Here is a 115,343-nt window from a genome sequence, read left to right as displayed (position 1 = left end):
TATAATATAGTAAACAAGGAAGAATTAGATTCCATTAACTGGACTCTAAAGGCCGATTTAGCCAATGAAGCGTCCTTAAGATGGCAGGAACGGGTGGCTGCTGAGATAAGGACAACTGAAAATGATTTGCCGAAAAAGCATTTAATTGCGCAGAATTATACCAATTTTAAAGCACCCATTCCCGAAGTAGATGATACTATTGATATCCTTAACTTCCATTATGCCTGGCCAGAGGCCGTCAGTTGGAACTATCATTACAATAAGCTTATCGGTTTTGACGAGTCTGGCTTTGCAGGTTCTGAAGATAAGGTATATAGAAGGCAGGCCTGGCGGTTTATGCTCAGTGGAGGAGGGCTTTATAATAATTTGGACTATTCATTTTATGAGGGTTTTGAAGACGGAACAGGAATTTACGAGGCGCCGGGCGGTGGCAGTAAAGCATTGAGAAAACAATTAAAGACTTTATCCGATTTTCTTCACGGTTTTGAGCTGCAAACACTCAGACCGGATTCGGAACGTATTGAAAACTCTAAGGGTCTAATCCCTTATATGCTATCGGACGGTAAGGACGTTTATGCCATTTATCTAAGAACCGTAGGGACCGAAAACGTGAACTTAAAATTGAGGACCGGAGAGGGTAGCTTTAAAATCCAAACCTTAAATCCCGTTACAGGAGTATACGGTGAGCCACTCTCACTCATGGCAGAAGAGGGGCTCCTGGATATTGTGACCAGTACAGACGAGGGTGAAATAGCCATATCGGTTATACGAGAAAATGAATGAATGGCTAAAGACTCTGTAATTTTCGAAATTGGAAATAAAATTGAATATCAGTTGATAATAAGTTTAAAACCAGATTTCTCTCCGTAGCCCTAGAATGATAGCATAGCAGGATCTGCCCTAACACTTCTTAACACCAATATGTAGCCATCAAAGAGTCCAAATTTGTGGATTTGTAGATGGACAACTGTGATGAAGACCCATAATAGTTCAAATAAACGACTGATGCTAAACCCAATGTTTTAGCCATATTAGCTTTTATAACCTAAATACCTCATTAAACGAACGGACACTATTGTTTGGTTAGGGTAAACGAACCGCTATTTCCACTTGAAGCGCTCCAGTTGCCCACCAGCTTTGTTTTGGAGTAGGGTGCATTGAAATTGACCAATGTACCATGGCATTGATCATTACCTTGCATCTTAAAATTGGTGCCCAGCACATACCATCTCAGATTGGGTATCGGACAATAGTTCGATGAGCCCTCCTCCACAGTCAGATCTGTCTTACCATCACTTTTCAATATGAACGTTGCGGTTGCATCGCCAAAGGAACCTGATATTTCCCCAGACCAGGTACCTACCAGGGCAGGGTCAATTATCTCTTCGAGAACTTGCTGCATTTCTTCCTCTTCGCTGTTTGTGGAACATGCCATAAAAGCGAATAATACTATCCACAAAATGGAAATGTTTCTTTTTTTCATCATAATGTTCTTAGCTATTATTTAATTGCGGGGAACATTTTTTGATCCTAATTCAGTAGACAAAGCTATCCGTAAGCCCATCCGGAAACTAGGAGTTTAGTGCCAGATGATAGGAGAATAGTGTCGCTTATGATCTTGGATCTGAGAAGTTAGTTGCTGCATTTTTGGTTATAGATGGCCGCGGACGCGGTGTTAATGGTGTCAACTACATTACAGCTAGTTCGATTTAAGATTCTAATTATGGCACTATTGAATACTTCGGACTCAATTGTTATATATTCTTATTACGATATGTATTAATTGTCTACTTTAGGAGTCGGATCATTTTGAACACGTTTACCCATGAACAAAATTTATCTAGCAAAATACATTGCAGTAATCGTTCTGCTATGTATTATAGGATTAACCTCCTGTAAAGAGAAAAATGTCAAAAAAGAGGAGGTTAAAGAAATGACAGTAGCGGACAGTTTAAAGGAGGCACTTACCTTTTATGCCTCTTTTGATACCGGGGTCAATGCCGATTTTTCGGTTGGAGATTCCCTGATGTATACGGTTGCTGACAGAAGCGCTCTCGATTCTTCCAAAGTTGGCCTGCACAAGGCGGATATTAGTCGCCAGAAGGGAAAGGGCAAATACGGTGATGGGCTCCAATTTACAGAGCGTAGCAAAGGATATATCTACTATCCCAGTGCCGGAAACATAGCATACAGTGAGAAGAACTGGAATGGCGCCATTTCTTTTTGGTTAAGTCTTGACCCAGCCACCGATTTGGAACCTGGCTACTGTGATCCCATTCAAATTACGGACGTTACTTATAACGATGCTGCCATTTGGGTAGATTTTACTCAAAATAACCCCAGGGATTTCAGATTGGGGATGATCGGAGATCGAAATATCTGGAACCCCGAAGGATTGGAAGACGAGGAAGATCTGTTTCTTCCACAACTGGTACCCGTGAAAGACCCTCCTTTTGCCAAAGGGGAATGGACACATATACTTATCAATTTTTCCGGATTGAATACTGAAAAAGGCGAAGCTTCCCTTTACATAAACGGTGAATTAAAGGGAACCAGAGCCAATATTACCGATCCCTTTAGTTGGGAATTAGATCGGTCCAACATCTTTTTAGGACTAAGCTATATTGGACTTATGGACGATTTATCCATTTACAACAAGGCGCTGTCGCAAAGCGAGATTGACGCGCTTTATTCTTTGGAAAATGGGGTTCAAACGGTTTTGGAATAAGTAAGGTTAGCACGGGGAATACTGAAAATTCTAAACATCTGCCATGCTGAAATCGTAGCTATGTTCAAATTAAGGATTCGAATTAATATTAGATGATCAAATACCCTGATTAAACGCTATTTTGGTAGTCTAGGATTGTATTTTACATTTCTAAAAATAAGTTAATCTTCATTGCGGCCAGCCTGAATTTATCCCGAAAAAATATGAGAGCAAATACCTTCATTTTTCCTCTTTTGCTTGCACTTTTCATTAGCTGCCAATCTAATAAGAAAGAAAGAGCCAAGGAAGAACAAACTAAAACAGAAAACTTCACGTCTAATGATTATCCGGAATTGGTTGCTTTATTCAGGGAATGGAGAACATTTGAAAAACCACCTCTCCTTGATGGGGTTCCAGACTATACGGTACAAACTTTTGAAAAACGATGGCCACGGTTTATCGAATTGCAGGAAAGCCTAAAGAAAATAGATACTGCGAATTGGCCGGTTGAAAATAGGGTAGACTGGATGATCGTGTGGGCGGAGATGAACGGCTACGACTTTAACCACCGCGTATTAAAGCCCTGGATTCGTGATCCTGCATTCTATAAATCGGTTTGGACCTATAGAAGTGATGTGCCGGCTCACGAAGGCCCTACGCATCACAGTACAACCGAACTATGGACCTATACCTTTCCCTTGTCAACAGAAGAAAGGCAGCGGCTTATGACAGACCTGAAAGTTATTGCCCCGCTCAATACTCAGGCAAAGAAAAATCTAACCGGAAATGCCAAAGATCTTTGGGTGGCTGGAATCAGAGACATTCGGACTCAGGTTGAGGATCTGGAAAAACTGAAAGAAGAAGCATCACTTCAGGATGATGCCGAATTGTTGAGGCTTATTGATGAAGCCTTTGTGTCCACAAAAGACCTGGCTTTCTGGTTAGATGCTGAATCCAAATCAAAAACGGGTCCTTCAGGAATTGGCAAAGAGAATTATACCTGGTATTTGCAAAATGTACACCTGGTGCCTTTGACCTGGGAGGACGAAGTGATGATCCTGAAACGGGAACTCGCCCGTGCCTGGTCTTCCTTAAAATTAGAAGAACACCGAAATAGAAATCTACCGGAGTTGGTTGATGCAAAATCCCCGGAAGCCTATAATAAAATGGCCGATGCGGCCGCTAAAAGCCTGATGGACTTTTTAGACCAACAAGACATCCTTAGCGTGAAACCGTATTTTGACCCGGCTTTGCGCGAGCATTTGGGTGAGTATATCCCCCGGGAGAAGCGAAACTTTTTCAGGATTGGCCAGCATTACGACCCCAGACCTCTGTTCTCACATTTTTACCATTGGTTTGAATTGGCGCGCATGGACAATGAGCCTCGGAAGAGTGAAATTAGAAGAGGACCTTTGTTGTACAATATTTTCGATTCAAGAAATGAAGGAGTAGCTACCGCGGTTGAAGAAATGTTTATGCAAGCTGGTTTGTATGATGATAGCCCAAGAACCAAAGAGATTGTATACATCATGATTGCACAACGTGCTGCCAGGGGTTTAGGCTCATTATATGCCCATGCCAATGAAATGACCATGGAAGAAGCCGGAGGTATTCATAGTGAATATACACCCAGGGGTTGGATGAAAACGGAAAAAGAGCTACTCATTTTTGAGCAACATTTGTATTTACGTCAACCAGGATATGGAACAAGTTATATTACCGGCAAATACTTAATGGAAAATACGATGGCTGAATATGCCAGAATACAGGAGTCTCAAAACAAGCCCTTTGTTTTGAAAGATTTTTTTGATACCCTAAATGAGATTGGAAATATCCCGATGTCCTTGGGTCAATGGCAAATGACCGGCTCAAATAGTCATTTGAAAATCATAAAGGATTGAATGACTTAAAGCGTTAAGAAGCCTACAAAAATCGTTGGGAAAGTTCAGATAAAAGATTAGATGATCAAACCAGGAAAATATTGATTTCTGTACACGGAAAAAGTTAGAACTTAATCAAACCAAAAGAGGCGAACATCAGTGGAAGAACCATCAAAAAACCATCAGAAATCACTTTGGATAAAAAGAATTATCACCCTGGCAATTGGTATAGTAATCTGGCATCTTCCAATTCCCTGGAATATTTCTCCGGATGCCTGGCACTTATTTGCCATCTTTATTACAGCTATCATAGGCGTTTTACTTGAGGCCCTTTCTATTTTTACGGCATCTGTTATTGCCTTGGTAGCAGTTGTCATGTTACGGGTCCTTCCACCCGAAAAAGCTTTTTCCGGTTTTTCCGAAAGTTTTATTCTTCTGATATTGGCAGCCTTTTTGGTCGCAAAGGGAGTCATTAAATCGGGATTGGGAAGGCGGATAGCCTTTCTGCTCATTCGACGGTTTGGGAAGTCGACCTTAAATTTGGGGTATTGCCTTGTGGTTACAGATACCATTCTTGGACCTTCTATCCCTAGCAACACGGCTCGCTCGGGAATCATGTATCCCATAGTCCATGCCTTGTCCCTGGACACCGGGTCTCTACCCACCCCTGAACGGAGAAAGCGAACTGGAACTTATCTAATGATGACGTACGTAGCCAGTCAAACTATAAGTTCTGCCCTATGGCTAACCGGTATGGCAGCCAATCCCGTAGGTGCCGGAATTGCTGCCGAATTTGGGGTAAATATGAATTTTGGGAATTGGGCCTTTGTGGCTTCGGTTCCCTGTATTATCGCACTTATAGCCATTCCCTTCGTATTATACCAACTGTTTCCACCTGAAAATAAATATACACCAAAAGCACCCGAAATGGCAAGGAAGGGACTGCAGGAAATGGGTCCTCTGAGCACACAGGAATGGATCATGGGCAGTACATTTTTGGGCATGATTCTCCTTTGGGCTTTTTCTCCGGTATTGAATATCAATCTGGCTATTGTGGCCTTTCTAGGATTATCGGTCCTTATATTGGCCAATGTATACACTATTGAAAATATCCGGCAAGGTGCTGGTGATGCGCTCGAAACATATGTATGGTTTGCCATTTTGTATATGATGAGTACGGCATTGAACGATATGGGGTTTATGAAGATCCTTGGCGCTCAGTTAGCAACCTATCTAGGTGGCTATCATTGGGTTAGTGTTTACATCTTGCTTATAATACTGTATATTGTGATACACTATCTGTTCGTGAGTCAGACAGCGCATTTGCTTGCATTGTACGCTGTTTTTTTACAAGTAGCCGTCAGTGCCGGAGTACCCGCTGCACTAATGGCTTTTATGCTCTCGTTCGCTACCAATTTATTTGCCGCGATTACGCCCCAGGCTTCCAGTTCCAATGTTTTATTCGTCGGGAGTGGCTTTTTACCATCAAGGGATATCTATAAACAAGGTGCTGTAATCACGGTGCTGAATACCGCAATCTTCCTGCTTGCAACACCCTGGATTATGTGGGCATCATCATTATAAAGAAGTTATGAATTATAAATATCCGGGATCTGAAAAGTTGGAATAAATGATTGCCGTTCGACAAATGGGTGGGTAAGAGGATGGTTTGTAAAAGAAAGCACACCTTAACCCATTATTTTAAAACTTAGGATCCCAAGGCAACCTACTAATGCCACATAGGGCAACCAAATGGGATATATCTTGCTATCCTTCGTCACCGCGTCTCCCCGGGTTTTTATAATGATCAGGGCCACATTCAATACAGAAAAAATAACCAGGATAAGAAAACTGGTCGCCTCTGCCAATCCTACCAGGGGAAAGAACAAGCTAAGGGCCAGGACAATAGCTGTGGCCAAAACAGTCGAACGTATAGGAGTCTTGGTTTTCGGGTGCACTTTAGCCAGAAGCTTTGGAGCCCTTTTCTCCTTCCCCAGTCCATACAGTACCCTTGATGACATTATTATTTGAACTAAGGCCCCATTGATTCCTGTAAGCATACTTATTATGACAAAAATCCTGCTCACCACATGGCCGTCACCCTCTATTATTTTGGCCAAGGGAGCATTGACTTCTGCAAGTTCAGCCGGATCGACGGTTGTGACCATGGTCGCTGCCACTAACACATATAATGAAGTGGTCCCCAACACTGCCCATATCATAGCTTTGGGCAAATTGGTCTTCACCTGCTTTACCTCTTCGGCCATATTTACCATATCCTCAAAACCGATAAAGGCATAAAATGCCAAAAATGCCCCGGATGCTACCCCAAAAAGTGGAAAGCCATCCATAGACTGGGGGTTAAGGTCAAGAAGAATATCAGAGATTCGGGACAGGTTTTCTCCCTTTGAAAAGAAAATATAAAAGAGAGCTCCCACTTCAATAATGGTAATTACCATAACAGCCTTTACGGATTCCCCCACTCCCCATGCACATATAAGTCCCATCAGTACAACAAGCACAATTAGTCCCAACGCCTCTGGTACGATTACCAGCTCCTGAAAAAAAGTAATGGTAGCTACCGAGAGAGTGGCCGCGGACACCACACCGGTAAGGATTACCATCCACCCGATAAGACCGGAGAACAAGGAACTCCCGAAAGCTTTATACACATATTTGGCTTCACCTGCGCTTGCGGGGTATCGCGATGAAAGCTCCGCAAAGGTGAATACGTTTAAAAAGGCCAAAAGACCGGCCAGTAAAAATGATAAAGGGGCCGCCATTCCAGCCATGCCTGCTACTTTTCCAGAAAGGGCATAGAAACCACCTCCAACCATGGTGCCCAAACCGTAGAGAAATAATACGGGCAAGGAAATGGATCTTTTCAATTTGGCTTCACTCATTTTTTGGTCTAAATCAGTGTAGCCTTATTATAGTGGTTTTTTTTGAACTTTATAAATTCAGAACTAACATCAAGGGACAATGCTGTTGTTTTAAATCAAAATTCAGACGATAGCTGTATTCCCTTAATTAAAACAACTAAAAATCACTATTTGAGGAGAAGGATTCTCCTAATTCCATGCTTGTTGCACTATATTAAATCAATTTCCCACTTTATCTGATCAAAATGATGTCAAAAGAATTATTGATTTTAAATTAGAGACTGATAACCAGTTAAAACTAAAAAGAATAAGGAACTGGGCCAGAGAAATAGCTCAAACAAACTATTCGGAAAAAGAAATTTGTGAATACCTTGATTATTTAGGCTCAGAATACCGGAATCAACAGATGTTTATAAACTCAAGTACAAGCTTAGTGCTAAAGATGATCTGGAGTCAGTGCATTACACAGCGGGGAAACAGGTTTTGCAGGGCAGGAGAGGCGCTGAAACATCTATAGTAGTTTTAGAATGGACGGAGTAGTTTTCATTTCAGGTCCTGTTCATCCGGTAACTTTCCAGCTACTGGAAGAAGCTGGTTTGAGAACGAAAAAATGGAAGGAGGATCGAAGACCTTCTCAAGAAGAGGTCATTGAAAATTGTCAAGAGGCCTGTGCATTGATCAGTCTTGTAAGAGACAAGCTTGATGCCTTCTTTTTTAAATCATGTCCTCAATTACGCGCGATCAGCAATTACGCAGTAGGTTTTGAAAATATTGATCTTTCTGAGGCGAATAGAAGAAGGATTCCTATAGGGTATACTCCCGAGGTTTTGAGTAACTCAACGGCCGAATTAACCATAGCGCTACTGCTGGCGTGTTCAAGGAATATCCTATCGGCCAATCAGGCCATAAGACGTGGAGAATGGACACATTTTGATCCGATGAAGCATTTAGGTACAGATCTTTCGGGAAAGACACTCGGAATATTCGGGATGGGACGGATTGGCAGTCTTGTAGCTAAAAAGGCCAGACTAGGCTTTGATATGGAGATCATTTATAATTCCAGGAATCGAAACGAGGAAGTGGAAGACAGACTAGGTGCAGCGTATGTGAGTTGGGAAGACCTGCTTGAAAGTAGTGATTTTCTTTCTGCTCATTGCCCGATTACGGAGCGCACCGCAGGAATATTTAATAAACAGACGTTTCAAAGAATGAAATCTACCGCATTCTTCATTAATGCGGCCAGAGGGGGTATCCATGTCGAAGAGGACCTCATCCAAGCCTTAAACCAAAGGGAAATAGCGGGTTCCGGACTGGATGTGACCAATCCGGAACCCATGAGGTCCGATAACCCACTATTGTCTATGAGCAATGTGGTGGTCACACCACATATAGGATCTGCGACTATGGAAACAAGAAAAAAAATGGGCGAGATATGTGCACATAATATCATCCAAGGGCTATCCGGCAAACCGATGATTCATACAATAAACCCAAATTTCGTTTAATATGAGAAAAGCCATCTACCAGGTCATCTGTAGAACCAAATATCTGTTTTTGGGATTACTGCTCATTTTTATTGATGTCTCTTTTGGCCAGGAAGCACGCCAATATGAAGTGGTGGAACTTCAGTTCAACGGATCGCAGTATAAGGCTACAGACAACCCTGTAAGGGACATAGAATTAGTCACAAAATGGGTCCATGAAAGCGGGGAACCGTCCTACAAAATTTATGGATTCTATGATGGGGATGGGAAAGGAGGAGCCTCAGGCGATGTATTCAAGGTACGGTTTTGCCCGACCAAACCGGGCAAATGGATGCTCGCGGAAGTCACTTCCAATGACATAAAGCTGGAAGGCCAACAACAGGGTTATACACTAGAATGTAGTTCTTCCGATCATTCCGGCTTTTGGTCTGTAGATGCGGAATCCAAAGGTCAGCGATGGTACAAAAGGTCTGACGGATCGCACCCCTATATCATTGGGAATACGATGTATTCGTTTTTGTCGGAGACGAAGAAGAACCTTGAACCTACAGGTGGAAATATTCTGGATGATGCCGTACAAAGTGCGGCATATTTTAATAAACTGAGGTTTGCCATTACCGGAGATATCTATCCACATCCCACGGAGAAGCCCTTCCTTGATTCTTCTGGAAAACCTACGGATAATGGGGATTTTGGTCACCGCCCCAACCCTGAGTGGTTTATGGAGCGTGTTGACCTGGCGGTAAAAACCTGCTATGACAGTGATGTGATTGCCGACGTGATTATGAATGGTCCTGATTCTGAAAATGCGCGATCACCCTTGCGCGCTGGTGAAAATGGAGGAGATTATAAACCATTTCTGAAATACATTATCGCCAGGTATGGAAGTTATCCAAATGTATGGCTTTGCCTCTCCAATGAATACGATATAAGAAAGCCAAAATTTACACCGGGATATATGGTTCAGGTAGGAGAGGTGACCAGAGATTTAATGCCATACAACCTTCCACTGAGTGTCCATGCTGACCAGGGTCACTGGCATCATCGGCTAAACATTCCGGATGACTGGAACGATCATATCATCATCCAAAACAAAATGAAATACATTAAAAATTCAGCGGACTGCAATAACCTTAACTATTGGATAGGAGATCGCAAACCCGTTTTCAATGACGAGTTAGCCTATGAGGGAGCAGGAGATGGTTGGACAGAAGGTGATGTAATTGAAGCCATTTTAGGTGCGTTCCTGGGTGGGGGTTATGGTTCTACTGCTTATAAGCACCCGTCATCCAAAGAGGGCCATTACTTCTCTGGTAACTTCAGCGCCGAAGAGCACACTTCCGCTGATAACCTCAGATGGTTCCGTCAACAGATAGATGAAAATATCGGATTTTGGAAAATGGAACCAAGTTTCGCCACCGATGTGAGCTACAAGAAAGGCTTTCCTGGTTCCAGGACGGCTATATTCTATGAGGTGAGCGAGGACTTCAGGGCCATGCACGCGGGACAAGACGCCTTTTTGCTCGGTACGAATATGGCCGTTAAAGATATTCATGCATTTCTTCCAGAAGGAAACTGGACTGTCACCCGATTCGATGCGATTGCGATGGAGAAAAAAGTGATCGCCGAAAATGCTAATGGTGAGTTCCTGTTTGATTCACCCGATTCACGAGCGGTATTGTTTCATTTTGAAAAAACCAAAGAATGAATAAAGATCAGTTCATCATTATCGATGACGATGCTACCGGATGTCAAAATGTGCATGGTATAGATGTGGTATGGCCTATTGATGTCGATTTGATATGTCAAAATATCGGGAAAGGAGAAAGCTTTTTCGTTGAAACGATGAAAAGATATATCGGCAACTACTAAATTTGCTGCTTCAAATTAATTCAGTTGAGATCTTTCGTTATTGCTGCAGCCTTAGTATTGTTTTTGTCAGGTCCCTCATCTTATGGTCAGGAGTTACCTGAAAGAGTGGTAAATGAAAATGCTCAATTTTGGATTTCAACCAATAATCTATTCAGAATTGCCAGTCGTTGGGCCATATTGAATGATATTCATATTCGCAGAAACAATTTTGTAGCGGACCCGAATTTCTACTTCCTTCGTTTTGGCGGCCAGTACTATTTAAATGCTAATCTACGGTTAGCAGCGGGTTATGCGCACCTTTGGTTGACTCCAACCGGTGACTGGGACAATTTCCAAAACGAGAATAGAATTTACCAGCAGTTAAGTTTATCCAGACGCTATGAAAAGCTGAACGCCTTATTCAGGATTAGAATAGAGCAACGCTTTTTCAACAATGTGATGGATGGTCAATCCTTAAACGACGATTTTTTTGTCAACCGCCTTCGATTTCTGGTCAGTGCCGGATTTCCCTTTAAACAGGACGGACCCACAGAATTAATATTAGCCAATGAAATACACCTTAATTTTGGTGAAGATGTGGTCTTTAATACCTTTAACCAGAACAGGTTGACTGTTGGCATAAAGCATAAATTAAATAAGAATTGGAAAGTGGATTGTGGATATATGATGGTCTATCAGCAACTCGCTGCAGGTAATGTTTACAATCTTAATCATACTTTGCGACTGTTCTTCTATGGCAGCTTCGATTTCAGGAAGAATAAAAACTCTCCATTTGACGAGATAAGGCATAGTGAAGAGTAAAACCAGCTCTAAAAAGAAGTAGAAAAGAGGTTCTGGAAGGGAGAACTATACGTCACGATATAGTGATAAAGGAAGTAGGAAATTGAAAAAATCCAATCTTTTTAACCAGCTAACCATCAATATATTAACTTTAGGAACCAGTTTGGATTGCAAGACCATGCCAGCCCCATATGGTTTAAGGATACAAAAATTAAAAAACTATAACTACTTCGATTATGAACAAAAGAGATTTTCTAAAGTCCATACTTTCAGTTTCATCGCTCACTATTTTGCCTTCGTGGGCATGGCCGTACAATACACTAAATGAGGTCCGAACAGCACACATAGGGGTAGGTAATATGGGATTTGAGGACTTAAAGGCAATTTCTTCTCATAGTCAAGTGAAAGTTACCGCGCTTTGCGATGTAGACTCCAATTACCTTAAGGCCGCCAAAAAAATGTTCCCTGAGGCCAAGACATTTTCCGACTACAGGGAATTATTACGGACCATGGGTGATAAGATCGATGCGGTAATAGTTTCAACCCCAGACCATACGCATGCTCCGGCATCGATAACGGCAATGAAGATGGGCAAACCGGTTTACTGCCAGAAACCCTTGACACATCATGTTACTGAAGCAAGGGTTATGCGCAAACTAGCTGAGGAAATGAATCTGGTAACCCAGATGGGTATACAGGTTCATTCCTTTTATGATTATAAATTGGCTACGTTGCTCATACAATCGGGTATTATCGGCAAAGTTCATACGGTTCATGCATGGTCCCCCAAAAATTGGGGATACAATGGTCCAACTCCACAGGGAAGTGACCCTGTTCCCGATAGTTTAGATTGGAATCTTTGGTTGGGGACATCCCAGGAAAGACCTTATAAAAAGGGCTACTACCATCCTGGTAACTGGAGAAAATTAGTGGATTATGGTTGTGGAACCTTAGGAGATATGGGGGTGCATATTTTTGACACTCCGTATAATGCGCTTGCTTTAGATGTACCGCTCACCATTAAAAACGAATGTAGAGAACCCAATGGATTTGCGTATCCGGAGAATAATACGGTCACATACGAATTTCCGGGTACAGAATACACCGCGAAGAGCCTGAAATGGATCTGGTATGATGGCCCGGGGGTTCCTAAAATGCATGAGGATCTAAAATTACCCGGATCGATTTCAGAAAAAGACGGCATGTCAGATAAAAGAGAGCAGTCGATGGAGGATAAAATGTCCTTGAATGCCAAAGAAGCTCAAGAGGGGGAATTACCAGAACAAGGAGCGATGTTTGTCGGTGAACAAGGACGTCTCTTGTTGCCTCATTTTATGCAATTGCCAAGGAAAATCGTCGATGGAAAATATGTAGACATTTCCAAAGAGATATCACAGGTGCACAGTACGTATGATATGGGCGAACCGATACGTAATTATGAATCGGAAGGTCCAAAACACTATCATCAGTTTATTGATGCATGCCTGGGAAAAGATACCTGTACCGCGCCTTTTTCGTATGCTTCAAAACTGACAGAAACCATACTATTGGGTGTAATAGCCGGACGTTTTCCGGGTAAAACACTTCATTGGAATGCGGAGCAAGGAGCGTTCACGGAAAAAGAAGCGAACAAATATTTAGACTCAGAATATAGAAGTTTTTAGACTGATCTTTGAAGGGTTTCCAACCTCATTCGAACGATTAAGAAGGTAATGGACTTCATATCAGGCATTCGGGATTACTCGTCCGGGCTGACCCGAGCGTCAGGTCAATAGCTCATTACACGGACCTGTGTTTAGCAAGTTACATTTTCCAGCCTTCGCGATACTCCCTGCTTACAAATTGATTCGCCTCTTCCAGATTGGTGATCCGCATATTTTCACCGTCCCATAACAGCTTTTTTCTACCAAAGAACTCCATTTGCCCTTCCTGGAGTTCCCGTCTTAGCATATAGCTTCGTATCGCCAGATTGCCCATCAAAACAGTCTCTGTCATAGGCCCTGCATAGTCGAAAGATGAGGTAAGGCCCTTGTGTTCTTCGCTATCAAATCCGGCCTTACAGGCGTCCACCCACTTGCGTTGATGCCCATATTCCGGTTCTTCATTATCCTCAATCTCAGGGCCGAGTTCCATGGTACCATCGTTCAGGAACAACTTTGGCATCAAGGGAGAACTATCATTGATATTTGTTGAGATAATACCTTTTTCACCGATAATAAGCACTCCATTGGCGCTATTGGTGCCACCAATACCATATTCTGAGGGTATGATGTCCGGATGAGAGGGTCTTATGCCTCCATCACTCCAGGTCATTTCAATAGGTGCTTTGCTCTTGTCTGTTGCCTCAAAATGCAGGGTAATAAAAGACGTTGCCGGAGCACCTTCAGGGTGATAATCAGGGGTCCACATCTGTGTGAATACGGAACCTACGCTGCACTCGGCATCCGTTGGATATTTCAGGCCCAAGGTTCTGAAGGGGATATCGATCAAATGACAACCTACATCACCCAGGGCGCCTGTACCGTAGTCCCACCAGCCCCTCCAATTAAAGGGATGGAGGTTTGGGGTATAAGGCCTTTCGGATGCAGGCCCTAACCAAAGATCCCATTTTAGTGCCTCCGGCTTTTGGGTGGCATCCGGTTCCGGCATAGCATAACCCTGCGGCCAGACAGGTCTGTTGGTCCAGACCTGGACCTTGGCGATCTTTCCAAGTTTATCAGAATCGACCCAATCCTGAACCATATTTAATAATGGGTTGGAACCGCCTTGATTGCCCATCTGGGTGACCACCTTTTTCTCGCGAGCCAATTCGGTAAGAATACGTGCCTCACGAATATTGTGTGTCAAAGGCTTTTGAACGTAGACATGAATGCCCCGTTCCATAGCAGCCTTTGCGGCCGGGCCATGCACGTGGTCTGGAGTGGATATTGTTACCGCATCAATGTTTTTCTGCTTATCCAACATCCTGCGGTAATCATCGTATAACTTGGCTTTAGGAAATCGTTCCACAGATCTCTTGGCTGATCCTGAAAAATCTACATCGCACAAGGCCACAACCCGCTCTCTGCCATTGACAGAAGCGTTGGCTATATCACTAGCTCCCTTACCACCGGCGCCAATAGCAGCCAAATGAAGACGGTCACTTGGGGCAAGGTATCCCTGACCACCTAGTACATGGCGTGGTACTATAAAAATAGAAGACGCTATTACACTATTCTTGATAAATTTTCTTCGAGATTTTTGAGATTGGTTTTTAGTTGACACTGTGGGCAATTTTAAATTAGTTTTTTCTTTTTGGTGATGGAAACTACGTGGGATTATTCAAGGATCCTTACTTCAATATCCTTGTAGAAAACGGTGCTGCCCGGGTCATGCCCCTGAAGGGCAAAGGTGCCCTGAGACAATATTCTGGCCTTACCGCCTTCGCCACGAACCGGATCTTCAGGCTCAGTGTAGTCTACAATGACAATGTCGTTTATTTTCACAACAATACGCTTATCCGTCACGGTGATAGATTCGGTATACCACTCATTATCTTTAACATAAGTTTCCCTGGTATCTATAATGCCGTACAGACTGCCTGTTCGCCTCCAGTCCTCTTGAGTATTGTTTACTTGCACTTCATAACCTTTACTGGGCCACCCTTCTTCCTGATATTTGGTATGAAAGTAAATTCCTGAGTTGGATCCTGGCATGGTTTTTACCTGGCACCTGAACTCAAAATTCTTGAATTCGTGATTTTGCAACTCTCCCTGATAGAACAAATGAGCACGTGGACCGGCAGCCTTAATGGTCCCGTCTACGACGGAAAAGGTACCTGGATTTTCACTGGCCTTCCATTCCTTTAAGTCTTTCCCATTGAACAATGGGATCCATTCTTTTGTAGATTGACCTTGGGTTAAAAAAGTGAATAGCAGGGCCAGCGGAAAGATAATTCGTCTTTTCATTTTCTTTAGTTCTAGATGGTGTGCCTTTTTGATTTGCTTAGTTTCCTGTCGCATTACACAAAAAGGTAGTTCAATTTAAGAAGTAATTTATCGTAAACCATAAGAAATGAACAAAACGAACAATTATTCAACTTCTGGTTAATACTAAAAGTACTCGCGCAGGTTCCTGCTGACCATCACCATCAAAATCGAAAGTAGTGGGGCCTTCAATAGTTAAGGTATTGCTACCTGAATTGAACTGAATTGCGAAAAACTCATACTCATCCGGACCATCCTCATCAAAATTGACGATCAATAGGTCTTCATCGAAACAAAGACTTCCGGAAGAGTTGTCACTTGGCTCTCCAGGTTCAGAAATACTGAGGGTAAACCTACCTCCTGACTGAATGCTCAGGGTAACACTACCTCCTTCTGCCACAACATCGATTTCCTGTACCGGCCCCGTCACGTCCAACCCGAAGTTTGCGGTGGTCGCGTTCCAATTACCTGAAATGTCGGAAACCGACAAATTTGTGCCCTGAAGGGAACAATCCGGACCTTCGTCATCTTCACTACAAGATGTTAATAGCGCTCCCATGGCTATACATAAAACTGTACATAGGAAATATCTAAACTTTTTAAGGACCAAAATGTGATTCTTTTTTTCCATGACTTTGAATTTTAAGGGTTATTATCAACTGAATACTGTCAATGTCAACAGTATTGATAAAAGTATTGGCACCTAAGCTGTTCCTTTGCCACGGATGTTCCATTTTCTGGTACTTAGGATACCTGCATGGATAAGTTCTTAAAATGTTGAATGGATGGATATTAGCATTAACTTAGTGGTAATGCCGACAACCTCCATTTACAAAACATGGGAAAATACTTCCTTTTTGGTCTTATTTGTTTGAATTGTTGCCTTCTACGCGCCCAATTAAGGGACAAAATAGACAGCTTAGCCACCGTACTTGAAGAACATGGTCAAAAGGACTCGACAGAAGTAAAACTGCTGTTGGATATGGCCAATGCCTACAGGGGAGTAAACCTGGACACATCATACCTCTACGCAAAAAAAGCCTCAAAACTTGCCTCAAAACTGGATTATGTCTACGGTATGGCTTCAGCAAATAAGATCAAGGGGACTTATTTTCTGTACACCGGAGTTATGGACAGTTGTGTTTTTTATTACGAAAAAGGGCAAAAGCTGTTCCATCAAATTGGGGATTTGGATGGAGTACATGATATTAATTACAATTTAGGTCTTTTACATGCCTCGGTGTCCGAATATGACAAGGCCATTTCTTATTATGAAAAAGACTTTGCCTACCGACAAGAGTTAGGGGATACACTTGGCATTGCGGATGGTTACTTAAATATCGGTGCGGTCTATTTGTATAAAGGAGACAATCAGAAGGCCTATAAGAATCTTACAGCGGCCATTCCCTATTTTGAACATGCGGGGGATTACTTGTCGGTCGCAAAGGTCAATTTTAACCTGGGCACTATCCAGTGGAACTACAGCAACTTTGATCTGGCACTAAAGGACTTTTTTGCATCTCTTGAAGTCTTTGAAGAAGAAGGAGACCACTACCTGTTGGCCAGTTGCTTTGAAAATATAGCGGGGGTTTATGAAAACATGGAGAACTACGCCAGTGCTCTAAAATATTATAGAGCTTCACTTCACCATAGTGAGGAAGTTGGGGATGCGAGGCTCACGGCTTCCAACTATCACAGTCTTGGTGTAGTGATGGACAAGTATGCAAAACGCGATTCTGCCCTTTATTACTTTGATAAAAGCCTCAAACTTTCCGAGGAAAGTGATTTTAAGGATTTACTTAGCCTCAATTACCATAGCCTGGGAGTATTGCACGGAAAGACGAGTTTCTCTGAGGGGATCTCATTTCTCAACAAAAGTATTGCACTAAAACAAGTCATTGAAACAGACAATTTTAACCTGGCGACTTCGCTCTACGAGTTAGGTTCCTTACAGGCTCGTGAACGAGAATTTTCAGAGGCCAGGAAAAGCCTGGAGGAGGGTTGGAATATTTCCCGGCTGACTGACTCCAAAGACATAAAAAGCAAACTGTCCTTTGCATTATATGAGCTTCACAGAAGTATCGGAAATGAAACCGAGGCCCTCACCTACCTCGAGCAGTATCGGCTGCTAAAGGACAGCATTTTTGATGATGAGGCCAACAAAAACATTGTCGCCAGGGAGATACAATATGAAACTGCCAAAAAAGACCAGCAAATTCAGTTATTGACTACGGAAAGAGAACTGAAAGAAGCAGAAGTTATGGCCCAGGAAGCTTTGCTAAAACAAAATACCACCCAAAGAAACCTCTTGCTGGCAGGGATATTTTCGGTTCTTATCATTTCCTTACTGTTGTTCAGAAACTACAAAACAAAGTTGCGCTCCGAAGAGGTGGCCAACAAAAAGCAGCGCGAATTTGCGCAGCTCAGGTCGCGTTTTTTTGCCAATGTCTCTCATGAGTTTCGCACCCCACTTACCCTGATCCTGGGCCCGTTAAAGGATCTGTTGTCATCCCCTTCGGAAGATCCGGAGCACAAACAGAGTTATGAGTTAATGAAAAGAAATGGCGAAAAACTCCTGGGCCTGGTAAACCAGCTATTGGATCTGGCTAAATTGGAATCAGGAACTTTGCCGCTACAGATCTCCGAAGATAATCTGAACACTTCTTTGAAAACCATTGCTGCTTCCTTTGATTCCTGGGCCGAACATAAAAACATTGCTTTCCAGGCAGACATTTCCGATGCCATTGCAATGGGTTGGTTTGATGGCGATGCTTTGGAAAAGATCATTAACAACTTATTATCCAATGCCTTCAAGTTCACTCCTGAAAACGGAAGTGTTCATTTTAGGGCATCGCTTGTGAATTCAACCCAGGATGGGAGTGAATCGGTTAAAATTGAAGTAAAGGATACAGGAACTGGAATGTCAGGTCCGGAAATGGACAAGATCTTTGACCGCTTCTATCAATCCGACGCCTTCCGAAATGGCACAAAAACAGGAACTGGTATTGGACTGGCATTGGTAAAAGAACTTACTGAACTCCATCATGGAAGTATTAGCGTTGACAGCGAGCTGTCCAAAGGCACGACTTTTACGCTGACGTTGCCCATTGCCAAAGCAGCTTTCGACGTGAAAGAAATCGTTTCAATACGTTCAATAACAACGGCTTCAAAGGACACAGGAATAAGGTCTTCATATCAAAGTCCCGAAGTGCAGAGCGACCAGCCTGCTAAAAAGGATCTTCCGCTACTGCTTGTCGTTGAGGATAATGACGACGTTAGACGTTACATAAAGAAGCAGCTATACCAGGAATATAACATTCAGGAGGCTGTCAACGGATCTGAAGGTTTTAACATAGCAGAACGTACAATTCCTGATTTGATCATCAGTGATGTAATGATGCCGGATATGGACGGACTCTCACTGTGCAAAAAACTGAAGGAAGATGAAAAGACCAGCCATATCCCAATAATACTCCTCACTGCTCTAGCTTCACAAGTCTCCAAGGTAGAGGGGATAGAGACCGGTGCTGACGCTTATATAGTAAAACCATTTGATAAAAAGGAGCTAAGGGCGCGGATAAAAAATCTCATCGCACAACGCAAAAAGTTACGCGAAAAATACAGTAGACAACTAAGCTTGCAACCGAAGGCTCTTGCCGTAACCTCAGCTGATGAACGGTTTCTTGAAAAACTGGTAACTCTCGTGGAAAAACACCTGGATGACTCAACGTTCAGCGTAGAGGATTTGGCTGGTGAAATTGGAATGAGCAGAACACAGTTGTTCCGTAAAATGCGAGCCTTGATTGATCAGTCGCCCCAGGATTTTGTACGGGATTTTAGATTAAAGCGGGCTGCCCAATTGCTCCAAAAAAAGGCAGGCAACGTCTCTGAAATTGCCTATCAGGTAGGATTTAACAACCTCTCCTACTTTACCAAGCGATTTAAGGAATTGTTTGGGCAGACTCCTTCGGAATATTCCGGATGATTCCACCGGAATGTGGGAAAAATAAATTCTGAATTTGCTTTAGCCCCATATCCAAATGGCGGCTTGAAGAAGAAAATATGGTACACTATATGCAGAAAATATTCTTCTAGTTGTAATCTTTTTAGTAAAAAACCCTATCTTCTTATCCTTCCCCAATATCGTTGGATTATTTATTCAAGAAGACCACATAAGTGGCCGACTGAGGCTACGGAAAATATAGTTCCATATTGCTAAATATGGAAATGTTTAAAATTAATAGGTGACCAGCGGGCCTATCGAGTCTAACATGAGCGGCCCCCAACTTTCTGCAAGCAAATATGAAACATACCATTAATTGGAATTACATCGCCACGATAGCAAGTGCTGTCACAATCATCATTACAATTAGCTTGGTGAGTAATGAAAAGCATGATCAAGTACTATATTCTACAATTGAGATGCTGAAAATTGACCGGGATACCAAAACCGAAGAAATTAATAATTTAAGGCAAAACGACAATCTGATTTGGTATAACAAAATAAATGAGGTTACCGAATATTATGAAAATGAGCTGGTAAGAATAGACGACTTAAATAAGAAGCGCTTAAAGTTAATTTCCGATTCATTAGAAGTTATAAATCAAAGTAAAACTAAATATGGCGACAGTACGAGACTTGCTGTACTATATGGGGCTATGTGTTTTGATCACCTTGAGTTAAAAGAAAGAGAATTGAAAAACAGGAATGATGAAGTGAAATTGCTTAAGCAGATAATAGTTAACAATGACTCTATAATTAGAAGCTATGAATTATCATTTAATGATATTTTAAAAATTAAACCATATAAATCTAACAGGTATATTATTTATGCAATAATATCACTTTCATTGGCCACCTTACTTATAAGCTTCTATTGGATAATCGCGAACAAGTTTCGTGCGAAACCTTAGCGGTGAATTAGAATTCATAGAGTAAAATGTCAATAAGCGATCGAAAATGCAGCCTTATATTCCAATAGACCAGGATAAAATCGAGTTCAAAAAGGAGGTTAAATTGAAATATCCGGATTGTTATGAAAAAGGAGTGTATGAACTCTATTATTTTGATGGTTCAAATCCAAGAACGATTAGCCGCTTGTTTGGAGCAGATGACAAAGGAATTCTATACATCGGGTGCACAAAGAAAGCTTTGCTAAAAAGGGTCAGTGATCTACAAAAAACAATTATGGAGAACTCAAAATCGGAACAGAAACGGCCGGTTGTCAAAGGATACAAAACATTGAATAAAAAGTTCTTCCGAATTCGGAAAAAAATTGATGTGAATAACCTCTATGTTTCCCTATTTCAATATGATCGTCCAAAATATGAGGAAAGCAGGCGCTTGGAAAATTACGTGATTCAATTTGGTGAACTACCGCCTTTGAATGGTCAGTATGGTTCAGAGGACCCAGATTGGACAATGTTCTAGTAAAGCTTAAATAATATTAGATGGGTAAGGATAAAAGAAAAGACAAATCAAGAGAAAAAAGATTTGACTTGTTTAAAAGTCTATTGATCGCTCTTGCAAGTGGATTTAGTGTGGTTTTGTTTCAACAGCTATTCTTTAAAGACAATTTAGATTATAGGTTTCAAAAGGAGTTGCTAAAAGAGAATTATGAGTATTACATAGCAATTCAACATTTAGCGGACTTTAGACAAATCACCCAGTTCAGTTATAGATTTGAGATTTTTCTTGATGAAGATTCATTAGAGAGAATACGACAGTATAGTCCAAATACAGATAAAATCACCCTTAAATATAGGCCGCCAGTTATCCCTGCTGAATTTAGATATGTCAAAATACCAGATTTAGCTGTTGATAGCCAAAGACAAAAGGAATGGTTGCGCAATAAAAATTTCATAATTGCCAATAAGAATAAAATTGATCAGGATATTTATCTAGAGTTTCAACAAATAATCAAAATTGTAGACGAAAATCCATGGCCTCCTAAACCAGTATATTTAAGTCTATTCAAGGATTATGATTCAATCCCTGAACTCCCTAGAATTGGGTTTGAGGACAGGAACATCTGGACGGATTCAGTATTTATGGAAACTTGGTTTGAAAAGAATCGAATTTTATGGGAAAAAGCTAACGAGTACGTTAGGATTAAATAACAAAAATAGTGGCTAACACTGGCTACAATTCATTTCTGCTTTTCGCTAACTTCAAATATTTAGCCTAAAATGGTGAGTATTTGATATTCTTTGTTATAAAATGAAACTGTACTATAACTTTCATTATGTCAAATTACAGGCAATATAATCCCTGTTCACATTTTATACCTTACCCTCTTTATTCTTTGTTTTAACAACCGTTTAAATATACTCAACTGCTTCCATAAAAGGTTCGTTTTAGAAGACAATTCTAGAACCTTTAAATTAACTTTGGGCTTTGGAAAAAGTCACTTCTGCCATAGAAACCACAAAAGTGATCATCGGCTTAAAAATTCTATTTTGGCCATTTATTTCCTCTGTCCGTTGGCTCGGTGATGCCGAAGGTCCTCATCTCTTCGATGCTTAGTCGATAAAAGTCAGTTGTCTCCAACCATTGCAAGATTCCCTTCGGTGTGAGAATGAGTTCGAGTCCGTTATATGAAGATGTTACTGCGGTATTTTCATTGTTAGAGATAGTGAGAATTCGGGACGGTAAGTTTTTGACCTCCATAATCGATTCTCCGTTGTAGTTTAATATTCTTACTACTCCGCTTCCCCAAACCATCAGACTTTCTGAATTATTAAGGAATTTCGCACCGCTAATGTCATCTCCATGATTCACTTCGCCAACCAGTTTACCCATTATGTTATAGATCCTGATCCAGTTTGCATGAGTTCTAGTGAATATATAGGAATCCTTTGAATCGATGCTCGCTTCGTCGATACTAGTTGGGTGTGGTAACGTGGCAACCACAAAACCCCGCCTGTCCCAGATTTTCACCTCGGCCGGGCTATAATTGTATTTGCCAGGCACCCACGTGACAAAGGTGCGACCCGTACTGGATACACGAAGATTATTCACACCCACTTTCTCGCCATGTGTGAGGGCCGAAATCAACTTTCCATCAAATCCCCAGAGCTTAGCCGGTGCTTTTCCCCCCCACCAAGTCAATAGTTTTTGCTGATTTGGAACAAACATTGCGCGCAAGGGGTCGTCCACGTGGGCAAGGTCGGCAATTATTCCGCCATCCCACCGCCGCAGAGTAACCGGGTGCTCAACATTCCCTGGGGCATAAGTGTGAAAAAGGATAATCTTTGCATCAGATGAGAAGTGCACTTTGCTTATTCCGCGTATATCGTGAGAAATCTTGACAACTATGTCTTCAGACTCACTCCATAATATAGCGTCCCCTTTCGAATCCCAGATAACTGCCTTGCCCCCGTCTGGTGTAATAACTGCTCCCCGTATATCCTTGACCGAAAGCTCTTCGATCACCTTACCTGGTCCATCCCATATGATTGCCTGCTGCAACGACCAAGTGATGAAGCGATTAGCATTAGTAGCGAAAGAAATACCATTAGATCCCTGTGGTCTGGAAACTCTAATCAACTCCTTGAGATGGTCCCATATGAACACCTCACCTCTGGAGGTCCATGACCGGAATCGATCGCCAACAAATTGCGCCCCGGCTACCGGTCCGGAGTGTTTCACTTCACGAATAAGCTGGCCCCGTGCATTCAGAAGCTTCACAAGCCCGTTCTCAAACCAAACCAGAATGCGTTTATCATCGTCCGAGAACAAAGCGCCATCGGGAAATACCCGTACAGGTAAATCAACCCTTTTTATATAGCTGACTTTTCGCCACAACTTGACAATTCCATCGTGAGCCCACGTCAGGATCGAGCCATCCTCAGAATGTTGGTTGACTCCCCGGATCATTGCTTGGTGGTACATTTCTCCTATAAGCTTCCCATCCGCTTCCCATAGTCGAGCCTTGAAGACGCCGTCCTCTACCAAACCCCCAGGTCCGACTCCTTCCCAGCTGATGATTTGATCTCCCTCATTTAGAAAATTGGCTGCATCAATACGGTGATCGTGTGCCATCTCCCCCAATTGATCACCCTGATTGTTCCAGACTCTAACAACTCTCTCGTCCCAAGTCAGTATTCGGCGTCCAGCACTTGATACCCTTACGTTAACGATTGGTGCTTTTCCATGATTAAACTGACTTAAGACCTTCCCTTTACCATCCAGCAACATAACGGATGAATCCTGAAACCAAACTACTAGCCGCGAACTATCTTCGGAGAAAGTCGCACCCCGCACAAGTTTGAGGTTTGATTTCTTCGCTATATGCAGCGTTGCAATGTCTAGGAAGCCCAATTGCCCTGATTTCCAAAAGAGTGCGACTTGACGACCATCCGCCGAAACCGCTACCTCGGCAAGGTCTCCAATCTCCAAGATGAGCTTAGCCATTCCATCCCAGATGCGAACAAAGCTGTCTCCTCCCCACGTCAAAACCCTACCGTTGCGTAGGATCCAGGAACGATCTATTGAATTCTTATGGATCAGGCTTCCAAGCCGCTGACCATTGCTGTTGATAAGATAAGCTTCTGCAAGCTGTCCCAGATGATAGTTCCGACTCCAAGTCACAATTCGGTTCCCATCTTTTGATATGCGCAGCTTGTGCATGAATCTAGGAAGTGGGATCTCTTTATAAGGCTGTCCATTGTGATCTAGGAAAATCAGCTTCTCATCAAAGCCCAGGGCAATACCTTTGGCATCCGGAAGTGAAACCATGTCGAAAGGAGCTCTGTCAAAGGGAAGCTCACTCTTCAAGGTGCCATCCGCCGACCATATCTTGACACTCGCTGATACTGTAAGGAGAGAATGGCTACAAGGAAGAAATCTGACCGCACTCAACGGTTCTCGATTCACAAGTGTTGCCTGTAGCTCCCCATCACGACTCCATACAAACGCATCATTTCCATTCTCGGTCCAACTGGCTATCAAGCTTCCGTCTAAAGATACCGCTGACCTACCGGTATGGTTTGGTACAATCTCACTTGTCATAAGAAAAGCCTGTCGTTGGCTAAGATTGTAGAAGAGGCGTGCAACTTCGTAAGAGATCTCCGGTGAGGGTTTTAGATAATGTGCCTGCTCGAGCAGACGTAGCGCACGCGTTGGATCCGCCTCCTCGAGAGCCTTCGATTGGACAACAAGTGATCGCGTCTCTGCGATTTTCCGTTGTTCATTCGCAATTTTAGTTTGTCTAACGGCATTATCTTTTTCCTTTACGGCAATATTTCTTTGCTCCATGGCTGCAAGAGAACTGTCTCTCGCAATTTGACGCTGTCTCCGGGCAGAATCAGAACTGTCTCTGGCAATTCTAGCCTGTTCCTTGGCAATTTTAGTTTGTTCATTCGCAATTTTGGTTTTTTCTACTGCAATAGCTTGTTGGCCAAATGCATAAATCATTAAGCCTATAGCAGCCAGGAATAATATCAATAGCATTGCAATGGCCCCATTCCGAATCCTTATCATTCTGCGATGTTCGGATACTTCTTCGCTTGCCAAGTCATTCGGAGACTTGTTATGTAGTTCAGCGGCTAATTTTAAAATTTCCTTTTTAAAAATGGGGTTATTTAACGAAAGGTCTTCTTCCGTTTTTGATTTTCTAAGATCAATATAAAATGGCTCATCATGAAACTTGTCGTCCAATGTAGGCGGTAGTGAATTATTATCAGGATTTTGAAAACAATTATTGTGTTCATCCCATTTCATTTCTCCTTCTGTTAGAGCTATTAGTATGGTATCAATCGATTTATGTTCCAACCAATACTTAACTTCCTTATCAACCCATTTAGACTTTTCAGATAAGTGAGATGCCAAAAGGATAAGATAATCCGACGCATCTAATGCCTCAGTAATATTTTTCCATAAATGTGGCGAAGCCGTTAAACTTGATTCGTCCCGAAATATCTCGAGATTACGTTTTTTATACCAAGGTTTGGCGAATTTTTGTAATGCACTTTGAAGCGCCTCGGCGAATATGTCATCTGCTTGATGGGAATATGAAATAAAGGCGTTAAAATGTTTCATGGATTAACCTAAGTTAATAAAGATAATTGATTGATTTGATGAATATCTAACAAACACATGATACTAATGCAAATGACTATATCAGGACAATCGGCTCAGTTAATTAACTTAGAATCTTAGGTTTTTCGAAGTTTAATTACTTTATCTTAAATAATGAAAACATTTCATTAGACGAGGCCAGAGTACTTAACGGAGACAGAATAAAACTAAGGGTAGAAGGAGAACTTAATCCGGAATTAGGCTTAGATCAGAGAATACATGCTGAATTTTAGAAGTTCATGATGGGCTTAAAAAAAGGGACCACAGGCCATAAGACCCGCAGTCCCTTGTCCGAGAAATATTTTGCGAGTTTACCTTAGCGATCAGATGGATAAGGAACTTCTTAAGTTGCTTTGGCTATCTCCGCAATGTTAGTCTTAAAAATACCCATGAATGGGTATTTTTTTATGTCATAATTATTCTAATATTCATGAGCTCCTTCTCTTGTGAAACTATCCCCTCTTATATTTATTTTTTTTCAGTGCCAGAAGTAAAATTCTTGTTTGAGCACTTATATGAGATTTGAGAAGCCTTTAAAACTTCTCCTATTCGCAGATATCATAAAATCAATGGATGTATTTGGGATTATGTGAAACGCCGGTTAAAAATGCAAAAGTCTATTTAAAGGATTAATCATGATAACGAATAAATCAAGACTTTGGAAGTTTGTCTCCAATATTTTCGTATCAGTGGACCAATTGGGAAATGCAATTGCAGGCGGTAATCCCGACAACACAATTTCCGCAAGGGTAGGGTTTTACAATCATCATTATTATCCTGAAGGAAAAGTCCCTTGGTACTGGCGTTGGTTTCAAAATATAATCGACGGCACCTTTTATCCTGTTGATGGATGGAACCATTGTCATGAAGCGTACCACAATGATGCGGGAGAAGTCTTTGACAATAGGGCTACTAATATTATGATTGCGTTTGCGGCAATCATAATTATTACTAGCTGCATTTTTATTGCAGCAATACTTTATCTTTTATGGCTTCTCCAAATAGTGAAACCCAAAACGATAGATAGGGCGCTCAATCTTCAAAAACGGTTTATAAAGACTACAAATGCATTGAATAGTGTAAATCAAGAAATTTCCGAACACGGGCTGGACTTTGATTTGACTGAAGTACGCGTACAATTTACAGATTTAAAAAAACAATTTTATGCGATTGATGAAGCAATTAAGCCTATCCAGAAGAATCATTGATTTGATTCAAGAATAATCATAGGAATTGATAAAAGCGCATGCAGATGTAGAAGAAAAGGATTCTAAATTATATGTAAACTATCCCAGGCTAATTTTTATTACATATGATAAAGTGAATAATGTTACAATTTTCAGCCCTGTTCAAGCGCAAAGGGCGATTATTAATCGAGGACGATGAATACAAAAAGAAAAGATTTTACTCCTACCGGCTTTATAGGTAAAGGCGAGAATTTGGTAATGGATCTACAACAAGAGAATTTCTATTTAGTCAAAGAAACTGAATTTGATTCAGCTGACTCCATGGATGAAATTCAATGTGAGTTATTACATCCTGTTGAGAATGAATTAAGTATCGAGTACTACAGGTATGAACCACCTCGGTATATCACACTAGAAAAGGGGGGACTTCAAAGTGTTCTTCTTCAGTCGTGATTTCAAACAAAACAAAGAGAATATTGTCTAATTAAACTAACAAAAATTGATATGCTAGAACCTATAAAATGAAATGGAACATCCCAAACATATATTTTGTAATTGTGCATGGCATTCTCGCCGGCTGGATAGTTTTTCTATCAACAAAAGGAGCTTTGACAAATAATTCATACGATGGGTTTTTTGAGCGAATAACTATAAGAGGCCGTATTACTGCGGGTGTGCTGTTGGCAATACTTATTCTACTTATTTTACAAGAATTTAATAATCAAAATGGACTTTATAATAAAGATAAGATTATAGGAAAGGAGCAACTTATTAGAGATTCAATAATAACGGCTAGTATCAAAAAAGGAGTCGATTCAGCGAGTAGTACTTTGTTTAATAGCCTAGCTATAGCATTTTCAAATCAAAACTTAAAGATTGATACTTTAAAGAATACTATTAATACTCTTTCAAAGTCCCCTAAGGTGACTAATATAATCAATGAAAAAGATCCTATAATCTTGATAAGAAGTCGATCAAGTAAGTGGTCTGGAATTTATTACAATCAGGACATCGATAGGTACGATATTACCATAGAAAGTCTTGGGGCTGGGTCAACAAATTTCAATATCCAATGCTACTTACTGATCGAATTTGAAAATGGTCTCAAAAAGTTGGAAAAACCAATATTTTTAAGGGAATACAGTATAATAATGACAACCATGCATAGCCCCTTAACAAATACCACGAAAGATGTCAAAGAACTATATCTATATATTAATGGAACATACTCAAACTTATCACTAAGCAAAAATTACAAAGTAGATTACCTATGGAGCTACGATAAAGCGCGAAACGAAACCTTAGGAAGAGAAGGGGGAATTAAAACCAAAATAGTAAATGAGATTTATGAAATAGCGAAAAGCAATTAATAAATTCAAACAGAGTGACATGTACAAATTAATTCAACTTAAAGACAAAGGTTTCAAAGAAATAACAACCTATATTTCCTTTGATGCTTTTAAATCAGAGGGAAAATATAAACTTGATAAATCCACTTTTTTAGTGTACGCTGCCCCGGATTTTTTAGATATTGATAAAGACTCTCAAACTAAAATCATTCAAGAAGTGATAAGGATAAATGACGGAAGAATTACACGCTTTTCATCAGGAGTTAAGATAGAAAAAGTTGAATCCCCTAACAGCAAGAGTGCCTGCGGGCATGCTTGTTGGTGTATGGTTGACAGTAGTGGAAGATATTGTGAAACATATTACTGTATGCGTCTTCCTTCTTGTGATGGACTCTGTTGTTGGTATGCAAGATGTCCGGGGAATTGCTAGCCAATAAGGTGTCTATATTTGAAATGAAATTAAGTCAAAAGTTGTATAAGCTAAAGAATTAATAGTAATGGAAACAGAAAATTTTGAAATAAATCATAATAGTGATTCTACAATTGATGCTATCCCTTGTCCGCTTCCGATTCTTAAAAAAAACGAAAATAAAAATATTCGAGAGTCAATTGATGACATTGTTGATTATAGTTGGGAACAGTTTCCCAAAAGCTCTTCAACACGAGTTTGGGAAGATATTGAAGGACAGCCCGACGAAATTTTACTTTTAGATGACCGTTGGTCTATAACTAGCGATATTTCTCATAAACACTATCCTTATAATGCATCAGGTAGATTATTTAGCTCCTATCAAGGCAAAAATTATTCCTGTAGCGCTTCATTAATTGGTGAAGGTTTTGTTTTGACAGCTGGTCATTGTGTATCTCCAGGTAAATCCAATGATGTCCACGAAAACATTATTTTTTCCCCCAATTTCCCCAAACACACATTAAACGTTCAAGCGGAGAAGGCCTTTATTATGGATGGTTGGACTAAACTTGGTCTTTTTCAGTTTGATTTAGCTATTCTTAAGCTTAAAACACCCATATCAAATACAGGCTATCATGGGGTGGTTGTAGACATACCCTGGGGTGCGAAGCCACGTTCGCAATATAGTCATTATGGATGGTGGGGATGCTCATATCCAGCACAAGTACCGTTTAATGGAAATAACCAAATTGTTGATGGAGGGCCACCTGCCTATTCACCATTTACTTTTCATGGCGATGGTCATTTTTGGGATGGAACCTATGAAGCACAAAACAAAAATGATTTAACAGGAGGGTCAAGTGGTGGTCCCATGCTTATAAATCCAAGCAACAATCTTCCCAAAAAAATTATCCTGAATGGATTTAACCCAAATTCTCAATTTTCAAGAATACAGTACATTAATGGTGTCAATAGTTTTAAATATCATAGATGGCCAAAGATAATGATGACTCCATATTTCGGGGATAAGGTTAGGCGTTTTATCATCGATGTTATCTCTGCCAATATTTAAAATAAAAAAATAGAATTTTAGATACGTGTCTTATTCAGGAAAAGGGTAAAATAGTTTAAGAGCGGTGAGGAATATAATATATATTGACGAAATCGGAACAGCCAAAACAAAGGGGAACATCTGTCAGCAAAGAATCTTTCTTTAGAAGTTAAAAAAAGACCTTTGGAAGCAGCTGATGAGGCAAATAAAGAATTGGTTAAATCAATTTTAGAAATAAACTAAAGTTCAAATAAGCAGTGGCCAACAGTAACAACGTCATAAAATCTATAGTAGGCTTCGTGGCTTTCATGGCCGCAGTGGCGGGCGTTTTAAGCTATTTAAATATTGGTCCAATAAAAATTTTCACTCCGGACTATTACGATTCCCTAGCTAAGCAAACCATATGGGAACAACATGGTAAAGTATCTGATAGGGTTTGGAATGGAAAAACACTTCTCGGTGGTAACTATACTGGTGATCCGCTGAGACATCGCGCTACTATCGTAAAAGATGGAGACACGCTTATTTATTCCAACAACAACGATCCAAAAGCGCGCCCTCATTATTTCATAAAAAAGAAAAAGAACCTGTATGTTAATAACGTTGATGGAGAAAGGATGATATTAAAGTCATCTGAAAGAATACATCAGCTTTATTGCGATGATGATGATCCTGAACGCTGTGAATCCAAGGGAAAAATCATCTTAAAGAGGTTGTAATTAAAACATGAAGTTTGATTACGTGGACGATTTTAGCAACTTAATTGACAAATCGCAATCCTGGTGGAACATTGATAAGGAGGATGATCCGCAAACATATTATTGGAATCAGTTTTATAGAATATTAGAAGAAGAATGTGTCAAAACGTTACCTATTTTCCGTAATTCATTAAAGAGGCAGGGACTACACCCGGGGACAGGATTCATTAATAATGCGGAATTACCACATGCGGCGTGGTGGCTAAGGGATTGTAAAAAAGTGGATAATAAAATTCCTATAGACCCAGAGATTCATGAATGGGCGAATTTGCTGACAATTGGTGCGGAGAGAAATGTTTGGTCAAGTAACCATAGCAAAAAAGAATATGAAATTCTAAAAAGTCGTTTTAGAGCTGCATGTAGATTGGCCTTCAATCATCCTGCATGGCTGCATGCAACACTGGCATGGCAAACACGAGAAAACTATTCGGACTTAATTGATTCGAAAATAATTTTACCTGAAAATTCAATTATTGAATCACAACTAAGCGATAAAGGATATACCCCAGAATCAATAATTCTTACAGCTAATTTCCTCATTAAAAAGGGATTCTCAAAACTTCAAAATATTGACCCTTACGAATTTGAACTATTGATTGGTGCATTGTTAGAAAAACATGGTTGGGATACAATTGTTACGAAAAAGTCTCGTGATGGTGGAATAGATGTAATAAGTAAAAAAATTGATCCAAACATAGGCGTGATTAAGTCAATATGGCAAGCAAAGCGATATAATAACCAAAGGAACGTTACTCTTTCTGAAGTTAGAGAATTAGCCTGGGCAGTTGATGAATATAAAGCCAGCAAAGGTATGATAGTTACCACCAGTCGACTTAGTAGAGATGCCTTTGCATTTGTGGAACAGCGAAAATACAAGCTCGGTTCGTTAGATGGAAAAGACCTAAGTAAGTGGATCGAGCAAACCAGCCTGCGGTAGTATATATAATTAAGAAAATGTAACTATTATTTTACCAACGGTTAAAATTTTGAAATAGCATAAGAGAATATTTTCAGCTCCACTTTTCTAATATTTTGCGCGTGTACATTTTAAACTTTTTTGATTGAAAAGAGCCCTCAAAAAACTTGGTGTCTTCTCTCCAAACATCCGGATTTGTAAACTCGCCAGCTTGAATTTTTGCTCTTCTGTGAGGTTTGCTAAAATGATCCTCCCCTACATTAAAATAAGAGGTGTACAATAGACGTACTACCAGCCTGATTTCCTTGTTCATTTGTGCCTCAGTGAGATCTAAATCGTTCAAATTTATAAGTTGCATATCAAAAGTGTCATCTTTCCATCTTGGCGTAATAGGGATATCCCTCTCATTCGCCTTTTCAAAATCCATTTTATGAGCGTGGTCGTAAACCGATGGATGAACATAACATGGTTTATCATCGTTAATCAAAAATCTCACTGTTAGGATATCTTGTTTTACATAAAGCTCTTGGATAAATACGATACCGGTTAAGGTGTTTTCTGGAGGCCCATCTGGAACAACTGTCGCGTAAGGAATTGGAATAACCACAGGTGCTATAATGCCTTTTATGATATTATCTCTGTTCAACCTTAGATATAGGGATATCCCCCAACTAAGCAACGCCAGTACTACTGACATCGATTTACCAATCAAATCAAATTTGTGATCTAGAATAACACCATACAAAATGAGAAGAACAGCAATGATCTTAAGTGCATCGATAATTATATCCAGTCCTACCAGCACTTTTTGATATTTAGTCCATTTCATCATAAATCTTTTACTACAAAATACTAAATCTAATGAAGAGCTTAATTTCGAAATGGTCCATATGTCCACATAAGTGGTGTCGGATGCCTTGAAATGACGAAATATTCTATTGTACTATAATAATTCTTATGTCAAATAGAAGCATTCTGAAAGTACATTTATCCCCATAAACTCCACCTTCTTTTACTCCTTGCGAGATTACTTAAGCTTTACTCCGGACATAAGCCCTTGTCAAGACAACCCATACGGAAAAATTTGACGATTAACCATTATATTTATAGAAGCCAACTCAAAGTTATTGATACATGTCCAACAAAGATCTTGACCAACGATTAAAGCATGTAGAGACTAACCTGATTGAACAAGAACATCGCCCCATCCATGTTATAACCAATTACCTCTATCGTAAGAAGAAATGGCCCGACGATGAAGAACAGCAACTGCCGGCAAAAAGGCCATTGTTTGGCGGTTATTCTTTTCCCCTGCAGTCGTTGCCGGCACAGGGGGGCTGATTGCTCTACTTAGTATAGGTGTATTAATATGGCAAACCACCATCCTTCAAGAACAGAACACTCACTTTCGAGAACAGAACCAATTTTTTAAGCAACAATTGATTTCCGGAGATCTTCAAAAACAATTGGAAACGTTAAACGCCGATGAAACAAAGTCTCCATCCATAGTTAGACAAGCCTTGATTGATTATATCCATATCTACCGTTCACTAGATACTATAAATACCATTCGCCTAAACAATTTTACTCTCCACGGTAGCTTTCAAAATGAGTCGAATTTGTTTCAAAACATTGAGTTTAACAATGTTGATTTTGATGGTGTAACTTTCAAAAATGTGAATTTCAACATGGTGACCTTTAATGAATGCAATTTTAGGGGAATCCCTCAAGGAAGATTGAATTTTCAAAATCCATTAGGGAATCCTGCCTTCGAAAACTATTTTGCGTTCACGCCGGTTCTCTTTGAGGAATGTAGGTTTACAGAAGTAACATTTAATAATGAATTTATGTTTTACACTGTATTTTTCAATTCTACATTTGATGATTCTTCTTTTTCTTCCGATCCAGTGTTTCGTGATTTTGCAAACTCATTTGCACTAAACGAAGGAATTACGGACATGATAACAATGCCAATTCATGAGGAGAAAAAGCGTTTAGAGGTTTTTGAAAAAAATCTCGATAACTCCGCCAAATACTTAGACAGTATTTTCTCAAAAGGCACCAAAGAAGTTAAAAACGAAATTGTGAAATTAATAGGGCAGATTGAAGAAGTTTATGTGAATAAAACTAAAATTGATGGTGAACTTGTCTATTTCAAGACCCTAAATCCTTTAGATGAAGATTATACTTCCCAGCTAGCCAAAACCTACGTCAAGATTAAATATGAGAAGATATTTTTAAGCGATTTAATGGACTATTATGACCAGAAACAGAAAGAGCTCGATTCTCTTTCACCCGTCAGGATTCCTTCTTCCGAGCAGTAAATAACCATAGATTTTCTCAACAGGTGCCAATTCACAGGCCTTAAAAAAATCACATCTCATTCCCCCAGCCTAAACCATAAAAAAACTTATCTTGTATAGCTAACACTATTGAAATGAGGCGGTTACTCTTCTTGTGTTGTCTTTTGTCTTCTTGCTTGATGTTTTCTCAGGAAAAAGAAGATAGCCTGCAATTGGAGTTGCGTAAAGCCAAACACGATACCAGCCGGGTAAAAATATTGCATCAACTGGCTTTCACTCAAGCCAATACTTCGAGGGATAAGGCCAGAGAATCCATGCTAAAGGCACTGGATATTGCTCTCAAGACCGATAACGATCAGCTTAAGGTTACCAGTTACAATCACTATAGCAATTTCCTTAGGACCCAGTCTATGGTAGATTCCTCGGTGGTTGTCAGTAATCTGGCTTTGTCATTGGCTAAGGAAATTAACTTCTATAAAGGGCAGGCAACGGCCTACTCCACCCTGGGAGGTTCCTATTGGGAGAAAGGCAATTTTGAAAAATCAAAAGAGTACCTGGAGAAATGCGTCGCACTGGCAAGCGAGATTGACGATAAGATCCAGATTGGGAATGCCTACAATGTATTAGGCGCTATTCATACCCAGACCATTGAGTATACCAAAGCCATGGAATACTACACCAAGGCGGCCAGGATATTTAAAGAGGCTGGGGCTACCAGACGGTATATCCTCATACTGGGCAATATTGGCTTTGTATATCGCAGTATGGACAATCTGGACGGTGCCGAACGTTATTTGCTGGAAGCGGACAGCCTTGCCAAGGCAATCAATGACCAGGCTGCAAGGGCTTTTTCCTCCTATAATTTATCCATCGTTTATAGAAAAAGAGGAGAATTCGATAAGGCCATAGCCGCCAATCTGAATGCCATTTCAATTTACAAGCGCCTGGGAAACAGAAAGCGTGTGGCATTTGGTCAGTATACCATGGGCAAGATCTATTGGGAAAAAGAAGAATTTCAGCAAGCTTTGGGTTATTATCAACAGGCATTGGAGATATCCATTTCAGTAGACGATTCCGTGAATATTGGGCATACACACCAGGAAATAGCTCGCTGTTTCCATAAACTCAATAAAAACCAGCAAGCAAAAGAACATCTCCAAAAGGCAAAGGCCGTAGCCGATGGTATTGCATTGGATGTGCTGTCCATGGAAGTCCATCAAAGTTTGTCACAGATCTTTGCGGAAGAGGGAAATGCGGATGCGGCCTATACCAACCTGCTGGCCTATACAGAGCTTAAAGACAGTATTTATACCAAAGAAAAAAGGGAACTGGCAAGCGACATCGAAGCCAAATATCAAAATGAACAGAAAACCCAGGAAATAGCGCTTTTAGAGTCCGATAAGAAACTGCAAGCCCTACAGCTCAACAAAAGGGTCAATGAACGCAATGGAATCATTGCCTTCTCCATTGTAATTCTGCTACTTGCCGCTCTTTTATATAATCAATATCGCGTAAAACAAAAAGCAAATAGAAAGTTACAGGAGTTAGACCGCCTAAAATCCAGCTTCTTTGCGAACATTTCCCATGAGTTCAGAACACCTCTCACGCTGATCCAGGGCCCCATTGAACAGCTGGAACAGCATCCTGAAGAACAATTAAGCCAGGATACCGTAAAAATGATACGGCGTAATTCTAACAGGGTTTTAAAACTGGTGAACCAACTGCTGGACCTGTCACAAATAGATGAGGGTAGCTTAAAATTAGAACCTACGGAAGGGGATATGTTTAAATGCCTGAGAGCCGCCTGTTCCTCCTTTAATTCTCATGCGGCCCAACGAAAAATAGACTACAGGGTCCGAATTCCTCAAACCACACTTTGGGCTGCCTTTGACCGCGATAAATTGGAAAAAATAGCCTATAATCTATTGGGTAATGCCTTTAAATTTAGCGAAGATGGAGCTACGGTTTCCTTTACCGCCTCTTATGGTCCGCCGGGCCTGGAAATGATCGTTTCTGATACCGGAAAGGGAATACCCCAGGAAAAACTGCCTTTTGTTTTTGATCGTTTCTATCAGGTGGATGGCAGCTCCACCAGAGAGAATGAAGGTTCCGGCATAGGACTGGCACTTTCCAGAGATCTGGTAGAACTTATGGACGGCACCATCACCGTTTCCAGTATACTGGGCAAGGGAACCACCTTTAAAATACATCTTCCGGTTGAAGAGATAAAATCCGGCGAAGATCCATTCATAGAAAAGCCCTCCGAATATCAGCATGAAATATCAGGATCCTCCGCTTTCCAAACAGGCACGGATGAGCGTGACATCCCTGCCGTATTGCTTGTAGAGGATAATACCGATATGAGGTATTTTATCAAAGAGCAATTGATCAAAGATTTTAAGATCCAGGAGGCTTTGGATGGGCAAAAAGGCCTGGAAATTGCCAAAGCGCATGCCCCTGATCTTGTTATCACAGACCTTATGATGCCAAAAATGGATGGGATAGAACTTTGTAAGCGACTAAAAACCAATCTGCATACCAGTCATATCCCGGTAATCATGCTGACCGCCAAAGCCGGGCAGGCCAACAAAATAAAAGGCCTGGAAACAGGAGCTGACGATTACCTGACCAAACCTTTCGACGCTAAAGAGCTTCTGGTCAGAACCCGGAATCTGATCGCTCAAAGGAAAAAGTTGCGTGAACGTTATTCGGGAAAAGAGAAACCAATAGATCCTAAGGAAATTACCGTTACTTCCATAGATCAGCGCTTTCTGGAACAGCTGCTGAAGATGTTGGAAGAGCATTACGCGGATGGTGCATTTGGGGTGCCACAAATGCAGCAAGCTCTGGCGATGAGTAAATCGCAGCTGCATCGAAAGACCAAAGCGCTTACCGATGAGTCTCCCGGGGAACTGTTGCGCAATTTTAGACTTAAAAGAGCCGCCCAACTATTGGCCCAGAAAGCGGATACGGTGACTCAGATTGCCTACAAGGTAGGTTTTAACGACCTTTCTTACTTCACTAAATGCTTCAAAGAACGCTACGGCGTGGTGCCATCGTCCTATTGACCTGTCATCATTTTACGAATAAAACTGGAATCTATTTGAAACATAGCCAGGGCTCAACAAAGAGGTCCGGGTGCGATTTCCAATGGAACCATCTGTAATTAATTCCTTTCCATTTACCCTTTTTAAGTAGCCATTTGTGATCTGAAATTCGAAATCCAGAATCCCAAATCTAAGGTTATATACGACACTATTCTCCTAGTATCTGGCACTAATCTCCTAGTTTCCGGAACTCCTTCCGAATAGCTTTGACTACTGAATTTGGATAACAAAATGTTCCCCGCGATAACACAATAGCTAAAAACTTAAAATCATGAAGAAATTAATTGTAAGCATTATTGTAGCGGTGGTAAGCCTTAACACGATTGAAGCGCAGGACTTTACATTTGGCGCCAAGGCCGGACTTAATCTGTCTACCTTGCAACCAGAACTGACGGCCAGTCGAACCTCCTTCCATTTAGGCGGAGTAGCAGAGATTTCAATATCCGAGCAGTTTTCTGTTCAACCGGAACTATTGTACTCCGGCCAGGGTGCAAAGGACCAGGATGACAGAGATGACAATGAGTATTACAGATTAAATTATTTGTCCGTACCCGTACTGGCCAAGTATTATATTACAGATGGCTTCAGCGTTGAAGCGGGACCACAATTGGGAATTCTGCTTTCTGCGGAACGAGAAGATAATGGTGAAACAGAAGACATAAAAGATGTAACGAAATCAACCGATTTAGGTCTCACACTTGGTCTGGGTTACAAAATGGATAATGGATTGAATTTTGGACTCCGCTATTTGTTGGGTGGAGACGTCAATGATATAGACGAAGATACCGATGAATTTAAGAACAGGGTCTTCCAAATCTCTGTTGGCTACTTCTTTAACTAACAGGCCGGTGCAAGAAATAGCTGCGATCCACCCCGGTAAAGGGGTGGATTATTTTATGGCATTGTTTTTATTCGGTGAAGAGCGTATGCTACAGCTTACTATCGCAACTTTTCTTTAAAGAAATCGATGGTACGCTTCCACGCAAGTTCAGCCGCCTCTTTGTCATATCTCGGAGTAGTAGTATTGTGAAATCCATGGTTCACCTCCGGATACATATAAGCGGTATAGTCCTTATCGTTGGCCTTGAGAGCCTCCTCATATGCCGGCCAACCTTCATTTACCCTCTTGTCTAAACCTGCGAATTGAAGCAGTAATGAGGCATTGATCTTATCGATGTCTTCCTTGGGTTGACCACCATAAAATGGAACGGCAGCGGAGAGTGTGGGTACTTTTACCGCCATCATATTGGAAATCCAACCGCCAAAACAGAATCCGACTACCCCAATTTTTCCACTACACTCATCAAGCGACTCCAGATAGTTATAAGCTGCTATAAAATCTTCAAGCATCTTTAACCGATCCCGCTTTCTTTGCATCGCCCTTCCCTCATCATCATTGCCGGGATAGCCACCGAGAGGGGTTAAGGCATCAGGAGCAAGGGTTATGAATCCTTCCAGGGCGGCTTGTCTCGCGGTATCTTCAATGTATGGGTTAAGGCCCCGGTTTTCATGAACAACCACAATGCCACCCAGTTTACCTTTGGCATCTTTTGGTTTGGAAAGCAACCCTTTTATGCGGCCTCCTCCCTTTGGAGAATCATAAAATATATAATCAGATTCCAACCTGGGGTCGTTTTGTGGTACTATTAGGGTGTCCTCGTAATTTGGCATTAAAAAGCTCATCAGGGAGGCCACTGTAATTCCGCCTACCGCATAGAGTGACAATTTCTCTACAAATTCACGTCTTTGGATCTTGTTGTGGGCATAATCGTCGTAAAGGTCAAATACTTCCTGTTTTATTTCCTCTTTTTTAAGCTTCTTCATGACATTAAATATTAGTTCAATATTCTTTTCATAAATTCCTCCTTATAGGCCCTGCCAATTGGGACTTTAATATCTCCTGGTAGCAAAATCAGGTTCCCCGTTACTTTTTCTATCTTGGAACTATTCACAATAAAAGACTTGTGGGATCTCACAAAATGTCTGCCCGGAAGGTTTTCCAGCCAGTAGCGCAAGGGCTCCGAAGACAAATGCTTTTTCAGGGGAGTGATAATCTCCGTATAATCCGCATCGGAACGGATATACAGTATATCTTCGATCAGGATCTTGATATGCTCGTAACCAGATTTGATAAAGATCTCTTTTCTCCCGGCCTCGGTCTCCGGGGATTCTGCATTGAGTACCTCCTTATTTTTAGAACTTACTTTGGACACGGCCTTTACGAAGCGTTCAAAAGAAAAGGGTTTGAGCAAATAATCCACCACATGGTATTCGTAGCTCTCCAGGGCGTAATCCGGGAAAGCCGTGGTCAGGATAATGTCCGGGCGGTTTTCCATGACTTTCATAAAGTCTATTCCCGATAGTTTTGGCAGGTGAATGTCGAGGAAGATCAGATCTATCGCATTGGATTCTAAGAAATCCATCGCCTGGATCCCATCGGAAAAGACACCCTGTAGATCCAGGTTCCCCATATCCGCGATATACTTTTGCAGTATTCGCTGGGCCGGGGGTTGATCCTCTATGATAACACAGCGTATCATGCTTTGAGCCTTTTTAGTTGCATGCTCAGATCCACTGAGTAAAGATCTTTTTGAGATTCTATATGGAGTTTGTGCTGTTCCGGGTACAACAGATTCAGCCGTTTTTTAACGTTGAGCAGTCCAATCCCGTGAGGAACATCCTCCGTATTGGTCTGGGTTTCAAAGGTATTCCTGCATTGGAATGCAAGCAGACCTTTTTGGTCTATCAATAGGGCTACCTTAATACAAATTCCCTTGGACTGGCTGGCGGTACTATGCTTAAAGGCATTCTCCAGGAAAACAGAGAGTATTAAGGGGGCAATGGCGTATCCGGAAGAATTGTTGTCCGTTTTGAACTCAACTTGCCCCCTGTTCTCAATTTGAAGCTGGTGTAACTTGGTAAAGTTTTGCAGGTGTTCTATTTCTTTGGACAGGGGAACATATCGCTCCTTGCAATCGTACAGCATATACCGTAGTACCGAAGATAGTTCCAAAATGATTGAAGGGGTTTTGGGCGAATTCTCAATGGCATAGGAATACAAATTGTTCAGGTTGTTGAACAGGAAATGCGGGTTGATCTGCGACTTCAGGAACTGCAATTCACTTTCGTGGGCAGACACCCGAAGGGCCTCGAGTTCCGTCTGTTTTTTAGACGCGTCCCATGCAAATTTAAAGCCGGACAGGATGATGATCACCGGCATCACATCCAAAAGACCATAGATAACCCCCTGGAATTGGGTTCCGCGTGTATCCGGGAAATAGATTTGTTCCAGGACGAACTCCTCGGTTATTATGATGGTTCCTACAACCAAGGCTGAGGCAAGTACAAAAAGCAGGTATTTTTTCTTGTAATAAAGACGGGGAATGAACAGATAATTGATGATTAGCGCCCCTATGGCGTAATTCAGGAACAATGCGATCTGGTATTCTTCTATCCCGGGTTCCTCCTTGTCAAAAGAATAAAAAATGAAGAGCACAACGTGCAACAACACCTGGAAAAAAACCTCTTTCCAGCTTGAATCCATTCCTTTAATTCTGGAGATCATAAATCAAAATTACCCTTTTTATCCTATTGGCAGTATCAAAAACCCTGACCGACAGTATTGAGGGGGTAAACGACAAAGGACAGTGACGCTTGTCGTTTACGACGGAAGTTCTGTCGTTCGCGGAAAATTATTCCCTCAGAGGCGGCAAATAATGCATCTTTGAATTATAAATTTCGAATAATCGCTATGAGTTCCAAATTCAAATTATTTCTCCTTATTCCGGTGGTATTGTTTTTTACTACTTACCGGGCCCTGGCCCAGGATAGCAGTACGCTTATCAAGGGAACCATAGTGGAGAAGACCAATGGACAGCCCATTGCATTTGCCACGGTGATGATCGGAGATAGGTCTACGGAAAAACCTATAAGCGGCACCACTAGCCTGGACGATGGCAGCTTTAGCGTAGAGACCAAGTCCACCAATTTCTTTATTTCCATCAGTTTCATCGGTTTTAAGACCAAAACCTATGAGCAACCTGAAGCGGTTAATGGTACCATAGACCTGGGAGTTGTGGTGCTGGAGGAAGATGCGGCCCAACTGGAAGAGGTCGTGGTAGAGGGGGAACGCTCACAGACAGAATTCAAACTGGACAAGCGAGTGTTTAACGTAGGGAAGGATCTTAGTAGTACAGGCGCCAGTGCACTGGACGTACTGAACAATGTTCCCTCTGTGAATGTGAATATTGAAGGACAAATTAGCCTTAGAGGCAGCCAGGGAGTACAGGTGCTGATCAATGGAAAGCCTTCCATTATTGCCAGCGAAGAAGGAAACACCCTGGGAACCATTACTGCTGATATGATAGACCGGGTTGAAGTGATCACCAATCCTTCGGCCAAATACGATGCGGAAGGTACGGCCGGCATCATCAATATCGTCATAAAAAAAGAAGAGCGCGAAGGACTTAACGGTTCGGTATCCGTAAATACCGGTGCCCCGGAGAACAATAGTGTGGGGATTAGTATTAACCGGCGGACGGAGAAGTTAAATCTCTTTAGCCAGATCGGCGTGGGTTTTCGTGACCTTCCCAACGATATTGAAACCAGGAACCAGGACCTGATAAATAATACTACCATTCTGACCATTGGAGAGCAATTCCGGAACGAGAACTACTACAACTTTGTTTTGGGGGCGGATTATTACCTGAGTCCTGATGATGTGATCACCCTTTCAGGGAATTTTGCCCTGGAGTTGGAAGACCAACCCTCTACAACCAATTTCACTGCCCTGGACGAAAACCAGGACATCAGTTCCCAATGGGTTAGAAGTGAGGCCACCGAAGCCACAAATCCAAAATTTCAATATGAGTTGCAATACAAAAAGGATTTTGACGGGGATGAGGACCACTCCTTACTCTTTAGTGCACTGGGGAATTTCTTCGGAAAAGACCAGTCCTCCGAATTTTTAGATACTACCATATCCGGGCAAGACAACGATGCTACCCAACGTACGAGGACAGATTTCAAAGAAGCTGTCTTTACCTTCAAGCTGGATTACACCCTCCCCATTTCCGAAAAGTGGAATCTGGAGACTGGCACACAATACGTAATGAACGATGTTAGCAACGATTTTGAGGTAAATGACCTGGTTGACGGTGTCTTTGTCAACGATCCCGGCCTGACAAATATTTTTGAGTTCGATCAGAAGGTATTGGGCTTCTATGGTACAGGAGCCTATGAAGGGAAAAAATGGGGTATAAAAGGAGGGTTACGCCTGGAACAGACAGATCTGAATACCCTGTTGGCGACCACAGATGAGTCCAATGACCAGAACTATACCAACCTCTTCCCGAGTGCGCACACCTCCTATAAATTTTCGGAACGCATCTCACTGCAGGCGGGATATTCCCGCAGGATCTACCGCCCAAGATTGTGGGACCTGAACCCCTTCTTCAACATTCGCAACAACTTCAATATTCGTCAGGGGAATCCGGAATTGATGCCCGAGTTTACGGATTCATATGAAGTTACCAGCATTTTCCTTATCGGTAAGACCTCTATGAACCTGGGCGTTTATCATCGCTACACCACGGATGTTATAGAAAGGGTGTCCTTCTTCGAAAACAACGTAAATACCGTAAGGCCAATAAATATAGGGACCAACAGGTCTACCGGTATAGAATTCAATACCAAGTACAGCCCGGCTAAATGGCTGACCTTTAACGGAGATTTTAATTATAGCCGGTTTACCCGGAACGGTCTGTTTGAAGATACCAGCTTTGATTTTGAAGCAGATCGCTGGACCGCCAAGCTCATGGCAAAACTCAAACTGCCGGCTGATATAGATTTTGAAGCTACAGGGAATTACCGCTCCCGATACCAGACCGTACAGGGGGAAATCAGTGAATTGGCCTTCCTGGATCTGGGGATGAGAAAAAAATTATTCAAGGGAAGGGCGGTTTTAAATCTTAGTGTACGGGATGCCTTTGCCTCCAGGATCAATGAAAATGAGATCTTGCAGGAGGAGTTTAGTATCTATAGCCGTCGTTTGAGAGGTACTTTTGTTGCTTTTGGATTTAGTTATGGCTTTGGAAAGGGAGAGGCCATGGAATTTACCGGTCAACGCAGGAGATTCTGAGGAGATTGCGTATCCTTATTATGACTATCTTTTATGCGGCAATTTCCTTGTTGAGATCATAGTGTTGCGATAAGGACTACTGAACCGAGGGAATTGCGGATAATAACCCTGGCAACTCAAACCACTAAAACCGAAAAGATGAAGAACAATACCTTTTGGTCCCTCACCCTGGCATTTTTAATCCTTCCGCTTCAATTTTTTGCAATCCAGCCTTCTGTGGATACCATAATTCAGGAACAACAGATGGAAAACGGCAGCTACACCCTGGTTGTCGAAGGTTTTGATTGGGGTCCCGCGGCGAATAGGGTAATTTTATCCATGGGGGAAACGGTAAATGAAACCACTAGCGGCAACTATGCGGTAACCGTAAAAAGAAGTGCTGCCGGAGTGGAGATGGGGGAGCAGGAAGCAGGCGGGGAACGACCCGTGATCTACTCCTACGTTTCGGATAAAAATGGGAACAGGGTGTCTGAGGGAAGTTATGTAACACTGGTACTTTTCGTTAGCCCGGACCATGTGTTAGGATCACCCATCAAATATATATTTAAAGAAGGTCGTGGAGCCAACGAGTGGATCGACTACCAACTTATCATAAAAGATAATTCCACGAACAGGATCTGGGATAAGGAAACCAATCGAATCCTGCCTATTATTGATGATTTTAACCTCAAAGGATCGTATACCTATAAAAATCAGACCTTGACCTATGCCTTTTTTAGCCCGAAGCAGGCCAAAAAGAACTCCCCATTGATCATCTGGTTACACGGCGGGGGAGAAGGAGGCACAGATACAAGCATACCGCTTACGGCAAACAAGGCCACCAATTACGCCTCTGAAGAAATACAGCAAATTATGGGAGGCGCCTTTGTATTGGTACCTCAAACACCCACTTTCTGGATGCAAAGCGCAGACGGAAATTACACCCGTGGGGATAGGAATGACATATACAATGAGGCTTTAATAGGATTGATAAAGCAATTCGTAAAAGATCATCCGGATATCGATCAGGATCGCATTTATATTGGCGGATGCTCCAATGGCGGCTATATGTCCTTAAAACTCTTACTACTTTACCCGGATTATTTTGCCGCTGCCTATATCAGTGCATTGGCCTATCAGTCTAGCTATATTACAGATGAACAGATCCAAAGTATTAAGGATATTCCCATCTGGTTTGTTCATTCTAAGGACGACCCCGTAACAAAAGCCAATGAGACCGTAGTTCCACTTTATCAAAGGCTCATTCAGGCTGGGGCCAAGAAGGTGCATTTTTCGTATTACGAGCATGTAACGGACATCACCGGGTTATACGGGGGTGACAATTACCGGTATAGCGGTCACTGGTCCTGGATCTATTCGCATGCCAATACCGCGAGATTGGATTTTGACGGTTCTCCCGTAGTGCTGGACAACAGACCGGTGACCATCATGGAATGGATGGCGGCTCAGCAGCGATAGGGCACTTAAAAGAACACTTACTTTTCGTTTAACACCAATTCAATCGGCAGGTGGTCGCTATAACCATCAGGATCGAAATCGTCCCGGCTTGGCCTGGAAAATCGAATGGGTTTCTGATAGGAACCGCTGGTGAGTTCCGGGTAATTGAGAATTTTAACCGTACTCAGGTTGAAGTCCATTCCGGCCACTTCTGAAAGGATGTGCTTAGAGATGATAAATTGGTCCAGTAGATTGTATTGCGAGCTGAAAACGGTAGTACCCAATTGAGCATCCTGGAAACGGTGCATAAGGTTATACATGTATTTTTTGGTGGTTCGATCACTCTTTACAAGCGCCCGGTTATTATTTGCGAGCAGGTAATCCGTAATGGAGCGGTCTGTGGGATTGTCGTTAAAGTCGCCCATAAGTACAATAGACGCTTCTTCTCCCTGCTCCTCATACATGCGTTCGATCCAGTAAGCGAGGTTTTCCGCTACCATGATCCGATAAGGTTCCGTGCGTAAAACCCCACCGGAACGGGAAGGCCAGTGATTTAATACGAGAAGCAGTTTTTTCCCGGCAGTAGTATTGAGGTGCGCCTGGAAAAGGTCTCGGGTAGGGTTTCTTTTGATGATCCTCAGGCTGAAGGTTCCGGGATCCGGATCGTACATGGCGCGGTCATAGATCAATGCGCTGTCTATCCCGCGTTTATCCGCGCTATCTGAGATCACAAAAGCGTATTCCCTTGAAAGCTCCTGCGTCATTCGTTCTACCAGCAATTCTACAACAAAGGCGTTTTCCACCTCGCAGACGCCAAATATATCCGGCCCCTTTCCTTTATTGAATTGGGTAATAATTGAAAGCAGCCTGGCAATTTTTTGGTCGAGGACTTCCACGGTCCAACCTTCTAATTCTCCTTTTAGGGTATTATTGAGGAATTCACTACGCCTGGGGGAGTTCTCGATATCAAAAAGATTCTCGAGATTCCACCAGTAGATATGATGTTTTATCATTGAAATCAGGGCATTTGATGAGAAATTGACTTCAAGATAATAACTATATCTCAGTAAATGAGCGACTTAACATAATGATAAGAATTAATTGATTTTGAGTAGCGTCCCTCAAATAATCTCTACGAAATACCGATTATTAAGACCTGTGATAAGGTTATTGTAGTTCATCAGGATTTTTCCTGCGTTGGACTAAAATCCGGGCAAAAAAGTAAACCTAGCCCGAATTTTGTAATCTAACTTATGGAATCAAAGATTTGGGATTATGAAGACAATAGTACTTTTAAAAGAGATTTATTTGGATGGATTTAAGAACCTGGGGAGTTACCTGGTAAAGAACTACTTCAAGGCTTTTGCCTGGTTTAGTTTTATGATGTTTTTTGTGGTGTTGTACGCTTTTGTATTCAGGGTTTTTACCGGTTTCGCCTTTGATTAGGCCGCGATATGCCCTGAAGCTAAATTTGGACTGATGAAAAGAAAACCTGATTTTATCGATGTTTTTGTGGTATTGGGATGCCTGTTTGTATCATTTATCGTATTCCTGATAGTCACTGCAGTAGAGATTTCTTAGAAAATACCCTCAGAGCAGGGATATGGGATCCGTCATAGGCTTATGGCGGATCTTTTTGTTTATAGGTTTTTGAAGGGATTTAGACCTTCTTTTTTTACTAAGAAATCAAATAATTTCTACGAAATACCATTTATTGGGGCCTGTGATACAAAGGGTGCAGTTCACCAGAATTTTTCCTGCATTGGACTAAAATCCGGGCAAAAAATTAAACGTAGCCCGAATTTTGTAATCTAACTTATGGATTTAAAGATTTGGGATTATGAATACATTATTACTTTTTAAAGAGATCTATTTGGACGGATTCAGGAACTTGGGTCACTACCTTATTAAAAACTATATGAAGGTATTTGCCTGGTTCAGTTTTGCCTTGTTCTTTATTGCGCTTTACGCGTTTATTTTCAGGGTATATACCGGTTTTGCTTTCGATTAGAACCGCGGATCCTTCCCCTTATCTGCTGAACTCGGATTTTTCCCGGAACCTGCTTTATAACGAATGAATAAAAACGAAACGTTATGAATTCAATCTTGGAAAATTTTAAACGATTTAGTGAAGGACTGGTGTTTGATTATGTGCGAATTGGCGTGATTTGTTATGTGATTATGTCTATAGTATTCCTTTACGTCTATTTAAACTAAAGAAACCACTCTTTTACGACCACCGCGTTAAAATATGACAATGAATACAACACCTTGCTTATGCAGGGTGTTTTTTTGATATTAAATATGGAAAATTTCCATATTTTAGGAAATATTCCATATATTGTCCTTCCTATTAGAATGCCATGCAAAAAACTATTCTCCATATGGACCTGGATACATTTTTTGTGTCCGTAGAACGCCGGCTGGACAGCCGTTTGAACCACAAACCCATCCTTGTGGGAGGTTTGACAGACAGGGGTGTAGTCGCAGCCTGTAGCTATGAAACCCGGGGATATGGTATCCATTCCGGCATGCCCATGAAAATGGCACGGGAGCTCTGCCCCGAGGCTGTTGTTATCAAAGGTAATGCGGGAACCTACAGCAAACATTCGGATGAGGTAACGGAAATCATCAAAGAACAGGTGCCGCTATTTGAAAAGTCGAGCATTGACGAATTCTATGCGGACCTCTCCGGGATGGATCGTTTTTTTGGTTGTTATAAGTATGCCATGGAACTCCGCCAGAGGATTATCAGAGAAACGGGATTGCCTATTTCTTTTGGGATGTCTGTAAACAAAGTGGTCTCTAAAGTAGCCACGAATGAAGCCAAACCCAACAACCAGTTAAAAGTGGATTTTGGGTACGAAAAAGCCTTTCTTGCCCCCTTATCCATTAAAAAGATCCCTATGGTAGGCGATAAAACCTACCAAACGCTTCGAAACCTTGGACTCCGAAAGATAAAGACCATACAGGAAATGCCGATAGACCTTATGCAGAGGGTTTTGGGAAAGAACGGTATTGTGATCTGGAAACGCTCCAATGGGGTGGATAACACCCCTGTAATCCCATTCTGCGACCGGAAGTCTATTTCCAACGAACGCACTTTTGAACGGGATACCATAGATGTGGTAAAACTCAAAGGCATACTCATTGCAATGACCGAGAATCTGGCCTTTCAGTTGCGCAGGGGGCAAAAGCTGACTGCTTGTGTTACAGTGAAGATCCGATATTCGGATTTCAATACCTATTCCAAGCAAATGCGGATTCCCTACACCAGCGCAGACCATATTCTTATTCCCAAGGTCCTGGATCTTTTCCGGCTTCTTTACAATAAGAGGTTATTGGTGCGGCTGATAGGGGTGCGATTTAGTCATCTGGTGTCCGGAAATTACCAGATCAACCTCTTTGAGGATACAGAAGAAGCCCTGAACCTTTATATGGCCATGGATCGTATACGGGAACGCTTTGGAGACAAAAGTGTGATACGGGCTTCCAGTATGGGCGCAAAAACCATCGGCAGGATGCACAACCCCTTTAACGGGCAACCGCCTATTGTGTTGGCGCACAGGAAGCAGTGATCAGTGGGCGGTTTGCAGTTGGCAGTTGGCAGTAAACAGTAAACAGTAAACAGTGAACAGTCCTCCTTCGCTAAAGCTACGGAGGATGAATTCAGTGGGCAGTAGGCAGTGGGCGGTTGGCAGTAAACAGTAATCAGTGAACAGTAAACAGTAAACAGTAATCAGTGAACAGTGCTTGTTTTAACACTTAACACCTAACACTTAAAACCTTAAACTTGATCTTAAACTTAGACTTAAACTTATACCTCCACCAATCATCGTGTACCTGAATTGCCACACATATTACAGCCTTCGCTACGGCGCCTTTTCCGAAATAGAACTGTTGGAATTAGCCCAACAAAATCAGGTGACCCAACTGGCGCTTACCGATATTAACAATACTTCGGCCGGACTGAATTTTGTCCGGAAAGCGAGGGAATACAATATCAAACCCATACTGGGGATCGATTTCAGGAATGGGGTGAACCCTTGTTTCATAGGGATTGCGAAAGACAACGAGGGATACCAGGAGTTGAACGCTTATCTGTCTGAACACCTGCACGAGGAAAAGCCTATCCCGGACCGGGCTCCCCGTTTCCGGAAGGCCTATGTGATCTACCCTTTTGAAACAGTAATGCTGACAGAGCAGTCTGAGTTCTCCGAGCACGAATTCATAGGGGTTTCAATTGCTGATTTAAGACGGCTTCCCTTCTCCAGGCTGATCGCTTATAAAGACCGTTTGGTAGTTCGGCAGCCGGTTACTTTCCGGAATAGGCGTGATTTTAACGCCCACCGCTTACTTAGGGCTATTGATAATAATGTGCTTTTAAGCAAGCTTCCCCAAGAGGAAGTAGGCAATGAAGAAGAGAAAATGTTCCCAGTGGCAAATCTGGCTGCAGCCTATTCCCAATACCCCTTTATCCTTGAAAATACAGAACAACTGATGCAGTCCTGTAGCATTCATTTTGATTTTTCAAAGCAGCGAAAACCTCAGAATCTAAAATCGTACAACAGCACTACGGAAGAAGATGAACAAATGATAGAACGCTTGTGCTACCAGGGAATGCCCTATCGTTATAAAAACCCGGACCAGACCATTCACGATCGCTTGAAAAAGGAACTGGAACTCATTAAAGAGAAAGGCTTTGTATCGTATTTCCTGATCAACTGGGACATTGCCCGGGAGGCCAGGAGGCGCGGATTTTATTATGTAGGAAGAGGAAGTGGTGCGAACAGTATTGTAGCGTATCTACTCAGGATCACTGATGTGGACCCCATTGAATTAGACCTGTACTTTGAGCGTTTTATCAATCTTTTCAGGGCAAACCCACCCGATTTTGATATAGATTTTTCCTGGCGCGACCGGGATGCTATCACCCAATATATATTTGAGCGTTTTGAACACGTAGCGCTTTTGGGTACTTATGTTACGTTTAAAGAACGGGGCATTATCAGGGAATTGGGGAAGGTGTTCGGCCTCCCGAAATCGGAGATCGACTTTTTATGCGAAGGCCATTACAGTGCCTCGGATCTGGATGAAGTATCCTCCCTGGTATTGAAATACGGCAGACTTATCAGAAATATGCCTAACTACCTGAGCATTCATGCCGGTGGGATTTTGATCAGCGAGAGGCCACTTCATTATTTTTCTTCCACCCACCTGCCACCCAAAGGCTTTCCTACCACCCAATTTGATATGGTGATCGCGGAAGATGTGGGCCTGTATAAGTTTGATATTCTGGGACAGCGCGGACTGGCAAAGATCAAGGAAACCCTGCATATACTGTCTTATAACAAGCCTGTGGAATTTGCAAAAGTAGACATCCACGACATCCGGACATTTAAAAAGGATCCGAATATCAATAACCTCATAAAAACAGCACAGTGTATGGGCTGCTTTTATGTAGAATCGCCGGCTATGCGTATGCTTTTAAAAAAATTGCAGGTAGACAATTACCTGGGCCTGGTTGCCGCGAGTTCTATCATTCGGCCGGGGGTGGCTAAGAGCGGGATGATGCGGGAATATATCCTTCGTCACCGGAATGAGGGTAGGGCAGAGAAGGAAGCCCATCCGGTAATGCTGGATATTATGCCCGATACCTATGGAGTAATGGTTTACCAGGAAGACGTCATCAAAGTAGCACACTACTTTGCGGATCTTACCCTGGGCGAAGCAGATGTCTTACGGAGGGGAATGAGCGGAAAGTTCCGGTCACGGGAAGAATTTCAAAAAGTGAAAGACAAGTTTATTTCAAACTGTCGGAAAAAAGGGTATGAAGACAAACTCATTTTTGAGATCTGGAACCAGGTAGCCAGTTTTGCAGGTTATGCCTTTGCCAAAGGGCACTCTGCCTCTTATGCCGTAGAGAGTTACCAAAGCTTGTTTTTACGGGCTTATTATCCGCTGGAGTATATGGTGGCAGTGCTCAATAATGGCGGCGGTTTTTACCGTTCGGAATTTTATGTGCACGAAGCCCGCATGTTGGGAGCTGGCATACACGCCCCCTGCATCAACAAAAGCGAGGCAGCTAACTGCATTTACGGAACAGATATTTACCTGGGATTTATGTACCTGAAGGAATTAGAGTCCAGGGTAATGGAGCGCATTCTTTCCGCAAGGCAGAAAGAGGGGCCTTTTAGCTCCCTGGAAGATTTTTTAGACCGGGTATCCGTTTCCGCGGAGCAGCTGAGCATCCTCATCCGTATCGATGCTTTTCGCTTTACCGGGATCAACAAACACCGACTGTTGTGGCAGGCCCATTTATTGATCTCCAAGGATTTATTGCCTGATCACCCAAAACTGTTTCCTCCGGAAAGAAACAATTTCAAGATCCCGAAATTATATACTACGGACCTTGAAACCGCTTTTACCCAACTGGAGTTATTGGGCTTCTGTTTGCGCAGCCCTTTTGATCTTCTGGCCACCCCACCTGTAAATAAGAATGGCTGCCACAGTCTGCCGGAATACCTGGACAGGTATATCGATATTTACGGTTATCTGGTCACTGTTAAGAACACCAATACCCATAGCGGGAAACGAATGCATTTTGCCACCCTGGTAGACCAGTTCGGAGAGGTTTTCGATACAGTGCTTTTTCCTCCCGTGGCAGCCAAATACCATTTCAGGGGCAGGGGTATCTACCGCTTTTACGGGAAAGTTGTCAGTGAGTTTGGCTTTTTGAGCATAGAGGTCTTAAAAATGCAGAAGCAAGATTATATCCCGGATCCGCGGTATGCGGAAATGAAAACCGCCACCAGAAGGTTACCGGAAAGAGGGAGGAATATAAAAAAATCCAATGCTGAAGCGGGCCCAGCCTAAGGATAATTCCGGGTTTTTATACTGCAGAGGTCCCGTCTGCCAGGATTCCATCGAAGCTGCTTAGCCTGATACCGAATTGTTTAAAATAGGCCTCTGAAATCGATTCGACATAAGCGTCAGCAACATCCTCTCGCACCAGGTTTATGGTGCATCCTCCAAATCCTCCACCCATTTGCCTTGCACCCAGGACTCCGTCGTAATCCTTCGCAAAATCCACCAGATAATCCGTTTCCTCACAACCGATCTCGTACAATTTACTCAGGCCGTGATGCCCTTGGTAAAGTAGCGTTCCCAACAGCTCCGGTTCGTTGTTCTTAAGCGCATCAGCAGCACCGAGAACCCTTTGGTTTTCTTCTATAATAAATTTACATCGCCGGTAAACCGTATCGCTCATCTCCCCCTTACAAGCCTGCAGGAGTTCGCTGTTGGCATCCCGGAGGGAGTTAACAGACGGCTCTTTTTTTTGGAGTATGGCAACCCCTTCTTCGCATTCTTTCCGCCGTGTATTGTATTCACTACTGGCCAGATTATGCGTTACATTGCTGTTGAGAAGTACCAACTTATAAGGTGATAGTACCGCAGGGATATAAGTGTGTTTCAGGCTTTTGCAATCCAGTAGGATCACATGATCTGCCTTGCTCATTACAGAAGCGAACTGATCCATTATACCACATTGTGTGCCTACGTACAGATGCTCGGCATCCCGGGAGAGCGTAATAATATCCATACTGGAAAGGCCCAGATCAAACAACTCATTAAGCCCGAAAGCCATCCCGCATTCCAGGGCTGCTGAGGAACTAACTCCGGAACCTACTGGTAGAGTGCTGGATATCTCACAATCAAAGCCACGTACTTTGTTCGTTCTTTTAGAGATCTCATAAAGAACGCCGAGAATGTAATTTTCCCATTCGTTCTCACTGGGTTCAATGAGCTTGAGGTCAATTTGGAATGAGGTATCGTAGGTAAGACTGCGGACCTTGCAGTCGTGGTCTGTGCCGTTGCGCCTGAATTGGAAGGTGATCTTCTTGTCTATAGCCGTTGGCAAAACAAATCCCAGATTGTAATCCGTATGTTCCCCTATGAGATTGATACGGCCCGGGGACGCCACGGTAAGTTCTGGAGTAAAAGGCTTCATTTTACCTGCAATTAAATGGTTTGGGATCCTGAGAAGTCTAAATTAGGAACTACAACTTGCTTACCAAAATATCAGGCTTACAATTGTTCGAGTTGTACAATGCCACAGGGAGGAACTGGCATGGAAATGACCCCCTGGTTCAATAGTATCTCATCTTCCGCCCAAACATTTCCGGTACAGTCGTAGATCAGGCGGGAATACCTGCCATAACTTTCCGCGCAATGGATCACAATGGAATCGGAAAGCTGGGCGTTCAGCAGGTGGATGTTTGGATCGGGGTCGCTTATTTTGACCAGATGTGGCTCGTAAATCCCGATTATGGTATACCCATCCTTTCTGCATTGCAGTACGGGATAATTTGCCAATGGTGCCGTAGGGGTAAAGGCACCTTCCAGCAGCACCTTGGAATACGTATTCCAGTAGCCGGTAAAAAAAGCGATCATACGCATGTGAGACGCCGGGGTATTCTGAAGCATTACAGATAGCTGAGGCACCCCGAAAAACGTATTCATCATATGCAGAGCGGCCACCTCAAGGGGCTCTTCTTCATGCCAGGTCACCATATCGGAATGAACGGCTGTTGAGCCACAGAGCATTTTAATATCCGCAATCCGGACCCGGTTCATTGTCGGGTCTCCAGGGCAATCAAAAGCGCGGAACATATTGCCGTATTTGCGCATGGCCGGGCCGGTATATTTCTGACGAAATTCGATGAATACCTCCGGGTTTATGCGCTTTAAGGTGTTCATTACATCGGTTAGCAGCCGGTCTACTGCCTCGTTTATTGAGGCGTAATCCCTGCCATTTTCCTTGTTCAGCGGGGTGTCCGCATACCGCTTAAAATCGTCTATAAAATCGAGCTTGAACCCATCCAGTTTCCATTGGCTGAGCGCTTCGGCATAGATGTCAATCAGGTATTCCCTGACCTCCGGAAACCTGGGGTCAAATACCGGGGCCCAGCGGTGGTTTTCAGTCAGGAATTTACCTTTGAATTTTTGATAAGCGATGGATTTTTTACCGCAGAAGGGCACGGAATACCAGAGGGCCACCTTCATCCCAACGGCTTGCAGCTTTGCCACGTAATCTGCCATGTCCGGTATGCGTTCTGGCCGCCAATCCCCGGTGTAATCATATCCCCTGTTAGAATCACTGGTTTGCCAGCCATCGTCAATAATAACCACCTCGTACCCCAGATTACGGGCAAGTTTGCATTCCTCCAGCAGTACTTCCTGATCCAGATCCTGGTGAAACTGATACCAGGTAGAATAGAGCGGTTTTTTCGCGATTTCCGGGACATAAGCGGGCTTAAGGTTTTCGAGGGATTTCCACCATTCGGAAACCTCCTTTAAGGCCGTGGAAAAATGTAGCCTTCGATAGTCCAGATAGATCCGGGCTTTAAAATTCCTTAGTGGTTTGGCACATTCGGAGAAAAAGCTAATGTGGCAATAGAAACAATTGTCCTCTTCCCTTAGTCGGGCATTCATTTCCAGTTTGTTGATCGCGTTGGAACATGCGAAAGTGAGCACATTGGAATCGTCATGACCATACAGGTTAATAACCGGAGCATCAATGGAAATTCGGGACTCCATATTTTCTAACTCCCAATCAGCCTGAATCCGCTTAGCAAAATCGGTGGTGGGCTTCCAGACCCCTTTGACATTTACAGCAGGGATCTTCCATTGTAAGCTAATCGGATCGGGGATCACCGCTTTGTCTGAGTTTACTTCAAATTCGTATATCGCCAGACCGTCCCTCTCGCTAACCGTACTAAGGGACGTTCTGATATCCTTCCGAGGATTCAAAACGGCAATTTTAGCTATTTGTACGGAATCAACGCTCATTTTTAAGGGCCTTTGGATTGGCTACTACATTACGAAGATCGCTATTCTAAGTAGACGTTTATGTTAACCTGGGTCACCTCTTAATAAAAGCCAAGCAAACGACTCTTACTTGGCTTTTATACAACTAACCTGAAAAACTCAAACCTAACTAAACTTCAAAACAAACCGAAAGCGCGATGCATCCTCAGTAAAATTTAAACCGATTCGCATCCTGTGCAATTTGTTTAGTCGAAAAGATAAGCTTGGGTAGCAAGGAGACAGTTAATGGTTGAAAGATTATCCTGGTTTCCAAGGCTTTTGATCATTTCAATATTTTCCTGCTCATGCATACTATGATACACTATGCTACTTTACAAAAGTAGATCAAAACCTGTTAAATTAAAAGTATATTTTTAAAAAATTTATAAATAATTAAAAATAAATTGAAAAACTTTAGAGATTTGATAAATTGAAATGAGAGGAAAAAATTATAGAGAATGTCTATTGATCAGTTCCATAGGCATGATGATCTGTGTTTTCTGCTCTCCTTTAATATGGTCTGCGGCCATTTTGGCCATATGTTTAAAATTGGTAGAGATGGTTGTAATGCCTCCGAATACGATTTCTTTGACAAGGTGATCATCGTGAGATAATATGCCAATATCTCTACCTACCTGGTACTCCTTATTCTGGCAATCCTTGAGTGCATCCCAGATATAGGCGTCGCTTACAAAAAAGTAGAGGTTTCCCTTTTGAATGCTACCCAGCTCATATTTCTCTAAAACTTCTCCGTCTATATCATAGTCCGATACAAAGCGGTTAAAAGCATGTAGCATACCTTCCGGTTCATCGCTTGAACCTCCAAAAATCAGGATGAACTTGCTGTAGTTTCGGATGTCTGGAAGCAATTCTACCAGTCTGGCGTAGGTGCTCTCCTCAAACTCCTGGGAAATATAGGAATAGCTTTCCGGCATCGGGATGTAGCGGTCTACGATCAGTAGTTTCTCAGGGGGCAGATCGCTAAGCAATTGAACAGATCTTTCCCCTGGAATGGGTGCGACGACATATTTGCCATATTTACCCTGAATGTTGGAAAAAATGGTCTCGAATACCTCCGGATTGTTGTGATGAAAAAACACATCTATCTGAAAGCGTTTTCCCAGTTCGGTTCGGAAGGTATTGTAGAACTCTTCCTGAAAACGGTGGAACGCGAACAGTAGTAAGGCAATCCTGAGGGTAACCCTGGTTTCTTCGCTAATGATGAAATAACCCTTGAGTTTTTTGGATTCTACCAGCCCCCTGTCTTTAAGCTCCTCATAGGCCTTGACTATGGTTTTTCTGGCGTACCCCAGTTCATCGACCATATTGTTAATGGAGGGTAGTTGATCCCCACGTTGCAAAAGTCCATCGTCAATAGCCGCCATCACACCCTGAACCAGTTGTTCGTGTTTCAGAAGGTTATGATATTCCTTGAGCTTAAGGATCTTATCAATTAAAGACATAAATAAAACTCTTTAGACTTTACTTAGGATTATGAAGCTGGTCCTCGTTTCCGGGGGAGATCGATGTGCTATAAGTAGGGCTGCATAAAGATATAAAAGATTCCTTATTCAGGCCGGTGGCCAAGCTGAATTGCACTCTTATTTTTTGGCAGTATTGCTGTTCTCCTTACTCAAAAAATTCTGTTTCAACGCATTGCGGTAACAAGATTTTTACGCCAATAAAAAACCGGTATGAAATGGGGCACACCGGTTTTACCAAACTAAACTAACTCAAACTAAGACTTATGAGATTGAAGTCCTGGGGCAAAAGTCGCTTCTTTTTTTTCGTCCCGGGTTAACATAGTATTATCTAAATCAAAAGCTTAGGTTAGGACCGAAATATTGGGAGGAGCTTGGCGGATTTATCAGAATTTTCAGGGCTTAAACCCAGGAGTTTTAACACAGTAGGAGCTATTTGATCGCTATAAAGTTGTTCCTCCTTTTGGGATTCGCCTACCGGCTGGATTTGTTTGCCGAAAGCTATTATCCAGACCTCCCCGGCATCCTTAATCTTAGCACCGTGATGTCTCCAGGTTTCAAGGGGCTCGGTGCCCCGGCCGTGATCAGTTGTAATAATAAATGTTGTCCGGTCTTTATAAAATGGATCGGCCTGAACAAAGTTCCACAGTTTTTCTATGAACTTGTCGGTATTGTTGGCAGAATTCAGATAGGCTTCGTAATTGCCATCATGAGCAAAATCATCCGTTTCCCCATATGCGATATACACAAATTTGGGGTGACTTTTCTTCATATATTCCATGGCGTAGTGGTGTGTAAAGGCGTCCAGGCGAACGCTGCCCCAGGGGCTGGGGATCTGCGGCTGCAACACGTTGAGGAATTTTTCGCGTTCGGTTAGCTTCGGCCCCTGGGCTGTTTCAAACCCGGCATTTACTGGAACCCCGGATCGCGATTCGTTTACGATGTAGGGAAATACATCCCAACTCGCGAAGGCCGCGACTTTACCCGCATAATTACTGTCCTTATTTGCAATTTCCAGAATGGTGGTATTCGGGTTATTGATCTTGTCGTTGCTGTTAATCCTTTTGTCGTCGGCCGTTCCTGTCAGAATCTCATTATATCCGGGATATGAGAACCACATGCTGTTGGTAAGGTCTACTTTGCTTCCCAGTTCCCTGTTACCATGTAAACGGCCAATACGGGTTACTTCACTCCAAAAGAAGGGCATCAATGCTTTTCTTCTTTCTTCCGGGGAATCCCTCCAGAAACGCTTTTTTAGTTTTAAGGTGTCATGGACGTACTCGCTGTTAGCCATAAGTTTGGGGTCTGCTCCGCTAAAAAGCTCCTGCCATCTCAGGCCGTCTAGGGTGATCAGTACGACCTTGTCGGATTCATTGGTTTGAGAGATCCCACTGGCCATCATAAACAATAAAATTCCGAGGAGTAGAATGTTTTTTTTCATCATGCTATGGCGTTTATTTTTAAGAATGCTTCTTTCAGGCACTGACGCCTTATTAGGTTCATCCTCCGAATAACAAAAGATATGGTAATTAAAGGGCACTCTACTGGCAAGTATTATACCAAGACCTCACAGGCAAGATTTGTTTCTTTAAAGTTATAAGATTGTTGTCAGACTAATAAAGTATAGGCTTATTAATGCTATTCGCATGCCTTAAACGCCTGTCAGATAATCATATATTTCATATTGTGAACGTAGGGTAATCTTATGGTTACTATCGGTTTCTTCAATTTGGGTCAGGCGATCATCGCCAATAGTTCTCGCTTTGACATTATCTTCCATCTGCAGCATCAGGATATCCTTTAATTCGGTAAAAATACGCCTGTCCAATAGAGGGGTTAAAACCTCAATGCGCTTTTCAATATTCCTCAGCATCCAGTCCGCGCTACCCATGAACATGATCTCTTCCCCCTTATTGTGGAACAGATAGATCCTTCCGTGCTCCAGGTACCTGTCTACAATACTGCTTACCCGAATATTCTCGCTCATCCCCTCTACGCCTGGAATCAGGCAACAGATCCCGCGGACCAGGAGTCGGATCTTTACTCCTGCCATGCTGGCCTGGTATAACTTATCTATCATTTTCCGGTCCTCCAGGCTGTTCATTTTTGCCGTGATCTTTGCCGGAAGTCCTAATTTGGCATTTTGGATCTCCTGGTCTATCAGTTCCTCAAAGCGGGTCCTGCTGTTAAAAGGAGAAACTATGAGTTTATTAAACAGCACATCTTCCTTTGGATATTCGAAAAACCGGAAGACCTTAGCAAGGTCGGAAGTAATTTCCTCATCGGCTGTAAACAGTCCGTGATCACAGTAAATTTTAGCTGTTTTTTCGTTGAAATTCCCCGTACCAATGTAGGCGTAATTCACAGATTTTCCCTGCTCCTTTCGCTGAATTAGCAATATCTTGGAATGTACTTTGATTTCCTTGAAACTGTAGAGCACTTTGGCTCCATGGGCCTGGAACTCCCTGCCCCACTCAATATTGTTTCCTTCGTCAAACCTGGCTTTGGCTTCAACAAAGATGGTTAGCCGAATACCCCGGCTCAAGGCCTTTAACAGTAGTTTACCCAATGCGGATTCTCTGGCAACCCGGTATAGGGAGATATTGATTGCCGTAACTTCCGGGTCTTCAGTTGCCTGTCTGACCCATTCCAACAACGTTTCAAAAGATTGATAAGGGTAATGGGCAATCTGATCGTTTGCATGTATCAGACTAAAAAAGTCTTCCCCCTTTTTTAGTTTGGGGTGGGGAAGTGCCGGTTGATCTTCGTAAAACAAGGCCGGATCAGCTAAGGGTCGCGGAAAACCAAAGAAATCGCTGAAATTGTGAAAGCTTCCTCCAGGTATCATATCCACCTTTCCCAGCTGCAGTAACTGCCGTAATTCCTTCTGCAGTGCTTTTGGCATTTTGCTATCGTACAATAGGCGCGTAGGCTGTCCTGCCTTTCTTTGCTTTAAGGAATTCCGGATTTGAATTACCAACTCCGGTTCCAGGCTATCGTCCAGGTAAAGTTCCGCGTCCCTGGAGACCTTTATCTGGTAACAGGCTTTTAGCTTCCGCCCTTCGGAGAATATGCGGCTTAGGTTATCCTTCAGGATATCTTCCAGGAAGGTGTGATGGAATTCATTTTCGGGCGATGGGATCTCAATGAACCTCGGGTGTTTGGAAACCGGGACCTTTATGAACTCCAGTACATCAACCTCTTTAAAGCTTACAACCAGGTAAAGCCGGCCGTCTTCAAAGAAAAGTGGATTGAGGTTTTCACTGGATGTTATTGAAAGATCCGGCCGCAGGTTTTGCTCGTAAAACGCTTTTGAGAACTCCCGCTGATCTCTGCTGAATTTGATGGATGGTGTCAGAAAAATTCCGTACTTAGCCAGTTCTGGCAGTACGCTCTTCCTAAAGACTTTCCCAAAAAGCGCTTGTTGGTCATTGACGATCTTTAGGATCTTGCGCAGGGTTTTGTTGGGCCTGAAAGCCAGTCTCCGTCGTAACGCTTTGTCTATTTTTTTTATTTGCCGCAGTCTTGAAACACGTACTTTAAAGAATTCATCCAGGTTCGATGAGAAAATTGCCAGGAACTTTAGTCGCTCGTATAATGGTGTTTCTTCATTTGCTGCTTCCTGTAAGACCCTGGAATTAAATGCCAGCCAGTCTATATCCCGATTTCTATAGCGCTTTTTTTCAGGGGATTGAATTTCCATCTCGAATTTTTTATAAAAATACGATTCCCGTCAGCCTGTTCTTTATCTAAACGTTAAATGAAAATGAGAATAGCAGCTATACCAGGTTCGGTCAGAGTTTTGCTCATTCTACTGCCTGCTAGCTCCTATAGGAGGTTTGGGACGATATGATAAATCAGGTAACAATCTGATAACTATCATTTAATGCAATGCTTACGATTGAGTAATCTTGAAATTTTAATCTTTGAAAACCACAATTTCCAATTCAATGAAAATTACTTCATTTTCGTTGTTTTCATTACTCAAGCGTTATCGCATTTCTCTCTTGAGGACATACAGTTCTCCCCTGAAATTTAAGAAAATCAGAAAGAAAACACCTGTTCCTATTTCATGAAAAAAAGAAACGTAGACATTGTAGTGATCTCCGATGTGCACCTGGGCACTTACGGTTGTCACGCCAAGGAGCTTTTGCGTTATTTGAAGTCCATAAAGCCCAGAAAGGTCATCCTTAACGGGGATATTGTGGATGTTTGGCAGTTCAGCAAGCGGTATTGGCCTAAATCACATATGAAAGTGGTAAAGCTTTTGATGGATTGGATAGCGAAAGGAGTGAAGGTCTATTATATTACAGGCAACCACGATGAAATGCTTCGCAAGTTTGTCGGATTCAAACTGGGCTCTTTCAAAATTGTAAATAAGGTATTATTGCCTGTAAACGGCAAAAAGGCCTGGATATTCCACGGAGATGTTTTTGACGTAACCATGCAGCATTCCAAATGGATCGCGAAGTTGGGAGCCGTGGGTTACGACATGCTGATACTGCTGAATCGCGCCGTGAACTTTTTCAGCATGAAACTAGGGTATGGCAAGTTATCCATGTCCAAGAAGATCAAGAACAGTGTCAAATCCGCAGTTAAATTCATCAACAATTTTGAAAAGATCGCGGCTGATATCGCCATAGAAAACGGATATGATTATGTTGTTTGCGGACATATTCACCAGCCGGAGATCAAAGAAATAGCCACGGAGAATGGCAGCGTAACCTACTTAAATTCAGGAGACTGGATAGAAAATCTTACGGCTCTTGAATACCACAAAGGCAGTTGGAGTCTGTACCACTACGAAGAAGATGTGCGCGTAAAAAATCAGGCGGAAGTATCTTCGGTAAGAGAGGAGGTGCTAGAAAACAGTGAGTTGTTCCAGAACCTGGTCCAGGAATTCCATTTAGGGCATTTAAAGAGAGGAAAATAGTGCACTTTAAGGCGAATACATGAAAGTTCTTTACGCTATTCAGGGTACCGGGAACGGTCACCTGAGCAGGGCCAGGGATATTATCCCTTTGCTACACAAGAAATCAATAGACCTGGATATACTTTTAAGTGGTACCCAGGCAGATGTGCAGATCCCATACCCCATAAAGTACCGTTTTCAAGGCCTTAGTTTCATTTTTGGGAAACGGGGTGGAGTGAATATGTGGCGTACCTATCTAAAGGCCAATACCCGGCGTCTACAGGCGGAGGTGAAAAGCCTGCCTGTGCAGGAATACGATCTGATCATCAACGATTTTGAACCGGTTTCCGCCTGGGCCTGCAAGTTGGCCGGTAAGGAATGTATAAGTCTGAGTCACCAGGCCGCGGTTCTGGCACCGGAAGCTCCATTACCCAAAAAGAGCGATCCTTTGGGCAGACTGATACTAAGGAAATACGCCCCGGTTACCAAACGATTTGGCTTTCACTTTCAGGCATATGCTCCAAATATCTTTACCCCTGTGATCAGGCAGGATATTCGCAACGCAAGCCTTAGTAATGGAGATCATTATACCGTATACCTACCGTCATATAGCGATGAGAAGATCATCAAGATGCTATCAAAATTTAAGAAAGTTTCCTGGCAGGTGTTTTCAAAACACAGCAGGGATCCTTTTGTCCGGAAGAATGTCAGCCTGCAACCTATTACCAATGAAGCCTTTATTAAAAGTATGGCCTCCTCCAGGGGAGTGCTATGCGGTGCTGGTTTTGAAACTCCGGCCGAGGCGCTCTTCATGAAGAAAAAGTTATTGGTAATCCCAATGAAAGGCCAGTATGAGCAGCAATGCAATATGGCCGCGTTAAAAAAAATGGGAGTACCAGTGATCAAGACCTTTAAAGCCAAGCACCAGGACAAGATCCGGAAATGGCTGGAGGATGATCGCATCGTAGAAGTGAACTACCCGGATATCACTGAGCAGGTCATAGAACTTGTTCTAAGTGAAGCTCCGAACTACCAAAAACCGGCAGTTTCTGTATGAAGGAGCCGGCCTTTTCCAAACCGTTTGAACTGAAAAGAAAAGATTTTGGCGAAGGGTTCAAATGGGGAGTGTCTACCGCTGCTTACCAGATAGAAGGTGCTTTTAACCAGGACGGGAAGGGAGCTTCTATCTGGGATACCTTTACCGCCGAGGAAGGCATGGTTTACAATGGGGAGCACGGCAGAGTAGCCTGTGATTTCTACCATCGCTATAAAGAGGATATTGATCTGATGAAAGGGTTGAATATCCCCAATTTCCGGTTTTCCCTTTCCTGGGCCCGAATTTTTCCTCAAGGTACCGGAAATATAAACAGTAGGGGTCTGGATTTTTATAATCGTCTGATCGATTACTGCCTGGAGCAGGCGGTAACTCCCTGGGTAACGTTATACCATTGGGACCTTCCGGAAGATCTTGAAAAACAGGGAGGTTGGACAAACAGGGACATACTGGCCTGGTTCGAAGAATACGCCTATTGCTGTGCGAAAAGTTTTGGCGATAGGGTAGAAAATTGGATGGTGCTGAACGAGCCCATGGTGTTTACGGGAGCGGGCTACTTTTTGGGAGTACATGCTCCTGGCCGCAAAGGACTAAAAAGCTTTTTGCCTGCGGCGCATCATGCTGTACTGTGCCAGGCCAAAGGAGGGAATGTTCTGCGGGAGTCAGTGCCCCAAAGTAATATTGGTACCACATTTTCCTGTTCGCAGATCACCCCTTTCTCGGAATCCTCTGCAGATCTGAAAGCTGCTGTAAGGGCTGATGCGCTATTGAACCGATTGTTTGTAGAACCCAGCCTTGGGTTGGGATACCCGGTAAAAGATTTACCGGTACTCCGCAAAATGGAAGAATACACCTTGGCCGGGGACCTGGCCCAAAGTACTTTTGATTTTGATTTTATCGGCATACAGAATTATACCAGGGAAGTGATCAAATACAGCTGTTTTGTTCCCTATTTAAGGTCAAAGGTGATCAAAGCGACAGACCGCGATGTAAAGACCACCCTGATGGATTGGGAAGTATATCCTCCCAGCATTTACCATATGATCCGACAATTCAATACTTACGAGGGTATCAAAAAGCTGATCATCACTGAGAACGGAGCTGCTTTTGAGGACGAGTTAAAGAATGGCAGGGTAAGAGATACAGACCGCCTAAATTACCTGAAAGATCATATTGCTCAGGTACACAAGGCCAGATCTGAGGGAATGAAGGCAGAAGGATATTTTGTGTGGACCTTTACGGATAACTTTGAGTGGGCAGAAGGATACTATCCCCGTTTTGGGCTGGTGTATACGGACTTTAAGACCCAGGATCGTATTGTAAAGGCCTCGGCCCAATGGTACTCGGAATTTTTAGCTGATGAGGACTAAAATATTAAAATAAAAAAACCCCGACGATTCTGTCGGGGTTCGCTACAGTCTGGATGCCCTACAAGTTCTGACGTAACCCTACTTGCAGGCAGCCCGACAATCCCATTTTAAACCATCGATGGCACTGAAAATCCTGAGCAGCCTTCCGTTCAAATCAGCCGTTGTTGCCGGCGCTATGGCCACGACCTTCAGCATATGCTGAGATTTGATTTCCGGTATTTCACAACTTTCCGATGGTTATTCTGGCCTAGCAATAAGTCGGTTAAGCTATAGCGTCTAAGCCGGAATGGGACCTGTCTGAAGGAGTAGTTTTACGTCATATCGCTATGGCATTATCCAACTCCCTCAGCTTGCTTAGCGCCTCTGATTTTGAGTTAACATTGAGTTTTAAGTATATATTCTGTATATGAAAATTAATGGTACTTGGGGTTACAAATAGTTTATCAGCAATGGTCTTATAGGTTGCACCCTGGCTGAGGTAATCAATGATCTCATTCTCTCTTTCGGAAAATGAATTATAGGATTTTCTGCGGAACATGGAAATGACCTTTCTGGCAATATCGTTGCTCATCGCTGCACCTTCATGTCTAACGGAATTCAAAGCGCGTAAAAGGCGTTTTTTATCCAGTGGTTTGGTAAGAAATCCGTTAGCTCCTTCCTTGAAAGCTTTCTTGATCACTTCAAAATCACTTTCTTCATTGATCATCACAATCTTGATCTCCGGAGATTTCTGCCTGAAAAGGCTTATTCCGGTAATACCTGATTGCTCCGGAAGTTCTACTTCGGTAACAATAATGTCTGGCTGTACCTGTTCTATTTCGGCCAGGGCTTCCGCTACAGAGCCATAGATACCTTCAAGAGAATAATCAAGGTAGGTTTCAAAATAGTTTTGGTACGCTTCATGAAATCGGGGGTCATTATCGATAACGATAATTTTAACATGATTTGTTTTCATATCAAAAAGAATTTGGGTTGTATTTTTCTTGTGGACCTCCCTTAACAGGAGCTCCTGAGTTTTAATGTCGGGGCATACTTATGGCTGTCAGTCGCTTTTAGAGCAACCTCCTTGACCATAAGTTGAGGCAGAAGAAACCTTGGCATTGATGCTAATCATCAATTGCTTGAGCAAAATAAAATAGATGTGAAAAACCCGGGGGTCTACTCCCTTAAAGTTTTAGAAGCACAATGCTAAGGTGCCTTGCTGTCTCAATAAGATCTGAATACTTCTAAATGACGTAAACTAGGTTTCGAGAAAGTTTTTTGAAAAGGGTTGGAGAACAGAACCTTTCCGAATTGAAAGAAGCGGGTTGGTCCTCGCCTTTTGGTTAATAAATGAGTTGATTTGTAAGCTGACTTCGGGGTAAAAGTACGTTTTCATTTGTCGGGGATTTGAGAGTTTTGTAAAAGTTAGTCGTATGATTAACTATATTAAATTTACGAAAATCCAAGGTCCAGACCTAAAATTCGTGCGTATTTTCGTTCAACTGCACCCTTTTATCTGATTTTTTGCCCCGTTTAACCGTTCATCGATGGTTTTGTGAGAATCTGAAGGCTAAGCCCAGTAGATATGGGGGTTTGGTGGTAGTTCCTGTATTTTTTACCCTGGTCTAATACTATAAAAAGAGGCTGTCTAAATAGTTGGTATTTCCCTTGTCACATCGAGCGCGACGCTCGAACCGGACATTATACCTTTTTTAGACAGCCTCCTTTTCACCATGTGCTGGTCAGTGTGGAGTCAGTATCTTTACGAGTTCCGGCTTTCGGGTTGACTTCTGGGGTAAGCCGGGAGTTGTAAAGCTGCATTTCTCATCCTGGATGGCGATGTGAGATGCGGGTTAATCTTCGAATACGATCTGCGCGGTCGCCGTGGGATTGTAGACCTCCATGATCCACTTTTCATCCCAGTATTTACCGTCCAGGTTGGAGACGATCGCGGTTCTCGCATCCTCTTTAAATTTAAAATCGGCCAGATATACATAATACAACCCATTTTCTTTATTATAAAATCGCTTGGCATTTAAACCTTTTTCGTTTAAGCTGTTTATGAAAGCGTTTAAATACCTTTCATTTTTGTAGACATTGGCGATTAAATAATAACCAGATTCTACCCCGACGATATCCGACCGATTTTTAGATCTTATGGGGAGTTCTATATAGTCCTGTCGCTTAAAAGCATCCAGGGTCATAGCTTTTTCTTGCATTACATTTACTTTCTTCAGGATTTCACGCTTATCTACCTGCGCAATTCCTGTTCCATACCTTGGGACCGGATTGTACTTTTCGTGGTCCTCAGGTGTGTCGTTCTTTTTAACTTCACTGCGGATAAGCCTTACTATAGTTTCAAACTTCTTTTCCAATTGCTCATTACGCGCCCTTTCTACCGAATCCTGTCTCAGGATAAGTTGATCCAGGATCAAACGGTTTTCGTAGGCGAGGTCTGACTGATCAGCATCAGACTGGCTAACCAAAGAAGGTTCATACTGCTTTTCCTTATTTCTGTTTTTACGAGAGTTGGTGGATTTGTCCGCTCCGCGGCTTGCTATAGCGGTATTATCTCTATTATCTCTCGTTGCCACAGCGTTTTTAGTTGTAGATGATTCAGCTTTTTTGCGTGAATCTTCGTCCCGCGCAGCCATAGCCTTGATGTTCTCTGCCTTCAGCTGCAGGATCTGCTCTTCGTAATTCCGAACAATCTGGTCTATTCGCCTATCGTCTGAATCACTGATATAAATGCTTGAGTTGGTTAGTTCATCCTTAAAGGTATAGGCCAGGGACAATTCGTGGTTCCATCCGAGATTAGCTCCCAGTTCAGTAAGATTTTTTTCTAAAAGGTAACCCAGCGAAAGCTGCTCGCTAACATTGAAACCTACACCCAGGGACATTCCGTAAATGTCGTCATAGGTGGTCTGCAGCCAACCGTAATTCGGGAGGTCTAACAATAGGGAACCAACATAGGACAGACTGGAATCCGCGTTTTTCCCTAACTGTATCATGGGCATAAGCCTCGCATCCCCAAACAGCCCTCTTGTGGCCCCAAAGTAATGAGTATACTGCAGCGAAGCTTTTACGCTCCTGTCGTTAAAATTGGTGGTTAATTCATTTGCGGTCTGATTGTATCTCAACAGGTCTGTGGCATACAGGCCTATATCGAAATTACCAAGCGATAAGGCAATACCAGGTTGAACCGCAATTTTGTTTTCTCTTCTGGCCTCTGCCAAAGAAGGGTCGTTCTCAGCAACTACTACGCTGTTTCTGTTGATCCCTTCGCTGAGATAGGTAACATTGGTACCAAAGGTAAGCCTGCTTTTGGCTCCTAATTGTACGGAAGTGGCGTAGTTGGCATTGAAGCCAAATTCCTGCATCACGCCTTCCCATTGTCCGTACACTCCGATCCCAAGTGCTGTACGCTCATTCATCTTGTTGCTGAAACCCAGATAATAGTTCTGGATATTGTCATCAAAAGTGGCGTACTGGTTTCGGTGCAAAATGTTCAGATAAGATTTGTTTTCCCTTACCAGTGAAAAGGTAGGGTTGATCAGAAACCGGTTAAAAAATAACTGGTTGTGAAACGGGGTTTTCAAGCTGACGTTGTCGTTCGTCTCCTGACCGTAAGTAACATGCGCACTCAGCACAAGGCCCACTAGCATCGCCAGGCAGATCTTCATCCTTATGTTTACGTTACAGTTCATCGCTCTAAATTTGGGTTGCTCGGATTGCTAAAACCTTGATAATTAGTTTCTAATAAGGTATTCTTATAAGGTTCTTGCAGATCTAAGTTATGTTAATATCGGGGTAAAAATGCTATGAAATAATCATAGTTAATAGCAAAATAATGTCTACTTTTCTGCTATTCCGTCGGGGTTCTACTGATCTTCAAAAACTGAAGACGTAAGGTCTGTTTGCGAATCACTATTCAGTGCCTTAAAGAGATTGTAATCTCGCTTTTCAGGCAAGGTATTTTTCGCTGGCATATCATAAGAGAAGACTAGCTGTCTTACGGTTTCCGCATCTGTTCGTCCTCTGTTAGATACTACGTAGCCCATTCCCTGTCCGGGATCCAGGACGATGGCAAAATCATCACTTCCGCTGTTGATCGCATTACCAAGATTCATGGACTTGCTCACTTTTCTGCTGGATACCTGTGCAGCGTACAGATCAAGTCCGCCGTAACCCTGGTGTCCGTCTGAGGCAAAGAAGAGGGAAGAACCACCTACAATACTGGGGAACAGATCGTTTTGCTTCGTGTTCACTTTAGTACCCAGGTTTTTTGCCACACCATAGGAACCGTCCTGCTTTACTTCGGAAACGTAAATGTCGTACTTCCCGAAAGTCCCTGGCATATTGGAAGCAAAGAATAGTCTGCTACCGTCTTCAGATATGCTGGGATGAACAGCCGAGGCGTATTTTGGAGCTACCGGTACTTCGGACACGTTCTTCCACTGGCCATCAATTCTTTCAGCCTTGTAGATCTTGTGTACAACCTGTTTCTTTGAGAATAGCCCGGTTAAAGGTTTCATGGTAACCGGCTTACTGAAATAGGCTATGCTACCATCAGCTGTCATCGCGATAGGCGGATTATAACTGTTCTGATACACCGCGCGTCGGGCTTCGTTGTATTCCAGGTTGTTTTGGTCTGAAAGTTCCTGTTTTACCAGTTCATCCAATGCCCTCGAACGATCCGGAGTGTGAAAATCCAACTCCCTGAAATTGCTTCTGTTTGAAGCATAGGAATGCGCTGTGGCACGGTCTTTTTTCATTTGGTAATCTGCTTTGATCACAGAAACCCAATCTTTATCATCAGCCACGTCAGCATCTCCAGGAGTTCCTGCTTTTTTAAGGGCATACTGATAACGTTCGTGATAACTGGCGCTAACCATATCGTCCTCACTGATATCCATGAGTTTTTGATACCAAAAAGCGGCAGTTTCATAGTTTTGAGTCAGGAAATTTACATTTCCCAGGTCCTCAAAGATCTCTCTTTCTGAATATCCCATTTTGAGAAGTTTCAGATAATCGTCGATTCTCTTATTCGCTTCACGGACCTCAGAATATTGAGATGTTGAGGTCGTCGTTTGCTGGGCGCTGAGCGTACAGCAAAAGAAGATGGTCAGTAATAATCCAAAGGCCGTTTTATAAGAATTAATCTGGTTCATAGGATAAGATTTTGGATTGTTAATAGATCAAAGGTGCGGAATTGTCGATGAATGGTTATTATGAAAAATTCATAGGTTTTAGGTTTTTTAGGTGGATTTTATGTTAAAATTGACGATTAACCGCCTTTTTCAGAGGCTGAATGACACTTTTATTGCAGTTTATGCTGTGAAAAAGGTGCTCTGAGTAGGCTAATTGACCAAGTGTGATAGCTCTCATCTGGAATTCTGCATTTTAGCAGCTCCCGGTTTTAGGACATCCTTTAATTTTGCTGAAAACCACTTAAGTCCTTTAATGTTTCAATAATGCGTTTTGAACTCATACCACTTCTGGAGCGAATGCAGCAATTTTATCAGCTTCCCAGAAACAGCCAACGCTTCAGCACCTACCTGGACATGCTTTTAGGGGAAAGCCGGGAGGATGTAGTGCTTCCTATTGCCGCGTTCAATCCGCTGGGAAAAGAACTGGTTATGGAGAAATTAAAACAGCTTATAAATATGCGGGCTGAGGAGCTGATGCAGGAGGTGATCTCTGAAGTTAATGCTTCAATTGGCTCTTCTGATAAGAGAACGATCTCCGTAGGGCTAAATCTTTTGGACGATATTGGCGGGGCATGGTCTGAACGCTTTACAACGGATTATTCAAGCAAATTTGATTTTGGGTCTCTACACAAAAGGAATTTCTGTTTACCCAGTTTTTGGACCAGTGAGACCCTTAGCGCTGAAATGATCGGACCGCGTACAAAGGAATATCTCTTCCGCACACTGTACTGGCTTGAGCATGGCAAACCGCAAAGCCTCAGAGATCATATGGATCAGGAAGTATTTGTTTATTCCAATACACGAAAAGGAAGGGTAAGGCAATTGGATGACGATTTTCTGGCTGATACGGAAGTGTTCTATGAGCAACATGCGGATAGTACGGATCACAATCTTATTTTTAATTTCTTCTATGGGGATGCCGCCTGTGAAGTACTCCACCAAAAGACCCGGGGTATTTCGGAACAGGCCGGGTTCCGTTATGCAGATTATTTGGCAGACGAGTAAAAATGACCTGACAAAACAATTATTTATCAACTTGACTTTCCTTATTTGCTTCAGATCCCATAATATTTTTAGTTTTAATTGATTGGATTTTTGGATATACTTTTGAACTTCAATGTTCTGTCTACTCCAAATTGTTTAAGTTCTGAACTAGCCTCGGTACAGCGTATGCCTCATTTTTATATCAAAGTAAGTTTCAATTTTCTTTTGGTAAATGCACAAAATTAATAGTAGTAAGAAAATACTTTTTTCAATGAACTATAAGTTGAGATCCGTAACGGGGCTTTCGAATTCTCAATTGCATTGTGGGGAGAGGAAAGGGCTGTATAATAATAAGTAATTACTTACAAATATTATTACATTTATGCCTTAGATAACCGCAACTAGATTATGTTCTGCAATTTACATTATAAGATTTTATGAAATTCGAATTGGTCAACGGAAGTTACAAGTCATTAAAACCATTTAGTTGGAGCAATATACCGGATTTTGTAGTAGTTACTGGTAAAAATGGAAGTGGGAAAACCCAGTTATTGGAACTACTGAATTATCATTTTGGCATGGATGCACGAAAAAGAACTAGTGAATCAAGTCCAGGCAGGCCTTTTTACCAAGTCCAAACCAAATCTGATTATGGTGTAATCGAGTCTAAGGAGGTAGTTTTTCTACCCTCTCATTGGAATTTTGGCAACATTGGATCATCAAATATTCAAAACCTCAATCAAGTTATTAATCGAATACATTCAAATATAATTAGCCCTAGAGATCAGGAATATTCTGAAATTGCTGCTCAATTAATTTCTTTGATCAGCAAACCCAAACAAGAAATTACTGTCTCGGACATTCATAATAATTTACCAATTGATTATTATGATTACATCCATAAAATTCAAATCTACGAAGGGCTTAGTGAGACATTTAAAATTTATCACGGGAAATATGCCGAACTGCGAGATGAAGGCAATTCGGACAACGAAATAAGGCAAGAAATTGGAGATGCCCCTTGGGAAATAATCAACGATCTACTTGATAAGGCCAATTTCCCATATAAAGTTATCAAACCAAAATCTTACATCGCGGACTACCATTTTAGACTTATTGGTGTCAAAGATTCAAGCATCAAAATAAATTTTGAAGATCTCTCTGCTGGTGAGAAAGTTTTGATCTCATTGGGAATCTGGATTTTTAATACTAGTAGGAAAAAGCGATTACCAAAAATATTGCTTTTGGACGAACCCGATGCGCACTTACACCCTTCTGCAATCAAGCAGTTTATTGATGTAGTTGAAAAAGTGCTTGTAAATCAGTATGACGTTCGAGTAATCATGACAACCCACTCTCCGACTACGGTAGCCTTAGCCCCGGAATATGCTCTGTTTGAAATTACATCAAGTCCTACTTTAATTAAGAAAATTAGAAAAAAGGATGATGGTATCGGAATTCTAACAGAAGGCCTGTTAGTGGTTAAATCTAATTCTAAATATGTATTGGTTGAGGACAAAGATGACGTACAATTTTATAAGGCAGTATTTTCAGTCTTAAAGGATCTTGGCAAGGTAAATGCTGCTATTCCTATCATCTTCATACCAGCATCCAATAAATCTGCAAATACTTCAGGAGGATGCACAGTTGTTCGGAATTGGGTGCAGAAGTTTGTAATTGAAGGTGCGGATGATATATTTCAGGGCTTAATGGATTACGATAATGGGACGAATATTAAAGAAGGAGCACTCGAGACCCCAAATCTCAAAGTTGTAAGTAGGTACAGTATTGAAAATTATCTGATTGATCCAATATTGGTATATTCTTCACTTTTGCATGAGAATGAAATCATAAATGTTCCTGGAATAAATTTAAAACATAAAGATGAACATAGAGTCTCAAAACTACCTTCATCTAAACTTCAATTAATAGCCAATTATATTTTTCGGGAAATTGAGCCGCTTTTACCGAATTTAGGCAAAGCAGAAAGGGCCGATATTCCTATTAGTTTTATTAACAGACGGAAATTATATTATCCTAAATGGTTTATTTCAAGAAGAGGGCACGATTTATATGCAAAATTTAAATATAAATATAAGAAGGGGGTCGATTACAATAAACTCAGTAATGCCATGATCCGGCAACAGTTTATTCCAAAGGATCTAGAGCAAATAATGAATCTTCTACAAAAATAAAACTTACTTGAACTTTTGTTGGGTTTTGGCTTTGTGTGTCTAATTTTCGTCTTGAGCCAGCCTGGGATTCGGATAGTTGTCAGACTGGTCCTCAATGGTGTTGTCCAGGCAGGTAAAGTCTTTTTCAACCAATAGCGATAGCTTGCTTTCATCGTTCCAGTCCACAGAATTACTGTAGCCTACACGATCGCTGGTAGCCCAATTAGCCCGGACTTCTTCCGGAAGATATAACACAATACTATCCTCCTTAAAATCCGCCTCCAATTCACTAATTCCGGCTTTGGTTTCCAGAACGTAGGTAAGCGTGTTGCTTTGAAATGCTGTTTTTTCCTCGTATCGTCCGGTTTGGCAAAATGTTTCAACCTCAGATTTTGTCAACCGATAGCGGACCGCATTGCCTTTTATCCTAATTTTCATGGCTACTCCTTTTACTTATTAATCCTTTGGTGACTTCATTCATGGTCTCTACCTTCTCTTGAAAATCTCCTTTCAGTGTTTTTCTGAATGAATTGAGATTTTTAACCAGATCATCAATGTTATCCGGGATGATCTCCTCAAAGAACTGCCGCAACCTCTTAGCTGTAGTCGGGGATTTGCCGTTGGTAGAGATGGCTAGTTTTAGGTTCCCTTTGGTAACAATTCCACCCATATAGAAGTCACATAGGGGAGGATTGTCCGCGACATTCACTAAGATAGCCCGTTTTCTGCAATCGCTAAAGACCTTTTCGTTAATTTCCGGGACATCGGTCGTTGCTATTACAATATGTCGCTTCTTCAGGTATTTTCTTTTATACTTCCCCTTCATCATAGTAATCCCATGTTTTTGAGCAAGGGCGACAGTTCCTTCTCTATAAAGGGGTGCAATCATCTCTACAGTGGCATTCGGACTTGATTTTAGCAAAAAACTCAGTTTTTCTTCAGCCACATAGCCACCTCCTACAATAAGTATATTTAGATTGTTGACTTTTAAGAATACCGGATATAGCTCATTCCGTTCCATCCAATACGGTTTCTTTTACATTGTAATTGATGGTTACACGTGTACCTTCGCCCGGGATCGAATTGATAAACAGGCGTCCGTTAATATAACTCATACGCTCTTTCATAAAAACTACTCCCATTCCCCCTTCACTTTCGTGCTTTGCACCTTTCTTAAGAATAGAGGTATCGAATCCCTTGCCGTCATCATCGATTACGACGCTGAGAAGACCATCGTGGTAATTTATAGTAACAAGGATGTAGTTGGCTTCTGCATACTTTATCGCATTGTTGACAGCCTCCTGGGTAACCCTGTAAATATTGGTCTCAGCAAGGGAATGGAAGCGAATACTCCTTTTCGCCTTATTTTCAAAAAGGATGTTCCTTCCGGTGAGCTTACTTAATTCTACGGTCATTTTCTGCAAGGCCGGAAAGATTCCGTGATCTTCCAACTCCGGAGGGGTAAGGTTAAAGGTAGCTGTACGTACACCTTTGATGAGGTCCGTGGTCAGTTCTTTCAGATATGCGACTTTCTCCTTCGTTTTTTCCTTTTGATCTGTGTTTATGGACTCAATATTGAATTTAAGAGCTGTAAGCATCTGGCCAATACCGTCGTGTATGTCTTTGGCGATACGTTTGCGCTCCTCTTCCTGACCCTCTACGATCTTGCTGGCCTGCAATTGCTTTTGCCGCATGTTTTCCTCGTAGTTCTGCTTGGTAAGTTCTTCTACCTTGAGTTGGTTTTTTTTTCGTTCAGTGATGTCCGAACACAAGATCAAGACACTTTGTTCCAGTCCTGATTGGTGCATGGGAATGATAGACATGTCCAGCCAGAGATGTTTTCCGGTTTGTGTGCTGATCTCTATTTCTTCACTTCTGATGTTTTTGCGCTTGCTGGTAAGTACCTCTCTTAGGTATTGCTGTTGGCCCTGATCCGCGGTGAGAATTTCGGAAAGCGGAACATTCATGTTGGATTCGGGTCGCTCCAGCAGTGCAAGGAACTTCTTGCTTATAAAAACTACAGTCCCATCCCGTCTTGTACTGGCAAACAAGGCAGCATTATCTATAACAAAGTTAAGTTCCTGCAGTTGTTGTAGTGATTTTTCTTTCTCTAGAAACAACCGCTGTATTTCGTTAGCTGTGGCATCTGATTCCTTCTGACTCCGGATCAGTTTGGAAATGGTTTCTCGTATTTGGATAGATAGCGGACGGAAAATAAACATTACTTCCAGGAACAGGATTGCAAGAGAAATGCCCAGCAGCAAATACTCTTTCAGCTTGAGTTCTTGTAGTTTCTCCTTGCTCAGCGCGTCGTATTCGTTCACTATGGCATCCATCTTAGTTAGAAAGATGGCTTCATTTTCTAGTAGTGTTTGAAGATCTTCGTTATAGGACTCAGGCAGATCTTGTTCGCCTTCTGTACCCCTCAGAATACTTTCTGCTGCATCTACCATGGCCTCATGATGGGGATTTAAATCCGCAAACAGTTCCAGGATCACTACATTCTCTTCCTTTGGCAATCCTATGCTGTCATTGCCTTGCTGCAAACCGTTGTGTGAAGTCCTCCAAACGTAAAGGGTATGTCTGAGGTCCTCAAGCAACTGGGGAGAGGAGGGCCCGTCTGACTGTCCGGAACGAAGCATTAGGACTTCTTTTACCAACTTCTGACTGAAGGCGCGTTGTCTTCCTGCCACATTGATCACCCGGGAATCGTTCAGCTGAGAATTCAAATGCTGTTGTATCAGGATTTGAGCAACGATAATGGTTAAGGCTATGGTCGCAAATGCAAGGAGGTACCACTTTCTTACCCTTAAGAAGGTGGCGGTATCCAGGGCCTGTTGTTGCTTCAGATCTTGCATGTCCGTGTATTCCGATTCAAAAATTAATCATCAGCCTGAGATAGCTTCCCTTACCAGAAGCGCGACATGATCTGAGAATGGTAATTCCAGGGCGGCTGCCTGTCCTTTTTCAGACATTTTGCGCCAGGTCTTTTGCAGAATATCGATCAACTTGTCCTTAGGGTGCTTTTGAGCAAATTCTTCCAAGTAGTAGGTCATAAAAACCAGGCAAATTACATCCTCAAGCATTTGGGTTTCCGGACTTTTCTTGAGTTGTTTTTTAAGAAGCAGGAATTGAACCTGGGCTATGGTTTCAGCATCGTACCCTACAAATTCCAGTATCTCTGTCGCTTTTTCGGCATGGAATTTCTTTAGTTCCTGCCGCCACTTCAGATATCCCACCCGGTTCATCTCGTATCGGTCTCTGGGGATCTCCCAGCGTCTGAGATGCTGGCATCTGGCACTCAATTGAACTGCTTCCGAAGCCTCAGGGGCAAACGCAGTTAGGGTCTCGGTCATCCGTTTGGCGTAGAGCAGTTCTTTTGGGTGTTTGCTGCCCTCGAATTCATCCTTATTTGGATCCTTGCTATTGGCCTCATCGAATAATCGGAAGGCCCTTGCCATTTTTTCAGCATTATCCATGCCCGCTTTTTAATAATTATTCTAAAAAGCCAATATACACAAAGTTGTCCTCTATTTTAACCGGATAAGTGGTTATAGCATTCAAATCGCCATTCAGGTTTTCACCGGTTTTCAGTGAAAAGGTGCTTTTATGCAACGGGCAGGCAACTTTAGGATGCTCCCCATCCTGCCCGATCATCCCTCTGGAAAGTACCATTTCCATTTTGTGTGGACATAGGTTCTGGCAGGCGTACCAGCTACCCTGTCTCGTAAAATTGAAAACAGCGATTTGCTTTCCTTTATACAGTACGCATGCCCCTCCGTTTATCGGGAATTTGTCTACGGCTGCAGCTTTATACCAGATCTTAACATTATCAAAAGACACTGCAGCTTGGGTATTGAGTTCTTTAATATCCATTCCTAATTATTATTGGGTCCAGGCCTTTGGCATTTTCTGACCGCGCATAGGCACAAATTCTATGTTACTATCAGGCTCATCTGAGTTTACAAAATGTGTGTAACGAGCTCTGATCTCCGGCGTTTCTACCGCTTCTTTCCATTCGCACTTATAGGTATCCGCATAGCGTTGCATCTCTTCATCCAGCTCCTTGGCAATACCCAGTGAGTCATGGATCACAACGTTTTTCAGATAAGTTATGCCTCCTTCCAATTTTTCCAGCCAGGCCGCTGTTCGCGTTAGCGGAGCCGCAGTCTTTATGTAGTACATCAGGAAACGGTCTACATATTTGACTGCGGTTTCCTTGTCTACTTTTTCAGCCAGTAGTTCCGCGTGTTTTGGATTCGCTCCCCCGTTTCCACAGACATAAACATTCCATCCGCCTTCAACCGCGATAAAACCAAAATCCTTGCACCTTGCCTCGGCACATTCTCTGATACAACCGGAAACCCCGCCTTTCATTTTATGCGGGGATCGGATCCCTTTGTATCGATTCTCAATTTCTATGGCAAAACTTACACTCTCATCCATTCCATAGCGGCACCAGGTGGAGCCTACACAGCTTTTGACAGTTCTCAGGGCCTTTCCGTAGGCATGTCCGCTTTCAAAGCCCTCCTGGATCAACTCTTCCCAGATCAACGGGAGTTCGTGTAGTTGGGCTCCAAACATGTCAATTCTTTGCCCCCCTGTAATTTTTGTATAGAGATCGTATTTCATTCCTATCCGCCCAAGTGCTATTAACTGTTTTGGGCTGATTTCCCCACCGGCAACTCGAGGCACCACGGAATAGGTACCGTTACGCTGTATGTTTGCCAGATAACGGTCATTGGAGTCCTGAATAGTTTCCTGGCGGTTGGCCGTTTCATTGTAGACGCTTGCAAATATGGCTGCAACAGCAGGTTTGCAGACTTCACAGCCATCGCCTGTACCCACCAGGTCCAGCAGTTCATCATAGGTTTCAATGCCGCGGAGTTTTACGATGTCGTACAGCTCGCGACGAGAGTAATTAAAATGTTCGCAAATACTTTCCTTCACGGTTTTACCCAGGCTTTTCAAACTTTCGTTCACCAAATCCACCACCATGGGTTTGCAACCTCCACAACCTGTGGCTGCCTTAGTGGATTTGCACACACTCTTCAGGCTTTCGTGACCGTCTTCCGTGACGGCTGAACATATCACTCCTTTGGATACGGATTCGCAGGAGCAGACTACTGCTTCATCTGGCAGATCCATAACGTTGCCCAGAGCGGCGCCTTCACCACCTCTTGCTCCCAATATCAGATCTTCGGGGTTTTCTGGCAATGCCATTTTATTCTGTTGAAGTTGTAGCAACATGTTGTAATCAGAAGCGTCCCCTACAAGAATACCTCCCAATAAGGTTTTACCGTCCTTAGAAATATTGATACGTTTATAAAGCCCCTGTAATTTGTTTTCAAATATTATGGAATGTGCTTCCTCTTCGGAAGTAAACGGATTTCCAAAACTGGCCACATCAACTCCTATGAGTTTTAATTTGGTCGACATATCTATGGTTTCAGACATCAAGGTCTCCCGTCCCAATATCTGATCCACGGCTACCTGGGCCATTTCGTATCCCGGGGCCACGAGCCCGTAGATCATATCCTTATACAATGCCACCTCACCTATCGCGAAAATCCTGGGGTCCGACGTGCGCATGCGCTTGTCAACTACAATTCCGCCCCTGTCGCCAGTTTTCAGATCGCAGCTTTTGGCCAGCTCATCCCTGGGACGGATCCCGGCAGATATAATGAGCATTTGAACCTGTAAGGAGTCTCCCTCACTAAACTCCATTCCTTCAATTCGCCCGTTACCTAAAATTTGTTGAGTAGCCTTATTGAGGTGCACATGGATCCCAAGCTCACGCATTTTTTGTTCCAGTGCTGTGCTGCCATCGTGATCCAGTTGCCTGGGCATCAGTCGGGGCGCAAATTCCACTACATGGGGTTCCAGTCCCATATCTTTAACAGCCTTGGCAGCTTCCAGGCCAAGGAGGCCACCGCCCAGAACTGCCGCTTTTCCTCCCTTGATATCTGACGCGTATTGCATGGTTTCTTCAAGGTCTTCTATAGTGCGATAAACGAACACACCCTTCTTGTCCACACCTTTAATGGCTGGGACGAAGGGAGAAGAACCTGTGGCAATAACCAGATAATCATAATTGTATACCTCTCCCTTATTGGTAGTAACGCTTTGTTCTGTTCTGTTGATCTCAGTGATACGTTGATTCGTATATAATTGAATTCCCCGTTCATCGTACCAGGAACGAGGGGCCAGGCAAAGTTTCTCCGCGTCGCCGTTTTCAAAATACTCACTCAGATGCACCCTGTCATAAGCTACTCTTGGTTCTTCTCCGAATACCAACAGGTTGAAGGCTTTGTTTTCGTTTTTGGCAACGAATTTCTCGCAGAACTTATAACCTACCATTCCATTGCCGATCACCACAACAGTTTTCATGAGCTTTTGGTTTAATACTGAAAAGCAATATTACGTATAATTACGTATAAATTTGATAATTATATGAAAATAATTACGTATTCTTGTTGCGAAATTGATAAAACAGTTCCAAGAAATTTTACTATGAAGCCATCTGAAAAAACAGCACAGGTTACTCTGGTTGGCGCAGGGCCAGGTAGCAAAGACCTAATAACTATAGGAGGTTTAAGGGCATTGCGAAACGCGGACGCTGTTCTTTATGACGCCTTGGTCGATCTTCGGTTGCTTGAGGAGGTTTCTGATTCAATTCCAAAGATATACGTAGGCAAACGCTGTGGTGAACACTCGCTCACACAGGAAGAGATCAATTCATTATTGGTAGCCTATGCCTTTTCGCATGGTCATGTGGTAAGATTGAAAGGGGGAGACCCTTTTGTGTTCGGACGCTCCTCAGAAGAAATCGCGCATTTGGAATCTATGGGTATCCCGGTAAAGGTCATACCTGGAGTAAGCAGTGCCATTGCAGTACCATCAGGACAGGGCATTCCAATGACCAAAAGGGGAGTCGCGTCCAGTTTTTGGGTGATGACGGCCACAAAAAGAGATGGTTCTTTTTCAGAAGATCTGGAGCTGGCCGCGAAGTCCTTGGCAACTTTGGTCATATTGATGGGCGTTCGTCGGATAACCGAGATTGCCCGTAAAATAGGTCATTATCGAGGGGGTTTAACACCAATAGCGCTAATACAGAATGGTGCCATGAGCAATGAAAGCTGCATTGTTGGTACTTTAAATGATGTTCATTCTCTTTTTACTTCAGTAGATACTTCCAAGCCCGGAGTTATAGTTGTTGGAGATGTAGTTTGCGAGCATCCTTCCTTCTTTGAAGAAGAGGTATGGCGCGTTTTACATTCCGCTATCTAACCTAAGTATAGCTTTACAAAGACAACCGCCAGGCATTTCTTATAAGCATACGGTACATCTTAAATCCAATTTCATTTCAGAATCTACAATATAGCTGCTCTTTTTTTTACGACTTCGGATTTTTTTCTTATCCAAATTCTCATCTACTTAAAAATACGTATTAGTGAATAAAAACTAAGTAAAACTACGTAGTAATACTTAAAAAATGATGTATGTTTACCCCGTAATTCGGAATTCACTATAAAACATATCTCATTATGAAATCAACAATTAAAAAATCAATCGGTTTTCTTCTAGTGATGGTTTTCCTATCTGCCTGTGGTGGAAAGGAGGCAAAAAAATCAGCGGAAACCGCAGAGGCAAAAATTCCCGGCACTTCATTGGAAATTGAAAAACCCCAATTGACCTTTGGCTTTATCAAACTTACTGATATGGCTCCTTTAGCCATAGCCAAGGAAAAAGGCTTTTTTGAGGATGAGGGACTTTTTGTCTCCGTAGAAGCCCAATCCAACTGGAAAAATGTATTGGATCGGGTAATTGACGGACAACTGGACGGTTCACATATGTTGGCCGGTCAGCCTATTGCGGCAGGAGCTGGTTTTGGAAGACAGGCAGAACTCGTTACCCCGTTTTCGATGGACCTTAACGGCAATGGCATTACTGTTTCCAATGATGTATGGTCTAAGATGAAACCCAACGTACCCAAGGGAGCAGATGGCAAACCTCTTCACCCTATCAAGGCTGATGCCCTGAAGCCGGTTATATCCGAGTACAAGAACAGCGGAAAACCTTTTAAAATGGGTATGGTATTTCCTGTTTCAACCCATAACTATGAGATCCGCTACTGGCTGGCCGCTTCCGGAATACATCCGGGAATGTACACCTCGGATAATGTACAGGGACAAATAGATGCCGAGGTATTGCTCTCAGTAACCCCACCTCCTCAAATGCCTGCAACCCTGGAAGCCGGAACCATTTATGGTTACTGTGTGGGAGAACCCTGGAACCAGCAGGCGGTCTTCAAAGGAATTGGTGTACCGGTTACAACCAATTACGATATATGGAAGAACAATCCGGAGAAAGTATTCGTAATGACCAAAAAGTTTGTGGATGAAAACCCCAATACAGCTGTAGCCGTAACCAAGGCATTGATACGGGCCGGGAAATGGTTGGATGAACCATCAAACCGTGCCGAGGCGGTAAAAATACTTTCTATGCCTCAATATGTAGGAGCCGATGAAGTGGTGCTGGCCAATTCCATGACTGGAACTTTTGAGTTCGAAAAGGGAGACAAGCGGTCCATGCCTGATTTCAATGTGTTTTACAAGTATCACGCCACCTATCCCTTCTATTCAGATGGTATTTGGTTCCTTACCCAAATGCGCAGATGGGGGCAGATCCCGGAGCCTAAAGCAGCGGGCTGGTACGAGGAAACCATCAAGGATATTTACCGGCCTGATATCTGGAAAAAAGCGGCAGACCTGCTCGTGACCGAGGGGCATATCCCTGCATCCGATATACCTGATACTGATGGATACAAGCCTGCTACTTCGGACTTTATAGATGGCAACACTTTTGATGCCAAGGACCCTATTGGTTATATCAACAGTTTTGAGATTGGCAATAAAGACCAGACCGAGCTCTAGAACCTTAAAGATTTGATATCATGAAGCAAAGCGTGACCGTTAGTAAAACAGCAGATCTGAAAGTCAGTAGTGCACTAAAAATATTAGTGTCCAGGTTAAACATCAAAGCACCGAAATTCAATCCAAACACCATATTTAAGAAAGTGGTCGTGCCCATTTTGTCCATACTGCTTTTTATTGGATTGTGGCATGTTGGAGCCAGGTCGCTTTACAATATTGAAGCTGATTTTAAAATAGAAAAGGCCCTGGCTGATCAGGGACAGGCTGCGGCAGACAGTATGGCTGCCTGTATAGCTTCGGGAGATATTAGCTGCCAGCCCAATACCCTGCCTTCGCCGGCTCAGGTATGGGATTCTTTCAACACCCTTATCGCGGATCACCAGGTGATCAGTGCGGATAAGCTGGCTTTTAAGGATAAGACCGCAGCCTTGAATGAAAAGCGCATAGCAGAGGGCAAGGATCCTATAACCTATACGGGCCGGCCTTCCTTTGTGGATCAGATCTTTACAAGTCTGAAAACGGTCTTTGCGGGTTTTCTGCTCGCTTTCATGATAGCAGTACCTATTGGGATCGTAATTGGATTGAGCCAAACTTTGCGCAACTCCTTTAACTGGCTTATCCAGGTATTTAAGCCGGTTTCTCCGGTAGTCTGGCTGTTACTGGTGTTCATGATCGTTAAGACCATGACCAAGGATTCCAATCAGGACAGCGCGTTTATCATCTCCTTTATCAGTGTCGGATTATGTGCCATGTGGGCAACTCTCGTGAACACTGCCATGGGGGTATCATCGGTAGATAAGGATTACATCAATGTTGCCAAGGTATTAAAACTAAAGCCGCTTCAGAAGGTATTCAAAGTGATACTGCCCTCATCGCTGCCTTTGATTTTCACCGGTTTGCGAATTACGCTTTCGGTAGCCTGGATGGTTTTGATCGCCATTGAGCTGTTGGCTCAGAGCCCCGGCCTTGGCTCCTTTGTGTGGGAAGAATTCCAAAATGGAGCTAACGATTCCAACTCAAAGATCATAGTAGCCATGTTTGTGATAGGCATCATAGGGTTCTTATTGGATCGCATCATGCTTACCATTCAGAATATGGTGTCCTTTAATAAAAATGCAGCCACCTAAAACCGCAAAATCATGGCCTATTTAGAATTAAATAACGTGTGTAAAACCTATGGCGAGGGAGTGCACGCCACTGAGGTGCTAAGCGATATCAACCTGTCCATAGAGGAAGGGGAATTCGTGGCTATCGTTGGCTTTACCGGAAGCGGTAAAACAACGCTCGTTAACCTTATCAATGGCTTACTCAAACCTACAGGCGGGGAGATACTTTTTAAAGGTAAAGCAGTATCAGGGACCAGTCATGAGAGAGGGGTGATCTTTCAAAACTATTCCTTACTGCCCTGGCTTACCGTCGGGCAGAATGTAAGTATGGCGGTAAGGGAGGCCTTTCCGAATGAAAAGAGAAAAGCAGTTAAGGAAAGGGTCGCCCAATACGTGGAAATGGTTGGACTTACACCTGCCATAAGCAAAAGACCTAAGGAACTGTCCGGTGGGATGCGACAAAGGGTCGCTGTGGCGAGAGCGCTTTCTATGAATCCGGAGATGATCATTATGGATGAACCTCTGGGAGCACTGGATGCACTGACCCGTGGAAATCTGCAGGACGAGATCCTGAAGATCTGGAGCAAGGACAGGCGTACTGCCCTGCTTATTACCAATGACGTGGATGAAGGTTTGTATATGGCAGATCGGATAATCCCGCTAAGGCCCGGCCCCAGGGCTACTTTGGGTCCTGAATTCAAAATAGACATAGAACGTCCCAGGGACAAGACCGAACTAAATGACAATCCCTTCTACAAGAAGACCAGGAATGCCATTATTGAATATCTGATGAGTATAGGAGAAGAGCGCAAAACAGTATCCGGAAAAGTATATGCGCTACCGGAGCTCTCGCCTAAAAGTTTTGTGGCATAAGCCTATTAAAAACAAGCCTTATGGTAATAGATCAAATCAAAACAAAAGAAGCACATCACAACGGAATAGTCTATCCTTCGGACAAAGTGATGCTGGATCTACGAGATCTGAAAAAGGTGTATCCCACGCCAAAAGGAGACTACGTGGTGTTGGAACATTTGAATCTTCAGATCTTGAAGGAAGAGTTTGTGACGATTATCGGTCACTCAGGCTGCGGAAAAACGACCATGTTGTCCATGATAGCCGGACTCAACCCCATATCTGCCGGTAAAATAGCCGTATTAGGGAATCCGATAAAAGGTCCGGGCCCGGACAGAGGGGTCATTTTTCAGTCGCCCAGCCTGATGCCCTGGATGACAGCATTACAAAATGTGCTTTTAGGTGTAAACCGGGTTTTCCCCCATGCCAGTAAATCCCAACGTAAGGATATAGCGAAATACTATCTGCAGAAGGTTGGCCTCGAAGGGGCTTTTCACAAAAAGGCAACGGAATTATCGCAGGGGATGCAACAAAGAGTGGGCATTGCAAGGGCCTTTGCGATCAAACCCAAGGTCTTATTACTGGATGAACCTTTTGGGATGCTCGATTCGCTTACCCGTGGAGAGTTGCAGGACATTCTGATCGAGATTTGGAATAAGGAAAAGATCACCGCTGTAATGATCACCCACGATGTGGATGAAGCCATTTTTCTGGCAGACCGGGTGGTTATGATGACCAGTGGACCACGGGCTAAGATTGGCGATGTTTTACCCATTGATTTTAAGCGTCCAAGAACGCGGAAATCCGTTTTAGAACACGAAGATTACTACAAATACCGCAAACACCTTATCGACTTTTTAGAACACTAACAATAACGAAGAATCAGCAAAAACTTTGTATTATGAAGAAAGGTTACAAATTATTTATCCTAGTTGTCCTATCGATTCAATTTACCAATGCGCAATTTACCCTGGACGGGCAGTTCAGGCCCCGCACAGAATATCGTAACGGATTTCAAACATTGATTCCGGACGCTGCCGATGCCGGTTTTGCCATCAATACCAGAGCACGACTGAATGCCGGTTTTGAGACAGAATCCTTTAAGGTCTATCTAAGTCTGCAGGACCTCATGGTTTGGGGAGAAAACCCTCAGATCGTACCCATAGATGCCAATAATTCCTTTTCTGTTTTTGAAGCATGGGCCTCACTAAAACTGGGTGGTAACTGGTCTACAAAACTGGGGAGACAGGTGCTCTCTTACGATGATCAAAGGTTTTTTGGCGGACTGGATTGGGCTCAACAGGGTCGCAATCATGATCTGCTGATGATAAAGTACAAGGGAGCACAATTCATAATGGACTTTGGCCTGGCCTTTAATCAGGATCTTGATGAAAACGGGGGGCCGCTGTTCGGTTTTCAAAATCAGAGTACGGCCTATCCCGCGGGTAATCCTTTTCAGTACAAAACAATGCAATACCTGTATCTGAATCAAAAGTGGTCCGGCTTTTCCGCCAGCTTCTTAGCCGTGAACAACGGATATCAGAACTTTGACGATGCAGGTGAGGCAGATGGAGTAAACAGTACCTTCACCCTGGGAACCCACCTTAACTTCAAAAAAGGGAGTTTTGGGGCAGCAGCCAATGCATTTTATCAAACCGGGTCCTTCTTTACCGGATTGGATGTGGACGGCGCCTACCTTTTGGGGCTTGATCTAAGTTATAAGGCGTCAGCTGCAGTTAATCTGGGCATAGGGGTTGAACTGATCAGTGGTGACGATGCGGATACCGCGGATAAAACGGAAGCCTTCCTGCCAACTTTCGGCACCAACCACAAATTCAACGGTTTCATGGATTACTTCTACGTAGGTAATCACGTGAATTCCATTGGTTTGTTTGACATCCACGCCAGTGCCAACTTTAAGCTCGGTGAGAGATCTTCCTTATTCGCAAAGGTTTTGAATTTTAGCGGAGAACAGGATCTACCCAGTGGTGAGAACGCACTGGGAACTGAGGTGGATTTGGTATTTACACAGAAGTTCAAAGGGTATTCCTTGAAAATTGGATATTCACACCTTTTCCCTTCGGATGGTATGTATGAGCTAAAAGGAGTGGCAGAGGCAGATGCGGCTGATAATCAAAATTGGGCATGGGCCATGCTTATCATCAAACCTAAATTCTTTACAACAGCAAAACCAGACTAATTTTTTAAAAAAGGTCTTTGCTTCGATAGGGTTGTTCTGATATTGTTGGAGCAGCCCTTATCGGTTATTGGAATTCCGGAAATAAAGCATTTGGATAATTAGGTTACATTTGTGTTATGCAAGAAACCGAACTTCACGATACAATTTCCATAGTCCTGGCAGACGATCATTCTTTGGTACGGGATGGGATCAGGGCTTTGCTGGAAGAAGAATCCGATCTGGAGGTTATTGGCGAGGCATCCAACGGATTGGAGGCCCTGGAAATGGTGGAGCAGAAGTCCCCGGATATTCTCATTATTGATATTCGTATGCCGGAACTTGGAGGGATCGAAACTGTAGAACGCCTGAATGCCGAAATGGATGAAAACACCAAGTGCATTATACTCTCAATGCATGATTCCGAGGAATACATTTTAAAATCGGTTCAGGCAGGAGCCGGGGGTTACCTTTTAAAAGATACCGATAAAAATGAATTTATCAAGGCTATTCATACCGTAAATGATGGTGGTAAATATTTTAGTGGGGATATCTCAGATGTATTGGTAAGCAACCTGCTCAATCCAAATACGCCGGCAAAGGATCAGCCCCTAAAGAAGTCAAAGGATATTCCTTTCGGACTGACCAATAAGGAACTGCAGGTTCTGGAGTTGGTATTGGCCGGGTATACCAACAAGGAGATATCGGAAAAGATGCAAAATAGCAAGCGTACCATAGAGACGCATCGTTTCAACCTTATGAAAAAAATGGGTGTTAAAAACCTGATGGACCTTTCCAATAAAGCGCGGGAATACAAGCTGGTACAGATTTAAACCTTGTAATTTTTACTGGAAATAATTGTGAATCCTTCGATTTAAGGCTTCACTTTTGCTATATTCTTACTACGTATTAATACGTAATTATCTAATTTTCCTGCATGAATATCCTGGAGCTAACCCCATAGTTTATGCAGCGAAAAGAGTCTCATAATACCATATGTTCTTATTGCGGTGTCGGTTGCGGCATAACCGTTAACAAGGATTCCAAAGGTGTTCTGTCCGTTGAGGGTGATAAAACCTATCCTGTTAACCGGGGGATGCTGTGTTCAAAGGGTAAAAACCTGAATTATGTAGCTCAGGATACCAGTGATCGTATACTGTTCCCGCAAATGCGGTGGAGCAGGAATCACCCCTTGCAAAAGGTAGGTTGGGATACAGCACTGAAGCGAGCCGCAGCCGTTTTTAGAAGCATCATTGAAAACCATGGCCCGGATAGTGTCGGATTTTATGTGTCCGGGCAGTGCCTGACGGAAGAGTACTATCTGGCAAATAAACTGACGAAAGGCTTTATTGGGACGAATAATATAGATACCAATTCCCGCTTGTGTATGAGTTCAGCAGTGGTAGGCTATAAAAAGACCCTGGGCGAAGATGCGGTACCCATTGCTTATGCTGACATTGAGCTTGCAGACTGCTTTTTGATCGCCGGGGCCAACCCGGCATGGTGCCACCCGATTTTGTTTCGCAGGATCGAAAAACACAAAGAGCAAAACCCCGATGTCAAGATCATCGTCGTGGATCCGCGAAAGACACAAACCTGTGCCCTGGCCGATATTCATTTACAAATCCTACCGGGAACAGACGTTATATTGTTCAATGCCATAGCTCGCAGGCTTATTGAGCGAAAGAAAATAGACTTTGCTTTCATCAAAAGATATACCTCGAATTTTGAAGCCTGCAAAAAGCGCGCTTTTGAATTGTCTCTCAACGAGGCTGCAAAAAAGTGCGGCATTTCCGTAGACGAGATCAAAGCGGCCGCCGGAGTCATTGGCAATGCCAAAGGATTCATCAGTATGTGGACCATGGGCCTCAATCAAAGTGTCATTGGGGTAGATAAAAATGTATCACTACTCAACCTTTCCCTGCTTACCGGCCAAATCGGCAAACCCGGTTCCGGGCCTTTTTCACTTACAGGCCAACCCAATGCCATGGGTGGCAGAGAGGTAGGAGGTATGGCCAGTTTGCTTGCAACTCACCGGGATCTTGGCAACGACCGGCACAGGAAAGAGGTACAGGAGTTTTGGGGAGGTAAACCGATCAAAAAAGAAGCGGGTCTTACAGCCACAGAAATGTTCGATGCACTTGAAAATGGCAGCCTAAAGGCCGTTTGGATCATTTGTACCAATCCGGTGGTAAGTATGCCTAATTCCAATAAGATCGAAGCAGCCCTGAGAAAAGCAAACTTCGTGGTAGTCCAGGATATATCTCATAAGTCAGAAACCACAGATTTTGCAGACTTGTTGTTGCCTGCGGCCGCCTGGCTTGAGAAAGAGGGTACCATGACCAATTCCGAACGAAGGATAAGTTATCTGCCCAAGGTTTTGGATCCTCCCGGGGAGGCCGTTCCGGATGTAGAGATCCTATGGCGTTTTGCCCGGGAAATGGGTTATCCCGGATTTGATTACAACAATGCAGGCGAGGTTTATGACGAATACTGCCTGATGACCAAAGGAACCAATATAGATATCTCCGGACTCTCCTACGAACGACTAAAGAAGGAGGGGAGTTTTCAATGGCCTGTTCCACACAAGACCCACCCGGGTACACCCAGGTTGTTTCAGGATAAGCAATACTATACCGTAGATAACAAGGCACATTTTAACGCGCCAGCTAAACTGGAAAACCAGAGTGAACGCACCAGTGAGGAATATCCGCTTATACTGAATACCGGAAGGGTAAGGGACCAATGGCATACCCGCACTAAAACCGGTAAAGTTAAACGGCTTTCAACCCATATTCCCGAGCCTTTTCTGGAAATGAATAAGGTGGATGCCTTGCTGTATGGATTGAAAGAGGGAGATCTTGCCAATGTTACGAGCAGAAGGGGTAGTGTGAGAGTGAAAGTAAAGATCAGCTTTGATATCCGGGAAAATGTAGTTTTTCTTCCTATGCATTGGGGAAAGCTCTTGAACAAAGATTTTAGTCGGGCTAATAATTTGACCAGTGAATTGATCGACCCAATTTCCAAAGAACCGGATTTCAAGTATTGTGCGGTAAGGGTAGAGAAGTACCAAAAACCGAGGCAAAAGGTTGTTGTCATCGGGGCAGGGGCCGCTTCCTACAGGTTTATCCAGGCCTATAGAGAAAAAAATGAAAACGATGAGCTCCACGTTTTTTCCAGGGAAGCCTATCCGTTTTACAACCGCGTTTTATTGCCGGAATACGTAAACGAGGAATTACCCTGGGAGGCCCTTCTAAAACTCAAGCAAGGAGAATTGGAGAAACTTGATATACGGCTGTACCCGAATAATGGAATTAGTGGGATCAATTCCGAAGAAAAATTCGTGCTTGACGATCAGGGCAAAAAGCATACCTACGATTTGCTGGTCATGGCTACAGGAAGCAGGGCTTTTGTGCCAAACGACGTTCGCATGGATCTTCCCGGCCGGTTTACAATGCGCGAACGAACGGATGCGGACAGGTTGAGGCAATATCTTCGAGCCACAGGATTACCCTCACATGAACAGCATGTTGTGATAGTCGGGGGCGGACTCCTGGGCCTGGAACTGGCTGCTTCCCTAAAGAAAATTGACGTAAATATCAGCATAATACAACGTGCACCACGACTAATGGAAAGGCAGCTAGACGCTGTGGCGAGCAAATTACTGGCAGAGGACGTGACCGAAAGGGGTATACAGCTTTATTTTGACAATGAGGTTAGTACGGTGTTTGAAGAGGCAGAGCGAAAATATTCCTTGTTGGTCAATCTTAAAACTGGTCGGATTATTAGCTGTAATGCCATTGTGTACGCCATAGGAACCCGGCCAAATATTGAACTGGCAAAACAGGCTAACCTTCATACAGGAAAAGGAGTTTTGGTAAACTCCCATCTTCAGACCAGCGATCAGGATGTTTTTGCCCTGGGAGAAATAGCGGAATTTGAAAATTCCCTTTACGGCATTACTTCGGCAGCCGAACAGCAGGCAGATATTGCCGCGAATTTTATTTTGGGTGATTTAGGAAGTATCTATAGTGGGTCGGTGCTGATGAATATTTTGAAGTTCGAAAATCTTGATCTCTGCAGTATAGGGATGGTAAATGTACCCTCCAATGATGATAGCTATGAGGAGATCATCCTGATGGATGTCCGAAAGCGATTTTACAAAAAGTGTATTGTTAGGAATGATACCCTTAAAGGGGCAATTTTGATGGGTGATAAAAGCGAGTTCGCAGAGTTTAAAAGACTTATCGAAGAGGAGATTGAACTCTCCGAAAAACGCGATGAGTTGCTTAGGGGAGCTCCCAAAACGCAACCTTTAAAAGGAAAACTAGTATGTTCCTGTAGCCAGGTCGGGGAAGGAAATATTAAGGATTCCATAGAGAACGGATGTAGAGATTTTTCAAAACTCTGTTCCGAAACCGGTGCTGGTTTAGGTTGCGGTAGTTGTAAACCGGAAGTGAAAGCTATTCTGGAAGAGTCCTCAAAATTGTTAACGGTTTAGCGGTGCAGGTATGAATGACGATTTACATCGCATATTGATCAAAGGCGGAGTTACTTCCCCGGGGGAATTGAAAGATAATATTACCCTGCTCCAGTCGGCTGGGCTCACTGAAGTCTATTTCGGTTCACGACAGGATTTGCTATTTCCTTTAGAAAATACGGATCCTTCCCAGATTGGAAGTTCGGAATTCGAGAACAATCTCATTGAAGACAGAAGCTATCAAAATATTGTTTCTTCATATGTATCTGCGGATATATTCGAAATGACCTATTGGCTAAAGGGTTCCACCTACCTCTATATATTGGAGCGTTTTGATTATTTGCCAATATTGAAGATCAATATTACTGATCCCAAACAGCGGTTAGTTCCTATATTTAGTGGGAATCTGAATTTTGTGGCATCGGACCAGGAAGACTATTGGTACTTGCATTTAGACCTTCCTGGCTGGGGAGAAACCGGTTTTTATCCCGTGCTTATTTATAGCTGGGATATAGTGGCGATCTCCAGGGTAATTGAGGAGGTATACACAGAGATTACCGATATTGAATCCCTATTTTCACTTATTAGCAAGACCCTGGATACCAATAATAAGACCCTTGATAAGAAACTGGAAATTCCCTACCTGACATTTCCGTATTACGAAGGGATGAACCGGATGGGCATTGACCGGTATTGGTTGGGATTGTATTGGAGAAACAACAGGTACGACCTGGAGTTCCTGAAAAACCTTTGCGGTTTTTGTTTGGATAACAGTATTGGAAAAATCTGTATTACACCCTGGAAGTCCTTTATTATAAAAGGGATCAAACAAAACAGCAGGCCTGAGTTGGAAAGCTTTTTGGGTCAGAGAGGGATCAATGTACGGCATTCTCAACTTGAAATGAATTGGCATTTGCCTGTAGACGATAAAGAAGCGCTGGAGTTGAAGAAGTTCCTGGTCCGGAGCTTTGATCAGAACGATATCAGCACCTATGGCCTCACTTTTGGTATTAGTAATGATGTTGGTAAACGATCGCATTTCGCCTCTGTGATCATTGAAAAAAACCAGGCACCGACAATTGTCCGTGATTTTGAGGTCCGGCCTACCTACAATGTTTTACATTCTGAGAATTTTGATCCGAATACGCGCAACTATTTTTCTTACGCCCTGGATGTTGACAAGATCGAGCTTCCGGGACTGCTTATGGAATTGAGTAAAAAGTACTTTAAACAACTTGGAACCGTTCGCGAAAAGAGCAAAAAGGCTCTTGAAAAAGAAGACGTAGCGGTTACGGTGTACCAATGCCAATCTTGTCTTACGATCTACGATATGTCGGTTGGAGATAGTAAAAATGATATCAAGGCGGGAACCCCATTTGACAAACTTCCGGATCACTACAACTGCCCGGTCTGTGAATCAGTGAAGTCGCAGTTCGAGAAGATCTCAATTCCTTTGATAAATCATAAAAGCGGTGCCTAGCCTGGATTAAAATGTACGATAAGTAATGAACAGGATAAAACAAAATAACCTTGCGCTGCCACGAGATTATATCTCGTCGTGATCACAAATAGACAAAAAACAGAATCAGCGGTCCACTAACTTCGGGATAGCGGGGTATGAGCTTAGCAGCATTTGAAATCGGTAGTTCAATATCATTTACCGGTTCCTCTGATAGAACTTACTAAGTACCAAAAACAGCGCCCCACAACAAATCCAGGCCGGTAAGGTTACAAAGGAAAGGAACACATCAAATTGGATGGAAATAAAATAAAAGAGGGCAAAACTAATGAGCCATGCCCATAACACGGCATTGTTGAATTTGGTTTTAGTTCTTTCCGCATAATTTTCAATAACCCCTGCTTTTCTACTTAAAAAGTGCTCAAAAACAATAATGGCCCCGAATGGCGCAAGAATGAAGCCATAAAGAGCCACAAAGCCCAATAACTTCATAGCAAAGGCCGGAAAGAGTCCCGCTATGGTGGCGACTGACCCGGCGATGATGGTGACTTTAACCGTAGAAAATTTGGGTAATATGGCCTGAAAGGCGAGTCCTGCCCTGTAAATTGTTGGATTTGCAGTTGTCCATCCTGCCAGAACCACCGCAACGATTCCGAATAGACCGATAGCATTATGTGCCAAAGGTCCTGGCGCTACCGGGGGTGCCTCACCGTTCGATAGCATCAGTTGTGCCTCAGGAGATTTCAAATATACCGCATACAAAAGGGCGGCAGCGATCCACGCCATGTAGTGGCCGATATACATTCCCGCAGCGGTGGTCCAACCTGAATTTGCATTTTTGGCAAATCTGAAAACAGAAAGGTCTGACATGCCCACATGCATGGCCGCATTGGCAAACCAGGACCAGAGTACCACATGCCAAAAGCCGTATTTGACTTGTCCGGGGAAGGGCTCTGAACCTTCGCCCCAAATATCCCAAAACTCCGAAAAACTGTTGATGCCCAATTGGTTCAGGGCGACCACGCCACAGGCCAAAAATGCAAGTACGATAAAAGGCGACATCCAGTTGGCGGCTTTTGAAACGGTATCATAACCCTTTGCCGCAATGAGCGTAATGACCGCACCAATGATCAATACAATCAAGACCCATGTCATGCCGTTCGGAAGGGTGTCGGTCAATTTGGGCATTTCCATATTGAAAGGTACCCCTACGGCCGTGGCAGACACGGTGATCATGGCCCCTGCCAGAAAACAGAAAAGAACGCCGTTGGCAAGGTTGTAACCGACGACCAGGTTTTTCCCGCAGATTTTTTCAAGTTGATAGTATAGTGTAAGCCGATGCTTTACCGCTATCTCGGCGGTCAAAAAACGCCAACTTAGCACGGCCAGTAAGTTTCCTGCTAACAGACCTAAAATCAAGTCAAAGGCACTTACCCCTGTGGTCAAAAATAGAGGGCCGATCATAAATTCGGTGCCGGCCGCATGTTCACCGGCATACATCCCCAAAAAACTTTTCCAGCTCTTCCAGTGGGATTTTGGCACGGGGCGTCTCTCAAATTCCCCTCCGGCAGCTTCTATTATATCTTCCTCAATATCGTATTGTGTCATGTTTGCGTATGATTAAATCAAATGCTGCGGCAAATCTTCCACTTTTTCGCAGCACAGTTGTTCCATAACTTGCCGTAATTGGATTTTCAGCATGTTAATGGTATGGTCACCGCCCCTTTGGCCCAAAGCTGCCACGCCATACATAAACGAACGGCCCATGAAGGTAAATTGTGCACCCGAAGCCATGGCCCTTGCCACGTCGGGCCCCGAACGTAGACCACTGTCCATCATTACTGTGATTTTGTCACCATACTTTTTGGCGATACGGCTAAGTGGGGCGATTGCAGATTCCCCTGCATCCAATTGACGGCCCCCATGGTTTGAGACGATGATACCATCAAACCCCAACCTGATGGCCTCTTCGGTATCTTCCTCGGAAGCGACTCCTTTCAAGACCAACTTCCCTTTCCATTTATCGCGGATGGGCTTGATACGGTCTTCGTTCAAGCGCCCGGAGAAGGTCTTGTCCATAAACTTGCCCAACTGTTTTAAGTTGAGCCCTTCGGGGGTGTAAGGGCGCAATGTTTCAAAGGTGGGTTGCCCGTATTTTAGGGTATTGAAAGCCCAAAGGGGCTTACCCATAATTTGCAGGATATTGCTGAGAGATATTTTCGGGGGCAGCGCAAGGCCGTTTCGAATATCGCGCGGTCGAAATCCAAATGTGGGCACATCGCAAAGCAATACCAAAACAGGACATTGTGCAGCCCTGGCCCTATTGAGCAGGTCGTTTCTCAATTCGTCCTCAACGGGATTGTACAGTTGAAACCAGAAATTACCCTCGGTCAGTTCACTGGCACGCTCTATGCTCATGGTCGTGACCGTACTGAGTATAAAGGGAATGTTATGCTCAAATGCTGCTTTGGCCAAAATTTCTGGTGAGTTGGGCCACATCAGACCCTGCAAACCCACCGGGGCGATACCGAAAGGGGCAGCATAGTCGATACCGAACAGAGGTGTTGCCATGTCGACTCCTTTATAATCCCTGATGTACCGTGGTTTGAGCTGTACCTCTCGCAATTCTGTCGTATTGCGATGTAAATTGATGTCTTCATTGCAGCCGCCATCCAAGTATTCAAAAGCGAATCTGGGGATGCGTCTTCTCGCCTTTTCACGAAGAATTTCTATGGATGGATAGTTGCTGTCAAAGGTGCTTGCCATGCTAGGTAACGATTAGGGGCACATGTTTTTTTACGGAATAGTTTCTTTTCAGGAATTTCGCGTCTAGTTCAGTGTCCGATATCGCTATGGCGGCACCCAATGCAGAGCCTAAGGAATTATCGGTCGTTCTCAATTTCATTGCGGGCAGATGATGTGACAACAGCTCTAAAAAAATGGGGTTGTCGGTAAATCCGCCGTCCACATATAACCTTGTAATTTTGGTATTCCCCTTAGAGTTCAAAATATACCGCAGCTGTGATTTCACGAGTTCAATCATCAACTGGTGGTAGGCGACTTCAAACGATTTATGCGGATAAGTGGTCTTTACCGGACAACTTTCCCCTTCTAAAAATTTCCATGAGAAAGTGGGCTCAAAATCCTTGATGATTTCTGAATAGATTTCAATATCAAAATCAATGGTTCTATGGGTTTCTGAAGGCACCTTGTACCGTTTTGAGAGTTCCATCACCTGATGGTTGTACTCTTTCCCCAAAAAAAAGCGGGAAGCTTTTATCGGCTTGCCGTTAATACGCATATAATTGATACAGCCCGTTGCCGCAGCATCATTGGGCAATGCCCCTTCCGCAAACGGATTCAAGGCAATGCTCCAGGTGCCTGTGGAAAGTAACAAAAAAGGTTTTTTAATACTACGCACATAGGGCAGTAAGGCAGCAGAGCTGTCGTGAATGCCCACGCCAATCTTGATATGTTTGCCGTTGTAGTTCATATTGATACTGGTCTCGGCAGAAACAATGGGCGGTAAAATCTTATCCATCCCTTCACGATATACCCAGTCATGGTAGTCTTTTTTTTCATAGTCCCATAATGCAGTATGGCAGCCGATGCTCGTGTATTCGCTCAACGGAATGCCCGTGAAGACATAGCTGAGGTACTGCGGCAGGTGCAATGAATATTTGATTTTTTTGAAAACCTCTGGCTTTTCGTATTTCAGCCAATACAGTTGCATACCAGAATTGAGCATGCCGGAATCAGGAGATCCCGTTGTTCTTGAAAATATCTGTTCTGGCCCATACTTGCTATAAAAATCATCGATGAGTTCCTGTTCCAGAGGTTTGGTATAGTTGTACAGTGGCGTCACTGGTTCGCCCTGCTCGTCAAGATGCACGAAACTGGCGCCATAAGATGAGAAGTTGATGGCGGTAATGTTGTATTTTTCTGATTTCAAAATAGCGCCAAAAAGTGACTTCAGCCATTTCTGAAGGGCCGGTAGATTTTCAGCGGGATATCCATCGTCATCCTCTATTTCTTTGAACTTCTTGTATTCTCGGTGTACTTCTTGAAAGTCTTTATCGAAAAGAAAAAATTTCTTGTTTGTCTTTCCGATATCGAATACTGCGGTCACTTCTTTTCCCATAATCCTTGTCTGTTACAGACCTGAAGCAATCGTATTTTTTCCCCGTGCTTTGATGAGTTGTTCACGAACATTGAGGTTTCGGTATGCCCCGATGGGATCGATGGCCCCACCTTGATTTATACGCGCTTTTTGCAGCAGCGGCCGTACGTCAGTACGATAGGCATTTTGAAGCAGTTCCTGGCAAAGTACCACATCATGTGCTGTTTGGGCCTGCTGCAACTTTTTTTGGTCAACCAAAAGAGCCTTGGCATAGGCTTCTTGAATGGCTTCAAGGGATTGTATCAGGTCTTCTAAGGGGTCTTTGATGTTATGGCTGGCATCGATCATCCACGACAGATCAGGGTTCTGCGGATTGTTTTCCATTCCGTATACGAGTGCATTAAAAATAAGGAACAAGGCATAAGGCTTGATGCTACCCACTGTGAGGTCGTCGTCACCATATTTGCTATCATTAAAATGGAATCCGCCGAGCTTGCCCTTGAGCATCAAGGTCGAAACAATTTGCTCGATATTGGTGTTGGGTAAGTGGTGTCCCAAATCGACCAGTGTATAGGCTTTGTCACCACAGGCATTGGCCAACATAAAAGAAGTGCCCCAATCTTGAATTACGGTACTGTAAAAATTTGGTTCGTAGGGTTTGTATTCGATAAAAAGCTTCCAGTCATCGGGAAGTCGCGCATATATCTGTTGCAAACAGTCTTGGGTATTCAGAAGCGCCAACTGAAAATTATGCTGCCCAGGAAAATTGGAACCGTCAGCCAGCCATACGGTTAAGCTTTTGGAACCAAGCTTTTTCCCAATTTCAATGACCTCTACATTGTGCTGAATGGCCTTTTCACGTACCGCTTTATCCGTGCTTGATAATGAACCATGACGGTAACTGTGTTTGGCCCCTCTTTGGTCCTGAAAGGTGTTGGAGTTCATGGCATCAAATACCAATCCGAGCGAGGCGGCTTTTTCCTTGATGCCGTCATAATCCTTTGGAATGTCCCATGGAATGTGTAGTGAGATGGCTCCCGCCGTTTGGGTCAGAGCTTGCAAAAGTCCGACATCATCAATCTTCTGCGCCAAGTTTCCAGGTTCGCCCTGAAATGAAAACCGCCCAAATCTGGTACCCCCGGCACCCAGTGCCCAACTTGGGATGGCCACTTGAAAACCAGCCAATTTTTCAACAATGCTGCCGACATCGTTACCCTGCTGATTCAACCGATTAGCCAAGAAGTCAAAATCCGCTTGATGGTCAGCCATCAGCTTTTGGTTCAACGATTTAATTTGGTCGGTATCAATTTTCATTCTATTCTAGACTAGAGTTTAGACCTGACAGGTCTTATTCTTATTATCGGACGAAGGCATTGGCCATCCCTCCATCGACATTGATGATGTTCCCGGTAGATTTGTCGAGGACGGCCACCAATGCGAATACCCCATTCGCGATATCTTCGGGATAGATAATTTCATTCAACAGATTGCGTTTGGCATAGTGGGCTGGCAGTTCCTCCACTGAAATGCCATAGGCTTTCGCACGCCCCTCGGCCCATTCACCCTCCCAGATTTTACTGCCCACAATGACCCCATCGGGATTGACAACATTTACCCGTATTCTGTTCGGTCCAAGCTCAGCGGCCAATAGGCGGGCCATGTGCTGCTGGGCGGCCTTGGCGGTACCATAACCGACATTGTTGGGGCCAGCGACCAGTCCATTTTTACTGGCGATACTGATGAAATCACCATCCAATCCTTGCTTTTTCATAATAGTCACAGCTTGTTTGGCTAATTCAAACTGACCTTTGACCAATACATTTTGTAAGAGCTCCCAATCCTTTTCGCTGGTCGCTTCCAAAGGTTTTGAAATGGCCAGGCCTGCAGAATGTACTACGATATCGACTCCACCAAACTCCAAACAGGCTTTTCTATAGGCCTCGGCGATGGATTTCGCATCGGTGACATCGCAAACGCCGTAACTCGCCACATCTTTACCAAAAGTTGCCTCAGCTTCTTTGAGCCTATCTTCATCGATATCGGTCAGCACAACGTTAGCACCTTCATCGGCCAGCTTATCGGCAATGGCCTTGCCAATGCCACCCCCGGCACCTGTAATCAGGGCCACTTTTCGTGATAAAGGTTTCTCTTTGGGCATACGCTGTAGTTTGGCCTCTTCCAGCAACCAGTATTCTATGTCAAAAGCCTCCTGTCTTGGCAATGATGTATATTCAGAAATGGCCTCCGCCCCCCGCATAACATTGATAGCATTTACATAGAACTCACTCGCGACCCGTGCTGTTTGTTTATTCCTGGCAAAGCTGAACATGCCAATGCCCGGATATATGATGATGACCGGGTTTGGGTCACGCATGGGCGGACTGCTGTCCCGCTTGCATTTCTCGTAGTACTCCTCGTATTCCTTGCGATAGTTGTCAAAAGCAGGTTGCAGCTTTTTTAATATTTCTTTTGGATCAGATAGATCTTCTTTCGTATCCAGATTCAGTACCAAGGGCTGGATCTTGGTCCTGAGAAAGTGATCGGGACATGAAGTCCCCATTGGCGCCAAACGTTCCAAATCATTACTGTTTATATACTCCATCACCGTTTCACTATCGGAAAAATGTCCAATCATTCGCTTGTTGGAAGAGCAAAGTCCACGGAGCAGGGGCATCAACTGTGCCGCCTTTTCCATGCGGACGTTAGGTGGCTCAGCTGTTATCTTATCTCCACCAAAAACACTTGCGTTTTCCTTAATTTTATTGGCAATATATTCCGAAGCCATTTCAATGACCTCAAGACTGTTTATATAACAATCGTACGAAGTGTCGCCCCATGTGAACAGCCCGTGACTCTCCAAAACGATGCCCCGTATGCCCGGGTTTTCTTCCAAACATTTTTCCAGTTGCAGCCCTAGGTCAAACCCCGGTCGTTGCCAAGGCACCCACCCCATGGCATCTCCCCAGATTTCCTGGGTGATACTTTTACTGTCTTTGGCCGCGGCCACTGCAATCAACGCATCAGGATGCAAGTGGTCAATGTGCTTAAAGGGTAGTAATCCGTGCAGTGGAGTGTCAATAGAAGGAGCTTTACTATCCAAATCGTATATACAATGTTCAAAAAGACCCACCATTCGGTCTTCGTCGTGCAAGCCCTGATAGACTTTTTTCAGGTTACGCAATCTTTCGGTATACAAGCCTGCGATACCTTTTTTGGTGAGGGTACCGATATCCCCTCCGGAACCCTTGATCCACATCACTTCGACCTTCTCACCGGTCAAAGGATCTGTTTCGATGGTTTTGCAACTGGTATTCCCTCCGCCATAGTTTGTGATTCTCAGGTCTGCACCCAGAATATTTGAGCGGTAGAGAAAGAGAGCCACCTCATCCCCGGAGAGTGTCGAAGCCTTTCCTTCATCCCATAAATAGGTAACATGTTTAAATGCCTTTGTTTGCATAATTCATTGGAAATTTTAAGCGACCATTGAGACGAAAGTAGGGCAACTACAGCGTATGTGTATCCTGTACTATACTGTTAGGTCAAGATAGTTAAATCTTACGAATCTATTTTTAATTGAATATTTTTGAGGTAGCAATAGACTCACAGAAGTGGTGAGTTCATAATGAGTAAGGCTATGTCACAGTACAGTATTCAACACATTACGGTGGATGTGGATTCGAGGATCCCTAAGTACAGACAGATCGTGGATTCTCTGCGAGATGCCATTGGTAAAGGTTTTTTGCAAAAGGGTGAAAAGATTCCTTCCATAAATGAAGTAAGTGAAGAATGCCTGCTTTCAAGAGATACGGTAGAAAAAGCATACAGCATACTGCGGCAGCAGAATATCATTGAGTCCGTCAAGGGAAAGGGATACTATGTGGCCCGGACTGATTTTTCTTCTAAGATCAAAGTCCTTTTTCTGATCAATAAGTTGAGCACCTACAAGATGCGGATTTTTAACTCCTTTGTGGCCACTCTGGGATCCAAAGCCGATGTCGACCTCCATATTTATCATTGCGAACCCTCAGTATTTGTGGCCATCCTTTCCGATAAGGTCACAGCCTATGATCAATACGTTATAATGCCTCACTTCAAGGATGAAAGCCTGCAACATATGGGCTGTACCGATGAGATCCTGGAGGTGATCCGCAAAATTCCCGAGGAGAAGCTGATCATTTTGGACCGGAACATCCTTAGCCTTTCGATGAAAGCAGGGAGGATCTACCAGGATTTCTCCGAAGACATCTACAATGCTCTTACGGTTGGTCTGGACAAAATTAAGAACTACCGGAAGGTCATTTTAGTTTACCCGAATAAATCTGTTTATCCATATCCAAAGGGGATTATTACCGGATTCAAAAAGTTTTGTGCAGAGCACATCTTAGACTATGAGATCCTGGATGAGATCTATGACAGTATGGAGTTGCGCACAAGAGATCTTTTTATCACCATAGAGGAATCAGACCTGGTCAACCTGGTTAAACAGGTTCGGGACCGCCACTACAAACTGGGCGAAGATATCGGGATCATCTCTTATAATGAAACTCCTTTAAAGGAATTGCTCGGTATTACGGTGATCAGCACGGACTTTGTTAAGATGGGTTCTGAGGCAGCGGCTATGCTGCTCAAGGATGAAAAAGTGATCAAAAAGAACGATTTTAACTTTATCGACAGAAAATCAATTTGAGCCTTTGTTTTCTGGGTTACTAAGCAATTCACTTCTCTGGCTGACAGCCTACCCTAACAGTACAGTACAGGATAGATTTCTTTATACATCATCTTAGTATTGAGGACAGGTTTGGTTTTTCCTAGTGTTTTTTAGGTGTTAATATCCAACCCTCCAAAAATTCTAACTGTACAAAATGACTAAACGTATGATTATGAAAGAAACACCGTCAAAAAGGGGTTATCGATCATTTCAGGCAACACCTCTTTTTCTTCTGTTAGCTTTCGGCTTTTTTTCAGCTTTTGGCCAACAAAGAACCATAAGTGGCCAGGTAACCGATGCTAATGGGACGCCATTGCCTGCGGTAAATGTTATAGTGAAGGGAACGACGATCGGGACATCCGCTGATTTTGATGGTAATTACAGTTTACAGGTACCAGAAGATGCGAACACCCTGGTATTTTCCTACCTCGGTTTTGCTGACAAAGAGGTGGTCATAGATGGAAGGACTACAATAGACATCACTCTCGACGAGAGTACTGCAAAATTAGACGAAGTGGTGGTCATTGGCTATGGAACCCGAAATCGCGAAGACCTCACCGGTGCCGTATCAACCATTCAGGCCAAGGGCATTGAAGAACAGCCCATCACAACTTTTGAACAGGCTCTTTCAGGCCAGGTTTCGGGAGTACAGCTACGTCAAAACGGAGCTCCGGGAGGCGGTCCCGAGATTTTGATTCGCGGTGTGGCCTCAACTGGAGATAACAATGCTCCTTTGTATGTTGTGGACGGTATTCCACTGGGCAATGTCAACAGTCAACGTGATAATTTTGTGCTCAGTTCCATAGACCCCAATAGTATTGAATCCATTAGCGTACTTAAGGATGCTTCTGCAAAAGCAATTTATGGTTCTCGGGCCTCCAATGGGGTTGTGGTGATTACCACAAAACGCGGTAAAGTAGGAAAGCCTACAATTACCTTCGGAACCTCAACAGGCTTTCAGACCGTTCCCGAATTTGAGCAGCCCGATGTATTGAACGCGGAAGAATTACGACGTTACAGAATAGAATTTTTTGAAGACAGGCTTTTCGCTACAGGTGCTTTGGGACAAAGTGAGATAGCTGATCTAGACCGTTTGATTACTTTGGGAGATTTGGGAGAAGGTACAAATTGGTTTGATGAGATTACCCGAAGCGCTCCAATTTCTGAATATAATATTGGCATCAACGGTGGTACGGAAAATGTCCGGTACAATATTTCAACGAACTACACCAACCAAGACGGTACATTGATCAACACTAATTTTAAGCGATATAGTATCAGGGCAAACATAGATGTCAATGTAACGGACAATATTCGATTTGGTTTGAACCTGGCACCCACCCAAACCATTGCAACAGGGGGCAGAACCGATGCCGGAAGAGACAATTTCAACATTTTTTCGGCAGTTCCACTATCTCGGTGGACAGACCCTTCAGCACCCGTTTTTGACGAAAATGGCGAACTGACCAACGTGGCCTTAGGAGATGTCATTCCATTTTACAATGTGAATCCAGTGTATTTGTTGACCGCCAGAGAAGACAATCGACGCACCAACCAGGTATTGGCAGGGTCTTTCATAGAGGTTGATATTTTGGAAGGGCTGACCGCAAGAACCTTTGGATCCATCCAATACACCGACAGAAGAAACACCAGCTTTGAACCCTCTGATTTTCCAGGGGATGGTGCCTTGACTCCCAATTTGCTGGGTACCAGACAAGCACGGGCGAGTATCAGTGAGTTTACCAACTTTAATTGGATCTGGGAAAACACTCTGACCTATTCTACCACCATTTCCGACGACCATAGAATCGATGTTCTTGCTGGTTTTACTATGGAAAATAGAAGATTTGACAATACCATAATAAATGCGGTGAATATTATTGATGAATCAATTCGAATTCCTGATTCTGACAACGTCGATCCCGAAAACGTAAACAATTTTACTGGACGGGGTGCGGCAGGCGAGAATAGTCTGGTCTCAATTATCGGCAGGTTGGATTATGCTTACAAAAATAAATATTACGTAACAGGCACCATTCGTAGGGATGGCTCCTCACGGTTCGGTGCGAATACTCGATATGGTAATTTCCCATCCGTCGCTGCTGCATGGCGTATCTCCAACGAACCCTTCTGGGAAAGTATTAAAAGTACTATCTCAGAGTTCAAGCTTGAGGGAGGTTACGGTATCAGTGGTAGCAATGCAAACATTGGAGACTTTCAAGCGCAGGGAAGGATCAATCCCTCTGACCCAAATGCGTCTAATCCGGATTATGTATTTGATGGAAACATTGCTGCGGGAAGCGCGGTAACCGCGTTACCAAACTCCCTATTGACATGGGAAGAAGCCAAAGAACTCAATTTGGGTCTTGATCTAGGCTTTTTGAACGATAAAATTTTCTTGGGTATAGATTATTATGATATTGAAACCGAAGGTTTTATCTCTGATTTACCACTTCCGAGAACTTCGGGTTTTGGCAATATTCTGACCAATTTAGGCAGCATAGAAAATAAAGGTTTTGAAGTTGAGCTTCGCCTGAGTAACGTGTTCAACGGTAAGGATTTTCAATGGGATGCCAACTTTAACTTTACCCGAAATCGCAGCAAAGTGCTCGACCTTGCGGCTGAAGCCGGATTTATCAGGCGGGGTGCCATAGCAAGACAGTTCACGGAAACCGCAATTGGCGAACAAGTGGGCCTATATCGTGGTTTTAACGTAACGGGTTTGTTTACCCAAGCGGAGATTGATGACCCCAATGTGCCAAAATATCCGGGTGCTGTCGAGGGATCCCTCAAATATGAAGATGGCAACGGTGATGGAGTACTCGGAGATCAAGAAGATTTTGTGATTATTGGCAATCCAAATCCTGACTTTATTTACGGTATGGTGCATAATTTTCGATATAAAGATTTAGACTTGAGCGTCATCTTCGCAGGTGCAGTCGGCCAACAGATCTTTAATGGTACCAACCAGTACAATGGCAACCAAGATGGGGTATTCAATGTAGATAGAAGGCAGCTGAACCGATGGCGGCCAGGTGATGACCCCACGACAAAGACAATTCCTGGTACGGCTAGCGACCTCAGCAGGCAACGATTTCGTTTGCCAAACTCACTATCTGTAGACGATGCCGATTATCTCTGGGTCAGAAATATTACCCTGGGTTACAATTTCAATGGGAAAGAATTGGGAAATTTTTTCAAAAATGCGAGAATTTATACCAGTATCCAAAACCCGTTTTTGTTCACGGAATATGACATGGGCAATCCCGAAATCAACCGTTCTGCTGATACCGCTTTGGTCAGGAACGTAAACTACGGGGCATATCCCATTTCGAGAATCTACACATTGGGTGTAAATGTTACATTTTAAAAATACTGTGATGAAGAACAACACGATATTATCAATGCTACTATCGACCACTATCTTCCTTTTTGTGGGCTGTGATGATTTTTTGGATCAGGCGCCTGAAACCTTTCAGACCCCTCAGAATTTCTTTGAGACCGAAGATCAAATCAATCAGGCGATAGCAGGAATATACAATACCAACCGAAGATTGATGAATGGTGAGCATTGGCGATTCGGTGAAAATCGGTCCGACAACAGTTCTTTTCAGTTTAATCCTGCTGACAGAGGTGGCATCAGCAATGAAGAGGTTGATTTATTCTTGATGCTATCGGCAAATCCCAATCTCGGTGGTTACTGGAATACAAGCTATTCAGGCATTTCCAGGGTCAACTTTGCTTTGGAGAGTATCGATGGGGTCACCTTTAACGATGAAGCTATAAAAGACATCCGCAGGGGAGAAATCCTATTCTTGCGCAGTTGGTTCTATTTTAATCTTGTGCAACTCTTTGGCGATGTACCTTATGTGACCTCGGCGGGAGACTCCCCGGAAGAAATCCTATCGGATGAATTTTTAGTTAGGACTCCCGTGGACCAGGTGTACACGAACATATTAGCGGATACACAGGAGGCCATTGACCTATTACCCAACCAAAACAATACCGAAAGCGGTAGGGCGACCCTCGGAGCCGCATTGATGCTCAAGGCAAAAATGCATATGGCTCTTCAAGAGTTTCCAGCGGCAGAAGCGTTGTTGGAACAAATACAAGGTTTGAGTTATTCCTTACAGGCTGACTATGCGAGTATTTTTGCGCCTGACAACAAGAACAACAGTGAAATGGTGTTTGAAATACAATACTCTTTTGCATTGGGCCAGGGTTCTGACTTTATTTCGAGATTCGTGCCCTTCAATAGCGGCAGTGATATCCTGGGTGAGAATGGTCCCGCAGGATCCAGGGCCGGACAAAACCAGCCGACCCAAAGCCTCATCGATTTATACGATGCCGATGATGCTCGTTTTCTCCATAATATCTCTTTTTATGATGATGGAACGACAGTAGAACCCTGGATGAGCAAATTCAATTATGGTTTTGAGGTTGTGGGGACTAACGCCCAAGATGTCAACTTTCCGATGTTTCGCTATGCCGATGCTCTGTTGATGCTGGCGGAATGTTACGAAGAGACAGGTGGTGGCGACCCCGTCCCACTATTGTTGCAGGTCAGGAGTAGGTCAATGCCAGACCCAGGTTTAAGTACCGAAGAATCATCGGATTTGGAGCAGACCATTGCTGATGAACGCCGTAGGGAATTGGCTTTTGAAAACCATCGCTGGTTTGATTTGCTGCGAACCGGCAAGGCCGTCGAGGTCATGACCGCTCATGGAATTGACCAAAAAGCACAAAAACCCACAGTCCCGGCCGAAGCATATACCAATATTAGAACATTATTGGGCATTCCCCTGGGACAAGTCGAAGAATTTGGCTTTACGCAAAATGAAGGCTGGTAATGAATATTGTTTGCCAAATTATAATTATTAATGAGTTAAAAAATATAACGATATGAAGACCAAACTTAGTTCTGCGCTAATCCTGCATTTAATCCTATCAATGGTTATTTTGATTGGGTGCAAGGAGGATGACCTAACCATAGATGCGCCATATACGTTATTTACGTTCGATGTGGCTGACCTTACTGTTACTTTTAGAAATGGATCAGTTGATAATCCTGATAGTTTCAGCTGGGATTTTGGTGATGGGCAAACGTCCACTGAAGAAAATCCAACCCATACCTACGTAGAAGGAGGTACTTACACAGTTGTTTTAACTTCCAGCAATAGTTCAGGAGAAGACCAATTTCAAAGAACAGTTACGGTTACTGAACCTGTACAACCGCTACCACCGGTAGTCTTTGAATCGTTCGATAGCTACACTGCCGATGCTTCTGTAGAAGGACAAGGTACCGCTTCGGATGGATGGGCAGGGGCATGGACAAGATTGGATGGAGATGATGTAAATGTGGTGTCCGATGGAATTTTAAACAATTCACTTGCAGTGGAATCTTCAGGAAATGCTCTCTTATTGGACGCAAGCGGTGCCAATACGCGCTACAAACGCAATTTCTCAACCCCCTATTTGGATAATGGCAATACGTACTGGTTCGCTTTTCAAGCGGACTTTAACAATACGGAGCTAGATGGTGGTGAAGTACAGCTGATGTTGGTCGATAACGACAGTGAAAATTTCGGAGCAGGCGGAGGAGATGGCCAATTTTTGGGTATTGGTAAAACCATTACCCCTGGTGCCTTGGGTATAATGACTTTCGGACCTTTTAATAATGTAGAGGCAACCGATGTGACGGCGGATGGTGCGCTATGGTTGGTAGCCAAGATAGAGACCAATGGAACCGCTGACCCCGACTTAGTCCGATTGTTTGTCAATCCTACTCCCGGTACCGAACCTGCTGATGGTACGGAGGCTGTATCCTTTGCTGCCCCTGAACTCAGTGGTGGATGGCAAGGAGTTGGCTTTAAGTACAGCGGCGGAAATGCTTCCTCAGTAAAAATTGATGACATCTACATCGGGAATACCTTTCAAGATGTGACGCCTCTAAATTATCTAGACCTTCCACCCGTAGTTTTTGAAACCTTCGATAGTTATACTGTTGACGCTACCACAGAGGGACAAGGTGCTGCCGAGGATGGATGGTCAGGCCCATGGGCCAGATTATCTGGGGGTGAAGTAAATGTAGTAGCAGGAGGAATTGAAAATAGTACACTCTCAGTAGAAACAACAGGAAATTCCCTATTGCTGGATGCAAGTGTTGGCGCAACGCGCTATAAACGAGGATTGTCGGAAACTTATTTGGATGATGGGCGTACGTACTGGTTTGCTTTTCAAGCAGAGTTTGAAGGCGCAACCGACGATACTGGTGAATTGGTGGTCATGTTGGTCGATAATGATTCAGAAGACTTTGGCGGGGGTGGACCGAATGGCCAGTTTTTGGGAATTGGTAAAACCATCTCTCCAGGCGCCCCTCTTGGCATAATGACCTTCGGACCTTTCAATAACATAGACGCTACAGACGTGACAGTAGAGGATGGTCCGCTATGGCTGGTTGCCAAGATTGAAACCAATGGAACCGCCGACCCTGATCTGGTTCGGGTGTTTGTCAATCCTACCCCAGGTAGTGAACCCGCTAACGGAACAGAGGCAGTATCCTTTGCCGCTCCTGAACTGAACGGTGGCTGGCAGGGAATCGGTTTTAAATTTAGTGGAGGTGCCACTACAGCCAAAATTGATGACATCTACTTGGGTTTTCGCTTTGCAGATGTTACGCCTGAAAACTATTAGGACATGTAGAAGCATATACCAACAAAAAGACTTTATTGGGGGATACCCTAGGATCAAGTGCAAGAATTTGGTTTTGAACAAACCCCTGTATAGTAACAATACAGATAATACATTAGACATATATTGGAAAATAAGGTTTGAGTTAGTTAATTTTAATTTCAGGCGGTATATGGTAACAGCGCTTATACCGCCTTTTTAAATGATGAGAGGGTTACTAATACCATACATGCTTACATTCATGCTTCTGTGGTTATGCGTAAATCAACAGGGCAATAGACAAAAGAAATTAGCACCTAATACCAGTACTTCATGGAATGCGAAATGGATTGCCCCTGCTGTTTTGAAAGATACGGCCAACGTTTGGAGTTGTTACCGAAAAGAATTTCAAATCAGTACGGTAGTTGATACCGTTATGGCCAAAATCTCGGCCGACTCCAAATATTGGCTGTGGATCAATGGCGAAATGGTTGTTTTTGAGGGGGGACTCAAACGCGGGTCAACTCCTAACGACTCCTATTTTGATAAGATCGATATCACAAGACACCTAAAAAAAGGCAAAAATGTCATTGCTGTCTTAGCTTGGTATTTTGGCAAGGATGGTTTTTCACATAAAAACAGTGGGCAACCTGCATTTTTGATGCAAATGGATGGAGGAAACATACACTTGGTCACTGATGGATTATGGAAAGCATGGCAACATCCCGCTTTTGGGAATACCCATAAGCCTTTTCCGAATTATAGATTGCCCGAATCCAACATCCGCTTTGATGCCCGAAAGGGAAGTCTTGATTTTATTCATCCGGAATTTTTTGTGGATACTATGGCTAATGCCATGGTATTGGGAAAACCGCCCGCCTCACCGTGGGGAAAACTAATAGAACGACCAATACCCCAATGGAAGGATTATGGTCTGAAATCTTATGAAAACGACATGGAATTCCCATTGGTTTCGGCTGGGGATACCCTAAAAATGCAGTTGCCCTACAATGCCCAGATTACACCTTATCTTGAGGTGGAATCCGAAGCAGGAAAATCGGTAGATATTCGCGCCGATAATTATCTGGGCGGGGGTGTGCCCAATGTCAGGGCAGAGTACATTACAAAATCGGGTAGTCAGTCATATGAGAGTTTTGGTTGGATGAACGGCCATGCAGTGCACTATGCCATCCCAAAGGGCGTAAAAATCTTATCACTGAAGTATCGGGAAACGGGATACAATACCGAATTTACAGGAAGTTTCCAATGTGATGATGACTTTTACAACCAGCTTTGGCAAAAGTCGTTGCGCACCCTATATCTGACCATGCGGGATACCTATATGGACTGTCCTGACCGGGAGCGCGCCCAATGGTGGGGCGATGTTGTTTTAGAAAGCGGGGAAGCCTTTTATGCCCTCTCTCCCAGCAGTCATTTGCTTGCCAAAAAGGGCATTCATGAACTGATGCATTGGCAACGGAATGACAGCACCATATACTCACCTGTGCCTTCTGGAAATTGGCATAATGAACTGCCCACCCAAATGCTCAGCAGTATCGGCACCTACGGATTTTGGAACTATTATTGGCATACGGGCGATACGGCCACCATCGCAAAGGTCTATGACAAGGTGGGTAAATACCTGGCTCTTTGGAAATTGGAAGAAGATGGCACGGTACAAATAAGAAAAGGAGGTTGGACCTGGGGTGATTGGGGCGAAAACAAAGACATGCCACTGCTTTTCAACACCCAATACTATATAGCGTTGGACAGCTATAAACGGATGGCAGGGCTTTTGGGTGACACGGCCACCGCAGACAGTTTGAATACGATGATGGCACAGTTTAAAAAAGATTTTAATTCCATTTATTGGAACGGTACGGCCTATCGTTCCAAAGCTTATGCGGGCGAGACCGATGACAGATCACAAGGCTTGGCCGTGGTATCGGGTCTGGCCGACCCCGACAAGTATACGGCCATCTTGAAGATTTTGGAAGAGGAAAGGCATGCGAGCCCCTATATGGAGAAATACGTACTAGAGGCACTATTTAGAATGGGATATCCGGAGGTTGCGCTAAAGCGAATGAAGCAACGTTTTTCAAAAATGGTAAACCATCCGACCATTACTACAATGTGGGAAGGCTGGGGCATCGGTGACGAAGGCTATGGCGGCGGTACGATCAACCATGCCTGGAGTGGCGGCGGATTGACCTTGTTGTCACAGTATGCCGCAGGTATATCACCCACTTCCGCTGGTTGGGAAACCTTTCAAATAAAGCCACAACCCGGTTTCTTAAAATATATATCCGCCGTAGTCCCTACCGTAAAGGGAGATATAAAGTTAGAGCTGAAAAATGGGGAAGATTACCAATTGAATTTTGAGGTTCCAAAGGGGACCAGGGCTTTGGTATATGTTCCAACCACTTATGAGAACATTGCCATAAACGATGAATATTCTAGCCCTAAAAAGGAAGAAAAAGGGTTTAAGATCTTTGAGCTGGCCAGTGGTAACTATGCAATCCTTGGAAAAACAAAGACCCCTGAAAAAAGGAAATGAAGAATGTGAAAATTAAAATAGGGTTGTTCGGTATCGGTTTACATACCTATTGGGACCAATTCGAAGGCTTGAAAGAAAAATTGGTCGGATACCAGAATATCATTGTGAAAAGAATGGAAGGGTTTGATGTTGATGTTATTGATGCTGGAATGGTCGACAATCCCCAAAAGGCTAATACGACAGCCACCTTGTTCAATCAAAATGATGTGGACTGCATATTTCTCTTTATTTCCACCTACGCGCTTTCCCATAACGTGTTACCCCTGGTACAAAAGACCAAGGTGCCAATCATTGTGCTTAACCTTCAGCCAGAAAAAGCCATCGATTACAAAAAATTCAATGCTATAGGCGACAGGGGTAAGATGACCGGCGAATGGCTGGCATATTGCCAAAGTTGTGTGGCGCCTGAGATTGCAAGTGTTTTCAGCAGGGCGGGTATTGACTTCTACCTGATATCTGGTTATTTGGATGAGACATATGTTTGGAAAGAAATCAAGGAATACATTGATGCTTTCAGGATTGTTAAAACCATGAACAATAATCGTGTAGGGGTCCTGGGCCATTATTACAACGGCATGTTGGATGTTTATAGCGACCTGACCCAACAAGCCATTGTTTTCGGAAACCACTTTGAGATTTTGGAGTTTGGCACATTGAAAAAAATTAGAGAACAGGTTTCAGATGATGAGATAAAGCAAAAGATCGAGGAATTCAATACACTATTTGTGGTCTCAGAAGATTGTGATTATGACGAATTGAAACGTGCAGCGCAGACCTCGGTAGCACTGGATACGTTGGTGGAAAACTTTCAACTTGGCTCACTGGCATATTATTATGAAGGTGATGGAGACCCGAACTACGAGGATATTGTCACCTCCCTGATTCCGGGGTTTACGGTTCTCACAGGAAAAAATATTCCTGTCGCCGGCGAGTTGGAGATTAAGAATGTACAAGCCATGAAAATTATGGATATACTGGGCATCGGTGGTTCCTTTTCGGAGTTCTACGCTATGGATTTTGAAGATGAAGTGATTCTTCTGGGGCACGATGGCCCGGCACATTTTACCATTGCTGAGGGCAGGGTTGGACTGGTGCCATTGCCTGTTTACCACGGAAAACCCGGAAAAGGGCTATCGATTCAGATGAAGGTAAAAAGTGGGCCCGTAACCTTTTTATCAGTCTGTCAGAATGGTAAAGGTGAAGTCTATTTGTTGTCTGCTGAAGGCGAATCCGTAGAGGGGCCTACATTACAAATAGGAAATACCAATTCACGCTACAAATTTTCCATCCCCATCAGGGAATTCATTGACAACTGGTCCAAGGCAGGTCCTTCCCATCACTGTGCCATAGGTATCGGGCATAAATCGGCCACAATTGAAAAGTTAGCAAACTTGCTCTCTATCGAACACCTTAAGATTTGCTGATGCTTAAGAAATTACTCGTCTATAAACCTCGATTAAAATGGCAAATCCTTTTGTAGGTGTTTTATTCCATGCCATAGGCGGCTTCGCGGCGGGATCCTTCTATCTGCCTATCAAAAAAATACAGCGATGGTCCTGGGAAAGCGGTTGGTTGGTCAATGGATTTTTTGCCTGGTTGATTGTTCCGTGGTCTGTCTCGCTTATTACAGTGCCGAAAACCATCACTATCCTGGTACAAACGGAATCGTCAACACTTTTTTGGACGTATTTTTTCGGGCTGCTCTGGGGCATTGGTGGTCTTACGTTTGGTATGACCATGCGATACTTGGGTATGTCTTTGGGCATGGCCCTGGCATTAGGTTTGACCGCTGTTTTTGGCACATTGATACCTCCTATTTACGAAGGGAAACTAAGCGGTTTGTTACAAACTCAGTCTGGCCAGGTGGTGCTATTGGGTATTGTAGTTTCGCTTTTGGGTATTATAATTTGCGGGAGAGCAGGAATATTGAAGGACAAGGAACTTTCCGATGAACAAAAGCAGCAAGGTGTCAAGGAGTTTAATCTAAAAAAAGGAACTATCGTTGCAACTCTTGCAGGCATTTTGAGTGCTTGCTTTGCCTTCGGAATTGCTTCTGGCACACCTATTGCTGAACTTGCCCTTCAGAATGAAGCGCCCGAGCTATGGCGGAATGGGCCTGTGTTCATCGTCATTCTTGCCGGAGGTTTTACTTCTAATTTTTTATGGTGCCTTTATCTAAACTTAAAAACCAGGAGCTATAGTGATTACCTGAACAAGGCAACGCCCTTAAAGATAAATTATCTTTTTGCTGCCTTTGCAGGTACCATTTGGTACTGCCAATTTATGTTTTATGGTATGGGCAGTACTCAAATGGGCAAGCATGATTTTGCAAGCTGGACACTCCACATGGTATTTATCATACTTTTTAGCACACTTTGGGGTATCGTAACCAAGGAATGGAAGGGCGCCGGCAAACAAACTCTGATAACTTTATCGGTTGGCCTGGCAATACTAATCAGTGCCACCATTATTATTGGGGCAGGAAACCAAATGGCTTAAAACTAATTCGATGAATTCAAAACCTTGAACATGAACAAAAGACAAAATATAGCTCCGTTGATTTTTTGCATCTTATTCTTGTTGCTTAATTGTAAAACGGAGAAAAAAGATCAGGAGGAGTTACAAATAGAAAATTCAAAACCGAATATCGTGTTGATTGTTGCCGACGATATGGGTTGGTACGATTTGGGCTGTTACGGTAACGAGTTCATTGAAACTCCCAATCTTGATAGCTTGGCGGCTCAAGGTATGCGTTTTACCGATGGATATGCCGCAGCCCCATTGTGCAGCCCATCCAGGGCAAGCCTGCTGACGGGCCTCCATCCAATAACAGTAAATGTCACCGAGCATATCCATGGCAACCATCCTCCTGGGCCTAACCAAAAATTGAAAACCCCATCGGTTGACCAGCAATTGGATCTCGAGTACACCACAACCGCTGAGGCGCTGAAAGAACAGGGCTATACGACTGCACATATCGGTAAATGGCACCTGGGTGGTGGCAAGTTTTCACCGCAATACCAGGGATTTGACCTGAACATTGCCGGGGCATGGAACGGACTGCCAAAAAGTTTCTTTTATCCTTTCTTTCCAATGGGAGAAAAACCTGAGATTCAAGAGGGTTATGGTGAGGGAGACTATTTGACCGATGTACTCACGGATAAAGCAGTTTCGTACATCGAAGAAAAAAAGGACACTGTATTCTTTTTAAACCTTAACTTTTATTCGCCACACGTACCCATAGAGGGTAAGGCAAAACTGGTCGAAAAATATCGTCGAAAAAGGGGAAATGATGAGGAGAATATAATGCCCAACATTCATTATGCGGCCATGATCGAGTCTATCGACCAAAATGTGGGCCGGGTGATGCAAACGCTGGAAGAACTGAATTTAGCAGAGAATACACTAATCATTTTTACTTCTGACAACGGAGGGCTTTCGGTAGAGGAGGTACCCGCGTTCGCCAGGCATACCCCTCCCACCGATAATGGCCGGCTTCGAGAGGGCAAGGGATACCTTTATGAAGGGGGTATACGTGAACCTTTTATCGTACGTTGGCCCGCAATGATTGGCCCTGAACAAGAAAACAGCACACCGGTGATTGGGCAAGACCTTTTCAACACCTTTATGGAACTCTCGGGCAGCCATCAACGAACTGAAGATGGAAAAAGTTTATTGCCGATTTTTAAAGGAGAAAAATTGGAAGAACGGCCTTTGGTATGGCACCTGCCACATTACAGCCCACAAAGGGAGCAACCCGTTTCGGCCTATCGAGATGGACATTGGAAATTGCTTCATTTCTACGAAGACGATAGTTATGAATTGTACAACCTTGCGATGGACCTGGGGGAGACCGAAGATCTGGCCGATACCAGACCGGAAAAACTGGAGCTGATGAAAACGGAAATGAATGCACTGCTCGAAAAGATGGGCGCCAAGTTCCCTGAACCGAATCCTAATTATACTGGAAATTGAAGTTCATAGGTATGCGGAGTTAATTTTTATCAGGTGTAAAACTCCAGGAATCGACCCACTCCAAGGGTTTGATTGTGCCATACTCATAGAATTCGAGCGGTTTGCTCCAATATTGGTAGTCGTGCCCCTTGATATTATCGGATGCAGAACCCCATAGATCCCCCATCCATAGAAATTGTTCGCCTTCTGACGTTTTCAGCTTCATCACATAGGTCTGCTGGGCCGGAATGATGGGGTTTTTGGCAATGTGCACCCCTGTGATATACGACCCCATGATAGCGCTGTTTGCAACCGCTTCAAATTTCACTTCATTAATGTAAATGGCTTCGGCACCATTTTTATTGGATGGTGTGATTTTTATCCGATTTGTCTTTACGGTATCAAATTGTAGTGTAATATGCTCCCGCAGAGCAGACTTTTCAACCTGAACAGTTGTGATTTGAACTTCTTTCCACTGGCCGAAATCCCATTGGTATACCTTGAATTCAGGTGTTGTTATTTCCGGATGTACCCTTGGATTACTGACATCGCCACAATTTTCTGGTCTGTTGCCTGTGAATACATCCAAGACTATCCCTTTAAGACTTCTTTCATTGTGAAAAGTACTTTCTGCCGATTCAAAGGCACCGTCCACTTTTTTGAGAGTTTCGTATGCTGTACCCCTGGCGATACCATCGTGGAGCAACGGAGCGAACCGGCCAGGATAGCGGTTAATATTGGTGGTCAGTGTATAGCCCGTTAATGGATTGTCGGAAATATAGACCCGTGCCCCTGAACCGTAATTGCAGAAACAACAAGTATAATCGGTTAGAAGGTAATATTTACCATTCCGCTTGAATTGCGATCCCGCTTCCATGTGTTCAGAAATGACACCTCCGTTCTCCATGGTCGAGGAAAGGTAATCTGCACTCAATTTTTCTATGGAAACCTGGTGATTGTTGATGGTGTTGTAGCTGATATAGGCAATATTGTCATCATCCACAAACAGTCCAAAATCACCAAGCCCCAGTTCAGACCTGGCCATTTTTACGTTGTCCTTGATGATAGTAAAAGGCCCTTCGGGTGTGTCACTTAGGGCGACCCCAAATTGGCCATTCCATAATTGGGGATACCAGTTGTACCAGAGCACGTATTTCTCGGTTTTGGCATTATAGATGACGTGAGGTCTGTAATATACACCCTCTGGTTGGTCGCGCAATAATGCGCCCACTTTTTTCCAGGTCTTCAAATCTTTGGAGCTGTAGCATACATAACGATTGGCCGTTGTAAAGCCGTTGGTGTTTCCATAGCTGGTACCATACCAATAAAAAGTATCGCCGAACTGAATGACCCGGCCGTCATGGGCGTCTACAATATTCCCGCTTGCGTCAAATTTGGGAACGGTATTTTTAACTGTCAATTCTTGACTCTTTACTGTCTGCATACCAGTTCCTAACAAAAAAGGTAAATAAATAATTAGAGAAAATGATTTCTTGATATCCATAAGCGTTATTCTTACACTATTTCACCAAAATAAGCTTCAGAATGGTTAATACAATCCTGTACTATGGGGTAATTCTAAAACCCGGCATTACTTTTAAACCAGGGATACTGGAAAGTGGAAGTCTGATGTTTATTATTTCCGATTCTTGCTCTTTTCGGGCAGCGCTGTAAAGATCTATTTCAATATTACTTTTAGCAATTGTTTTAAATCGCATTTTAGCCTTTGCAAAGCACGAAATACAAAACCCGCAAACGCTGCTTCAGTTTGTCGCGGAGGAGGAGGGATTACTCGTGGAGCTTGTCATGAGCAGACACCGCGGATTTCCACCATAGGCGGACAAGGTGCAATCCATAGAGCATTTTGCATGGCAAAAGCGGCCTGGATTGTACGGCTGCAAACTTTTGGTAGTATTTCAAGAAATCTAAAATCAGCCTAGCGTTTTTTCGTTCTTTTTTTGGCGATGCAAAAAAGAACATTTATCCGATGTCAGCCTTCGCTACCGCGAGATTGTATCTCGTGGTAAATTCAACAAAAGAACAAAACAAACCAGATAGCGCGGATTTGCAATCCGTGCTTGCAATTATCATGTACAAAAACTTTCTATCTCGCATTTCATTTTCTTTACTTGTCCAAAGAAAACGAAACAAAAGAAAAGACACTTTTTGGAGAGGCATTTTTAAAGCTTCGCTTTAAAACCGAAGTCATTCTTCTAAATCGCCTCCAAGGTTTCGGCGATTCTTTACGAAGTTTGCCTTCTATGCTGCCCAAAAAGACTGGCCATTCACCAAAGCATTTAGCACAAAAATTGGCCAAAGGTTTTTCAGAAATAGCGGTGCTGCAAGCGATAACAGAAGCCAGAAACTTAATACTCCAATATCCATGTTTTAGCCAGATACTTTCCAAAAAACTTACTATCCCTGGCTTTTCGGGCCTCTTGCAAGGTATCATAACGTTCCAGATACACGTAATAGTAATTGTTTTGACTTCTGTAAAAGGATTTAGGGGACAAACCTTTCTTTTCAAGGAAACGCATAAACCTGTTGGAGAACGATTTGCAGCTATATACGTTGGCGATCAAAAAGTAACCGGGTTGTATACCGTCTATATGCTTTACTTTGTTTGGTTCTTCCTTAGACAGGATCTTAACTATATCCTGTTCGGCAATACGCTGCTTTATTTTATCGGGAATTTCTACGATATTGGCCTTTAAAGAAAAATCAACTTCCCGAGCAGGTGCTCCTTGGGCTATGAACTTATCCGTAGTTTCAAAGCCGTTTTTGTGAGCAACCAACCTGTGCTCAAGGTACCTATTGATCTCCTGGGTATAGGAGCCGCTTTCATCCGTGGTTACCGAGGCCAGGATATTGTTTTCCATATCTCTGAAAGTTATGGTAACGCCTTCCTGGGGTTCTCCGGTTTTTTCATCGGTTACTTTTCCAGAAATCGTATTGCTAATCGCTTTTTTGATCGGGATGATT

At 43.2% G+C, this 115,343-nt stretch carries 84 protein-coding genes (2 of these 84 running past the window's edge); 52 read left to right on the top strand and 32 right to left on the bottom strand.

Annotated features, from left to right (window positions below; translation table 11 throughout):
* Nucleotides 1-783: the 3' portion of a hypothetical protein gene (locus tag GTQ38_RS01300; RefSeq protein WP_161433418.1), read on the top strand. 717 nt of this gene lie to the left of the window's left edge; only the last 783 of its 1,500 coding nucleotides appear in the window; the start codon falls outside the window, past its left edge; the stop codon is at nt 781-783.
* A gap of 289 nt (nt 784-1,072) precedes the next feature.
* On the opposite strand, the gene GTQ38_RS01295 is transcribed toward GTQ38_RS01300, so the two are convergent.
* Nucleotides 1,073-1,486, bottom strand: coding sequence for a hypothetical protein (locus GTQ38_RS01295; protein ID WP_161433417.1), 414 nt, complete (start codon nt 1,484-1,486; stop codon nt 1,073-1,075).
* Between the two features lie 339 nt (nt 1,487-1,825).
* Here GTQ38_RS01295 and GTQ38_RS01290 point away from each other — a divergent pair, with 339 nt between their 5' ends.
* The 3 genes from GTQ38_RS01290 (at nt 1,826) to GTQ38_RS01280 (ending at nt 6,171) form a co-directional block, all read left to right on the top strand.
* Nucleotides 1,826-2,728, top strand: a complete 903-nt coding sequence (locus GTQ38_RS01290; protein WP_161433416.1) for a LamG domain-containing protein — start codon at nt 1,826-1,828, stop codon at nt 2,726-2,728.
* A gap of 203 nt (nt 2,729-2,931) precedes the next feature.
* The gene (locus GTQ38_RS01285; protein ID WP_161433415.1) at nt 2,932-4,608 is read left to right on the top strand and encodes a hypothetical protein; all 1,677 of its coding nucleotides are present in this window, start codon (nt 2,932-2,934) and stop codon (nt 4,606-4,608) included.
* 138 nt (nt 4,609-4,746) lie between these two features.
* Complete coding sequence (locus GTQ38_RS01280; RefSeq protein ID WP_161433414.1) at nt 4,747-6,171, top strand: DASS family sodium-coupled anion symporter; 1,425 nt, start codon at nt 4,747-4,749, stop codon at nt 6,169-6,171.
* Between the two features lie 104 nt (nt 6,172-6,275).
* Here GTQ38_RS01280 and GTQ38_RS01275 read toward each other — a convergent pair whose 3' ends face one another.
* On the bottom strand, nt 6,276-7,490 hold the full coding sequence (locus tag GTQ38_RS01275; RefSeq protein WP_161433413.1) for an APC family permease: 1,215 nt from the start codon (nt 7,488-7,490) through the stop codon (nt 6,276-6,278).
* A 506-nt stretch (nt 7,491-7,996) separates the two neighbouring features.
* Here GTQ38_RS01275 and GTQ38_RS01270 point away from each other — a divergent pair.
* From GTQ38_RS01270 to GTQ38_RS01250, 5 genes are all read left to right on the top strand, one after another.
* Nucleotides 7,997-8,974 (top strand): 2-hydroxyacid dehydrogenase, encoded by a 978-nt coding sequence (locus GTQ38_RS01270; RefSeq protein WP_161433412.1) that lies wholly within the window; start codon nt 7,997-7,999, stop codon nt 8,972-8,974.
* A 1-nt stretch (nt 8,975) separates the two neighbouring features.
* Entirely contained in the window at nt 8,976-10,661 is a 1,686-nt protein-coding gene (locus tag GTQ38_RS01265; protein WP_161433411.1) for a DUF5060 domain-containing protein, read from the top strand.
* The gene (locus GTQ38_RS01260) at nt 10,658-10,825 is read left to right on the top strand and encodes a hypothetical protein (protein WP_161433410.1); all 168 of its coding nucleotides are present in this window, start codon (nt 10,658-10,660) and stop codon (nt 10,823-10,825) included. The genes GTQ38_RS01265 and GTQ38_RS01260 overlap by 4 nt, the downstream gene beginning before the upstream one ends.
* 24 nt (nt 10,826-10,849) lie before the next feature.
* Nucleotides 10,850-11,626, top strand: a complete 777-nt coding sequence (locus GTQ38_RS01255) for a DUF2490 domain-containing protein (protein ID WP_161433409.1) — start codon at nt 10,850-10,852, stop codon at nt 11,624-11,626.
* A gap of 215 nt (nt 11,627-11,841) precedes the next feature.
* Entirely contained in the window at nt 11,842-13,269 is a 1,428-nt protein-coding gene (locus GTQ38_RS01250) for a Gfo/Idh/MocA family protein (protein ID WP_161433408.1), read from the top strand.
* A 139-nt stretch (nt 13,270-13,408) separates the two neighbouring features.
* Here the strand turns inward: GTQ38_RS01250 and GTQ38_RS01245 are convergent, their stop codons facing one another.
* The 3 genes from GTQ38_RS01245 to GTQ38_RS01235 all read right to left on the bottom strand — a co-directional run bounded on the left by GTQ38_RS01245 (nt 13,409) and on the right by GTQ38_RS01235 (nt 16,201).
* Nucleotides 13,409-14,869, bottom strand: a complete 1,461-nt coding sequence (locus GTQ38_RS01245; RefSeq protein WP_161433407.1) for a Gfo/Idh/MocA family protein — start codon at nt 14,867-14,869, stop codon at nt 13,409-13,411.
* A gap of 53 nt (nt 14,870-14,922) precedes the next feature.
* Nucleotides 14,923-15,552, bottom strand: a complete 630-nt coding sequence (locus GTQ38_RS01240; protein WP_161433406.1) for a 3-keto-disaccharide hydrolase — start codon at nt 15,550-15,552, stop codon at nt 14,923-14,925.
* Nucleotides 15,553-15,679: 127 nt separating this feature from the next.
* Nucleotides 15,680-16,201: a hypothetical protein gene (locus GTQ38_RS01235; RefSeq protein ID WP_161433405.1), complete on the bottom strand. Its 522-nt coding sequence runs from the start codon at nt 16,199-16,201 to the stop codon at nt 15,680-15,682.
* A gap of 207 nt (nt 16,202-16,408) precedes the next feature.
* Between GTQ38_RS01235 and GTQ38_RS01230 the strand changes: the two genes are divergently transcribed.
* The 4 genes from GTQ38_RS01230 (at nt 16,409) to GTQ38_RS01215 (ending at nt 21,690) form a co-directional block, all read left to right on the top strand.
* The gene (locus tag GTQ38_RS01230) at nt 16,409-19,555 is read left to right on the top strand and encodes an ATP-binding protein (protein WP_161433404.1); all 3,147 of its coding nucleotides are present in this window, start codon (nt 16,409-16,411) and stop codon (nt 19,553-19,555) included.
* A gap of 317 nt (nt 19,556-19,872) precedes the next feature.
* Nucleotides 19,873-20,484 carry a hypothetical protein gene (locus GTQ38_RS01225; protein WP_161433403.1) on the top strand — a complete coding sequence of 204 codons (612 nt, stop codon included), beginning with the start codon at nt 19,873-19,875 and terminating at the stop codon, nt 20,482-20,484.
* A gap of 46 nt (nt 20,485-20,530) precedes the next feature.
* A complete protein-coding gene (locus GTQ38_RS01220) occupies nt 20,531-21,001 on the top strand; it encodes a hypothetical protein (protein WP_161433402.1) in 471 nt (156 codons plus the stop codon).
* Nucleotides 21,002-21,021: 20 nt separating this feature from the next.
* Nucleotides 21,022-21,690, top strand: a complete 669-nt coding sequence (locus GTQ38_RS01215) for a hypothetical protein (protein ID WP_161433401.1) — start codon at nt 21,022-21,024, stop codon at nt 21,688-21,690.
* A 334-nt stretch (nt 21,691-22,024) separates the two neighbouring features.
* On the opposite strand, the gene GTQ38_RS01210 is transcribed toward GTQ38_RS01215, so the two are convergent.
* On the bottom strand, nt 22,025-25,612 hold the full coding sequence (locus GTQ38_RS01210; RefSeq protein WP_161433400.1) for a TIR domain-containing protein: 3,588 nt from the start codon (nt 25,610-25,612) through the stop codon (nt 22,025-22,027).
* A 674-nt stretch (nt 25,613-26,286) separates the two neighbouring features.
* On the opposite strand from GTQ38_RS01210, the gene GTQ38_RS01205 reads away from it, so the two are divergent.
* The 7 genes from GTQ38_RS01205 to GTQ38_RS01175 all read left to right on the top strand — a co-directional run bounded on the left by GTQ38_RS01205 (nt 26,287) and on the right by GTQ38_RS01175 (nt 31,342).
* Complete coding sequence (locus GTQ38_RS01205; RefSeq protein ID WP_161433399.1) at nt 26,287-26,859, top strand: hypothetical protein; 573 nt, start codon at nt 26,287-26,289, stop codon at nt 26,857-26,859.
* Between the two features lie 174 nt (nt 26,860-27,033).
* On the top strand, nt 27,034-27,291 hold the full coding sequence (locus GTQ38_RS01200) for a hypothetical protein (RefSeq protein ID WP_161433398.1): 258 nt from the start codon (nt 27,034-27,036) through the stop codon (nt 27,289-27,291).
* 68 nt (nt 27,292-27,359) lie between these two features.
* Entirely contained in the window at nt 27,360-28,208 is an 849-nt protein-coding gene (locus tag GTQ38_RS01195; RefSeq protein ID WP_161433397.1) for a hypothetical protein, read from the top strand.
* A 19-nt stretch (nt 28,209-28,227) separates the two neighbouring features.
* On the top strand, nt 28,228-28,617 hold the full coding sequence (locus GTQ38_RS01190; protein WP_161433396.1) for a hypothetical protein: 390 nt from the start codon (nt 28,228-28,230) through the stop codon (nt 28,615-28,617).
* 67 nt (nt 28,618-28,684) lie between these two features.
* Nucleotides 28,685-29,668 carry a trypsin-like serine peptidase gene (locus GTQ38_RS01185; protein ID WP_161433395.1) on the top strand — a complete coding sequence of 328 codons (984 nt, stop codon included), beginning with the start codon at nt 28,685-28,687 and terminating at the stop codon, nt 29,666-29,668.
* 278 nt (nt 29,669-29,946) lie between these two features.
* Complete coding sequence (locus tag GTQ38_RS01180; protein WP_161433394.1) at nt 29,947-30,366, top strand: hypothetical protein; 420 nt, start codon at nt 29,947-29,949, stop codon at nt 30,364-30,366.
* Nucleotides 30,367-30,373: 7 nt separating this feature from the next.
* Nucleotides 30,374-31,342: a restriction endonuclease gene (locus GTQ38_RS01175; protein ID WP_161433393.1), complete on the top strand. Its 969-nt coding sequence runs from the start codon at nt 30,374-30,376 to the stop codon at nt 31,340-31,342.
* A 73-nt stretch (nt 31,343-31,415) separates the two neighbouring features.
* Here GTQ38_RS01175 and GTQ38_RS01170 read toward each other — a convergent pair whose 3' ends face one another.
* Nucleotides 31,416-32,153, bottom strand: coding sequence for a hypothetical protein (locus GTQ38_RS01170; protein WP_161433392.1), 738 nt, complete (start codon nt 32,151-32,153; stop codon nt 31,416-31,418).
* A gap of 302 nt (nt 32,154-32,455) precedes the next feature.
* On the opposite strand from GTQ38_RS01170, the gene GTQ38_RS01165 reads away from it, so the two are divergent.
* The 4 genes from GTQ38_RS01165 (at nt 32,456) to GTQ38_RS01150 (ending at nt 37,572) form a co-directional block, all read left to right on the top strand.
* Nucleotides 32,456-32,662 (top strand): hypothetical protein, encoded by a 207-nt coding sequence (locus GTQ38_RS01165; RefSeq protein WP_161433391.1) that lies wholly within the window; start codon nt 32,456-32,458, stop codon nt 32,660-32,662.
* A 278-nt stretch (nt 32,663-32,940) separates the two neighbouring features.
* A complete protein-coding gene (locus GTQ38_RS01160) occupies nt 32,941-33,645 on the top strand; it encodes a pentapeptide repeat-containing protein (RefSeq protein WP_161433390.1) in 705 nt (234 codons plus the stop codon).
* 113 nt (nt 33,646-33,758) lie between these two features.
* Entirely contained in the window at nt 33,759-36,692 is a 2,934-nt protein-coding gene (locus GTQ38_RS01155; RefSeq protein ID WP_161433389.1) for a tetratricopeptide repeat protein, read from the top strand.
* 310 nt (nt 36,693-37,002) lie between these two features.
* Nucleotides 37,003-37,572, top strand: a complete 570-nt coding sequence (locus GTQ38_RS01150; RefSeq protein ID WP_161433388.1) for a porin family protein — start codon at nt 37,003-37,005, stop codon at nt 37,570-37,572.
* Between the two features lie 98 nt (nt 37,573-37,670).
* Here GTQ38_RS01150 and GTQ38_RS01145 read toward each other — a convergent pair whose 3' ends face one another.
* Genes GTQ38_RS01145 through GTQ38_RS01135 form a run of 3 tightly spaced genes read right to left on the bottom strand, consistent with a single transcriptional unit; the run spans nt 37,671 to nt 40,296 of the window.
* Nucleotides 37,671-38,555 carry a dienelactone hydrolase family protein gene (locus tag GTQ38_RS01145; RefSeq protein ID WP_161433387.1) on the bottom strand — a complete coding sequence of 295 codons (885 nt, stop codon included), beginning with the start codon at nt 38,553-38,555 and terminating at the stop codon, nt 37,671-37,673.
* Between the two features lie 11 nt (nt 38,556-38,566).
* Nucleotides 38,567-39,271, bottom strand: a complete 705-nt coding sequence (locus tag GTQ38_RS01140) for a LytR/AlgR family response regulator transcription factor (RefSeq protein WP_161433386.1) — start codon at nt 39,269-39,271, stop codon at nt 38,567-38,569.
* Nucleotides 39,268-40,296: a sensor histidine kinase gene (locus GTQ38_RS01135; protein WP_161433385.1), complete on the bottom strand. Its 1,029-nt coding sequence runs from the start codon at nt 40,294-40,296 to the stop codon at nt 39,268-39,270. The genes GTQ38_RS01140 and GTQ38_RS01135 overlap by 4 nt, the downstream gene beginning before the upstream one ends.
* Before the next feature lie 159 nt (nt 40,297-40,455).
* Between GTQ38_RS01135 and GTQ38_RS01130 the strand changes: the two genes are divergently transcribed.
* On the top strand, nt 40,456-42,870 hold the full coding sequence (locus GTQ38_RS01130; protein WP_238857738.1) for an outer membrane beta-barrel family protein: 2,415 nt from the start codon (nt 40,456-40,458) through the stop codon (nt 42,868-42,870).
* A gap of 138 nt (nt 42,871-43,008) precedes the next feature.
* Nucleotides 43,009-44,328 carry an alpha/beta hydrolase-fold protein gene (locus GTQ38_RS01125; protein WP_161433384.1) on the top strand — a complete coding sequence of 440 codons (1,320 nt, stop codon included), beginning with the start codon at nt 43,009-43,011 and terminating at the stop codon, nt 44,326-44,328.
* 17 nt (nt 44,329-44,345) lie between these two features.
* On the opposite strand, the gene GTQ38_RS01120 is transcribed toward GTQ38_RS01125, so the two are convergent.
* Nucleotides 44,346-45,320, bottom strand: a complete 975-nt coding sequence (locus tag GTQ38_RS01120; RefSeq protein ID WP_161433383.1) for an endonuclease/exonuclease/phosphatase family protein — start codon at nt 45,318-45,320, stop codon at nt 44,346-44,348.
* 262 nt (nt 45,321-45,582) lie between these two features.
* On the opposite strand from GTQ38_RS01120, the gene GTQ38_RS20880 reads away from it, so the two are divergent.
* The 4 genes from GTQ38_RS20880 to GTQ38_RS01110 all read left to right on the top strand — a co-directional run bounded on the left by GTQ38_RS20880 (nt 45,583) and on the right by GTQ38_RS01110 (nt 51,183).
* Nucleotides 45,583-45,753 carry a DUF6747 family protein gene (locus tag GTQ38_RS20880; RefSeq protein WP_238857737.1) on the top strand — a complete coding sequence of 57 codons (171 nt, stop codon included), beginning with the start codon at nt 45,583-45,585 and terminating at the stop codon, nt 45,751-45,753.
* 394 nt (nt 45,754-46,147) lie between these two features.
* Complete coding sequence (locus GTQ38_RS20875) at nt 46,148-46,318, top strand: DUF6747 family protein (RefSeq protein WP_238857736.1); 171 nt, start codon at nt 46,148-46,150, stop codon at nt 46,316-46,318.
* 352 nt (nt 46,319-46,670) lie between these two features.
* Nucleotides 46,671-47,885, top strand: coding sequence for a DNA polymerase IV (gene dinB, locus GTQ38_RS01115; RefSeq protein WP_161433382.1), 1,215 nt, complete (start codon nt 46,671-46,673; stop codon nt 47,883-47,885).
* Nucleotides 47,886-48,144: 259 nt separating this feature from the next.
* Nucleotides 48,145-51,183 carry a DNA polymerase III subunit alpha gene (locus GTQ38_RS01110; protein WP_161433381.1) on the top strand — a complete coding sequence of 1,013 codons (3,039 nt, stop codon included), beginning with the start codon at nt 48,145-48,147 and terminating at the stop codon, nt 51,181-51,183.
* 16 nt (nt 51,184-51,199) lie between these two features.
* Here the strand turns inward: GTQ38_RS01110 and galK are convergent, their stop codons facing one another.
* The 5 genes from galK to ppk1 form a co-directional block, all read right to left on the bottom strand.
* Nucleotides 51,200-52,318, bottom strand: a complete 1,119-nt coding sequence (gene galK, locus GTQ38_RS01105) for a galactokinase (protein WP_161433380.1) — start codon at nt 52,316-52,318, stop codon at nt 51,200-51,202.
* 77 nt (nt 52,319-52,395) lie between these two features.
* Nucleotides 52,396-54,159, bottom strand: coding sequence for a glycoside hydrolase family 36 protein (locus tag GTQ38_RS01100; RefSeq protein WP_161433379.1), 1,764 nt, complete (start codon nt 54,157-54,159; stop codon nt 52,396-52,398).
* Between the two features lie 467 nt (nt 54,160-54,626).
* Entirely contained in the window at nt 54,627-55,640 is a 1,014-nt protein-coding gene (locus GTQ38_RS01095; protein ID WP_161433378.1) for a GntR family transcriptional regulator, read from the bottom strand.
* 367 nt (nt 55,641-56,007) lie between these two features.
* Nucleotides 56,008-57,102 carry a sulfatase-like hydrolase/transferase gene (locus GTQ38_RS01090; RefSeq protein WP_238857735.1) on the bottom strand — a complete coding sequence of 365 codons (1,095 nt, stop codon included), beginning with the start codon at nt 57,100-57,102 and terminating at the stop codon, nt 56,008-56,010.
* Nucleotides 57,103-57,309: 207 nt separating this feature from the next.
* A complete protein-coding gene (ppk1, locus tag GTQ38_RS01085) occupies nt 57,310-59,361 on the bottom strand; it encodes a polyphosphate kinase 1 (protein WP_161433377.1) in 2,052 nt (683 codons plus the stop codon).
* A gap of 369 nt (nt 59,362-59,730) precedes the next feature.
* On the opposite strand from ppk1, the gene GTQ38_RS01080 reads away from it, so the two are divergent.
* Genes GTQ38_RS01080 through GTQ38_RS01070 form a run of 3 tightly spaced genes read left to right on the top strand, consistent with a single transcriptional unit; the run spans nt 59,731 to nt 62,994 of the window.
* Complete coding sequence (locus GTQ38_RS01080) at nt 59,731-60,591, top strand: UDP-2,3-diacylglucosamine diphosphatase (protein WP_161433376.1); 861 nt, start codon at nt 59,731-59,733, stop codon at nt 60,589-60,591.
* 19 nt (nt 60,592-60,610) lie between these two features.
* Nucleotides 60,611-61,627 carry a glycosyltransferase family protein gene (locus GTQ38_RS01075; RefSeq protein ID WP_161433375.1) on the top strand — a complete coding sequence of 339 codons (1,017 nt, stop codon included), beginning with the start codon at nt 60,611-60,613 and terminating at the stop codon, nt 61,625-61,627.
* A complete protein-coding gene (locus GTQ38_RS01070) occupies nt 61,624-62,994 on the top strand; it encodes a GH1 family beta-glucosidase (RefSeq protein WP_161433374.1) in 1,371 nt (456 codons plus the stop codon). Before GTQ38_RS01075 ends, GTQ38_RS01070 begins: the two co-directional genes overlap by 4 nt.
* 316 nt (nt 62,995-63,310) lie before the next feature.
* Here GTQ38_RS01070 and GTQ38_RS01065 read toward each other — a convergent pair whose 3' ends face one another.
* From GTQ38_RS01065 to GTQ38_RS01055, 3 genes are all read right to left on the bottom strand, one after another.
* Complete coding sequence (locus tag GTQ38_RS01065; protein ID WP_161433373.1) at nt 63,311-63,949, bottom strand: response regulator transcription factor; 639 nt, start codon at nt 63,947-63,949, stop codon at nt 63,311-63,313.
* Nucleotides 63,950-64,829: 880 nt separating this feature from the next.
* Complete coding sequence (locus GTQ38_RS01060) at nt 64,830-66,683, bottom strand: PorP/SprF family type IX secretion system membrane protein (protein ID WP_161433372.1); 1,854 nt, start codon at nt 66,681-66,683, stop codon at nt 64,830-64,832.
* A gap of 174 nt (nt 66,684-66,857) precedes the next feature.
* Complete coding sequence (locus GTQ38_RS01055; protein ID WP_161433371.1) at nt 66,858-68,147, bottom strand: TolB-like translocation protein; 1,290 nt, start codon at nt 68,145-68,147, stop codon at nt 66,858-66,860.
* Nucleotides 68,148-68,450: 303 nt separating this feature from the next.
* Here GTQ38_RS01055 and GTQ38_RS01050 point away from each other — a divergent pair, with 303 nt between their 5' ends.
* Together GTQ38_RS01050 and GTQ38_RS01045 are read left to right on the top strand one after the other, a co-directional pair.
* Nucleotides 68,451-69,191, top strand: coding sequence for a hypothetical protein (locus tag GTQ38_RS01050; RefSeq protein WP_161433370.1), 741 nt, complete (start codon nt 68,451-68,453; stop codon nt 69,189-69,191).
* Between the two features lie 416 nt (nt 69,192-69,607).
* On the top strand, nt 69,608-71,365 hold the full coding sequence (locus GTQ38_RS01045) for an ATP-binding protein (RefSeq protein WP_161433369.1): 1,758 nt from the start codon (nt 69,608-69,610) through the stop codon (nt 71,363-71,365).
* 39 nt (nt 71,366-71,404) lie between these two features.
* Here the strand turns inward: GTQ38_RS01045 and GTQ38_RS01040 are convergent, their stop codons facing one another.
* Genes GTQ38_RS01040 through nirB form a run of 6 tightly spaced genes read right to left on the bottom strand, consistent with a single transcriptional unit; the run spans nt 71,405 to nt 77,734 of the window.
* The gene (locus GTQ38_RS01040) at nt 71,405-71,782 is read right to left on the bottom strand and encodes a DUF7009 family protein (protein ID WP_161433368.1); all 378 of its coding nucleotides are present in this window, start codon (nt 71,780-71,782) and stop codon (nt 71,405-71,407) included.
* Complete coding sequence (locus tag GTQ38_RS01035) at nt 71,772-72,365, bottom strand: precorrin-2 dehydrogenase/sirohydrochlorin ferrochelatase family protein (protein WP_161433367.1); 594 nt, start codon at nt 72,363-72,365, stop codon at nt 71,772-71,774. Before GTQ38_RS01035 ends, GTQ38_RS01040 begins: the two co-directional genes overlap by 11 nt.
* Nucleotides 72,352-74,202, bottom strand: a complete 1,851-nt coding sequence (locus GTQ38_RS01030; RefSeq protein ID WP_161433366.1) for a PAS domain-containing sensor histidine kinase — start codon at nt 74,200-74,202, stop codon at nt 72,352-72,354. Before GTQ38_RS01030 ends, GTQ38_RS01035 begins: the two co-directional genes overlap by 14 nt.
* 30 nt (nt 74,203-74,232) lie before the next feature.
* Complete coding sequence (locus tag GTQ38_RS01025) at nt 74,233-74,823, bottom strand: DUF4202 domain-containing protein (protein ID WP_161433365.1); 591 nt, start codon at nt 74,821-74,823, stop codon at nt 74,233-74,235.
* A gap of 16 nt (nt 74,824-74,839) precedes the next feature.
* The gene (nirD, locus tag GTQ38_RS01020) at nt 74,840-75,220 is read right to left on the bottom strand and encodes a nitrite reductase small subunit NirD (RefSeq protein WP_161433364.1); all 381 of its coding nucleotides are present in this window, start codon (nt 75,218-75,220) and stop codon (nt 74,840-74,842) included.
* Nucleotides 75,221-75,229: 9 nt separating this feature from the next.
* On the bottom strand, nt 75,230-77,734 hold the full coding sequence (nirB, locus tag GTQ38_RS01015; protein WP_161433363.1) for a nitrite reductase large subunit NirB: 2,505 nt from the start codon (nt 77,732-77,734) through the stop codon (nt 75,230-75,232).
* 123 nt (nt 77,735-77,857) lie between these two features.
* Between nirB and cobA the strand changes: the two genes are divergently transcribed.
* The 9 genes from cobA to GTQ38_RS00970 all read left to right on the top strand — a co-directional run bounded on the left by cobA (nt 77,858) and on the right by GTQ38_RS00970 (nt 90,374).
* Nucleotides 77,858-78,634 (top strand): uroporphyrinogen-III C-methyltransferase, encoded by a 777-nt coding sequence (gene cobA / locus GTQ38_RS01010; RefSeq protein WP_161433362.1) that lies wholly within the window; start codon nt 77,858-77,860, stop codon nt 78,632-78,634.
* A gap of 257 nt (nt 78,635-78,891) precedes the next feature.
* Nucleotides 78,892-80,280 carry a CmpA/NrtA family ABC transporter substrate-binding protein gene (locus GTQ38_RS01005; RefSeq protein ID WP_161433361.1) on the top strand — a complete coding sequence of 463 codons (1,389 nt, stop codon included), beginning with the start codon at nt 78,892-78,894 and terminating at the stop codon, nt 80,278-80,280.
* 20 nt (nt 80,281-80,300) lie between these two features.
* Nucleotides 80,301-81,407, top strand: a complete 1,107-nt coding sequence (locus tag GTQ38_RS01000; RefSeq protein WP_161433360.1) for an ABC transporter permease — start codon at nt 80,301-80,303, stop codon at nt 81,405-81,407.
* Between the two features lie 12 nt (nt 81,408-81,419).
* A complete protein-coding gene (locus GTQ38_RS00995) occupies nt 81,420-82,259 on the top strand; it encodes an ABC transporter ATP-binding protein (protein WP_238857734.1) in 840 nt (279 codons plus the stop codon).
* Between the two features lie 20 nt (nt 82,260-82,279).
* The gene (locus GTQ38_RS00990) at nt 82,280-83,107 is read left to right on the top strand and encodes an ABC transporter ATP-binding protein (RefSeq protein WP_161433359.1); all 828 of its coding nucleotides are present in this window, start codon (nt 82,280-82,282) and stop codon (nt 83,105-83,107) included.
* A gap of 32 nt (nt 83,108-83,139) precedes the next feature.
* Complete coding sequence (locus tag GTQ38_RS00985) at nt 83,140-84,438, top strand: alginate export family protein (protein ID WP_161433358.1); 1,299 nt, start codon at nt 83,140-83,142, stop codon at nt 84,436-84,438.
* A gap of 116 nt (nt 84,439-84,554) precedes the next feature.
* Nucleotides 84,555-85,247: a response regulator transcription factor gene (locus GTQ38_RS00980; protein WP_161433357.1), complete on the top strand. Its 693-nt coding sequence runs from the start codon at nt 84,555-84,557 to the stop codon at nt 85,245-85,247.
* A gap of 134 nt (nt 85,248-85,381) precedes the next feature.
* Nucleotides 85,382-88,915, top strand: coding sequence for a nitrate reductase (locus tag GTQ38_RS00975; protein ID WP_161433356.1), 3,534 nt, complete (start codon nt 85,382-85,384; stop codon nt 88,913-88,915).
* 10 nt (nt 88,916-88,925) lie between these two features.
* Entirely contained in the window at nt 88,926-90,374 is a 1,449-nt protein-coding gene (locus GTQ38_RS00970; RefSeq protein WP_161433355.1) for a rubredoxin, read from the top strand.
* Between the two features lie 177 nt (nt 90,375-90,551).
* Here GTQ38_RS00970 and GTQ38_RS00965 read toward each other — a convergent pair whose 3' ends face one another.
* The 5 genes from GTQ38_RS00965 to GTQ38_RS00945 are packed head-to-tail and all read right to left on the bottom strand — an operon-like array spanning nt 90,552 to nt 97,930.
* Nucleotides 90,552-91,961: a purine-cytosine permease family protein gene (locus GTQ38_RS00965; RefSeq protein ID WP_161433354.1), complete on the bottom strand. Its 1,410-nt coding sequence runs from the start codon at nt 91,959-91,961 to the stop codon at nt 90,552-90,554.
* 12 nt (nt 91,962-91,973) lie between these two features.
* The gene (locus GTQ38_RS00960; RefSeq protein WP_161433353.1) at nt 91,974-93,119 is read right to left on the bottom strand and encodes an alpha-hydroxy acid oxidase; all 1,146 of its coding nucleotides are present in this window, start codon (nt 93,117-93,119) and stop codon (nt 91,974-91,976) included.
* A gap of 1 nt (nt 93,120) precedes the next feature.
* A complete protein-coding gene (locus GTQ38_RS00955) occupies nt 93,121-94,494 on the bottom strand; it encodes an FGGY-family carbohydrate kinase (protein ID WP_161433352.1) in 1,374 nt (457 codons plus the stop codon).
* 12 nt (nt 94,495-94,506) lie between these two features.
* Nucleotides 94,507-95,787, bottom strand: coding sequence for a sugar isomerase (locus GTQ38_RS00950; RefSeq protein WP_161433351.1), 1,281 nt, complete (start codon nt 95,785-95,787; stop codon nt 94,507-94,509).
* A gap of 43 nt (nt 95,788-95,830) precedes the next feature.
* The gene (locus GTQ38_RS00945) at nt 95,831-97,930 is read right to left on the bottom strand and encodes a bifunctional aldolase/short-chain dehydrogenase (protein WP_161433350.1); all 2,100 of its coding nucleotides are present in this window, start codon (nt 97,928-97,930) and stop codon (nt 95,831-95,833) included.
* A 177-nt stretch (nt 97,931-98,107) separates the two neighbouring features.
* Here GTQ38_RS00945 and GTQ38_RS00940 point away from each other — a divergent pair, with 177 nt between their 5' ends.
* The 8 genes from GTQ38_RS00940 to GTQ38_RS00905 all read left to right on the top strand — a co-directional run bounded on the left by GTQ38_RS00940 (nt 98,108) and on the right by GTQ38_RS00905 (nt 112,382).
* A complete protein-coding gene (locus tag GTQ38_RS00940) occupies nt 98,108-99,160 on the top strand; it encodes a GntR family transcriptional regulator (protein ID WP_238857733.1) in 1,053 nt (350 codons plus the stop codon).
* A gap of 193 nt (nt 99,161-99,353) precedes the next feature.
* Nucleotides 99,354-102,551 (top strand): SusC/RagA family TonB-linked outer membrane protein, encoded by a 3,198-nt coding sequence (locus GTQ38_RS00935; protein ID WP_161433348.1) that lies wholly within the window; start codon nt 99,354-99,356, stop codon nt 102,549-102,551.
* Between the two features lie 10 nt (nt 102,552-102,561).
* Entirely contained in the window at nt 102,562-104,031 is a 1,470-nt protein-coding gene (locus tag GTQ38_RS00930) for a RagB/SusD family nutrient uptake outer membrane protein (protein ID WP_161433347.1), read from the top strand.
* Between the two features lie 52 nt (nt 104,032-104,083).
* On the top strand, nt 104,084-105,874 hold the full coding sequence (locus GTQ38_RS00925) for a PKD domain-containing protein (protein WP_161433346.1): 1,791 nt from the start codon (nt 104,084-104,086) through the stop codon (nt 105,872-105,874).
* Nucleotides 105,875-106,100: 226 nt separating this feature from the next.
* Complete coding sequence (locus tag GTQ38_RS00920) at nt 106,101-108,407, top strand: alpha-L-rhamnosidase-related protein (protein WP_238857732.1); 2,307 nt, start codon at nt 106,101-106,103, stop codon at nt 108,405-108,407.
* Nucleotides 108,404-109,831, top strand: a complete 1,428-nt coding sequence (locus GTQ38_RS00915; RefSeq protein WP_161433345.1) for an L-fucose/L-arabinose isomerase family protein — start codon at nt 108,404-108,406, stop codon at nt 109,829-109,831. Before GTQ38_RS00920 ends, GTQ38_RS00915 begins: the two co-directional genes overlap by 4 nt.
* Before the next feature lie 37 nt (nt 109,832-109,868).
* Nucleotides 109,869-110,906: an L-rhamnose/proton symporter RhaT gene (gene rhaT, locus GTQ38_RS00910; protein WP_161433344.1), complete on the top strand. Its 1,038-nt coding sequence runs from the start codon at nt 109,869-109,871 to the stop codon at nt 110,904-110,906.
* A 30-nt stretch (nt 110,907-110,936) separates the two neighbouring features.
* A complete protein-coding gene (locus GTQ38_RS00905; protein WP_161433343.1) occupies nt 110,937-112,382 on the top strand; it encodes a sulfatase in 1,446 nt (481 codons plus the stop codon).
* A 19-nt stretch (nt 112,383-112,401) separates the two neighbouring features.
* Here the strand turns inward: GTQ38_RS00905 and GTQ38_RS00900 are convergent, their stop codons facing one another.
* Both GTQ38_RS00900 and GTQ38_RS00895 read right to left on the bottom strand, forming a co-directional pair.
* The gene (locus GTQ38_RS00900) at nt 112,402-113,781 is read right to left on the bottom strand and encodes a family 43 glycosylhydrolase (protein ID WP_161433342.1); all 1,380 of its coding nucleotides are present in this window, start codon (nt 113,779-113,781) and stop codon (nt 112,402-112,404) included.
* A gap of 946 nt (nt 113,782-114,727) precedes the next feature.
* On the bottom strand, nt 114,728-115,343 hold the final stretch of the coding sequence (locus GTQ38_RS00895) for a carboxypeptidase-like regulatory domain-containing protein (protein ID WP_161433341.1). The gene runs 1,214 nt beyond the window's last position; the window shows 616 of its 1,830 coding nt (coding positions 1,215-1,830); its start codon lies off the right edge, out of view; the stop codon is at nt 114,728-114,730.

This window comes from Poritiphilus flavus, from assembly GCF_009901585.1.
GTDB classification, from domain to species: Bacteria; Bacteroidota; Bacteroidia; order Flavobacteriales; family Flavobacteriaceae; genus Poritiphilus; species Poritiphilus flavus.
The sequence above is the reverse complement of the archived record's forward strand: the minus strand, read 5'-3'. Positions and strand labels throughout refer to the sequence as shown.

Coding starts and splice junctions, on each gene's coding strand:
- GTQ38_RS01295 (WP_161433417.1), bottom strand. CDS start 1,486: ATGATGAAAAAAAGAAACATTTCCATTTTGTGGATAGTATTATTCGCT.
- GTQ38_RS01290 (WP_161433416.1), top strand. CDS start 1,826: ATGAACAAAATTTATCTAGCAAAATACATTGCAGTAATCGTTCTGCTA.
- GTQ38_RS01285 (WP_161433415.1), top strand. CDS start 2,932: ATGAGAGCAAATACCTTCATTTTTCCTCTTTTGCTTGCACTTTTCATT.
- GTQ38_RS01275 (WP_161433413.1), bottom strand. CDS start 7,490: ATGAGTGAAGCCAAATTGAAAAGATCCATTTCCTTGCCCGTATTATTT.
- GTQ38_RS01270 (WP_161433412.1), top strand. CDS start 7,997: ATGGACGGAGTAGTTTTCATTTCAGGTCCTGTTCATCCGGTAACTTTC.
- GTQ38_RS01265 (WP_161433411.1), top strand. CDS start 8,976: ATGAGAAAAGCCATCTACCAGGTCATCTGTAGAACCAAATATCTGTTT.
- GTQ38_RS01260 (WP_161433410.1), top strand. CDS start 10,658: ATGAATAAAGATCAGTTCATCATTATCGATGACGATGCTACCGGATGT.
- GTQ38_RS01250 (WP_161433408.1), top strand. CDS start 11,842: ATGAACAAAAGAGATTTTCTAAAGTCCATACTTTCAGTTTCATCGCTC.
- GTQ38_RS01240 (WP_161433406.1), bottom strand. CDS start 15,552: ATGAAAAGACGAATTATCTTTCCGCTGGCCCTGCTATTCACTTTTTTA.
- GTQ38_RS01235 (WP_161433405.1), bottom strand. CDS start 16,201: ATGGAAAAAAAGAATCACATTTTGGTCCTTAAAAAGTTTAGATATTTC.
- GTQ38_RS01230 (WP_161433404.1), top strand. CDS start 16,409: ATGGGAAAATACTTCCTTTTTGGTCTTATTTGTTTGAATTGTTGCCTT.
- GTQ38_RS01225 (WP_161433403.1), top strand. CDS start 19,873: ATGAAACATACCATTAATTGGAATTACATCGCCACGATAGCAAGTGCT.
- GTQ38_RS01220 (WP_161433402.1), top strand. CDS start 20,531: ATGCAGCCTTATATTCCAATAGACCAGGATAAAATCGAGTTCAAAAAG.
- GTQ38_RS01215 (WP_161433401.1), top strand. CDS start 21,022: ATGGGTAAGGATAAAAGAAAAGACAAATCAAGAGAAAAAAGATTTGAC.
- GTQ38_RS01210 (WP_161433400.1), bottom strand. CDS start 25,612: ATGAAACATTTTAACGCCTTTATTTCATATTCCCATCAAGCAGATGAC.
- GTQ38_RS01205 (WP_161433399.1), top strand. CDS start 26,287: ATGATAACGAATAAATCAAGACTTTGGAAGTTTGTCTCCAATATTTTC.
- GTQ38_RS01200 (WP_161433398.1), top strand. CDS start 27,034: ATGAATACAAAAAGAAAAGATTTTACTCCTACCGGCTTTATAGGTAAA.
- GTQ38_RS01195 (WP_161433397.1), top strand. CDS start 27,360: ATGAAATGGAACATCCCAAACATATATTTTGTAATTGTGCATGGCATT.
- GTQ38_RS01190 (WP_161433396.1), top strand. CDS start 28,228: ATGTACAAATTAATTCAACTTAAAGACAAAGGTTTCAAAGAAATAACA.
- GTQ38_RS01185 (WP_161433395.1), top strand. CDS start 28,685: ATGGAAACAGAAAATTTTGAAATAAATCATAATAGTGATTCTACAATT.
- GTQ38_RS01175 (WP_161433393.1), top strand. CDS start 30,374: ATGAAGTTTGATTACGTGGACGATTTTAGCAACTTAATTGACAAATCG.
- GTQ38_RS01170 (WP_161433392.1), bottom strand. CDS start 32,153: ATGATGAAATGGACTAAATATCAAAAAGTGCTGGTAGGACTGGATATA.
- GTQ38_RS01165 (WP_161433391.1), top strand. CDS start 32,456: ATGTCCAACAAAGATCTTGACCAACGATTAAAGCATGTAGAGACTAAC.
- GTQ38_RS01155 (WP_161433389.1), top strand. CDS start 33,759: ATGAGGCGGTTACTCTTCTTGTGTTGTCTTTTGTCTTCTTGCTTGATG.
- GTQ38_RS01150 (WP_161433388.1), top strand. CDS start 37,003: ATGAAGAAATTAATTGTAAGCATTATTGTAGCGGTGGTAAGCCTTAAC.
- GTQ38_RS01145 (WP_161433387.1), bottom strand. CDS start 38,555: ATGAAGAAGCTTAAAAAAGAGGAAATAAAACAGGAAGTATTTGACCTT.
- GTQ38_RS01140 (WP_161433386.1), bottom strand. CDS start 39,271: ATGATACGCTGTGTTATCATAGAGGATCAACCCCCGGCCCAGCGAATA.
- GTQ38_RS01135 (WP_161433385.1), bottom strand. CDS start 40,296: ATGATCTCCAGAATTAAAGGAATGGATTCAAGCTGGAAAGAGGTTTTT.
- GTQ38_RS01125 (WP_161433384.1), top strand. CDS start 43,009: ATGAAGAACAATACCTTTTGGTCCCTCACCCTGGCATTTTTAATCCTT.
- GTQ38_RS01120 (WP_161433383.1), bottom strand. CDS start 45,320: ATGATAAAACATCATATCTACTGGTGGAATCTCGAGAATCTTTTTGAT.
- GTQ38_RS20880 (WP_238857737.1), top strand. CDS start 45,583: ATGAAGACAATAGTACTTTTAAAAGAGATTTATTTGGATGGATTTAAG.
- GTQ38_RS20875 (WP_238857736.1), top strand. CDS start 46,148: ATGAATACATTATTACTTTTTAAAGAGATCTATTTGGACGGATTCAGG.
- dinB (WP_161433382.1), top strand. CDS start 46,671: ATGCAAAAAACTATTCTCCATATGGACCTGGATACATTTTTTGTGTCC.
- galK (WP_161433380.1), bottom strand. CDS start 52,318: ATGAAGCCTTTTACTCCAGAACTTACCGTGGCGTCCCCGGGCCGTATC.
- GTQ38_RS01100 (WP_161433379.1), bottom strand. CDS start 54,159: ATGAGCGTTGATTCCGTACAAATAGCTAAAATTGCCGTTTTGAATCCT.
- GTQ38_RS01095 (WP_161433378.1), bottom strand. CDS start 55,640: ATGTCTTTAATTGATAAGATCCTTAAGCTCAAGGAATATCATAACCTT.
- GTQ38_RS01090 (WP_238857735.1), bottom strand. CDS start 57,102: ATGATGAAAAAAAACATTCTACTCCTCGGAATTTTATTGTTTATGATG.
- ppk1 (WP_161433377.1), bottom strand. CDS start 59,361: ATGGAAATTCAATCCCCTGAAAAAAAGCGCTATAGAAATCGGGATATA.
- GTQ38_RS01080 (WP_161433376.1), top strand. CDS start 59,731: ATGAAAAAAAGAAACGTAGACATTGTAGTGATCTCCGATGTGCACCTG.
- GTQ38_RS01075 (WP_161433375.1), top strand. CDS start 60,611: ATGAAAGTTCTTTACGCTATTCAGGGTACCGGGAACGGTCACCTGAGC.
- GTQ38_RS01070 (WP_161433374.1), top strand. CDS start 61,624: ATGAAGGAGCCGGCCTTTTCCAAACCGTTTGAACTGAAAAGAAAAGAT.
- GTQ38_RS01065 (WP_161433373.1), bottom strand. CDS start 63,949: ATGAAAACAAATCATGTTAAAATTATCGTTATCGATAATGACCCCCGA.
- GTQ38_RS01060 (WP_161433372.1), bottom strand. CDS start 66,683: ATGAACTGTAACGTAAACATAAGGATGAAGATCTGCCTGGCGATGCTA.
- GTQ38_RS01055 (WP_161433371.1), bottom strand. CDS start 68,147: ATGAACCAGATTAATTCTTATAAAACGGCCTTTGGATTATTACTGACC.
- GTQ38_RS01050 (WP_161433370.1), top strand. CDS start 68,451: ATGCGTTTTGAACTCATACCACTTCTGGAGCGAATGCAGCAATTTTAT.
- GTQ38_RS01045 (WP_161433369.1), top strand. CDS start 69,608: ATGAAATTCGAATTGGTCAACGGAAGTTACAAGTCATTAAAACCATTT.
- GTQ38_RS01040 (WP_161433368.1), bottom strand. CDS start 71,782: ATGAAAATTAGGATAAAAGGCAATGCGGTCCGCTATCGGTTGACAAAA.
- GTQ38_RS01035 (WP_161433367.1), bottom strand. CDS start 72,365: ATGGAACGGAATGAGCTATATCCGGTATTCTTAAAAGTCAACAATCTA.
- GTQ38_RS01030 (WP_161433366.1), bottom strand. CDS start 74,202: ATGCAAGATCTGAAGCAACAACAGGCCCTGGATACCGCCACCTTCTTA.
- GTQ38_RS01025 (WP_161433365.1), bottom strand. CDS start 74,823: ATGGATAATGCTGAAAAAATGGCAAGGGCCTTCCGATTATTCGATGAG.
- nirD (WP_161433364.1), bottom strand. CDS start 75,220: ATGGATATTAAAGAACTCAATACCCAAGCTGCAGTGTCTTTTGATAAT.
- nirB (WP_161433363.1), bottom strand. CDS start 77,734: ATGAAAACTGTTGTGGTGATCGGCAATGGAATGGTAGGTTATAAGTTC.
- cobA (WP_161433362.1), top strand. CDS start 77,858: ATGAAGCCATCTGAAAAAACAGCACAGGTTACTCTGGTTGGCGCAGGG.
- GTQ38_RS01005 (WP_161433361.1), top strand. CDS start 78,892: ATGAAATCAACAATTAAAAAATCAATCGGTTTTCTTCTAGTGATGGTT.
- GTQ38_RS01000 (WP_161433360.1), top strand. CDS start 80,301: ATGAAGCAAAGCGTGACCGTTAGTAAAACAGCAGATCTGAAAGTCAGT.
- GTQ38_RS00995 (WP_238857734.1), top strand. CDS start 81,420: ATGGCCTATTTAGAATTAAATAACGTGTGTAAAACCTATGGCGAGGGA.
- GTQ38_RS00990 (WP_161433359.1), top strand. CDS start 82,280: ATGGTAATAGATCAAATCAAAACAAAAGAAGCACATCACAACGGAATA.
- GTQ38_RS00985 (WP_161433358.1), top strand. CDS start 83,140: ATGAAGAAAGGTTACAAATTATTTATCCTAGTTGTCCTATCGATTCAA.
- GTQ38_RS00980 (WP_161433357.1), top strand. CDS start 84,555: ATGCAAGAAACCGAACTTCACGATACAATTTCCATAGTCCTGGCAGAC.
- GTQ38_RS00975 (WP_161433356.1), top strand. CDS start 85,382: ATGCAGCGAAAAGAGTCTCATAATACCATATGTTCTTATTGCGGTGTC.
- GTQ38_RS00970 (WP_161433355.1), top strand. CDS start 88,926: ATGAATGACGATTTACATCGCATATTGATCAAAGGCGGAGTTACTTCC.
- GTQ38_RS00965 (WP_161433354.1), bottom strand. CDS start 91,961: ATGACACAATACGATATTGAGGAAGATATAATAGAAGCTGCCGGAGGG.
- GTQ38_RS00960 (WP_161433353.1), bottom strand. CDS start 93,119: ATGGCAAGCACCTTTGACAGCAACTATCCATCCATAGAAATTCTTCGT.
- GTQ38_RS00955 (WP_161433352.1), bottom strand. CDS start 94,494: ATGGGAAAAGAAGTGACCGCAGTATTCGATATCGGAAAGACAAACAAG.
- GTQ38_RS00950 (WP_161433351.1), bottom strand. CDS start 95,787: ATGAAAATTGATACCGACCAAATTAAATCGTTGAACCAAAAGCTGATG.
- GTQ38_RS00945 (WP_161433350.1), bottom strand. CDS start 97,930: ATGCAAACAAAGGCATTTAAACATGTTACCTATTTATGGGATGAAGGA.
- GTQ38_RS00940 (WP_238857733.1), top strand. CDS start 98,108: ATGTCACAGTACAGTATTCAACACATTACGGTGGATGTGGATTCGAGG.
- GTQ38_RS00935 (WP_161433348.1), top strand. CDS start 99,354: ATGAAAGAAACACCGTCAAAAAGGGGTTATCGATCATTTCAGGCAACA.
- GTQ38_RS00930 (WP_161433347.1), top strand. CDS start 102,562: ATGAAGAACAACACGATATTATCAATGCTACTATCGACCACTATCTTC.
- GTQ38_RS00925 (WP_161433346.1), top strand. CDS start 104,084: ATGAAGACCAAACTTAGTTCTGCGCTAATCCTGCATTTAATCCTATCA.
- GTQ38_RS00920 (WP_238857732.1), top strand. CDS start 106,101: ATGCTTACATTCATGCTTCTGTGGTTATGCGTAAATCAACAGGGCAAT.
- GTQ38_RS00915 (WP_161433345.1), top strand. CDS start 108,404: ATGAAGAATGTGAAAATTAAAATAGGGTTGTTCGGTATCGGTTTACAT.
- rhaT (WP_161433344.1), top strand. CDS start 109,869: ATGGCAAATCCTTTTGTAGGTGTTTTATTCCATGCCATAGGCGGCTTC.
- GTQ38_RS00905 (WP_161433343.1), top strand. CDS start 110,937: ATGAACAAAAGACAAAATATAGCTCCGTTGATTTTTTGCATCTTATTC.